Raw genomic sequence first — 115,343 nt, 5'->3', positions numbered from 1 at the left:
AGTAGTGGTCAGTGAGCTTGTCACCATGCGGCATATTCTATCGCCGTCTCCTTTTTCAAAACCAAGGCCGGTTTCCTCTACGGTTTCTCCGCAAATATCCAATGCGAAGACAGAAGCGGGCAAGCAGATGCCTTGTTCTAATATTTTATTGAGCTGAGAGAGCGGAACACGCTTTCCTCTGACAACACCATTCATATCAAACAGGATCAGGTCTAACGTCGTGACATCAGGATGCTGTTCAATAAATCGTTCAATGGTGAGCTTTTCTTGGCTCACCTGAATTTGTTCGATGTTATCAGTACTATTCGAAAGTTGACTCGTTCCCACTGTGGTTCCTCCACTCATTTCCAACATATCCTTAATTGGCATGCAATTCGTTGTTTTTTTGTCCTGTTGGTTGCTTTTAAACCATAGACTTAATGTTTAGTAAAAGACAACATATATGTGTTTAAAATGTTAATATACACCTCAAAAGTAACGTAATAATTAACATATTTGTTTGACAATCGTACAGTTTACTGTCAATTCTAAATAGAGCTTATCGATAAATTCGTTGAGAAATAACGAAAAGAAGGATTTATGGAAACGATTAGGGAATGGATAGAAAAGAACCGTATTACTGAAGTTGAGTGTCTGATCCCAGACATTACAGGCAACGCTCGTGGCAAAATCATGCCTGCGAAAAAATTTCTTCGAGAAGGGGGAATGCGTCTTCCCGAAGTGGTTTTTTTCCAGACCGTAACCGGTGATTGGCCAGATGATGAAAGTATGATTGATCTGACCGAGAAGGATATGACTCTGGAGCCAGACCAAAATACCATACGTTTTGTACCCTGGACGAAAGAGCCAACCGCACAGGTGATTCATGATTGCTATACCGCAGATGGCGATCCCGTTGATATTTCCCCTCGCGCTGTCCTGCGCAGAGTATTAAGTCTCTATGAGAAACAAGGTTGGCAGCCAATAGTGGCGCCAGAGTTAGAGTTTTTCCTAGTAAAGAAAAACCTTGATTGGGACTACCCATTAGAGCCGCCAATTGGCCGTAATGGCCGACCAGAAACGGCGCGTCAGTCGTTTAGTATTGATGCAGTAAACGAGTTTGATCCTATCTTCGAAGATATGTACGACTACTGTGAAGCGCAAGAGCTAGACGTGGATACCTTAGTTCACGAATCTGGTGCAGCTCAAATGGAGCTGAACTTTGACCATGGCGAGCCTTTAGATCGCGTCGATCAGGTGTTCTTATTTAAGCGTACGATGCGTGAAGCGGCGTTGCGCCATGATGTTTATGCCACCTTTATGGCAAAACCCATGGAAGATGAGCCGGGCAGTTCAATGCATATCCATCAAAGCTTGGTGGATAAAAACGGTAAGAACCTATTTTCAAATGCGGATGGCAGTAACAGTGAGCTCTTCCTGAATTATATCGCCGGAATGCAGAAATATACCCCCGCCGCTATCGCCTTCTTTGCTCCTAATGTGAACTCCTACCGTCGTTTAGTCTTTGGTGATTCCGCACCGACTAACGTGGCGTGGGGAGAAGACAATCGCACGGTTGGATTACGTGTGCCAAATTCTGATAAAGAAGCTCGTCGACTTGAAAACCGCTATGCGGGAGCCGATGCCAACCCATATTTAGCGATGGCGCTGACGCTAGCTTGTGGCTACTTGGGCATGAAAGAAAAACTGACACCAACAGAGAAAAGTACCGGTGACATGACCACTGAGCCGTATTCACTTCCGCACAATCTGGAAGATGCTCTGGGATTGTTAGAAAACTGTGACGAATTGAGAGAGATATTGGGCGATCGATTCGTGTCGGCTTACGTGGCAATCAAGCGTAAGGAATACCGAACCTACTTCCAAGTCATCAGCTCTTGGGAAAGAGAGTTCTTACTATTGAACGTTTAACACAGGTAACGCTATAGAGAAAAGCACACCCGTTAATACCACGAGAAATGGAATTAAGTTATGTCACAACAAACTGGGTCTAAATGGATTGAACAAGATAGTGCGCATTGCTTGCACCCATTTACCAACTTTAAAGCACTCAATGACAAAGGCTCACGAGTAATTACTCGAGCTGAAGGTATCTATATCTACGACGAAGACGGTAACAAAATCCTAGATGGGATGGCGGGATTGTGGTGCGTAAATATGGGGTACAACTGCCAACCGCTTATCGACGCGGCAACAAAGCAGCTTCAGGAGTTGCCTTACTACAATTTGTTTTTCCAAACCACGCATCCACCGGCGGTAGAGTTGTCAACGCTGCTTGCTGAAGTGGCTCCTGAAGGAATGAATCATGTGTTCTTTACGGGGTCTGGCTCGGAGTGTAACGACACGGTTGTGCGTATGGTTCGTCATTACTGGGCAAGCTTGGGCAAACCTAACAAGCAAACCATTATCAGCCGTAACAACGCTTATCACGGCAGCACAATGGCGGGCGCGAGCCTTGGTGGCATGGCGTTTATGCATGCTCAGGGAGGGTTGCCACTTCCAAATATCGTTCATATTGATCAGCCGTATCACTTTGGTGAAGGGCAAGGTGTTGATGCCAATGAATTTGGTTTAGAGCGTGCTCAGCAACTGGAAGCCAAGATCTTGGAAGTCGGCGAAGACAATGTTGCTGCCTTTATTGCCGAGCCTATCCAAGGTGCGGGTGGGGTGATTATTCCCCCAGACAGTTACTGGCCTGAGATTCAGCGCATCTGTGATAAGTATGAAATCTTGCTTATTGTCGATGAAGTCATCTGTGGCTTTGGCCGAACGGGAGAGTGGTTTGCGAGCCAAACGTTCGACATCAAGCCGGATTTAATGTGCATGGCCAAAGGTATTACCTCAGGTTACCTGCCACTGGGTGGCGTCATGGTTAGGGAGCATGTTGCTAAGGTTCTCACTGATGCCGATACCGAGTTTGCTCATGGTTTTACCTATTCAGGTCATCCTGCAGCATGCGCCGTTGCCATTGCCAACATCAAAGAGATGCAAAAACACAATATTGTGAGTCGAGTTCGTGAAGACATTGCTCCATATTTTGCTTCTCGTTGGGGTGAGTTACTGGATCACCCAATGGTCGCCGAAGCCAGAACGAAAGGCTTAGTGGGAGCCATTGAGCTAGTAAAAGATAAGGCAACAAATGAGCGCTATCACAAGGATCTCGATGTTGGAACACGATGTCGTGAACACTGCTTCTCTGCGGGAGTGGTACTTCGCGCCGTTGGCGACACCATGATTTGTTCGCCACCACTGATCATCACTCGTGATGAAATCGATGAATTTATTGAAAAAGCAAAGATTGCGTTAGATAACACACTCGCCGACGTTTCGCAGTAGCCGACGAGAGTTATACCCAAAGGTATTAAACAAGAGCAAACAGGAACGGAGATCCAAATGGAGAAAATTAAAGCATACTTTAGTGTCGCGTTAGGGATGACGATAGGACTTAGCTCTATAACATCCTATGCTGCTGAGGAAAAGGTGCTCAACATCTACAACTGGTCTGATTATATCGCGGAAGATACGATCAAAAAGTTTGAAGAAGAGACAGGCATTAAGGTGGTTTACGATGTTTTTGACTCGAATGAAGTGTTAGAAGCGAAAATTTTGTCAGGAAACACTGGGTTTGACTTGGTGGTACCAAGTAATGACTTTCTAGGACGCCAAGCGAAAGCCGGCGCGTTCCAAAAGCTAGATAAATCTCAGCTGACAAATTACAAAAACTTAGACCCTAAATTGATGGGGATCTTGGCCGAAACCGTTGACCCAGATAACGCCTATTCTGTTCCTTACCTTTGGGGTACAACCGGTATTGGCTATAACGTTGAGAAAGTCACAGAAGTTTTGGGTGCTGACGCTCCCGTAGATAGCTGGGATCTAGTATTCAAGCCAGAGAACATGGAGAAGCTGTCTAAATGTGGCGTGGGTTTCTTAAATGCCCCAACGGAAATTATGGCGGCTGCCTTGAATTACATAGGCAAAGATCCAAACAGTGCCGATCCTAACGACTACAAAAAAGATGCGTTAGCGCTACTGAAAGAGGTTCGTCCTTATGTCACTTACTTCCATTCATCGCAGTACATTAACGATCTTGCCAATGGCGATATCTGTGTCGCTATCGGCTGGTCTGGTGACGTATTGCAAGCGGCTGACCGAGCAGCAGAAGCGGATAATGGCGTAGAAGTCGCGTATTCAATTCCAAAAGAGGGCGCTCTTGCTTGGTTTGACCTGATGGCCATTCCAAAAGAAGCGAAGCACCCGCAAAACGCACACTTGTTCATTAACTATCTACTTCGCCCTGAAGTCATTGCAGAAGTGAGTAACTACGTTTGGTATGCGAATCCTAACCCGCCATCGCGTGAGTTTATTGACGCTGATATCTTGAATGATCCAGGCATTTATCCAACGGAAGAAGCGCAAGCAAAATTGTATAGCTCCAAGATGTTACCGCATAAAACATCTCGTGCTATGACCCGTGCTTGGACGGACTTCCTTAAGAACTAAATCAATACCTATGTTGGCGACTCTCTTTGAGTCGCCATTTTTGCTTGGAGATTACCATGACATTGATGTCACTCGATACCAAACTCAACCATGAACATGTTGCACCTGTACCGCCAAAGCCACTTTTAGAGATTCGAGGTTTAACCAAGGAATTCGACGGCTATCCTGCGGTAGATAATATTGATTTAACCATCAATCAAGGGGAGCTGTTTGCGTTACTTGGCGCATCGGGTTGCGGAAAGTCGACTTTATTGAGAATGCTCGCCGGATTTGAGCAACCAAGTGCCGGGCAAATTATTCTAGATGGACAGGATTTGGCAGAAATTCCACCCTATAAACGTCCTGTAAATATGATGTTTCAATCTTATGCTTTGTTCCCGCATATGACGGTTGAAAAGAATATCGCATACGGCCTAGAGCAAGACGGAATGCCTAGTCAGGAAAGAGCGAATACGGTCAAGCATATGCTTGAACTGGTTCGAATGACTGATTTCGCCAAGCGTAAGCCACACCAGCTATCGGGTGGTCAAAAACAGCGCGTAGCGCTAGCTCGAAGCCTAGCTAAGAAGCCGAAACTCTTACTGTTAGACGAACCTATGGGCGCGCTTGATAAGAACCTTCGTGAAAAAATGCAGCTTGAAGTGGTCGATATCTTGGAAAGTGTTGGTGTGACCTGTGTGATGGTGACTCACGACCAAGAAGAAGCGATGACAATGGCCAGTCGAATCGCAATCATGAATAAAGGGCAGTTTGTTCAAATCGGTTCGCCGGAAGCTATCTACGAGCACCCTAACTCCAAATTCTCCGCTAAATTTATCGGTTCGGTTAATATCTTCGAGGGTGTTTTAGAAACCAACCTTAGCGATAAATCGACCGTAAGAACGACTGACCTACCAAACGCTATCACTATTAATCACGGCATCTCAGGTGCACCCGGTATTCCTGTGATGATTGCCGTTCGACCAGAAAAAATGACTCTTTGTGAGCACACTCGTCACGCAACGAATTCGTGCAGTGGGGTGGTGGAAGATATTGCGTATATGGGCAATCAGTCCATTTATCATGTGCGATTGGACTCGGGTAAACTGGTCACAGCGACATTGCAAAATACCAGCCGTGTGAGAAAAGGCATGCCCACATGGGAGCAGCGAGTCAACCTTTGCTGGGATATGGACAGCTGCGTGGTGTTAAAATTATGAAGAAACGAGCCAAACTCAATCTTTGGCGTGTTATACCAACGCCCAAATGCTTACTCCTTGCGATCCCTTATGGTTGGCTACTCCTGTTTTTCTTGTTGCCATTCTTAATTGTCTTCAAGATCAGTTTTGCTGAAGCCCAAATCTCTATTCCTCCTTATTCAGAGCTAATAAGTTACGCCGAACAACAACTACAATTGCTGCTGAATGTAGGAAGCTACCAATACCTTATTGAAGATGATCTTTATGTGTCTTCGTATTTGCAGTCAATTCGAATCGCACTGGTCTCGACTGTACTGTGCCTGATTATCGGGTTTCCCATTGCATGGGCGATTGTGCACTCAAAACCATCAACGCGTAATGTGCTTTTGATGCTGATAATTCTGCCCTCATGGACCAGTTTCTTAATACGTGTTTACGCTTGGATAGGCATTCTCAAAAATAATGGATTGCTGAATAATGTGCTGCTGGCTGCAGGTGCGATCGATGAGCCACTAAAAATACTCCACACCGATACCGCTGTGTATATCGGTATCATTTATACCTATCTGCCGTTTATGGTGTTACCGCTTTACACCGCTTTAATGCGCGTTGATTATTCTTTGTTAGAAGCGGCCAGCGATCTGGGTGCTAAACCTATCACCACACTTTTTACTATTCTCGTGCCGCTAACGAGAGCGGGAATTATCGCGGGCTCAATGCTGGTGTTTATTCCCGCAGTGGGTGAATTTGTTATCCCTGAATTACTCGGTGGACCTGATACGGTATTAATCGGCAAGGTGTTGTGGCAAGAGTTCTTTAATAATAGGGACTGGCCCGTTGCATCGGCAGTAGCAATTGTGATGTTACTCATTCTGATGTTGCCTATTTTATGGTTCCATCGCTATCAAAAACGTGAACTGGAGGCGCAAGGATGAACGACATTCCGGTCTACAAAAGTAAGCTAAAATGGGCAATTCTTGCGGCAGGTTTCACCTTCCTATATTTGCCAATTTTTATTCTGATTATTTTCTCATTTAATGAAAACCGTCTGGTAACGGTTTGGTCGGGCTTCTCATTCAAATGGTATTTTGAATTATTAGAAGACGATCTGCTGATGGGCGGGGTAAAGCTGAGCTTGATCATTGGCTTCTTATCGGCCAGTGCCGCTGTCGTGCTTGGCACCATTGCTGCCTTTGTGGTGAGTCGTTTTGGTAAATTCAGAGGTGAGACAGGCTTTGCGTTTATGATCACGGCTCCGCTGGTGATGCCAGAGGTAATTACCGGTCTTTCTTTATTGCTGCTGTTTATCGCCATGGGGCAAGTGTTTGACCTATTCAGTCAACGAGGAATGTTGACCATCTGGATTGCGCACGTCACTTTCTGTACCGCTTATGTGACGGTTGTCGTCAGTTCCCGATTGCAAGAGGTGGACCGTTCAGTTGAAGAAGCCGCAATGGATTTGGGCGCGCCACCATGGAAAGTCTTCTTCCAAATTACCCTCCCGTCGATTGCTCCCGCGATCCTTGCCGGTTGGCTTCTGGCCTTTACTTTGTCTCTCGATGACTTGGTTATTGCCAGTTTTGTCTCTGGTCCGAGCGCAACAACATTGCCAATGGTGGTATTCTCTAGTGTACGTTTAGGAGTCAGCCCAAAAATCAATGCGTTGGCAACGTTAACTATTTTAGCGGTCTCCTGTGCCACCTTTATCGCTTGGTGGGTGATGGCAAAAGCCGAGAAGCGCAGGCTGCTTGAGATGAAGATGAGTCAGCAATAGAAACTGCCTTCAGGCTGCTCGGTACTTGGTTCTTTCTGGGAGAAAAACATGGATGTAGGGAAACAACTAAAAACAATTCGTACTATGCGAGGAATGTCCCAACGGGAGCTCGCAAAGCGAAGTGGTGTCACCAACTCCATGATTTCCCAGATAGAGCAGAACCTAGTGAACCCCTCGGTTGGATCATTGAAGAAGATCCTCGATGCTATACCTATTTCGATGGGGGAGTTTTTTACGTTAGACGTAGAACCGAAAGACGATATTTTCTTTACCGCCGAACAGATGGCTGATCTTGGCGATGGCAAAATAAAAATGCTGCTGGTTGGAGCAAAGCGCGAAGGACGGCAATTAGCCGTGCTCAGAGAGATCTATCCTCCAGGTTCAGATACCGGTACAGACTTTATTGAGCATGATGGTGAAGAGGGTGGGGTTATCATTCGTGGTGAAATTGAAATCACCGTGGGTAGTCACACTCGTGTGTTGAAAGCGGGCGACTCTTACTACTTTGAAACACGTAAGCCGCACCGATTTCGCAATAGAGGCAAGGTCGAGTGTGAATTAATCAGTGCTGCGACGCCGCCTACCTTCTAGATAATACCAATCGTACTAAATAACCAGCTAGGCTGATCACTACCTCACTGTGATTGGTATTACTCACTCTTTTTACGCTGAGGTGGTCTCATCGGCAATTGCTTACCTCTTTGTGTAGTTTGATAGTGATCAACTTTGACCGAGAATGTTTAAATACACCCCACCAATAGAACTAAACTTATATTGGGTATCTAGACAAGGTTGGAGGTGATTATGAGCTTGCTACCAAGAGACGCCTGGTCTGATTTCGGGAGACTGTTTGATAATGCGGTACCTACTTTTCACCCTCGGTGGAATCATTGGCAGTTTTCTCCAAATGTTGATGTGATGGAAAAAGAGACTGCGTTTGAAATCATCGCTGATTTACCGGGTGTCGACAAAGACAACATTTCGGTGTCGTGTGAAAAGGGGATGTTAACCATTTCTGCGGTCACCATAGAGTCACGTAAAGACACTCAACAAGAAAAGTACATTCACAAGGAGCGCTACCAAGGTAAAATGGTACGCAGTTTTACCTTAAGCAACAATGTGAACACGAGTGATATTTATGCTGAATTCACCGATGGTGTTTTGGTTGTAGTGGTTCCTAAAATTGAGCCGTCTGCGCCAACGCCAAGAGAAATAGAGATCAGCTAATACGTGTAAATGAAAAGGCCTAGCTCATGCTAGGCCTTTATTGTTAGTCCAACTCTATCCAAGTTGATTTAACCTCAGTGTACTTGTGCAAGGCATGCAGTGACTTATCTCGACCATTACCACTTTGCTTATAGCCGCCAAATGGCATTGTCATATCACCGCCATCCCAGTTGTTCACAAAGACGGTTCCTGCTCGTAAAGCGCGTGAGCACTTAATAGCGGTAGACATATCCGAAGTCCATATACCCGCAGCCAATCCGTACTCACTGTCATTGGCGAGCGCTATGGCCTCATCTATTGAATCAAAGCTAGTGACACACAAAACAGGGCCGAAAATTTCCTCTTTATAAATGCGCATCTCGGGAGTGACGTTGGTAAATAAAGCGGGTTGAATAAAGAAGCCGTCTGTGTGGTTCATTGCGGTAGTGCCACCAAATGCCAATGTAGCCCCTTCAGACTGTCCGATATTGATGTAGTTTAAGACTCGCTCATACTGAGCAGCATCAACAATGGCTCCTACACGAGTGTCGCTTTCAAGGGGATCCGCAGGTTGCCAATTGGCCATCTGTTTTTTAACCAGTTCGATGAACTCATCTTTGATGGAAGAGTGAACCAGTAACCGAGACCCCGCTGTACAGACTTCACCTTGGTTATAACAAATGGCTGAAGCCGCTGTAGCGGCCGCTTTCTCTATATCCTTAACGTCATGATGGATGATATGAGGGCTTTTCCCGCCACACTCCATGAATGCACGCTTAAGGTTTGATTCACCCGCGAAACTGAGAAGCTTTTTACCTACAGCGGTTGAGCCGGTAAAGGTAATGCAGTCAACATCATTGTGCAGAGCAAGTGCTTGCCCTGCCTCATGACCAAAGCCTGGAAGAACTTGAAATACGCCATCTGGAATGCCCGCCTGCTTAGCCAAGTCTGCCAGCAAAATGGCGGTAAGAGGGGATTTTTCCGAAGGTTTTACTATCACTGAATTGCCAGTGGCAAGGGCTGGCCCAATCTTCCATGACGCCATGACGGTCGGGAAGTTCCAAGGCACAATAGCGGCAACCACGCCCAAGGCTTCTCGAGTCACCAGCGCCAATGCGCCCTCGGTGACAGGTGCGACTTCGTCGTAGACTTTATCGATAGCTTCTGCGTTCCATTGAATGCAGCGAGCGGTTGCAGGGGCATCATAGCCCATAGCGTCTGAAATGGGTTTACCCATGTCTAAGGACTCTAATAAGGCAAATTCTTCCTTGTGTTCGTCAATGAGCTTAGCGTAGTTAAGGAGAACCTCTTTACGGTCGGCAGGAGCTAAACCACTCCAAACTCGGCTTTCAAATGCATTGCGAGCAGCGTCGACTGCAAGGTTAACATCCGCCTCATCACAACGGGCAACGTGAGCGAGTAGACGCCCGGTAGCTGGGTTAATGACTTCAAACGTATCCCCAGAAACGGAGTTAACAAATTCTCCGTTAATAAATGCTTGAGTACGAAAACTAAGGGCTTCGGCCTTAGCATGCCAAGTAATAGTATCCATAAATTTACCTTCTTCCTTAAAAACTGGCAGGTGAATTTGCGCTGACGATAACGCAATCGTAGTTTGTGGTATTTCTAAATCGGTGCGCTCGCATGCTGTCAAAGTAGTAGCTATCACCTTTGCGCAGCACAGCTACCTCATTATCAACGGTAAGCTCTAGTTCGCCTTCCACGATGACACCGCACTCTTGTCCTTCATGATTCAACATCTCTTCACCGGTATCTGCGTCGGGTGCTAGCGTCTCTCTTAGCATGCCAATATGCCTACCTTCGTGGTAATGCCCGACTTGGCGATAGCTGATCTTGCCTCTTCCAATTTCGGGTTGTTCTTCTTTACGCGTAAAGAACTGCTCTGGCATTGGCTCATCGATGGCAAAAAAGTCCGCCATGGATGAGGGGATCTTACTGAGTAACTTACTCAGTGACGCAACAGAAGGGCTAACCGCATTGCTTTCTATTTGTGAGATAAAGCCATTGGTGACACCGGCTCTCTTGGCCAGCTCACGTTGCGATAGACCGGCTTGTTCTCTCAAGGTTTTAAATCGTGGTCCTATTTCCGTATCCATTGGGCACAATCTCCAACTCTGCTTGTTGTGATTAGTAAACTAAACACAATCCTAGCTCACTAAACACAAAAAACCAGCAAGTGTTTATAATTCAATCATTGAACAGCTAAATAAAACGTTCTATAGTCAATTTTGTTCATTATTTAATAACATTGCATTTACATATTGAGGTTTGAGTGTTTTGCTGTGTTTAGTAAAAGAAACGATGTTAATTCAACATGCTTAGTTGGAGTGCACAATGCAAGGGATAAACAAGCAAGATACGAATGATTCAGCAAATATGGATGCGTTCTGGATGCCGTTTACTGCTAATTCGCAGTTTAAGGCTTCGCCACGGATGCTAGTGTCTGCTGAAGGGATGTATTACACATCTGAAGATAAACGCAAGATCCTCGATGGTACGGCTGGATTGTGGTGTTGTAATGCCGGTCATGGTCGACGAGAAATTAGCGAGGCGGTGGCTAATCAAATCCACACCCTTGATTTTGCGCCGACATTCCAAATGGGACACCCACTACCGTTCGAGTTCGCTGAGTCTTTAGCGGAAATTGCCCCTTCAGGTCTATCTAAGGTGTTTTTTACTAACTCTGGTTCAGAGTCGGTCGATACGGCATTAAAAATCGCGCTGGCGTATCAAAGGTGCATTGGGCAAGGTACTCGTACTCGTCTTATTGGTCGAGAGCGTGGCTACCACGGTGTCGGGTTTGGCGGCATATCGGTAGGTGGCATTGTTAATAACAGAAAGGCATTTGGAAGCTTATTAACTGGCGTTGACCATCTCCCACATACGCTAAGCATTGAAAACAGCGGATTCAGTAAAGGCTTACCCGATTACGATCCTGGGTGGGCTGAAAGCCTTAACAATATAGTCACTTTGCATGATGCCAGTAACATTGCTGCGGTTATCGTTGAACCTATTGCAGGCTCTACCGGCGTTATTCTGCCACCCAAAGGTTACCTAAAGCGTCTGCGAGAAATCTGCACACAACACGGCATTCTGCTGATCTTTGATGAGGTAATTACCGGATTTGGTCGTATCGGTAGCCCTTTTGCCGCGCAAGAGTTTGATGTTAAGCCCGATATTATTACCTCAGCGAAGGGGCTGACCAACGGCGCGATACCAATGGGGGCGGTCTTTGTGAGTGATGAAATTCACCAAGCGATGGTTGCGCCAGACAGTCAAGCTATAGAGCTCTTTCATGGCTATACCTATTCTGGGCACCCAGTGGCAGCGGCGGCGGGACTGGCAACTCTTAATATTTATCGCAATGAAAACCTCTATACCCGAGCGGCCGATCTTGCCGATTACTGGGAACAAGCCGTGCATAGCTTAAAAGGTCTACCTCACGTAAAAGATCTGCGTAACTACGGTTTGATTGCCGGCATTGAGCTTGAAGGGATAGCCGGTAAACCCGGTTCACGAGCGTTCCAAGTCTTCACTAAGTGCTTTGAAAAAGGCGCACTCATTCGAGTGACGGGCGACATAATCGCGCTGTCACCTCCGCTTATTATCGAGAAACAGCATATCGACGATCTGTTTACTCTGATAGCAGACGTTTTACAAAATATTGATTACAAGGAATAAGCCTATGTCAGTTTTGGTATCCAATTTTATTAACGGACAAACGGTAGCAAGTAACAGCGGGCTAACCGCTGACTTGTTTGACCCTGCCAATGGTGAACTTCGAGGACAGGTACAGTTATCTAGCGCCGAAGAGGCATTAGCGGCTGTCGATGTAGCAAAACAGGCACAACAAGCATGGCAAGATACGCCACCGCTACAGCGTGCACGTGTGATGTTTCGTTTTAAAGCTTTGCTTGAGGAAAATGCCGATGAGTTGGCCACCTTGATTTCCACAGAGCACGGTAAAGTGCACAGTGATGCTTTGGGCGAATTAACCCGAGGTTTAGAAGTGGTGGAGTTTGCCTGTGGGATCCCGCACCTTCTGAAAGGAGAACATTCGCTGAATGTTGGTCGTGAGATTGACAGTTACTCCGTGATGCAGCCTGTAGGGGTGTGCGTTGGTATTACGCCGTTCAACTTCCCTGTGATGGTGCCACTTTGGATGATTCCGGTGTCACTGGCTTGTGGTAACAGCTTTATTCTCAAACCTTCAGAAAAAGACCCAAGTGTGTCCTTGATGCTAGCGGATATGTTGAAGCAAGCAGGCCTCCCCGATGGCGTATTTAATGTCATTCAGGGCGACAAAGAAGTGGTTGATGCCCTTTTGGAGGCACCCGATGTTGCCGCAGTCAGCTTCGTTGGCTCGACGCCGATTGCCGAGGCGATATACAGCAAAGGCAGTGCTAATGGAAAACGCGTACAAGCACTGGGCGGCGCAAAAAATCACTTAGTGGTGATGCCAGATGCCGATCTCGAAGGAGCCACAAACGCCCTTATGGGAGCCGCTTATGGCGCTGCTGGTGAACGCTGTATGGCGATTTCGGTTGCGGTAGCAGTAGGTGATGAAACAGCAGACCGTTTGGTTGCCTCGCTGAAAGAGAAAGTCCAAACCCTGCGCGTTGGCCCAGGTCTTGGCGTTTCCCCAGAAAATGAAATGGGGCCACTTGTCAGTGAACCGCACATGAACAAGGTGAAAGAGTATATTCAAACCGGTGTGGACCAAGGAGCCACTTTGGTTGTAGATGGCCGTGATATTAATGCCTCTGCGCCTGGGTATTTTGTTGGGGGCACTCTTTTTGACAACGTTACCTCTGATATGACGATTTACAACGAAGAAATATTCGGCCCTGTGTTGTGCGTTGTTCGCGCTAAAGATTACCAAGAGGCGCTTCAGCTAATTAATCAGCATGAGTTTGGTAATGGTACCGCTATCTATACCCGTGATGGTGATACGGCCCGTGATTTCTCGGAGAAAGTTGAAATTGGTATGGTAGGGGTAAACGTACCTATCCCAGTGCCAATGGCATTCCACAGCTTTGGGGGTTGGAAGCGTTCAATATTTGGCCCTTTAAATGTCCACGGCAATGATGGGGTTCGCTTCTACACCCGAATGAAGACAGTTACTGCCCGCTGGCCGAAAGGACAACGAGAAAGTGAATTTGTAATGCCAACAATGAAGTAGGTGAACAATGAAGATAGGGATATTAACGTGCGGTCATGTTGACTCACCATTGTCGGATGACCATGGGCAGTATGCGGACATGATTGAGGCTTCGCTTTACGAGGTCAACAATGAGTTCACATTTCAGAACTATGACGCAACCAAGGGAGAGCTGCCTCATCACGATGAATGCCATGGGTTTATTATTACTGGTAGCGTGAACAATGCGTACGATGATCATCCCTGGATTCTACAACTCGTTGATTGGGTCATTCGCTGTGAAGTGCTCAGGCGTCCCCTTGTTGGCATATGTTTCGGCCATCAATTGATTGCTCGTGCCTTAGGTGGCACGGTGCAAAAGTCAGATAAAGGCTGGGGCCTGGGAAGCTATGAGGTGAAAGTCACCGCTCAGAAAAAATGGATGAACTTATCCGTTGATAGCGTCCGACTGCTTGTGAGTCACCAAGATCAGGTGACAACGGTACCTCGCGGCGTCAAAGTGATTGCAAGTAATGAATTCTGCCCTAACTTTATGTTGGTGAAAGACAACCATGTGTTAACCGTACAGGGGCATCCTGAGTTTGGCGTTAGCTTTACTGAAAAATTAGTGGTGAAACGCAAACACTTGATTACGCCGCAGTATTACCAACAAGCCTTTATAGAACTGGGTCAGCCACAGGATTCGGCATTGATATTACATTGGATAGACAATTTCTTTGTAATGGCTAAGCATGATAAAGCCATTGAGCATCGAACGAATCCAATGGAGATTTTGTAGAATAGATCTTCGAATAAATACTTTCTAAGCACAAAACTAAACGCCAAATTATCTAATTTGGCGTTTTTTTCTAACTATCGAGTCTCACATCTGTCGCTTAATCGTGTTCAAGGTTATATCTATCCAAGTACACCTGAATCTTCTTCGATATTGAAAAAATCGTATCTCTGAGCCATATATGCGCAGGGTCATTATCAAGTCGCTTTGGCCAGATCAGATAGGTACTCATAGCGGTGTGCTCAAACGGTGGGGTGAATACCTGTAGTTGCAGTCTGTCTTTGAATTGCAGTGCCAGTGATAAGGGCACAACACTCAGGCAGTCGGTTTGGCTACAGAGCATCAAGTTACTGAACAGGGTGCGTCCGTGATAGGCCACGTTTCGTTTGGATAAGTCGATACTGGTGTAGTGGGTGAGGCTATACAGGCTGTTTCTTTTTCTCTCTAGTAGGGCGTGCTTTTCTTGCATGAAGAGCTCCGCTGTCAGCGTCCCTTGTATGCGAGGATGGTCTTGGCTGCATACCACCACAAAGCTGTTCTCCAGTAGTTTTGTACTTCGAATGCTGGCTTGCTTTGGCGGCAAGATATCTATCAACAGGTCAACCTTCTGACTCATCAAGTCATCGTACATCTTGCTTTCATCTGAAGGCTGATCAAACACTTCCAAAGTGATATCTGCTGGCGTGGTTTTGGCAAATCGATTCATTAACACCCATTGCAGATGCTCTGGCGCGGTTATAACAAATTGGCGCTTAGCGGTCGCAGGATCAAATGAGCCCAGAGATTGGAAGACCTGGTTGAGCTGGCTGATGGGCTCTTGTACTTGCTTATAAAGATTCTTTGCATAGCTGGTGGGCTCAATGCCTCTTCCTTTACGCAAATACAGCTCTTGCCCCAACTGCTTTGATAGACGAGCCATTGCCGTACTCACCGTCGACTGGTTGGTATTGAGTTGTTCAGCCGCCTTACTCAAGCTACCTTGCTCTATGACAGCCGCAAATACAGCCAGCAAATTAAAGTTTGGGATATCGTTTTGCATAATAAATCTCTCTATATCACCACTAATAATATCGTAATTACGATATATTGATATCGAAACTCATCATTTATTCGATTGTAACTAAGCCCTAATATCATTTTAAACGAGTCCTCTGAGAGTTCTCAGAGAGTTCCTCGAAAATTCGATTTTAAAAAATAGAGTTAGGTATTACTCCCTATGACAAACACATTTCGAAAAATGTCCCTACCTGCTGCGATAGCAACTGTGCTTTTTGCATCTAATGCCCTAGCAAGCACACCCGTTGTAGAAGCGACCTCAAAAACAGGTCAAGAACTTCAAACTAACAACGCAGATCAGTATCAGAATGTTGATATGGATGCGCGCTACAACGACGGCGTGCTATTTGAGCACAAATCAAACCTATTCTGGGGTAAGGGCGAGCGCATCAAGGTGTTGTCTACCACTGGCGATACTCTAGCTTATACAAAAGAATCAGATTATGTTCATCCAATCTTGACCAAGCATGGCCGTAAGATGGATCAAGCAGTCATTCAAGTAGATCACAATGTGTATCTCGCCTACGGATTTGGCCTTGATACTCCTGTGATGATTGAGGGTGACGACGGCATCATCATTGTCGATCCAGGCGAGTCTGTGCAAATGGCGCAAGCGGCCAAAGAGCAGTTCCGTAAGATCACCGATAAGCCAGTGAAAGCGATTGTTTACTCGCACAACCACATCGACCATATCTCAGGCGTTCGTGCTTGGACCAATGATGAAGAAGTAGCATCTGGTGAAGTACAGATCATTGCTCAAGAGGGGCTAACTGCAGCGGTTGCAAACTGGTCTTCAAACCTAGGCACACTGTTTGGTCACCGCACTTCATACACGGGCGCTAAGCACGTTGAAGAAGGCGAGCACGGTACAGTGAATGATGGTCTTGGTCCTCGTTTTATGCAGGGTGATATCTCGTTCATCGAGCCAAACGTGGTATTCAAAGACAAGATTGAAACCACGATTGCCGGCGTGAAACTAGAAATCGTCAACGTTCCTTCTGAAACCAAAGATGAAGTTGTCGTTTACCTGCCAGAGCAAAAGATCCTGCACGCAGCAGAGGTGTTACAGGGCGAAAACTTCCCGAACCTGCATACCATTCGTGGCACGAAATTCCGCGACCCATCAATGTGGTTCAAGGGTATCGACATCATGCGTCAGTTTGATACTGAAGTGATGATCAACTCTCACGGCCGTCCTGTTGAAGGAAAAGAAGCGGTAGCGAACGTATTAACAGCGTACCGTGATGCGATTCAATACACGCACGACCAAACTATTCGCTATATGAACAAGGGTATGACTCCTGATGAGTTGGTTGAGGTAGTTAAACTGCCTAAGCACCTTGCTGAGCACCCTTGGTTAGGTGAGCACTACGGCACGGTGGCACACGCTGTGCGTCAGATCTATGTCGGCTATAACGGCTTCTTCGAGGGTGACCCGTGGCAGCTAGAGCCAATGGCGTATGAGCAGCGCGCTAAAGCCTTCATTGAGATCATGGGCGGTCGCGACAACATCATTAACACCGCAAATGCAGCCATTGAAGCGGAAAACTACACCTTTGCCGCTGAGATCCTGTCTTACCCAATCACAGTGAACAAAGATGATATGGAAGCTCGTAAGCTTAAAGCGAAAGCGTATAAAGCGTGGGCTGCAGATCAAGTGAACATTAACTGGCGTAACTGGGCACTTAACGCTGCTGCTGAGCTGGAAGGTACCCGTGACTTCTCTAACATGATTAGCTTTGCTTCTGTTGATGTGCTTACCGCTCTTCCTAGCAAGCAGATCTTCGACATGATGACGTCGACACTGATTGCTGAGAATACCCTAGATGTGAACATGACGCTGGTATACAACTTCTCTGATACCGATGAGTCTTTCACTATCGAGATTCGTCAAGGTATTGCACAGCTGCATGAAGTAGCGCTAGAGAATGCGGACGTAGAGATCAATACCACTCGAGCCACCCTAAATGACGTCCTAATGGCCGGTGCCAATGCCCAGCAAGTGATGGGACAAAAGATGCAAAGCGGTGAGTTTACGTTTGCTAATGGTGATATCCAAGGCTTTGGTCAGTTCATGAGCTACTTTGATAAGCCAATGGCACCACAAGACATCATGTTGATTGTTCGCTAACTCCTACTTCGATAACAACAGATGTAACTCCTATGCAACGATAAGGGGACCTCAGGGTCCCTTTTGCTTGAGGAAGGTAACATGCTAAAACTCGGTACAGTGGTCGCTTTGTGTATTTGTTCTGCTACTACATTTGCGTGTGGGCTTCATCAAAGTGCGGGCTTCAATATGACAATTGAACAAGGCTCTCTTGATGTGTTTGCGAGTGTGATTGAGGTGCGCCAATCTGGTGAGCTCAATAACGCCAATAAGCCTGATCACTTTCGCTTGTTCAGCTTTAAATCATCCATTGAGAAGCCCTATGCCAATAAGGTGGATTTCACGCTATTTGAGGCGATCAAGGGTCACTACAGCGACGTAAAGTTGGAACCTAGTGTTCAAGTGACAGGGAAGGACATCTTGCCAACGCAAGCAGAGGTCATGCTGGTGACAGAACTGGACGTACTGGATGCTCTTGCTACGGGCACTCTCTCTTGGGATGAGGCTAAGCACATGGGCTTAGTACATATTAACGGCCCTGAGCATAAGCAACGTGCGCTAGATGTTTGGTTTACAACGATGTTTCAAGGGTAAAGCTAGGAACATTGTGCATGAAAGGCTTAATAGAGCGCTCGATGCCGGATCTCTTTAAAGTTGACTCGAACGCTCAGAGTATCAATGTTAAGCAAACTCTTTTTGTAAGTAAGCCACAATGTCTTTTGATTCATACATCCAGGTCTCTGTGCCTTGCTGTGTGATCTTAAGACATGGCACCTTAACTCTGCCTCCACCAGATAACAGCTCCTCACGTGCGGCTTCGTCACCCTTTGCGTCTTTAAGCGCAACATTGACGGATTGACGCTTCATTTCGCGACGCACCTTCACGCAAAACGGGCAAGCATCAAATTGATAAAGGGTTAAATCATTGGCTTTTGCATCGGCTGCTTGCTGTGCTTCTTCAGACCTTTTGACTCCGCGTGGCGTGAAGATAAAGTTGAGCAACAAGATAATCTTTCCTAGAACAATCCTGATAAATTTCATGGTGACCTTTTTCTAATTCATTGGTTTTGAGAATAAGTCTCAATGCTCTATTAAATCCCTTCTAGAGTCAATTTGCTTGCACTCTTGCTGCCAACTGAAGCACAGCATTGACAAACAGTCGGAGATTTTTTGTGCAGTGATATGGAGTGGTGAACCCTATAAAATGAGGCAATATCCTGCTTAACGGCATAACAAGGCTTGTGAACACTAGGTTACACCTCAGTTATTTAAGGTTTATTTGTTGATGAATTTGCGTGAAATTTGAATTTTTTGATGACCTGTTTGCGTAAGGATCAATTGTTATTTTTCATTTCTTAGCGGGTAAATCTTCTAAATGTGTATTAGCCCTCAACTCTGTCACTTTTTGGTCTTTCGTGCGGAACTTGGTCTTAATGCTATGATTTTAAAGAAGTATTTTCTGGGCGTTGTTGTGGAATTCTGAAGTTGCTCACACTAATCAAATAACATAAACCCTTTGCTAGTTTGGGCAAATGAACAATGGAATCATAAGGATAAGAATAACAGGCAACTAATTTGTACCCGGAGAATAATAATGAATACGATCAAGCTGTCCGTAAGAGAGAAGGTTGCCTACGGCTTAGGTGATACCGGCTGTAATTTCGTTTGGCAAACAGTGATGCTTTTCCTCGCCTATTTTTATACCGATGTTTATGGGCTTTCTCCTGCACACATGGGCACAATGTTCCTTTTAGTTCGCTTCATTGATGCTGTAACTGATCCGCTTATGGGCTCAATTGTTGATCGAACTAAATCAAAGCATGGTCGCTATCGTCCGTATTTGTTGTGGATGGCCGTGCCATTTGGCATTGCGTGCATGTTCGCCTTCTACACACCCAACTTCGGCGAAACGGGCAAGATTGTCTATGCATACGCGTCGTACATCTTTCTAACTCTTATGTATACGGCGATCAACGTTCCTTATTGTGCTATGGCCAATGCCTTGTCTAATGATTCAGAAGAGCGCACATCACTACAGTCTTATCGTTTCGCTCTAAGCACTGCTGGTGGTCTTGTGGTTGCAATGGTTGCGCTACCTTTGGTAGGAGTGATTGGTGATGGTGATTTACAAAAAGGTTATCTTGGTGCAATGGCAATCATGGGGGCAATCGCGATTGCACTATTTTTCGTCAGCTTTGCGAATACTAAAGAGCGTCACGTGCCTGAAGTGGAAGAAAAGCAATCTGTTTGGGAAGATTTGAAGCTACTTCTAGCGAATGACCAATGGCGGGTACTGTTTATCGTAAATATCGTGTTGCTTACGGGGGCGGTGCTAAAAGGCGCGACGACTATGTATTACGTAAACACGGTGATGGGGCGTGGCGACCTAGCAACCATGTTTATGGTTGCAGGAATGCTAGCTGCTATTGCTGGCGCGATGTTATCGTCACCACTGTTTGGCAAATACAACAAACCTACGGTTTACCGCATATTAATTGTCATCTCAGGTTTTATTTCAATGCTGATGTACGCCGTTGATCCAACGAACGTGACAATGATATTCGCTATCACCATTGTGCTAGCGTTAGTTCAAACAGCGACTACACCAATTCTTTGGAGCATGATGTCCGATGTGGTCGACTACGAGAAAACACGCAGCAATCGCTCTCTAAGCGGTATGGTGTTCTCTACCAATCTCTTCGCTATCAAACTTGGTATTGCATTAGGTGGAGCAGCAGTTGGCTGGATACTGGCATGGTCAGGTTATATAGGTGGCGCTGAAGTGCAAACTGCAGAAGCAGTCAACTCCATAAACCTACTGTTTACTGTGGTTCCTGGAGTGATGTTTGCTTCTCTAGCTGTGTTTATGATGTTTTATAAGCTTGACCAACAAAAGCTGAAACAGATCAAAGCACTTCTAGAGCTAGACGCTAAGAAACCGGCTCAAGAAGTTGAGGTTTCAGAGGCTGGATTGAAGGTTCAACTTAGCCAGTAACTGATATCACTGAGAATTGAAATAGCCTCCTACTTGGAGGCTATTTTTTTACCTAAACAGAGTTCACAAATACATTTTTTCTCAATCTTGTTTTTAAAAAACATAATGGAAACTCTCTTATTAATAGAAGAAAATAACTTCATTAGCTTGTTATTAGGACTCTAACATGAAAGACGTAAAGGTATCCAATTGGGGGGAATATAAATTGTTTTCTCTAGTTAATAATAAAGGAACACAAATTGATATTTCAGACCTTGGTGGTTTGATCGTTAATTTTTATACCAATGATATCAGTGGCAATAGAAAAAACATTGTCCTTGGCTACGATACCCCAGAGCAATATTTGAACGGTAAGTGCTACTTGGGCTGTCTTGTTGGGCCATGGGCCAACAGAATTGCCAACGGCCACTTCTCTATTGGTGAAGACGACTATCAACTTGAGTGCAATGAAGGCACTAATCATTTACATGGTGCTTCCGCGAGCCTTGGCGCGAAGCGTTGGAATGTTGAAATAGTAAACAGTGCGTCTTTACGGTTGAGCACTATGGTTGAGAGTGGTGACGCAGGCTACCCTTGTGATATTGAGTTTAAGGTTGAGTACCACTTGTCTGAAGACAATGCTCTTAGCATTAACTATCAAGCGTTCCCGCGTGCACTAACACCTATCAATATGACGCAACACACCTACTTTAATCTAGGCAGTAGTGCGGATGTACTTGACCATTTCATCCAGATTGAGGCCAACGATTACCTTCATGTCGATGCGCTAGCTATCCCGCTGTTTAAGGCTTCAGTCGAGGATACTCCGTTTGATCTGCGTACGGGAATGGCTATTAGAGAGGGGCTATCTCAGTCCAATGAGCAGCTAGAAAATGCGGGCGGCTATGATCATTGCTGGTGTTTTGACTCAACAGAAATCAAACCCGTTGCAAGAGTATTTGAGAATAATTCTGGAATAGAACTACAGGTCGCTACAGATCAAATAGGCATGCAGTTTTATAGCGGAAATTTCTTAAATAATGAAATTGGTCGAGACTCTAATATATACAATAAACATGCAGGCTTGTGTTTAGAAACTCAGTGTTATCCAAATCAAATTAATATGGATAATAAACAAGAATGTATATATGGGCCAGATAGACACTATCAGCACAATGTTATTTATAAAGTATTCACTACAAAAAATTAAATCGAGACAATTATGATTAATATTCCTCAAGTAAAAATGGGTATTGTTGCGGTCAGTCGTGACTGTTTCCCTATTTCTCTTTCAAAGCAGCGTAGAGAGAATGTGGTACAACACTGCGAGCAAAAAGATATTGATATTGTGCAGTTAGAAACCATCATCGAGAATGAAAATGATATGTTGCTGGCGCTTGAAGAGGCCAAAGACAAGGGGATTAACTCGCTAGTGATTTATCTTGGCAACTTTGGTCCCGAAGGTCCGCTGACTCAAATGGCGCAACGCTTTGACGGGCCTGTAATGTTTGTTTCTGCTGCAGAAGAGTCAACTGCGTGTCTGAGCAATGACCGTGGTGATGCATACTGCGGAATGCTTAACGCTTCATACAGTGCCAACTTGCGCAACATTCGTCCTCATATTCCTGAATATCCAGTGGGCACCCCGGAAGAAGTCGCAACAATGATAGGTGATTTTGTTCCTGTCTCTCGCACTATTCTTGGTCTTAAAGGGCTAAAAATCTTTAGTTTTGGGCCGCGTCCTCATGACTTTGTTGCGTGTAACGCGCCTATAAAAGCCCTGTTCGATCTTGGTGTAGAAGTGATGGAAAACAGTGAGTTAGACCTGCTTGATCTATACCAAGCCGCAGAAGGTCATTCCGATATTCCAGGCATTGTTGCAGAGATGGAGAAAGAGCTAGGCGACAACAATCCGTACCCTGATTTGCTTCCTAAACTTGCTCAATATGAGGTTGCACTACTGACCTTCCATAAAGAAAACCTAGGTGCCTCTAATTTTGGTATTTTTGCTAACAAGTGTTGGCCATCCTTTGAAAAATTCTTTGGCTTTGTGCCTTGTTACGTCAATGCTCGCCTTGCAGAGCGTGGCATACCCGTCGCCTGCGAAGTGGATATCTATGGTGCTTTGTCGGAGTACATGATCACTTGTGCGACCAACCACCCAGCCACATTGTTAGATATCAATAATACCGTACCAAGGGATATGGTTGAGAAAGCGGGTGATAAGATGGGAGAGTACACAGACAAAGACTTATTCATGGGCTTTCACTGTGGTAATACCGCACCAAGCTGCATGAAGAATTCCCAACTACGCTTCCAGAAAATCATGCATAGTTTGATGGAGCCTGGACAAGACCCAGATATTACTCGCGGTACGCTAGAGGGGCAAATCAAAGCAGGAGAGGTGACACTGTTCCGTCTTCAATCAACGGCAGATACTAAGCTTCGCTCCTACGTCGCTCAAGGTGACATTCTGGACATTGACCCAGAGTCATTTGGCTCCATTGCGGTATTCGCTATCCCAGAAATGCAGCGCTTCTACCGCCACGTTCTTATTCAAAAACGCTACCCGCACCATGCAGGGATCGCTTTTGGTCATGTAGGTAAGACACTCTATCAGGTACTTGATTTGATTGGTGTATCAGATATTGATTACAACCAGCCAAGCTATGAGCGATACCCGAATGAGATACCGAGTGTGTTCTTGAACTAACTAACCTCAGTCAAAAGCCTGCACATGTGCAGGCTTTCATCTATTCAGGCAACTCAAAGTAGTTGTGAGGCGATACGATTTTCATTGATGTCATAGGCACAATGAAAGAGATGAGGTATCGTTAGCCTTTTCTCGTAACGCCTTGGCCCTATGACAACACCTAACGCTTTATTCACCGCTGTTCATGCCGTTGGCTTTGAGCTTCCAACAAACTCCGTTTCTGTAAACGTGGACTCGTCGCAACTTGAGCAACTGTGTGAAAAGCTCTCGCCATTGTTTGAGCGCTCCAAGTTGAAACATTCGCAACATTCTGATCTTCAGTTGCTATTGGGCTTGTTTACTCTGCACCATGAAAAGCTACTGCATCAGTTGAACGCCCAGCAAGAGAGCTTGCTGGCCATGCAACGCGTTATCGATGGGTCTTTAGAGAATAAACATGCAGCTGCGTTTAAATCTCCACTGATCATTGAGTTTTGGCTCACCATGCACCTGTGGCTGTTTGTTCAAGGGCAGCTAGAAATGGATTACTCTCTGGCGAATGATTACGCCACCGAAGGGAGTCTATTACTGGTTTCGTTTACCCCTGTTTCGGCTGACGAGTTACGTTGTGAATGGAATGAGTCTTTCTATAAAGGAAGCAACATTTTGAAAGAATTTGCTGGGGGCAATAAGGGAATTCGAGGCTGGCTAGCTAAAGTATTCAAATAAAAGCGGTTTATAGCCTGTATAGGCTTCAGTTAGTGACCCTTTCATAATTGAAATGTTCGTTTTTCATTCAGCGCAAACGTTTGCACTTTACTTATTGTCAGAATTCTTTATTATCCCCGCCAAAATCAGATTGTCTCTTTTATCTCCCTGAGGAAGCCATGCTGTCGGACATTGAAATCTCTCGTTCTACCCCATTACGCCCTATTGCTGATGTAGCTACTGCTGTAGGTCTGCATGCTGATGAGATTCAAACTCATGGTCAACACAAAGCCAAGGTTTCTCTTAAGGCGCTTAAGCGTCTAGAAAGCAAGAAAACCGGTAAGTTAGTTGTAGTAACTGCGATTACGCCAACCCCTCTTGGTGAAGGTAAAACCGTGACCGCCATTGGCTTGGCACAAGGCCTATTCAAGGTAGGTCAATCTGTAATGGCCTGTATCAGACAGCCTTCTATGGGGCCAGTATTTGGCGTCAAAGGGGGTGCTGCCGGTGGTGGTTACTCGCAAGTTGCGCCAATGGAAGAGCTAAACCTGCACCTTACAGGTGACATCCACGCTGTGACTGCCGCTCACAACCTTGCTTCTGCGGCAATAGATGCGCGCATCTATCATGAGCAGCGTAATGGTTACGACGATTTTGAAGCACGCTCGGGCTTAACGGCACTGCGTATCGACCCGCAAAGCATCGTGTGGAAGCGCGTGATTGACCACAACGACCGTGCGCTTCGCAAGATCAACGTAGGCTTGAACGATGAAGGCAAAACCATCAACGGTTATGAACGTGAAGATGGCTTTGATATCTCGGCAGCATCTGAGCTTATGGCTGTACTTGCCTTAGCCAGTGACCTGCAAGACCTGCGTCGTCGCATTGGTAATATCGTTATCGGTTACAACCTTGATGGTAAAGCCGTGACCACCGAAGACTTAGGTGTCGCGGGCGCGATGACAGTCAGCATGCGTGAGGCCATCGAGCCAACCATGATGCAAACCCTAGAGGGGATCCCAACGCTTATTCATGCCGGGCCTTTTGCCAATATTGCACACGGCAACTCTTCTATCATTGCTGACAACATCGCAACTAAGCTTGCTGATTACACGGTCACTGAAGGTGGCTTTGGCTCAGACATGGGCTTTGAGAAGGCATGTAACATCAAGGCTCAGGCTTCTGGTAAAGCGCCAGATTGCGCAGTAGTAGTGGCAACGCTTCGCGGTTTGAAGGCCAACTCTGGTCTCTATAATCTAAAGCCAGGTCAACCGATCCCAGACAGCATGTTCGACAAAGACAGCGCAGCCCTTGAAGCGGGCTTTGCGAACCTAAAATGGCACATCGAGAACGTCGTAAAGTACGGCGTGCCGGCGGTAGTTGCTATCAACCGCTTCCCGCAAGACAGCGAAGAAGAACTAGCAAAGCTAAAACAAATGGTTGAGGCTCTGCCTTACTCTGTTGAAGTTGCTGTATGTGAAGCATTCGCACAAGGCGGCGCAGGAGCCGCTGAGCTTGCTGCTAAGGTGGTTGCTCAGTGCCAAACACCTGCTCAATTTAAACCTCTTTACCAGATGTCTCAGACGCTAGAAGAGAAGATCATGGCAGTAACGGAAGTCGGCTATGGCGCAGCATCAGTGACCCTAAGCGACAAAGCGAAAGCTCAACTGGCGCAGTTTAAATCTCTAGGCTTCGATAACCTCGCTATCTGTATGGCAAAGACGCCAATGTCGATCTCAACCGACGGCAACATTAAAGGCGCTCCGACCCAGTTCGACGTACCCATCCGCGAACTAAAGCTATGCGCAGGCGCAGGCTTCATCTACGCCCTATGCGGCAACGTAATGACCATGCCAGGCCTACCAGACAAACCAGCCTTCATGAATCTTGATATTGATGAAGATGGGAATATTACTGGGCTGAGCTAAGCTCCTTGTAACGTCACCCCCGAATGCTTTTATCGGGGGTCTCTTCGCCCACCAGATTCCCGCTAACAACATGCGGGAATGACGATTGTGGAGACTCAATACTTTTTGAACCCGTCATCCTCGAGTGCTTTTATCGAGGATCTATTCACCCTCCAGATCCCTGCTAACAACATGCGGAAACGACGGTTGTAGAGGACATTTACGTGCCTTCGATAGCGTCGTCCCAGAGTTTTTTATCGGGGGCCTGTTTTAGAAACAGATGCTCGACCAGAGTGCTGGCCCAGAAAATCGTTCGAGCATGACGAATTCCCTAAAGTTCGACTGGTATACAAGAAGCAAACTTGCAGCTTGAAGCTGATCGCTGATCGCTGATCGCTGATCGCTGATCGCTGACAGCTTCTCCCCAATTTATCCTCACGACAAAATCCTTTTGTTAGACTCCAACCCCATTTTATCCGTTAATGCGCCCCACACGGCGGTGAAACGAAACCGAATGAACCCGTGTTAGTTTTGGCTTCAGGTTCTTCTGAGTCATTTGTCCTTCCTCTTGTCTTTGTGAGATTTGACGTGGAAAAACTTTCTAAACTTGACCGTGTTCGCGCGGATTACAACGTTCATTACTGGAGCCAAGGCTTCTACGGTATCGACAATCAAGGTGAGGTGTATGTATCACCGCGCAGCGACAACGCACACCAAGTACCGTTGAGTAATATTGTTTCTCAATTAGAGCAAAAACAACTTAACTTGCCTGTTCTAGTAAGGTTTCCTCAAATCTTACATCAGCGTGTGCATGGTATTTGTCAGGCGTTCAACCAAGCCATAGCCGAGTACCAATACCCAAATAATTACTTGTTGGTCTACCCAATCAAGGTAAACCAGCAAAAAGAAGTGGTCGACGAGATCCTAGAGAGCCAAGCACAGCTTGAAACCAAGCAGTTGGGGCTAGAAGCGGGCAGTAAGCCTGAGTTACTCGCGGTATTGGCCTTGGCGCAAAAAGCGAGTTCTGTGATTGTATGTAACGGCTACAAAGACCGTGAGTACATCCGCTTAGCACTGATTGGCGAGAAGCTAGGACATAAGGTTTTCATCGTACTTGAGAAGCTATCTGAGCTAGACCTAGTGCTTAAAGAAGCCAAAGACTTAGGTGTAACGCCTCGTCTTGGTCTTCGCATTCGCCTTGCATCCCAAGGTGCAGGTAAGTGGCAATCAAGCGGTGGCGAGAAATCTAAATTTGGCTTGGCGGCGTCTCAAGTGCTTTCGGTTATCGAGCGCTTGAAGAAAGAAGGCCAGCTAGATGCATTGCAACTGGTTCACTTCCACCTTGGTTCACAGATGGCAAATATCCGTGATATTCGCAACGGTGTGAATGAGTCAGCTCGTTTTTACTGTGAATTACGAGCTATGGGCGCAGGTATCCAGTACTTCGATATCGGAGGCGGCTTGGCAGTGGACTATGATGGTACACGCAGCCAGTCTTCTAGCTCGATGAACTATGGCTTGATTGAGTACGCGCGCAACATTGTGAGTACGGTAGGCGATGTATGTCAGCAGTATGAGCAACCAGTTCCGACAATTATCTCAGAATCTGGTCGCTCACTAACGGCTCATCATGCGGTATTGATTACCAACGTGATTGGCACTGAAGCGTACTACCCTGAAGCGGTTGATGCTCCACAGCAACTTGCTCCAACGCTACTGCAAAACATGTGGCGTAACTGGGAAAGCCTACAGGATGGCAGTGACGCGCGTGCTTTAATCGAGATCTACAACGATACTCAGAGTGACTTGGCTGAGGTCCATTCTCAGTTTGCAACAGGGGTTTTAAACCTAGAGCAACGAGCTTGGGCTGAGCAGCTTTCACTTCGAATCTATTTCGAATTGAGCCGTCAGATGAGCAACAAAAACCGCTTCCATCGTCCAATTTTGGATGAGTTGAGCGAGCGTTTAGCGGATAAGTTCTTTGTTAACTTCTCGCTATTCCAATCTCTACCGGATGCGTGGGGGATTGATCAGGTGTTCCCTGTTCTGCCTCTATCAGGGCTTGAGAACGTGGAAGATCGCCGCGCGGTGATGTTGGACATTACTTGTGACTCGGACGGTGCAATTGAGCAGTACGTTGAAGGACAGGGCATTGAGAAAACCTTACCAGTACCGGCTTGGGACAAGGACAAACCTTACTTGATGGGCTTTTTCTTAGTGGGAGCGTATCAAGAGATCTTGGGTGACATGCACAACCTGTTTGGCGATACGCACAGCGCGGTTGTAACGGTTAATGAGCACGGAGAATCGATCATTGAGCGCATCGATGAAGGGGATAGCGTTGAAGACATGATGCGCTATGTTCATATCGATGTGGACAAGATCCGCGACAACTATCGTGACTTAGTCGCCCAACGCGTACACGCTGATGAGCAACAGCAGGTATTAGAAGAATTAGAAGGTGGCCTAATGGGTTACACCTACTTAGAGGATTTCTAAATGGATGATTTGTTTACTAAAACTGATTATTCGCTTTACTCAAACTCTATGAGTTTTATGCGTAGACCTTACCTGCGAGATCCCGTGTCTGCAGACGCTGATCTCGTGGTACTTGGAGTGCCGCTCGATCTAGCTACCTCAGGCAGACCCGGAGCACGTATGGGGCCTGATGCGATACGCAGAGCTTCGGTCAACCTTGCATGGGAAGGAAAAAAGTTCCCGTGGGATTTTAACGTATTTGATCGCGCAAAGGTGATTGATGCAGGTGATTTGGTATTCGACAGCGGTGATGCAGAAGGCTTTACCGCTCGCTTAGAAGCCGCTACCGATGAAATCCTAAAAAGTGGCAAAACCATGCTGGCATTAGGTGGCGATCACTTTATTACCTTGCCAATACTGCGTGCATACACCAAGCACTATGGTGAGATGGCATTGATTCACTTTGATGCTCATACGGATACTTATGCCCATGGCAGTGCGTATGATCACGGCACCATGTTTTATCATGCGCCGAACGAAGGCCTGATCTCTTCTGAGCACTCAGTGCAGATCGGCATTCGTACAGAGTATGAGCAGCAAGATCACGGCTTTACTGTCATCAATGCGATGCAGGCCAATGATCAAAGTGCTGATGAGATTGTGGCTCAAATCCGCAAGGTAATTGGCGATAAGCCAGTGTACGTTACCTTCGATATTGACTGCTTAGATCCAGCATTCGCACCAGGCACAGGAACGCCCGTGTGTGGCGGACTAAACTCAGACAAGGTGCTAAAGATTCTACGCGGCTTGGCTGGGGTAAATATTGTGGGTATGGATGTGGTGGAGGTTTCTCCTGCATACGACCATGCAGACCTGACGGCTCTGGCAGGAGCAACAGTGGCGCTGGAGTTGATGTACGCTTGGGCGTCTAATCGTTAAGTTGTATTGATTGCATTGTTTATGGGAAAGGGAAAACCTTAGGGCTTTCCCTTTTTTTTGATTATGGATCTATCGTTGGGTATTGGTTTCGCCTTGCCCGGCGACTTCCTTTTTCGCTATAGGTCGAAAAAGGAAGCAAAAATTTGTCCAAGCAAGAGCTTAGATCTTCGATAGGAGCGCTCGAAGATGACGAAGGTAGTGGAGTCATGACAAGGCTAAACCAACGTCATGCCCGAAGTGTTTTCTGGGCCAGCACTCTGGTCGGGCATCTGCTTCAATCCCAGAACCCAGAACCCAGAACCACTGCAACACGCAGTGAAGCGATTACTCACACGGCGGAGCAAGGTGAATCATCGCCAAACCACCCAGCGACGTTTCACGATATTTCTTGTTCATATCCTTACCCGTCTGATACATGGTATCGATAACATCATCTAATGAGATCAAACACTTACTAGAGCGCTTAAGGGCCATGCGAGAAGCATTGATCGCCTTCATCGCGCCCATAGCGTTACGCTCAATACATGGTACCTGAACCAGTCCGCCGATTGGGTCGCAGGTCATGCCTAGCGAGTGCTCCATTGCAATTTCTGCTGCAATACAGATCTGCTCGTTACTGCCACCGCGTAACGCTGTTAAACCGGCAGCGGCCATTGATGAAGAAACACCTACTTCACCCTGACAGCCTACTTCAGCACCTGAGATAGAGGCATTAGTCTTGTACAAAATACCGATAGCACCAGAAACCGCCATAAAGTCTTTAAGCTGCTTAGTATCCAGCTCTTTGATAAAGCGGTTGTAGTACATAAGCACTGCAGGAATAACGCCAGCCGCGCCATTGGTTGGCGAGGTAACTACCTGACCACCTGCCGCGTTCTCTTCACTCACAGCAAAGGCAAACAGGTTGATCCAATCTAAGATCTCCATTGGGTCGTTTTCAACCAAGGCATTTGCTTCTAGTTTCTTTAGCAAGTTAGGTGCGCGACGCGTTACGTTGAGTCCGCCATCTAGGATGCCTTCAGTTTCAAAACCGCGTTCCATACACAGACGCATTACCTTCCAAATCTGATCCGCTTTGGCATTGATAGCGTCGGTATCTTGGAAGGCCAGTTCGTTACGAAGTACCATACCACCAAGGCTTAGGCCATTTTTCTCAGCTTGTGCAAGCATCTCGTCGGCACTTGCGAAAGGAAATTCTACCGAAACATCTGTGGTCTTTTTACCGTGTTGCAGCTCATCTTCTGTGGCAATGAAACCACCACCAATAGAGTAGTAAGTTTCAAAACCAACACGTGTGCCCGCAGCGTCAAAAGCTGAGATAGTCATACCATTTTCATGCAGAGGCAGGTTATCGGTATGGAACAGAATGTCTTTGTCGTAATCAAAGTCAATTAGGTGGTGACCTGCAATATTCATTTTGCCGTCACTAATAGCATTGCGCATTTCAGCGTTAGCACTAGAGATCTTTATGGTGTCAGGACGATTGCCAAGCAGGCCCAGAATCGAAGCACGATCCGTGTGGTGACCTTTACCCGTTAGAGATAGCGAGCCATACAAATCCACCTGAATGCGCGTTACCTTCGCCACATCCTGCTGAATAAGTTGAGTAAAGTGATACCCAGCAAGCATAGGACCATTGGTATGAGAGCTAGAAGGACCGACACCTATTTTGTAGATATCAAAAATTGAGTACATATTCTTTACCTATTACGACAATACGGCTAAAAGCCAGTTAGGGGTATGAAGCACTGCCAAATTCTGAAGTATTACTCTTCAATCATAGCTGTACATCAACTGAGCTACCATAAACGCATCACTACCCAGAATGGGGATTCAGCAATTGAAGTTATTATGATGTGAGCGGAATATACAGTAAGAAGCTAGGTGAGGTGAATAGATTGTCAGTAAAAGAAGTCAGAAACGATGGGTTTGCAACATTTGATAGATTGTAAACCCTTGCTATGAATAATAAAGTGACAGCATTTCATGTATTTATTCTAGGTATCCAACAATGCTTTACTGCCCTAAGTGCGGAGTTAAGAGCTTAGCCACGATTAAAAATCAGTTTCACTGTGGTGAGTGCGACTTTACTTTTTTCCAAAACATGGCAGCTGCTGTGATGGCTGCGGTTATCAAACAAAACGCTGATTCAGAAACCATGATACTAGTCGCGACTCGTTCACGTGAGCCGGGTAAAGGGCTATGGGACTTGCCGGGCGGATATGTGGATCCTCATGAAAGTGCGGAAACGGCGCTTAATCGTGAGTTGAAAGAAGAGATTGGCGTAGAGCCTAAGTCATTTCAGTACCTTACTTCCTTTCCCAATGTTTACCCCTACAAAGAGGTGGTCTACACAACCTGCGATATGGTGTTCATCGTGACTCTTGATGATGAGGCGCACATTGTTGCTGATGATGATGTTGAAAGCCTGAGTTGGATGCCTTTAGACGAGATAGATTTAAATGGGTTTGCGTTTGAGTCGACCAAGCAGGCTGTGTCTGCGCTTAGGGCGCACCTTGCTCAATAGTTAGTGCTGATGGTTTTGAGTGGTGTCTAATCTAAGCTGGTGCTCTCTAAGATTCTGGATAAGCTCATTCGAGCTTTCCAGAATGACGTGTTTTGAGCATTTTCAGCCTAAGGTTGCCTCTTCCATGGCGTCATCCTAGAAGTTGCAGAGCAGCTATCTAGATGTATGGACTCCCTCTCCTTGAGGAGCTACGGTCTTAATCCGACTAAAGATTAGCCAAAGGAGCCCATACATGACTAAGCCTAATCTATTAGCTATTGATTTAGCAAAGAATGTATTCCAAGTTTGCAAACTCTGCCCTAACGGAAAAGTCATTTACAACCGCGAAGTCAGTCGAGCAAAACTCAAAGAAATTCTGATAAATGAAAAACAAGCCCTCGTGGCTATGGAAGCCTGTGGCAGTGCACACTACTGGGCTCGATTCGCAATTAGCGCAGGCCACATTGTAAAAGTCATCAACGCCAGAGCCGTAAAAGCATTTCAAACCAAGCAAAAGACAGATAGGAATGATGCTTTAGCCATTGGTGTTGCAGCACAGCAAGAGCACATCCATGGTACTCATATTCACTCAACTGAGGAGCAGGCACTTCAATCGTTAGAGCGTATGCGACACTTGGCTAAGGTTCAACTAGTCGCACAAAGTAACCAGATGCGAGGAGTATTAGCTGAGTTCGGAGTTATTCTACCGCAAGGCCTATCTAAGTTAAGAAAGGAAATCCCTTTCATCCTAGAAGATGCTGATAACTCTTTACCTGATAGTTTTAGAACGGCGCTACACAGGTCATGGTCACATTTATTGTGCCAAATTGAACACTTGCAAGAACTAGATAGGCAGCTCGAATCTTTGGTTAAGTCGCATCATATTTGCAAAAAGCTGATGAAGCTAGAAGGGGTCGGTCCGTTAGGGGCGCTAGGGTTAGCGTTACGATTAGGGCGAGGTGAAAACTTTTCTAATGGCCGAGAAGCATCCGCTAATATAGGGCTAACACCTAAACAGAACAGTTCCGGCGGGAAAGAGCGTATTGGACATATATCTAAGTACAGTGCGGATAAGCGACTTCGTTCAATTTTATTTCAAGGAGCGCTTTCCGTTATCACTCATGTATTAAACCGTCCAGCGACAACAAACAAAGAGCAGTGGTTACAAGCGCTAGTCGAACGGCGAGGAAAAAAGATCGCTGCAATTGCTTTAGCGAACAAAACCGTTCGAACCGCTTATGCTTTATTAAAGAATGATTCGGACTATCAGCCAATTAAATTGTCATGATAGACCGAGCATAGTCAACGAAGAGCGATGTAAGACAGGTAAGACCGACCAGTATGAGCTAGATAAGATTCGAGGCAGTAGACTTGCCGATATCGAGAAATAGCCTACTGGTGCGACTACATTTTAGGGCGAGGTAGCTCCTCAATAAAGCCCGTATATAAGTGCGCATCTATACTTGTTTTCCAAATTCTTTGTTGATTTACCGAGGGGGTCCATATAAGGATCTTAGGTGCTACCGAACTCAACAATGCGCACCCCAACACTCCAACTCAAAACCCTCCCATTGCGTCCTTATGGCGCAAGCATTGCACCAAATAAACCACTTACCGTTTCATCTCTGTAAACCTACCTTCACCAAAAAACACCCTCAAGCCCTTATTTACTTAGCCTCAATCGATACTTTCAATTTTTGGCACGTTCGTTGCAATAACTTAATCAGTTGTTCCAATTGTTTCATTTCTTTATAGGGAAATACCATATGAACGTATTTAAGGCTGTAATCAAAACCGTGTTAACCGCTTCTTTACTGCTGAGTGCACAAGTGGCTAGTGCTAACCAATTAGACGCTATTAAAGAGAGTGGTGTGTTGAAGGTGGCAGTGCCGCAAGACTTTCCTCCATTTGGGTCGGTGAATATTAATCTTCAGCCGCAGGGTTACGATATCGATATGGCGCAGTACTTGGCCGATCAGATGGACGTGAAACTTGAGTTGGTACCCGTGACCAGTGCTAACCGTATTCCTTATCTGCAAACGCGTAAAGTTGACCTAGTGATCTCAAGCCTGGGTAAAAACCCAGAGCGTGAGAGAGCGATCGATTTCACTGATGCCTACGCACCTTTCTTCCTTGGTGTGTTTGGTAGCGATGCTGAAACCGTATCTTCCCCAGAAGAGCTGGCGGGTAAAACGGTAGGCGTAACACGCGGTTCTGTTGAAGACATCGAGCTGAGCAAGCTAGCGCCAAAGGGCACAACGCTAAAACGCTACGAAGACAACAACGCGACACTATCAGCTTACCTATCTGGCCAAGTAAGCCTAATTGCAACGGGTAACCTAGTGGTGACAGAAATTGCTAATCGCAACCCAACCAAAGCGCCTCAAGTTAAGTTCATGCTGAAGGATTCTCCATGCTACATCGGCATTAAGAAAGGTGACATTGAGCTATTGGATGAGATCAATGTGCTTATCAAACAAGCGAAATCACAGGGTGAGCTAGAGAATATCTCTCAGAAGTGGCTTAAGGCGCCATTCCCAGCTTCACTTGGCGCTTAATTAGGAACCCATTGATGAGCTATCAACTTGATATTGCAGGTCTTGCTCCGTATGTGCCCCAGCTCCTTACCGGAGCTTGGGCCACCATTAAGCTAACGACCATTTCTACGTTAGGTGGCCTGCTACTGGGAACAGTATGCGCGGCAGGGCGGATAAACAAATATCGCTGGCTGCGTTTGCTTAGCGCCAGCTACATAGAAGTGATTCGAAATACGCCATTTATTGTGCAGCTGTTCTTTATCTTCTTTGGCTTGCCAGCCATTGGCATAAAGCTCACGGCATGGGAGGCGGGTTGTATTGCCATGGTGATCAACCTAGGCGCCTACAGCGCTGAGATTCTACGAGCCGGAATTGAGGCTGCACCTAAGGGGCAATGGGAGGCAGGCAGAGTATTGGGTCTTACCAATCGCCAAATCTTTATGCACGTTATCTTGCCACCGGCTTATCAGCGTGTGTATCCGGCGATTACCAGTCAATGCATCATAGTGATGCTCGGCTCAGCGGTTGTCTCGCAGATTTCGGTGGAAGAGCTGACATTTGCAGCTAACTTTGCTCAGTCACGCAGCTTCTTGAGTTTTGAGGCGTACCTAGTGACTGCCTTGATTTACTTGATGTTATCCATGCTTATGCGTCAAGTGTTTGCCATGGTGAAGCAGGCAAGCTTCAAAAACCCATCGTTATAGGAGAGCCCAACAATGATGCAATTTTCTGATTGGGATATTTTACGCAACCTACTGATGGCAGCACGCTGGACCATTTTATTGTCCCTTATCGCATTTGTGGGTGGTGGCATATTAGGCGCCTTGCTGACCTTCTTGCGTAGCACGCGTAATGTGGTTTTTACTCGAATCATTCAGGTGTATGTGGAGATATTCCAAGGAACGCCACTACTGATGCAGCTGTTCCTGACCTTTTTCGGTTTGTCTCTGCTAGGGATAGAAGTCAGTGCTTGGTCTGCTGCTATTTTGTCTTTGACGCTATTTAGTAGTGCATTCTTTCACGATATCTGGCGCGGATGTATCGACGCCTTACCAAAGGGGCAATGGGAAGCGTGCCGCACGCTCGGTTTGACTTACTTGCAGAGCATGCGCTACATCATCGCACCTCAGGCGATGCGCATGGCCATAGCCCCAACCGTTGGATTCTCAGTTCAAATCGTTAAGGGCACAGCACTGGCATCGATCATTGGTTTTGTAGAATTAACCAAGGCTGGAACCATGCTTAACAACGCGACCTTTCAACCCTTCAAGGTGTTTGCTTTTGTAGCACTGCTTTACTTCGTTATCTGTTTTCCTTTGTCTTTATTAGCTCGCTACTTGGAGAGTAAAAATCATGTCACTCGTTAGTGTTGAAAAAGTCCATAAATACTATGGCGAAAACCACGTATTAAAAGGTGTAGACCTAAAGATCAATGCGGGTGAAGTTATCTCTATCATTGGTCGCAGTGGCTCAGGAAAAAGCACCTTATTACGTTGCATGAATGGTCTTGAGACCTACGAAGAAGGCGTAATTATCGTCGATAGCCAGTCGGTAGAAGACGACGACTACAAACTGAGACTGCTTAGCCGCAGCGTTGGCATGGTATTTCAAAGCTTTAACCTTTTTCCGCACAAGACGGTTGGTGAAAACGTCATGCTTGCACCAAAGCTTGTGTTAAAGAAAAGCCCGCAAGAGTGCCGTGAGATAGCCAAAGAGCTACTAGAAAAGGTAGGGCTTGCCGACAAATTTGATGCTTACCCTGGCAACCTGTCTGGTGGTCAGCAGCAGCGTGTGGCGATTGCTCGCTCGCTAGCCATGAACCCAAAAGTCTTGCTTTGTGACGAGATCACATCGGCGCTGGATCCTGAGCTTGTCGGAGAAGTGCTCAAGGTTTTAGAGCAGCTAAAAGCGGAAGGAATGACCCTTATTTTGGTGACCCATGAAATGAACTTTGCTCGCGATGTGGGTGACAAAGTAGTGTTTATGAACGAAGGTAAAGTTTGGGAAACAGGAGAAAGCAGCCAAGTGTTTGCCAATCCTCAAACTCCTGAACTACAAGGCTTTTTGTCTGCAGTTCGCTAAATCACTTTCTTTGTAGGAGCGTTTCATGAGTCCCATTAGTAATCCGTTAAGTGAACGAATAACTAGGCACTACTCAGAGCTGACTAAGAATAATCGTCGCTTAGCCGATTATCTACAGCTCAACCCTGAAAAAATCTTGATGCTGTCGACCAATGAGATTGCTGAAGCGTGCGAGGTGTCCAAGGCCAGTGTCAGCCGGTTTATTCGCAAGTTGGGTTATGAAGACCATGTAGCGCTACGCAATGAATTACTGAGTGAGCGTGATAAAGGCACCCCAGTGATTACTGCGCCAGTGGAAGAGAAAGAACTGCAACAAGAGCTTCTCTCCCTTGAACAGCTGTGGGCGCAGCTTGGTGAAATGGACTTAACCGACCTTACCGAAAAGCTGTCGTCGGCAAAGCGCATAAAGATCATTGGTTATCGCAATAGTTACCCATTGGCGCTGCACTTTAGACAACAGTTGATGCAGTGCCGTGGCAATGTTGAATTGTTGCCAACGCCAGGGCAAACCATCGGAGAGGATATTGCTTCTATCACTGATGAGGATTTTGTCATTGTTATCGGTATTCGCAGACGCGTGAACCACTTTTCCAAGATCTTAGATTTGCTGGCAGAGCATGACACCTTGCTTATCACCGACCAGTCGGGTCAGAAGTACATTCCTAGCGTTTCTCACTACTTGATTTGCCATATGAACAATCAAAATCCGTTAGATAGCTATGCCGCGCCAATGAGCCTGATCTCCTACCTAGTGAACAAGGTATATCGCCACTTAGGGGCGGAAGCGGTCAAGGTCAGCGGTAAGGTCAGCGCTCATTACTCGCAGCTCGATGAACTTGAATAAATTAGAGAAGTAATCCCAATAATGAACATAGTAAGCAAGCTAAAAAAAGAATGGTTTCTAGTGGGCATGGTACTCGCCATTGCGCTGGCGACCATAACCCCAGATCTTGGTAAAACGGGTGGAGCGATTCATCTTGATAAACTGACGGGCATTGGTGTTGCCATCGTATTCTTTCTACATGGTCTGGGTCTTGCGCCAAGTGCTATCAAAGCGGGCTTGAGTAACTGGCGTCTGCACCTGTTTATCCAATCCGCGACCTTTATCTTTTACCCTTTGCTATGGGTGATCTTTGGTGACCTATTTCTAGCCTATATGCCTGCGGCCCTAGCGTTTGGCTTCTGCTATCTATTCGTATTACCAAGCACGGTTTCCTCGTCTGTTGCCATGACCAGCGTGGGCAAAGGAAATGTACCTGGCGCTATCTTCAACGCGTCTTTGTCCAGCATTATCGGCGTCTTGATCACGCCATTTCTCATTCAGTTGTTTATGGGCTTTGAAGGTGCACAGCTGAACCTAATGGACTCAGTGATATCCATTGCCAAGCTGTTGCTTCTGCCAATGCTAGTGGGTCAACTGGCTCGTCCTTTGCTGCTCGCTTTTGCTGAAAAGCACAAAGCTGTGGTCAACAAAGTGGATAAATACGTCATCTTGCTGATTGTCTATAACGCGTTTTGTGACTCGGTAGCAAATGGCATCTGGCACACCTTCTCTATTGCTATGCTGGCAACCACTATTGCTGTTTGTGTTGCAGTGCTAATGGTGATGATCCATTTCTTCCAGTGGGGCGCGCGCAAGAGTGCCTTCGGCCATGAAGATGAAGTGGCCGCCGTATTTTGCGGTACCAAGAAAACCCTAGCCGCAGGTGTACCTATGGCGGCGGTTATCTTTGGCTCTGATCCGTCTCTAGGCATGATTTTATTGCCTATCATGCTTTATCACCCAATTCAGATCTTCTACTGCGCAGTAATGGCGAATCGCTATGCCAAGAGTGCAGAACAAGATCTTGCCATCGCGGCTAAGTAATGGAGGCATGATGAGTACTCACCAGCGCGATATCAGCCTTTATTGCCAGCAAGGCCCTTTTCAAATAGCACCATCACATCAAGGTGCGCTCGATGGCTACAGCTTTGTATTTAAAGATCTATTTGATGTGGATGGCTTTACCACAGGTGCGGGTAATCCCACCTGGCTTGCAACACATACAAAGGCACAAAGCACGTCACCCATTATCGAAGCTTTGCTTGAGCAGGGAGCCAGTTGTGTTGGCCGTGTGCAAACCGATGAGCTCGCCTATAGCCTCAATGGCACCAATGTTCACTACGGCACGCCAGTAAATCCGCTCGCACCTGAGTGCATCCCGGGCGGATCTTCAAGTGGTAGTGCAGTGGCCGTCGCCCTTGGACATGCTGACTTTGCCGTCGGTACTGATACGGGCGGCTCGGTACGCGTGCCAGCTAGCTATTGCGGTTTGTACGGACTTAGACCAACCCTTGGGGCGCTCTCTCTTAAGTACTGCTTTGAATTATCTAAGAGTTTTGATACCGCAGGACTGTTTACTCGCGACCTTACGCTGATGAAGACTGTCTTCGAGGCATTAAATCAAGAGCAGCAGCAAGCAAACCAGATCGATACTCTATGCCTTGACCAAGACCTCGCTAAGTTTCTAAGTAAAGATCGCCTGCAAATGCTGACTAAATGGTGTGAAAGTGCAGGCATCAGCATTAAACCGGTGCGCTTCTTGGCAGATATTGGTTTAGATCTTGCCTCTCTTAGTTTGATGTTTAGAACGATTCAGGGCTTTGAGATTATTCAAACCCATGAGCAGTGGCTTAGCCAACATGGCGATAGCCTCGACCCAAGGATCTTAGAGCGAGTGCAATGGGCTCGTACGATCACCGAAGATGATTACCTGTCAGCGAAGAGTGAACAGGCGAACTTTACCCAGTCTTTAGTTAACTGCATCCGAATGTCCAAGGCGGCTTGGTTAATCCCCACCACGCCGATGGGGCCGCCTAAGTTGGATATCGCCGACGCAGCTCTTGCACAATATCGCACAGAGCTGATGGGATTGACTTCTATTGCTGGGCTTGCAGGTCTTCCTCAGCTGCACCTTCCTATGTCAGGGCTGCCCGAGGGCTCAACTGGCGTTTCTTTGGTGGGACTGCCAAACAGCGAGTCGACGCTTATCGCAACGGCACAACGAATGCTTGAAGGAGAAGTATCATGAGTTTTCAAACCGCCTTCACAGCACCACATTCGAAAGCTGCCGAGGTAGGGCAGTCGATATTGGATGCTGGCGGCACTGCCAGTGAGGCAATGGTCGCGGCTGCCGCTATGGTCGCAGTGCAATACCCCCATATGAACAGCATTGGCGGCGACGGATTTTGGCTTATTTGTAAAAAGGGCGAAGCGCCGATCGCTATCGATGCTTGCGGCGCAGCTAGCCTGTCGGTTGACCCAGAGGCATACCGAATAGAACCCTTACTACCAGAAAGTGGTGGGGCATCAGCGATTACTATGGCAGGCACTGTGTCTGGCTGGGATAAGGCATTGCAAATCAATGGCGGAGAGTGTGCATTAGAGCACCTACTTACGCCTGCCATCGAAGCTGCCAACAATGGTATTAGCGTCACTCAGAGCTTAGTGAATGCCAGTGAGAAGACCTTGCAGCGCTTGGGTGGTGCTGAGGAGTTTGCCAAGCTGTACCTCAACAATGGTGAGCCTTTAAAGGTCGCCGATACAGTGAAAAACCCAGCGCTGGCAAGCACTCTAAAGACGCTAGCAAAAAACGGGCTTGATGATTTTTATCGAGGCGACATTGCACGCAGTATCGCCTCTGATCTGCAAAAGTCAGGAAGCCCCTTATCTATAGAAGACTTTCATCAGCATCAGGCTAAGGTATTACCACCACTTAGTGTGGAGATTTCAAAGGGCAAGCTGTTTAATTTTGGCGCGCCAACCCAAGGGGTTGCCTCACTGCTTATTCTGGCCATCTACGACAAGCTTGTGGGTCAGGCACAGCAGGAGATTGAGCATATGCATCTGCTGGTTGAGGCAACCAAGCAGGCGTTCATCATTCGTGACCGCGTTGTTACTGATGAAGCCTATCTCCAGCAGCCTCTGCAATCTTGGCTTACCGACGAGGTGATTGAGGAATGTGTATTGAACATCTCGGCAACGCAAGCACAGCCTTGGCCTCACGTTGCCAAGCCCGGCGATACCATATGGATGGGGGCGACGGATCAATACGGCACTATGGTGAGTTTTATTCAAAGTATTTACTGGGAATTTGGCTCAGGTGTGGTGCTGCCAGAGACGGGAATCCTGTGGAATATACGCAGCCAAAGCTTTTCTCTTGATCCTTCACACCACAATGCTTTACAGCCTGGAAAGAAGCCATTTCACACTCTTAACCCAGCTTATGTCGAGCTTAATGATGGCAGGCGCATGGTGTATGGAACTATGGGCGGTGAAGGCCAACCACAAACTCAAGCCTGCCTATTCAGTCGCTATCTTTATCAGGGTAAAACCCTCGCTCAATCGGTGGCAGAGCCACGATGGTTACTGGGCAGAACTTGGGGAGACTCCGCTAATAATCTCAGGCTGGAGCAAGCACTTTATCAAGAGTACGCAGCGGACTTGACCCTTATGGGACACGATGTCACCGCTGTCGCTGATCACAATGAATTAATGGGCCACGCAGGCGCCGTTGTATTGAATCCACAAGGGGACGCGTCTGCAACCAGCGATCCTCGTAGTGATGGAACCTATTTTCTTGGAGAAACACATGACCAATAACACTGTTTTTGAAACCCTAAACCCACCGCAACGCATGTTGATGGGACCAGGTCCAATCAACGCTTACCCTAGGGTTCATCAGGCGCTCTCTTCTTCTTTGATTGGCCAATACGATCCGGTCATGACGGGTTATATGAACCAAGTTCAGCAGTTGTATCGCGGTGTTTTTCAAACTCAAAATCAGCAGACTATGCTGGTGGATGGCACTGCACGCTCGGGCATTGAGGCGGTATTGGTATCGGTATTGCAGCCGGGCGATAAAGTGCTGATCCCTGTGATTGGTCGCTTTGGCCACTTGCTGTGTGAGATTGCTCAGCGTGTTGGGGCAAAGGTGAAAACCATTGATATCGAGTGGGGCGAGGTGTGCCCGCCAGAGCTTATCGAAAAAGCCATCAAGGAGTTTCAGCCAAAGTTACTGGCGACAGTGCAGGGCGACACGTCCACCACGATGAATCAGCCTCTAAAAGAGATGGGCGAGATATGTCAGCGCCACGATGTGCTGTTCTACTGTGACGCTACCGCTTCTGTTGCAGGCAACCATCTTAAAGCCGATGAATGGCACCTTGATGCCGTATCTGTTGGCTTACAGAAATGTTTGGGAGGGCCGTCTGGCAGCGCGCCAATCACCCTGAGCGACCGCTGTGCTGAGGTCATCAATCGACGCAAACACATTGAGGCTGGCATCCGTGCTGATCACCATGTTGCGGGTGATGAAGCCATGATCCAGTCCAATTACTTTGATCTTGCTATGGTCATGGATTATTGGGGACCAGAGCGTCTTAACCACCATACCGAAGCGACCAGTATGCTGTATGCCGCACGCGAATGTGCTCGCTTGTTTTTAGAAGAAGGCGCAGACCAAGTGGTTGCTCGCCATAAACAAGCAGGCGATGCCATGGCATCGGGTTTACGCGCTATGAGACTGGAGCTGTTTGGTAACCCGCAATTTAAGATGAATAATGTGGTGGGCGTATACATCCCGCAAGGCGTTGATGGTGAAAAGGTGCGCCTTGAATTATTGCACCGCTTTGGTATTGAGATTGGCACTTCATTTGGACCGTTACATGGCAAGATCTGGCGCATCGGCACTATGGGCTTCAACGCTCGCCAAGAGTGCGTATTGACTACTCTTGCTGCGCTGGAATCTATCTTGGTCAAACACAAAGCTAAGATTATCCCAGGCCAAGCGGTAGTTGCAGCCATGGACTATTACAGCCATTAATGCTGACAAGGAATGTGAATAATGACGCAAGGTAGCGGCGAAGAAATATTAAAAAGAGCCGATGAAATGGCCCAATTTAGTGCCATGGAGAAGGGGCTAACTCGGGCTTATCTCACTAAAGAGCATAAGCAAGCACATCAGCAATTATCCCACTGGATGGCCCTAGCAGGGCTAGAGGTTTGGCAAGACAGTGTTGGAAACCAATGGGGAAGAAAGACTTCTGCCAATCCCACCCAACCGACCCTTATCATAGGCTCTCACAGTGATACTGTGGTGAATGCAGGAAAATACGACGGCAACCTTGGTATCTTGCTTGGGTTAGAAGCGCTAAAGCAACTTGAAGGCATCGAGCTGCCGTTTCATGTGGACTTAGTGGCCTTTGCCGATGAAGAGGGCGTGCGTTTCAATACCACTCTTATAGGCTCAAGTGCGACAGCGGGCTGCTTTCAACCTGCATGGCTGGACATCAAGGACCGTGACAATATCGCTATGGGCGAGGCCATGCTGAGCTTTGGTTTACCCCCTGAATTGGCTGGTAAAGACGCGCGATTGCCACAGGAGGTGAAGGCATATCTTGAGGTGCATATTGAGCAAGGCCCAGTACTGGAAGACCTTAACCTGCCGGTTGGGGTGGTGACGGGTATTGCTGGCGCTAAGCGTTATCAACTTTCAGTTAAGGGCATGGCAGGCCATGCTGGTACCGTGCCACATGCTTTGCGTATGGACGCGTTATGTGGTGTTGCTGAGATGATAACGACCATAGAAACCTATGGCTTAGAGCACAATGTGGTTGCAACCGTAGGCAAGTGCAATGTGAAGCCTGGTGCGGTAAATGTAATTCCTGGTGATGTGGTTTTTTCGTTGGATGTTCGTAGTCCAGTACAAGGCGACCTGGAAGTGGCGTGTAATGAACTGCACTCTCAATTGGAAGCGATCGCGCAGCGCCGCGAACTGCAACTGACCTCCGAGCTTACTTATCAAGCCGAAGCCGTACCTTGTAATGCCGAACTGCAGCAGCAGTGGGGCAAGGTTGTCGAAAAACAAACAGGTACCAAGGCGTGCTTTTTACCAAGCGGAGCAGGTCATGATGCCATGGTGATGGCCAACATCACTGATATCGGAATGCTATTTGTGCGCTGCGAGAAAGGCATTAGCCACAACCCACGAGAGCAGGTGAATGCGCAAGATGTCACCGTTGCGCTCAACTGCTTGGTGGATATGGTGCAGCTATTGGCGAACCCAGACTCTGTAGAGGCTTGATATGAAAACTCATCAGCGCCTTGCAGGATTTGGCATTGCTGGCAATAGTGCGGGTCATCTTGACCAAACCGGAGAGATCGCCGCACTTGATGTCAGCGATCAATCGGATAAACCACGCGCCTTGTTTCCATTCTATGTTCCTGACGCAAGCGACGACTATCTGACAGTAGATCCTTATTCATCGCACACCTTACAACTGCCTGTTGACGAGGATGCGATAGTGCAGATGGAACCTGAGCTAGCGATTCGCTTTTCTGTGCAAAAGCCGCTCAACGGGCACGTTATACAGCTAATCCCCAGTGCAATGACAGTTGCTAACGATGCAACCCATCGAAACTGCAAAGCCAGTAAACTTGCCCAGAAAAAGAACTGGGGACAAGCCTCAAAGGGGGTCGCCAATGCGGAAGTCACACTTGATCAGTTTGATAGTGGCTTAGAGTATTTCCGGCTGTGTGGTTTCCACTGCCGCGATGACATCTGGCAACTGACAGGCAAAGATACGGCCTTGACCGACTACACCGTCTTTTATGATGAGCTGACACAGTGGATCAACAGGCAAGTAGCAACACAAAGCGATGAAGGTGCTTTGCATGATATCCAAGGCTTGCTTAAAGCTTCTGATGACTCGAGCGATGTTTACATTATGGTGGGCGCAGTTCGTTATACCGAGTACGGCGAAACCCATAGATTACAGGCGGGCGATAAAACAGCTGTTATTTTGTATGACTCAAGGAAACATAGCGCATGCGAAATACAAAATGAACTAGAGCTATCTGGGGAATGTGCGGGTGAGGGGGTTGTTGGTTTGGTTCAAGGGGTTATAGGTTGTGATCAACAGCTTTAAGTTTTTAGCTGTCAGCGATCAGATTTAACGAAAAGTGCGAAAGAACCTGTCATTCCAGAGCGCTTTTCTGGGCCAGCACACTGGTTGGGAATCTGTTTGTACGAAATACAACGATTAGGTCCCCGCAAAACACCTCGGGGACGACGGTTATGCGTCTACTAAATCCCACCTACTGCCACATCACCAACCCAGCCGCCACGGCAACCAGTAGTAGCGCAAATATATCTTTTCTCGGAATACTTTCCTTCAAATAGAAGAAAGAAACCAACATGGTGAAAAAGATCTCTACCTGCCCCAATGTCTTCACATAAGGCACAGCTTGCAGTGACATGGCGCTAAACCAGCCGAAAGAGCCGACAAAGCTGGCGATACTGGTCATGACTACGAGCTTTGGCTTAGCGAGCATTTGCTTGAGAGTGCCTCTATCCCTTATTAGCAGATAGCCCACCAACATGATGGTTTGCAGCAAGATAACGATAAACAACACCCATGCCGCGCGATGAGGAAATGGTAAAGATAAGCTGAGACTGGCCTCTCGTATCCAAAGGGAGGTGAGGGCAAAGGCGCTGCTACAAGCCAAACCTAGGGCAGCAGTATTGATAGATATGCTTCGAAAGCCTTGCGGACAACTGAGGATCAATACGGCAACGCCTCCCACCAATACCCCTATCCAGCCAAGGAATGTCAAGCTTGTACCAAAGAAGAGTACCCCCAGAAAGGCGGATACAGGCGCCTCAGACTTCGCCAAGCCGGCACCAATAGCGAAATTCTTTTGCTTAAATAGCACCACCATAAGTGCAGTGGCGACTATCTGCATAATCGAAGCGCCAATCAAGAAAAACCAAGAGTGACCAGTAAAGGTGGGTAAATCGGTGGGTTGCCATTGATAAAGCGCGACAAGATAAATGAGTGCCAATGGGCTCGCCCACAGGAAGCGTGCCAGCGTCACCCCAGTGACATTGAGAGTTTTGCTCAACTGACTCTGAAAGGCATTGCGCCATGCCTGACTAAAAGCCGCCAAAAAAGTGAAGAGAATCCAGCTCACAATCATCCTTGGGTGAATAAAATTAACAACTTACTATCCTACAGGGACAATGAGTTATGACAACTTTAAATCCTAGGCCTGAATCGGGATTTTAGTGTGCACAAAACAGAGTATTGAGCCTGCTAAGATACTGGATAAATACTTCGTATTTTCCAGTATGACGTGGGTGTAGAGCTAACAATTGACTATCGCTTAGTGTTAATTTTGGAAGTTGGAAGTTGGAAGTTGGAAGTTGGAAGTTGGAAGTTGGAAGTTGGAAGTTGGAAGTTGGAAGCCGAAAGTCGAAAGCCGAAAAACAGCTGTCATCCTGAACTTGATTCAGGATCTTAGGTACAACCCAATTTCGCTATGTTGAAAAATCACACACGCCCCACGCACGAGACACTATCCGTCGCCTATCTGGTTATTATTAACGCAAATAATCAATATAAGGCTTAAACCATGTCTCACAACCAAGTGTCCCAAACACAACACACTTCATTATTCACTACCCAGTCAGTTGATAACTACGCTTTCTTGCAAAGCGAGCTCAATGAGTTGTATATCCAAGCAATACAGGCAGAAAAGTATGCCACATCAGACACACAATCCAGTTTGGCTAAGATGCGCTTGTTTGTTGAGCTTGCGTGCCATGAACTAGGGCGTTTTTATGGGCTAAAGCCGCCAGTTTCTGGGGATTTAATTAATAAGATCAAGCAGCTTGAGGCCTCAAGTAAGATTGATGCTTGGGTGATTGAAAGCATGAACACATTGCGTTATCTGGGTAATCAGTCAGTACATATCAGTGAAAGCCACGGACACTTTGTCGCGCAAATCACCTTGTCCCATTCACGAATGCGCGAGCTGATGCAAGAAATGCATGACATTGCCAAGTATGTGGCGGGTAAGCTATTAAACATTAGCCAAAATCAGATGCCTGAATGGCAAGAGAACCACTCTCTAGAACTGGCCGATTCCGTTGCTCTTGCGTTAAGTGGTAGCAACCAATCAAGTTATGGCATCGCAAAGTATTTCTTAGATAAGCTTTCTTCCAAAGAGTTTGGTAACAAGCAACAGCGTGCAAATTGGCAGCTTGACCTGGAGTATTGGTCAGACAAAGCAGTTCTTCAGGGATGCACCGATACATGGTTGTTACTGGCTAATGCTTATGCAGAAAAGCATCTAGTGGACAAAACCTCACAAGAGATCAAAGAACTCTACAAAAAAACGCTTCTATTCGATAAAGATGGCGAGGCTCTGCTTGGATTTGGACTTTATCTTACCCGTATTGGAGAGTCGAAGTTAGGGCTCGATTATCTAGCGGAATCCGCCATGAAGGGTAATCATGAAGCTCTTTCATTCATGCTGTCAGTAACCTACAAGCTTGATAACAATGCGTATTTAGAGTTTGTTCAGCAGGGTCTAAAGGTTCAGCACAAGGCTTCGCTAACGCTAGAGTTGTTTGAGAAAATAAAGCGCTATGAGGCAAACCCACAAGATGAAGTCGCGCTGCGATCATTACGTTCAGGCTTAATAGAAGCGGAAGCAAAGAAAGCACCAGCTGTGAACTTTTTCAAAGGCTACGCGGCGTTTATCTCAGACAACAAAGCGGTGTGCAAAGACTTGTCTTCGCAAGAGCGCGCCGATCTGATGGTAGCGTCTTACGAAGATTTACCAATCGCATTGGAAGTGGAAGCTCTATTGGTTGATGTGATCGCTCAAGCTGAGGGGCATCAAGCGTTCTTAACCAAGATCTTTGACCGAGCAGTAGCCCAAACGGATGATTCGCAAAAAGTTGCACACATCAAATCAGTGGTTGCATTGCGATCTATCGACTTGTTTAAAGAAATGCGCTCTGTGAAAACACCAATGCCACTTCGCCAGATGCTACAAGAGGCAGCTAATGAGGGCGATGCAGAGGCACGAACTTACATGAATTCTACCGAAGGAAGGGCCCTACTTAAAAAAGGTGGATTTGGTGTTGAGGGCAATGTGGGCCGTAAGGCTGGCGTTAAAAAGGCTAAAGATAGAAAGAAGAACAAGGCGGCGAAGAAGGCACGTCGTAAGTAGTTTGGGTCGCGCTTTATAAGCGACGTCATCCTGGAAGTTGCATCGCAACTATCCGGTGTGCCGGCTCAGCAGGATCTTAGGGAGTACCTATCTGATTGTGTGCACGCTAAGATCCTGACTTTCGTCAGGATGACGCGGTAGTTCAGTTCACGATTTATAAACAACGACATCCTGGAAGTTGCAGCGCAACTATCCGGTGTGCCGGCTCAGCAGGATCTTAGGGAGTACTTATCTGATTGTGTGCACGCTAAGATCCTGACTTTCGTCAGGATGACGTGGTAGTTGGGTTCTCGCTTTATAACGACGTCATTCTGGAAGTTGCAGAGCAACTATCCAGAATCTTAGTGAGTACTTATCTGATTATGTGCACTCCAAGGTCCTGACTTTCGTCAGGATGACGCTGTGGTTAGGTTCGTGCTTTATAAACTACGTAATTCTGGAAGTTGCAACGCAACTATCCGGTGTGCCGGCCCAGCAGGATCTGTTGAGGGTGCCTATCTGAGTATATGCACCCTAACGTTATTACTACTTAAAACAAGTAGCTATACAAAACACCCGCACCCATAGCCATACCTAGGATTACCGTCAAGAATGCTGCAATCATTTGGTTCTTGAAGATAGACTTAAGCAAGATAACTTCAGTCAAGCTTGCGCCTGCAGAGCCGATGATCAAAGCCATTACTGAGCCCAGTGCCATGCCTTTTTTAACCAGTGCTGCACTAAGAGGAATTACCGCTTCAGCTCGGATGTATAGTGGGATACCGATAACCGCAGCTACTGGAATCGCGTACCATACGTTCTCACCTGCATATTTAGCGATTAGATCCGTTGGAATAAAACCGTAGATAAATGAGCCGATAAAGATACCTAACATCAAGTATGGCAATACTTGTTTAAAGTCTTTCCAAGTTGAGTGCCAGATGCGTACCCAGCGGCTTGGCTCTACTTTTTCTACTGCTAGCGTACCGTCACAGTTAGTTTTCACTTCAACTTGTGCTTCAGAAGAATCACAACAGCTGGTTACTGGTTTTGGCTCGCCGCAGCTTGTAGCTGGCTTCGAATCACCACAGCTTGACGCTTTTGGAGTGTCATCACAGCTAGTACCGCAAGAGCTTGCTACCGCATCATTTTGATATGCTTCTTCGCGAACGTATCTCTCAAAGCCAAGCTTTTCAAGTACATAACCTGCTACTACAGATACTGTCATTGCAATTGCAAAATAGAATAGCGCTACTTGCCAGCCAAATGTCACTACGAACAATCCAATGATTACCGGATTAAGTAGAGGACTTGCAAACAAGAACACCATCATAGGGCCAAATCCAGCTCTAGCGCGCAACAGACCTTTCAAAAACGGGATGGTTGAACATGAGCAGAAAGGGGTGATTGAGCCTAATAGCGCGGCAACAAAATACCCTTTGCCGTTCTTCGAGCTCAGGATCGATTGGATCTTTTCAGGAGTAATAAACTCTTGCAGCACACCAACCAAGTAGCTGATGGCAAGGAATAGCACAGTTAATTCTGCAGCTAAGAATAAAAACATGTGACCGGCTTCTTGCGCCATAGTCATGATTTCGTTGTTCATAATGGTAAACTCTGTATTTCGAATATGTTGGAATTATAGAAATATAATGGAATGAGTCAATCATTTATTTCGATAAAATTAGAAATATAACAGCGAAATTTGCTAACTCATTGAAAATACGAAGATTGAATTTTAATCACATTCGTCGATGCAGCACTCGTTTTGTAGGAAATCGATAACATCGTTGAGATTTTCGTAGAGCGCCAAGCAGTAAAGGGTACGCCCTTCACGGCGCTGAGTGATGAGGTTGGCAGAAGAAAGGCTGGAAATATGATGTGACAATGTAGAACCAGGAATGTCTAATTCTTGCTGAATGTCACCGACAGGGATCCCTTTATGACCCGCACGCACTACCTGTTTGTAGATGGAAAGGCGAGTAGGATGACCAAGTTCTTTAAGGGCTTTTGCGACGTGTTCTAATTGCATGGGGATCTCCAGTTGATATTTCCATGTTAGTGGAAATTTTGCTGGCAGTAAAGAGCGATGCAGGGTATTAGGTACTTGGTGCTTTGGTGCTAGTTCCTAGGATTAGGGAGTAGCCCTAAAAGGTCCCCGAGTTGTTTTATCGGGGACCTTTTAGTTTAAGCAGTGCGAATAGATTCCCGACCAGTGTGCTGGCCCAAAAAAGCGTTCGGGAATAACAGAGCTTTAAAAAACTGACAGCTGAAAGCTTCCAGCTGTCAGCTAGACTCGTCCCTAAGGCCTTTCACCCGTCGCCAACCTACGCTCAATATCCGCTACAACCTCTGGGAAATCAGCAATCGTATCAATTAAGTAGTGCGGATTGCTTTTCTCCAATTTAGCTCGTGCTTTATCGCGGCCTGCTTGCAGTGTTGCTTCATCTGCATCTAGGTATTCTTGAAGTGTTAAACCTGCTTCGTTACCTGATAGCAATAAACCAACGGTCCACATGCCGGCGTTGTGGCCTTCATCAATACCGGGTGCAGCGTCATCAACCTTAATACAAGCTCGAACATCGCTAACGCCTAAATCAATGACATTTTTTAGTGCCATGAATGGAGCCGGGCGACCGCCCTGGGTAAGATCATCGGTAGCGACAACGCAATCGGGTTGATAGCCGTAGTCAGACGCTGCTGTAACCAGTATATCCATGACTTGGCGTGGGTAACCTGAGCATGAGCCAATCTTGATGTTTTTATCTTTAAGCCCTTGAACAACCTCAAGTGCATGAGGGATAGGCGCTGCATGATCCGCTACCTTTGCCTTTTGCAGGGGCATGAAGGTTTGATAGATCTTGTCGATATCTTGCGTGTCCATTGGCTGTCCAAATCGCTCAACCCAGCGTGCGTTTACTGAAGGGATTCGACCGACCGCTTGAATATGGTCCCATTTCCCTAGTCCCATTGGCTCGCGAGCCTCTTCTAATGTTAGATCGAAGTCGTATTCTGTCTTGAATGCTTCAACAAAGATGCTAGTTGGTGCAAATGAACCAAAATCTACAATAGTGCCGGCCCAATCGAAGATGACGGCTTGGATTGGTGAAACAGGTGAGTTAGACATAGTTAAAATCCTTACATACTTTTGCAATCGCACGTTCAAATATTTGAAGTGCACTAGTGAGTTCTTCACGAGAGATGATCAGAGGCGGGCTCAGCTGGATCACGTTACCTTGTGACACTTTGAAGCTCAGACCATCGTTTAAACATTGGTATAAAGCCGCTTCGGCTTCGTCGAAGGCGCGCTCTTTGGTGACATGATTGGTGACCAGTTCGACGCCCCATAAAAGCCCGATGCCTCGCACATCTCCAATCACTGGATATTGCGCCTTCATGCGCTCAAGCTCGGCTTTAACAAACACGCTATCTGCACGTACTTTGTCTAGCAGCTGGTCTTGTTCAATGGTGTTGATGGTGGCAAGAGCAGCCGCGCAGCCAATAGGGCTCTTTTCATGGGTATAGTGACCCAGTGATACTTGAGCCGCTGTGTTGTATTTGTCTTTTGTTACCATGGCTGCAATTGGCACCACACCGCCGCCTAAGCCTTTACCAATACATAGAATATCCGGTTCAATATCATAGGCTTGGTAGGTAAACCATTCGCCGCTGCGTCCCATGCCATTTGGGATGTCATCAATGATGAGCATGACATTGTGTTTGTCACAAATCTCTCGCACACGCTTCCAATAGGCCTTGCTTGGAACCTGTACATCGGTGTTGCGAACGGCCTCAGCAATGAGGGCGCCAATGCCCCCTTCTTTCTCGATGACGTACTCTAAATAGTCGGCATAATGCACATCGCTACCGTCTTGAGACGGCAAGGCACCTCGATAAGATACTGCTGGAGGAATGCGCTCCACCCCTGACATTAGCGGTCCCATGCCCTCACGAAAACAGGCCTCGCCACCTACGGATATGGCATCTAGAGAGGCGCCGTGAAACGAGTCCCAAAGTGAAACCACTTTGAAATTTTTGGTAATGTGGCGAGCAAGCTTGAGCGCCATGCCCACCACAGAAGTACCACCGGGTGCGAACAGCACGCGGTTTAGTTCTCCACCACAAATCTCAGTGAGCTTTTCAGCACAAGAAACAGCGGCTTCGTTGGTAAAACGGCGTGGAGAAAAAGGCAGTTTCGCCAATTGCTCACTAATGGCATTCAGTACCGCAGGGTGACCATGGCCAAGCTGGTGGACATTATTACCGTGAAAATCCATGTACCTTTTACCGTGAGTATCTTCTAGGTAGATACCATCAGCGCCTTCCAGTGAATCGAGACAAGGCGTCGACATCGCTTGATGCAGAAACACCTCAGAATCTCGTTTTAGGAGCGCTTGAGTGGGTGCATGTTGTAAAGATTCATTCCAAAGCGTACGTGCAGGGGTAGTATTGACGTCCCCTTCACTTCGAAAATGCGTAGAAGCAGTTGCCGCAGTCATTACACCACCTCCCAGTACATGCTTTGCTTCACAGCAATAATTAAGCGTTTGATGTCTTCTGGATAGACTTCACCTATATTGCCAATGCGAAAGCAATCGGCGTTAGAGACCTTACCTGGGTAGATAACAAAGCCTTTTTCTTTCAATCGGTTATAGAACTCTTTGAACTGATAGTCACTATGTGTTGGTGAGTAGAAAGAGGTAATGATTGGCGAATGTAGCTCTTCATTTAACAAGGGTGCGAAACCCAGCGAGCGCATACCTTGTACCAACGTTGTTTGGTTTTCTGTGTAGCGTGCTTCTCGCGCCTCGATGCCACCTTCGGATTCAAGCTCAAGTAATGCCTGATAAAAGGCGCGCACGGTATGGGTCGGCGAAGTAAAGCGCCACTTGCCGTGGTTGTCCTGCATACACTTCCACTGCGCATAAAGGTCTAAGCTGAGAGAACGGGCTAAACCGTGACACTTTTCTAGTTCACTTTGTTTCGCGATGACGAAACCAAATCCAGGTACACCTTGGATGCATTTATTGGCAGAGCTGATCATAAAATCGACGCCCATCTCACCAATATCCATCTGGATTCCGCCAAAGCTGGACATAGCATCAAGGATGACCACCTTGTTGTAACGCTTAGCCAGAGAGATTAACTCTTTGATTGGGTTCAGCATTCCAGTTGTGGTTTCACAATGGACCACTGCAAGGTGAGTAATATCACTATCACGCTGAAGCAACGCTTCAACAGCATCAAGGGAAGGTCGGCTCGTCTCGCCAGGAGCTAATGTCTCACAGGCAATATTAAGGTAGCCGGCGATCTCTGCCATGCGCGCTCCATAAGCGCCATTGTCGACCACTAAAAGCTTGCCGTTACTAGGAATCGCCGAGCCAATAGTGGCTTCAACAGAGGCTGTACCGCTACCTTGCATGAATACACTGGTGTAACCGGATTGGTTGGTAGCCAGTGTTACCAACTTGCTACGAATGACCTCAACGATCTCTTTGTTGTATTCGTCATCCCAAGTACACCAATCCTTAAGCATGGCCTCACGAACGGTTTCTGAAGTTGATAGGGGACCAGGTGTCAGTAATAGATATTCATTTCTCATTATCTTTTCTCATTTGGACTACACCAATTAATATTTGTACCTTAACAAGGCACAGTTCGATGAGTAAATAGGCAGAAAACAGATTTCATAAAACCTTCATCTAACGGTGTAATCTGTCAATAATTACTCTATTTCGTCTTATAAATGCCATTTTTTGTTCATTGAGTCGTAATAAAACCGCTCTAACCTAAGTCTCGTTATCTGGTACAGACCATCAATATTTAAGGAATAAAAAGATGAAAAACCGTTTTATTAAGGGCTCTCTAGCGGCGCTAGTAGCGACACTGGCAACCAATGCATTTGCAGCAACGGAAGTGACGGTTTACACCGCTTTTGAGGCAGACATTCTTGCTAAGTATAAAAATGCGTTCGAACAAGCTAATCCAGATATCCAAATTAAATGGGTACGCGATTCAACGGGTATCATGACGGCGAAGTTGTTGGCAGAAAAAAACAACCCACAAGCAGAAGTAGTGTGGGGATTGGCTGGCTCTTCAATGGCGCTATTGAAAGAAGAAGGCATTCTTAAGCCATACACACCAAATGGCCTAGACAAGCTACGTGTAGAGTTGAACGACCCACAAGGTGAACAGGCGTGGTACGGCAACGATGCATTCTTTAACGCTGTTTGTTTCAATGAAACAGTCGCTAAGCAACTTGACCTTCCAAAACCAACATCGTGGGAAGACCTAACTAACCCTGTATACAAAGGCCAAATCGCAATGCCGAACCCTGCATCATCAGGCACGGGTTACATGCAGGTATCTGCGTGGCTACAAAACATGGGTGAAGATAAAGGTTGGGCATACATGAAAGACCTTCACCAGAACATCGCACACTACACACATTCTGGTTCTAAGCCATGTGTAGAGGCGGGTATGGGTGAGGTTGCTATCGGTATTTCTATGGCAAGCCGCGGCGCGAAACTAAAAACTCAAGGTGCACCGCTAGATGTGATTACTCCTGCTGGTATTGGCTGGGAATCTGAAGCCGTTGGTCTAGTAGCGCGGTCTGATGCTGCAAAGCGTGTAGTTGATTGGTCTATCTCAAAAGAAGCAAACGAGCTTTACATTGAAATGTACCCAGTTGTAGGTCACAAAGACGTAGAAGCAACCATCGCCAACTTCCCGAACGTACAAAAGAAAATGGCGAAAATGGACTTCGCCCGCATGGGTAACGAGCGCTCAGACGTTCTAAAAACATGGTCTGATAAGTTTGACGGTAAGTCTGAAGCGAAGTAATTCGAGCAGTAAGAGCGAAGTATAATCAAACGTCATCCTGACGAAATTCAGGATCTTGGGGAGCACACTATTAGTTAGGCTGCTTCTAAGATCCTTATATGGACCCCCTCGGTAAATCAACAAAGAATTTGGAAAACAAGTATAGATGCGCACTTATATACGGGCTTTATTGAGGAGCTACCTCGCCCTAAAATGTAGTCGCACCAGTAGGCTATTTCTCGATATCGGCAAGTCTACTGCCTCGAATCTTATCTAGCTCATACTGGTCGGTCTTACCTGTCTTACATCGCTCTTCGTTGACTATGCTCGGTCTATCATGACAATTTAATTGGCTGATAGTCCGAATCATTCTTTAATAAAGCATAAGCGGTTCGAACGGTTTTGTTCGCTAAAGCAATTGCAGCGATCTTTTTTCCTCGCCGTTCGACTAGCGCTTGTAACCACTGCTCTTTGTTTGTTGTCGCTGGACGGTTTAATACATGAGTGATAACGGAAAGCGCTCCTTGAAATAAAATTGAACGAAGTCGCTTATCCGCACTGTACTTAGATATATGTCCAATACGCTCTTTCCCGCCGGAACTGTTCTGTTTAGGTGTTAGCCCTATATTAGCGGATGCTTCTCGGCCATTAGAAAAGTTTTCACCTCGCCCTAATCGTAACGCTAACCCTAGCGCCCCTAACGGACCGACCCCTTCTAGCTTCATCAGCTTTTTGCAAATATGATGCGACTTAACCAAAGATTCGAGCTGCCTATCTAGTTCTTGCAAGTGTTCAATTTGGCACAATAAATGTGACCATGACCTGTGTAGCGCCGTTCTAAAACTATCAGGTAAAAAGTTATCAGCATCTTCTAGGATGAAAGGGATTTCCTTTCTTAACTTAGATAGGCCTTGCGGTAGAATAACTCCGAACTCAGCTAATACTCCTCGCATCTGGTTACTTTGTGCGACTAGTTGAACCTTAGCCAAGTGTCGCATACGCTCTAACGATTGAAGTGCCTGCTCCTCAGTTGAGTGAATATGAGTACCATGGATGTGCTCTTGCTGTGCTGCAACACCAATGGCTAAAGCATCATTCCTATCTGTCTTTTGCTTGGTTTGAAATGCTTTTACGGCTCTGGCGTTGATGACTTTTACAATGTGGCCTGCGCTAATTGCGAATCGAGCCCAGTAGTGTGCACTGCCACAGGCTTCCATAGCCACGAGGGCTTGTTTTTCATTTATCAGAATTTCTTTGAGTTTTGCTCGACTGACTTCGCGGTTGTAAATGACTTTTCCGTTAGGGCAGAGTTTGCAAACTTGGAATACATTCTTTGCTAAATCAATAGCTAATAGATTAGGCTTAGTCATGTATGGGCTCCTTTGGCTAATCTTTAGTCGGATTAAGACCGTAGCTCCTCAAGGAGAGGGAGTCCATACATCTGGATAGTTGCTCTGCAACTTCCAGGATGACGGTATTGATGACACTATAAGAAAGGGCATTCAAGAAGCACGAATATACCCCAGTTCGTCATCCTGATGAAAACTGGAAGCCAGCCCAGCAGGATCTTAGGGTGCACATAGCAGAAATCAACACTCTCCAAGATCCTGGATAATTGCTCTGCAATTTCCAGGATGACGATAACCTTGTATCTAATCTAGCTGGCCACTACAACCTTCCGATCAATCGGTGTTGCATTAATCGGCAGGTGCACAACCGCAGCTACCAGTGCCAACGCAACCGTAGACCACCAAATAGGTTCGTACGAACCGTAATGATCGTAGATGCTGCCGCCAACCCAAGCGCCCAAGAAGCTGCCGATTTGGTGACTAAAGAATACTAATCCATACAGCGTCGACATGTATTGCGGTCCAAAAATTTGGCGTACTAAGCCTGAAGTCAGTGGCACCGTACCTAGCCAAACGAAGCCAATCGCACCACCAAATATTGTCGCACTGAACTCGGTGATTGGCAGAGTTACAAACGCGGCGATGATGGCTGCGCGAAGCAAGTAAAGCACGAAGCTAATGTGTCGTTTATCGAACTTATCCGCCATCATGCCCCAAAAATATGAGCCAAAGATGTTGAAGATACCTACATAGGCGAGCGCCATAGCCGCGCTTGATGCAGGTAGGTTTTTATCCGCCAAGTAGCTTGGCAAGTGGGTGGCGATAAACATTACGTGAAAGCCACATACGAAGAAGCCAAGATGGATCAGCCAATACCCTCTGTGAGCAAATGCCTCTTTTATCGCCTCTTTAAGGGTGATGTCATCATGGTGTTTTGGCTCTTGAGCGTTGGTGACCTTGGCTTTCTTGTTGCTCTTCATAAAGGCAACAAACGCAATGATCAAGGTACACAGCATAGCAAAGCCCTGCATCGCACCCTGCCAACCGAAGTTCGCCAGCATAGTCTGTGCGCCTGGGATCATGGCAAACATACCAAAAGAGCCCGCAGCCGTGGTTAAGCCAAATGCTTTAGCTGCATGTTGAGCTGGAACCACTTTTGCTACTACGCCAAGAATGATCACGTAGCTAGTGGCACTCAAACCAAGCCCCACTAAGGCGCCCAATGACAAATACACTACAGCAGTAGAAGTGGTAATTGAGGTCAAAAACAGCCCCAAGCCATAAGCCAGCGCACCCATAATGATGATGCGCTTAGCACCCCATTTATCTGCGGCCATGCCAACGAAGGGTTGGAACATGCCAAACAGCAGGTTTTGCAGTGCGATAGCAAGGCTGAAAAACTCACGACCCGTATCAAAGTAATCTGAGATTGGCATCATAAAGATACCAAACGACTGCCTGATACCTAGGCTGATGATTAATATACCAATCCCTATCCACACAACAGGTGGGAAACGAAAAATGCTCATGTGTGGCTCCTAGTGATGGTGCTTGTGTTGGTGGTGTTCGGCGGCGTGCATGTGACCCTCTATAGAATCATGCTGGTGGCAACCGGCCGCCATGGCTTGCTCTGCAAGTACATCTAGCATGGGTTGGCAGTTATGCACCGCCAGCAAACTGACGCTGAGCGCGAGTGTCCAGCGTACTAATTGTGCGGTCAAAGATTGTGAGAACATATGCAAAGGTTGTTCGAAAATAAAGGCGCGAATACTAAGGATAGAGCACCCATGAAGCAAATGATAAAAAGGGGATTAGTGTATGCGGTTTATGCATATATTAGAGAAATTAGCTGTCAGCTGTCAGCTGTCAGCCGCAAGCTGCAAGTTGCAAGTCGCAAGTCTTTTCTGGGCCAGCACTCTGGTTGGGCATCTGCTTGTATGTATTGATATTGACAGGTCCCCGATAGAAGCGCTCGGGGACGACGGTTTGTTTAGCATCTGTTTTTAAAAGTCTACCCAGAGCCTAGGACCCATTTCCCTAGAACCCTGCATCCCTTCCAAAATTGTCATAATTTGTCTACTTAAGTGTAATCTGCTTGTCATGCAATAAAACTATGGTTGGTATATACCATTTGGAGGGTGTTATGGATACCAATCAAACCTATTTACAGATTAACAACGTAGTGAAGCAATTCGGTCAGTTCACTGCACTTAAAGATATTTCATTGAGCATTAACAAGGGCGAGTTTGTGTGCTTTCTTGGCCCTTCAGGCTGTGGAAAGACAACCTTACTGCGCGCTATTGCAGGCTTAGATTTGCCAACTTACGGGCAGATTGAGCAAGCAGAGAAAGATATCACCTTTTTACCACCAGAGAAGCGTGACTTTGGCATTGTGTTTCAGTCTTACGCGCTTTTCCCTAACCTGACGGTTTCAGAAAACATCGCTATTGGCTTGCGCAATCAAGGCTCAAGTAAATCTGAAGCAGAAGAAGCGGTGAATCAATGGCTAGAAACCATTGGCCTACCAACCTCAGGCAAAAAATACCCTAGTCAGCTATCTGGTGGTCAGCAGCAACGTATTGCCCTGGCTCGCGCCCTTGCGCTGTCTCCGGGTTTATTGTTGCTAGATGAACCACTATCGGCGCTAGATGCGAAAGTACGTACTCACCTTCGTGAAGAAATCTGTCTTCTGCAACGCAAGTTGGGCATCACTACCGTCATGGTGACTCACGATCAGGAAGAAGCGCTATCAATGGCTGACCGCATCGTGGTGATGAACCATGGCGTGATTGAGCAGGTAGGAACGCCGCAAGAGATCTATGAAAAGCCAGCCACACGCTTTGTTGCTGAGTTCGTGGGCAGCATGAACTTCCTTGAAGCGAAGAAAGTGAGTGACACCCAAGTGCTAGTGCATGATCACTTGATTGACGTTGAGTGTGCTAAGTACATGCAAAACAAGGTGGTTTCTGAAGCTTTGGGCGACAAGTTCGAATTGGCCTTAAGACCAGAAAGCCTGTTCTTTACTGAATCCAATGAAAACTCACTCACAGTACTGATTGAAATGCTTGAATTCCAAGGTGCTTATATGCGAGTTGACTGCCGCATCTATGGCCACCCTGAATTACCACTGATTGGCGTTGATGTGCCGGTCAGAGAAGCAAGAAAGCTCAACTTGAAGCTTCATGAAATACGCTACCTCGAGTTTGTCACTAAGCATATGCATGCCTACCCACTCGCGAAACAAACCGTGCAAGAGGCGGCCTAGTCATGAGTACAAGCGCAATGGATCATAACCCTGTACCCACAAAGGTACCTAGTGCCAATATCTGGACGTTTTGGACCAAAAAACTGAGCCGCGACAATCTCATGCTGCTCGGTATTTTGGGTGTGCTATCGCTATTCATGTTGGTATTCATCTTGATGCCACTGTGGGCGATGCTGACAAAGAGTGTGCAGAACTCCAGCGGTGAGTTTGTCGGACTCGAGAACTTCATTACTTACTTTTCATCACCGAGTTTGTGGTATTCACTGACCAACACATTAACCGTGGGTTTTCTGGTTATGGTGATTGTGGGGGTGCTGGCATTTGGTTACGCCTTTGCGCTTACGCGCTCATGCATGCCTTTTAAGACTGTATTTCAAGTGCTGGGTATGGCGCCAATATTGGCTCCTTCGCTACTGCCCGCCATCAGTTTGATCTTTTTGTTTGGCAATCAAGGCGTGCTTAAGGAATGGCTTGGCGGTCAGTCGGTGTATGGCTTGATTGGTATTACCATGGGTCTGGTGTTTTGGACCTTTCCTCATGCGCTGATGATTCTGACGACCTCACTTCGCACCTCTGACGCAAGGCTTTATGAGGCTGCTAGATCGCTGAAGACCTCACCACTAAAGACCTTTTTTATGGTGACTCTGCCAGCAGCAAAGTACGGCCTTATCAGCACACTAATTGTCGTGTTTACCCTAGTGGTGTGTGACTTTGGTGTTCCTAAGGTCATTGGTGGTAGCTACAACGTTTTGGCGACAGACATCTTTAAGCAGGTAGTGGGACAGCAGAACTTTGCCATGGGCGCGGTGACCAGTATCTTACTGCTATTGCCAGCATTGCTAGCGTTCGCTGTGGATCGCTGGGTGCAGAAGAAGCAAAAGAGCCTGTTTGATACGCGCTCGGTTGCCTACGAACCCAAGCCCAACAAGCTTCGTGATAACGCTTGTCTTGTGTATTGCATCGTAATTTGTATCGCAGTGCTGGGTGTTTTAGGTATGGCGGTGTACGGCTCTTTAGTCACCTTCTGGCCTTGGAACAAAGCGCTGACCCTAAACAACTACAACTTTAGTGAGCTCAGCACTTACGGCTGGAGCCCTTACTTCAACTCATTGACTCTAGCTGGTTGGACTGCGCTAATCGGTACTGTGGTTATCTTCATTGGTGCCTACTGCATTGAGAAGGGACGTGCATTCGGACCACTGCGACAAGCAATGCAGATGCTGAGTGTGGTACCTATGGCTGTACCGGGTATGGTGCTAGGCTTGGGTTATATCTTCTATTTCAACGATGCCAATAACCCGCTTAATGTCATGTACGGCACTATGGCGTTCTTGGTCGTGAACACAGTCGTGCATTACTACACCGTTGGACACATGACGGCAGTGACTTCACTGAAGCAGATCCCTGCTGAAATCGAGTCTACGGCGGCATCGGTGAAATTGCCTCAATACAAGTTGTTCTTTAAGGTGACGTTACCTGTCTGTTTACCCGCTATTCTAGATATTGCTACATACTTATTTATCAATGCTTTAACCACGACCTCGGCAGTAGTATTCTTGTATTCTACCAATACGATTCCTGCGTCTGTGTCAGTGTTGAATATGGATGATACTGGGCAAACAGGCGCGGCGGCGGCAATGGCGGTAATGATCATGATTTCGGCGGCAACCGCTAAACTGGTACACGTTGTATTAGACAAAGTGCTAGGAAAGAAAACTCAAGCGTGGCGTAAGCGATAAGCTTGTAACAAACGAAAAGGAAACTCCGTGCAGTACGTAAAAATTAAAGACGTTATCGTTGAGCAGATTGAGTCAGGGTTATTAAGCCCAAGACAAAAGCTGCCGTCTGAGCGCAAACTGGCTGAATCGTTTGATACCACGCGAGTGACTTTACGAGAAGCGCTGTCATTGCTTGAAGCTGAAGGGAAGATCTATCGAGAAGATCGCCGTGGGTGGTTTATCTCACCTGCGCCATTGCGCTACGACCCAACGCGAACTCTCAACTTTAATAATATGGCGCTGCAGCAAAACCGCATACCAAGAACGGAACTGGCATTGTCAAAGAATGTCATGGCAACCAAGCAGGCGTCTGAGCTACTTGATTTGCCTCCGTTTTCAGATGTTGTTCAGGTTGAGCGTGTTCGCTATCTTGAAGATAGACCTGTGGTGTATGTGATTAACTACATTCGCCCTGAAATGGTGCCAAATTTGCTTCAGCACGACCTGTCTCAATCACTCACCGAGCTATACAAAGAGCATTACGGCATTGAGTATTTAGAGACCCGTTACCGCGTGAGCACCACCTCATTGCTAGGGCAAACCGCAACGGCACTTCGCGCCACATCTGGAAGCCCTGCCATGATGGTAGAACGCTTGAACTACGACCAACACGGCAACCTCGTCGACTGTGATATCGAATACTGGCGTCATGATGCGATTTGTATTGAGTCGTTTGCGAAGTTGGAGCGGTGAGTTGACGAGGGAGTTCTGACTCCCTCTCGTCATCCTGATGAAAATCAGGACCTTAGAGCGCACTTAGTTAAGTATTACATTTCCTAAGATCCTGATTTTCATCAGGATGACGAACGTAATTTAACCCAATACTAAATAACCCAGGCAAACGCTCTGGGTTATATTCTCACGCCTAAAATTCGGCGTTTTGTACAAAATTAACTCAAAAGCAGGTGTGTCATGAGTGAAAAAACGCATCCTTGTCATTGGATAGCAGAAGCCAAACACAAGGAAAATTGGGACGAGCCTAGCCCGCTGCAGCAGGATATCGAAGCCGATGTGTGTATTGTCGGAGGCGGCTATACGGGCCTGTGGACTGCCATCATGCTCAAACAAAAGTCACCAAAGACTAAGGTGGTTGTTATAGAAAAACGCTTTTGTGGCTCAGGTGCATCCGGTGTTAATGGCGGATGCATGCTGACTTGGGCAACGAAATACCCGTCCATGGTAAAACTGTTTGGTGAGCAACAAGCAAGGTTTCTAGTACAAGAGTCTGAGCAAGTTATTTATGAGATAGAAGCCTTTTGCAAAGAGCACGACATAGACGCCGGTCTGCGTCGTCACGGCACCTATTACACCGCCACCAATTCCGCTCAATGCGGCTCAATGAGCCCAACCGTAGAAAAGCTTGAAGCTCTTGGCATCAACAGTTGGCGTAAAGCCAGTGAGCAAGAGCTCAAAGAGAATACTGGCTCGAACAAGCATATTGAAGGTTACTTTTCGGATGCCGCAGGCAGTGTGCAGCCTGCGTTGTTAGCGCGTGGATTACGAAGAGTCGCGCTGCAGCTTGGTGTCGAGATCTATGAAAACACTGAGATGACCAAGCTGGACTATGGTCAGCCTGCGAAGGTGGTAACAAAGCAAGGCGTCGTCACAGCAAACAAGGTGGTACTGGCCCTTAATGCTTGGATGGTCGAGCAGTTCAAGGCGTTTAAGAACAGCATAGTCGTGGTGTCTTCAGACATGGTGATCACCAAGCCTAATCCAGAAAAACTTAAGCAAGCAAAGCTCGCCAATGGCGCAACTGTGGTCGATTCACGCATTTTTGTTCACTACTATCGCGACACGGTGGAAGGACGCTTGATGTTAGGAAAGGGAGGCAATCAATTTTCCTTTAACAACCAAGTTGAGCCGATGTTTAATCAACAATCTAAGTACTTGAGCCTACTAAAGCATTCATTCGATACGCTTTTCCCGAACATAGGTCGGGAGCAAATCGCTGCCAACTGGACAGGGGGCTCGGATCGCTCCACTACGGGGTTTCCATTCTTTGGCAATATTAAGCAGCAAAGCAACGTGCTTTATGGCTTAGGCTATTCTGGCAACGGTGTAGCTCAAACTCGCATTGGTGGAAAGATCCTGTCTTCAATGGTGCTGGCAGAAAACAACGATTACGCCAAGTGCGCGTTAACAGGTGGCCCGAGAGGGTACTTCCCCCCAGAGCCGGCTCGCTGGTTAGGTGCAATGATGGTTCGAGACGCGGTTCGTCGAAAAGAGAGCGCCGAAGACAAGGAGCAAAAGCCCTTCGTAATAGACAAGCTACTGGCTAAATTAGCCGGTCCAGCAGGTAAGGCTGATAAGGTATAGGTTGATATTTAAACGGTTAGTTAGCACTTGTTTTCATATATGTAAAAATTAGTTTGTAAAAAAGGGGACTGTATATCAGTCCCTTTTTTTATACAGTACACCGCCAATGCTAGTGCATATTTTTTGTTTACGGATGATTACGGGCGGTATATTTGATGGCAAATGAAGACAAAACTAAGCGAGTTATTAAAGATGCTAAAAAACAGAATGAGCAAGGTCGAATCAAGAAGACTCGCCAGTTCTCCATTCCAAGAACTTATGTACCCCGCTCAGTCGCCCTCATTCTACCCTCGTATCATTTTGGAGGTAAGGCTTCAGAGGACGGAGTTGATTCTGAAATTTCGCACACAGAATATGTAAATACACCGCAAGATCAAACGTATAGCCCAATTGAAACAAAGGACAATCAGATAGTTCATCCAGAACCCGCACCTTATATCGCTGGTGGTGATTATGAGCCACCACACCATACTGAAAACACCGGTAGCCATCACTTCACGCAGCCTCATCATTATGGAAAGCCTGTCACTAGCACGCCTACGAATACCTTGGGTCAGACGAACTTAACACCTATTCCAACCATTAATTCTCATACAGTTGAGCACAAAGATTATTCATATTTGACACCTCCGGTGGTTGGGTTACCTCAATCTGGAACAGTCGTAGAAGACACCACACTGGCAGTATCAGGAACAGTTGATATTCATAGTGCGCAAAAAGGCGCTCCACTAACATTTACTCCTGACGATGTGCATGGCCAATACGGTGAATTCACCTTGAACAAGGATACGGGCGAATGGAGCTATGCCCTTGATAACAGTCATCACCAGAACCTTGCTCAAGGTGAGGCTCACACTGAAATTTTGCACGTAACCGCGACTAGCGCTGCAGGCGTATCTGTACATCAAGATATTACAGTCACAGTGCAAGGTACCAATGATATTCCGGTTATCACCAGCCAAGCACAACATGAATCAACTAAAGAAGACGGTGTTCTATTTGTAAATGGACAAGTTTCTGCTTCCGATGTGGATCATGGGGCAGTGTTGACCTATACCCCTGATAATCTTCTGGGACAGTATGGTTTGTTTTCATTAAACCCTTCGACAGGGAAGTGGGCATACACCCTTAACAACCAAGGCGACCAAGCCCTAGCGGAAGGCGAGCACCACACTGAAACCATGCTAGTGACTGTTACAGACGAGCACGGCGCTACGACTACTCAAACAGTCACGGTTGACGTAGAAGGTACGAACGATAGGCCTGTGATTACCAGTCAACCCCAAGCAGGCACCGTGAAAGAAGATGATGTGTTGGCGGTTAAAGGTCAAGTAACGGCAACAGATGTAGATCATGGGTCTTCGTTAACCTACACGCCGGATAATCTTCAGGGGCAGTATGGCTCATTTTCATTAAGTTCTAGTTCAGGTCGATGGATCTACAAGCTAAACAATAATGCTCACCAAGCTCTAGCTCTGGGTGAATCTCATACAGAAAACATGCTGGTTACCGTAACCGATGAGCATGGTGCAAAGACTACACAGCAAGTGACGGTTACCGTTGAGGGTACTAATGATAAGCCCGTAATCACCAGCCTAGCTCAAACCGGAGCCGTCAAAGAAGATGACGTGCTATTTGTTCGTGGTCAGGTAACCGCGACCGACATCGACCATGGGGCTGTGCTTACATATACCCCTGATAGCTTACAAGGTCATTATGGCAGCTTTACCCTTAATTCCGGTGCAGGCACCTGGACCTATAAGTTGGACAACAATGGCCATCAAGATTTAGCTTTAGGTGAGCATCACACTGACGTGATGTTGGTTACTGTAACCGATGAGCATGGTGCTAAGGTGACTCAAGAGGTAAGGGTTGAAGTTACTGGCACCAATGATAAACCTGTAATTACAAGTGGCGTACAAAGCGAAACGGTAAAAGAGGACGCGACTTTATTTGTTCGAGGTCAGGTAGTAGCAACCGATGTAGATAATCATGCGGTTCTTACTTACACCCCTGATAATCTTCAAGGGCAATATGGCTCCTTTACTCTAAACAAAAGCTCTGGATCTTGGGCATATAAATTAGACAATGCTGCTCATCAAGCCTTAGCAGAGGGTGAACATCATACTGAAACCTTGTTAGTTACTGTAACCGATGAACATGGCGCTAAGACCACACAGCAGGTGACGGTTGAGGTTGAAGGCACCAATGACCGACCTGTTATTGCCAGTCAGGCGCAAACCGGTGCGGTAAAAGAAGACGCTACCTTATTTGTTCGCGGTCAGGTGACCGCAACGGATGTCGACAAGGGCGCCGTGCTTACTTATGCACCAGATAGTCTGCAGGGTCAGTATGGCTCATTTACCTTAAATAAAAACTCCGGTACATGGACCTATACACTAGATAACAGCGCTCATCAGGAACTGGCTGAGGGAGAGCATCATACCGAAACGCTTTTGGTCACGGTAACCGATGAGCATGGCGCTAAGGCCACCCAAACGGTCACGGTTGATGTTGAGGGGACTAATGACAAACCTGTGGTTACCAGTGGCGTGCAACATGAAAATGTCAAAGAAGACGCTACCTTATTTGTTCGCGGTCAGGTTACTGCAACCGATGCTGATAACCATGCAGTGCTAACTTACACCCCTGATAACTTAACTGGGCAATATGGTGCCTTCACCCTAAATAAAAGCTCGGGTGCTTGGACCTATAAACTAGATAACTCTGCTCATCAAGCACTCGCAGAGGGTGAGCATCACACTGAGACCTTACTGGTTACAGTAACCGATGAGCATGGCGCTAAAACGACTCAAACAGTCACAGTTGATGTCGAGGGTACCAATGATAAACCCGTAATCACTAGCAAAGCGCAAGCTGAGACGGTAAAAGAAGATGATGTATTAACCGCTACAGGACAGATAACGGCTAGCGATGTAGATCATGGTGCTGTATTAACTTATTCGGCTCCACAAACTGAAATGACAGGCGCGTATGGCAGTTTCACGTTAAATCCAAGCTCGGGCGTATGGCACTATAAACTCGATAATACTGCTCATCAGGCCCTAGCATTTGGAGAAACCCACACTGAAACACTGCATGTGACGGTTACCGATGACAAAGGTGCAACCACCACACAAAGTGTTGTGGTAACAGTAGAAGGCACTAACGATAAGCCAGTCATTACAAGTTCAGCACAATCAGGCTCAGTCAATGAAGACGGCACTATGTTCACTAAAGGTCAGGTCTCTGCCTCGGATGTGGATAATGGGGCCATTCTTACCTATACCCCAGATAACCTTCAAGGTCACTACGGGAGCTTTAGCCTAAATCCGAGCTCAGGTACTTGGACTTACACACTGGATAATCAGCACCATCAAGACCTTGCCGAAGGTGAGAAGCACACAGAAACCTTGTTGGTTACCGTCACCGATGAGCATGGTGCTAAGACCACTCAGCAAGTGACGGTTGATGTGACAGGCACGAACGACAGGCCTGTGATCACCAGTAATCCTCAATCAGCGGGAGTGAAAGAAGACGACGTATTACTCGCTCGCGGTCAGGTGACTGCGACTGATGTCGACAAAGGCTCTGTGCTCACTTACACGCCAGATAGTCTGCAGGGGCAATATGGCTCATTTACTCTTAATAAAAGTTCGGGTACGTGGACTTACACTCTTGATAACCAGCATCATCAAGATCTTGCGGAGGGTGAACACCACACAGAAACCATGTTGGTTACAGTGACCGATGAGCATGGCGCTAGGGTAACACAGCAGGTATCCATTGATATTGAGGGCACCAATGATAGGCCCAAGATCACCAGTCATGCGCAGACCGGCTCTGTAACCGAAGATAAAGTCTTAGATGCTAGCGGTCAGGTAATCGCGACTGATGTAGACCATGGTGCGAAACTTTCCTATACCCCTGACAGCCTACAAGGAAACTATGGCGTCTTCACTCTGGATAAAACCACTGGCGCTTGGCATTACTCTCTAGACAAAGCAGCCTCACAGGTCTTGGGTGATGGAGAACACTACCAAGAGCATATGTTGGTTACTGTGACAGACGAGCATGGAGCAAAGGTGACTCAACAGGTATCGGTCGATGTTCAAGGCACCAATGACGCTCCGGTTATTACCAGTCATCCACAGGCCGAAACAGTTAAAGAAGACGATGTGTTATTAGTGCGTGGTCAGGTAACCGCGACGGATTCAGACCAGCATGCAACTCTACAGTATTCAGCCACCAATAATTTGCATGGTCAATACGGTACCTTCACCTTAAATCCAAGCTCAGGCGGTTGGACTTACACGCTAGATAATGCCAACCAAAGAGTTCAAGTACTGGCTCATGGTGAGACTCATACCGAAACATTGCATGTGTTGGTGACTGACAACAATGGGGCTACGACTACTCAAGATATAGAGGTAACGGTAAAAGGTACCAATGATAGACCTGTTATTTCATTGCACGGCAGTGATGCCGATTCAGGCTGTGTGATTGAGGAAGGCTCTACTGCTGCGGGTCAACCAATCACTGGCTCTGCAACGACTACTGGGCACCTGACAGGAACGGATGTCGATAGTGGTGATACTCAATCTTGGAGTATTATCAATCCAATTGGCGGTCATGCCGCTGGTGGTGGCGTTTATGGTCATCTAACGGTCAATGCTAACGGCCAGTGGACCTATGCCCTAGATAACAGTCGAACTGAAACCCAGGCTTTAACTCAAGGGCAGCAAGTATCTGAAACCTTTACGGTAAGAGTGACCGATAGCCAAGGGTTAACCGCGGAACATCAGGTGACAGTCAATGTAACTGGCAGTAACGACCAAGCACATATAACGGGTCAAGATTCAGCAACCTTAACCGAAGACACTGGTTTCAATACGAAAGATCAACTGCATACGAGTGGCGATCTAGCGGTAACCGATGTTGATAGTAATGAGGACCATTTCAAAGCCGAGACAATTAACGGACAGTACGGTTCGTTAACTGTGGATACTCATGGTCATTGGCATTATGAAGCAAATAATAATCAGCGCGCTATTCAAGAGCTAAAAGCGAGCGATTCACTCACCGATACCATCACAGTACAGAGTGCAGACGGTACGACCCATGATGTGGCTATTACTATTAATGGTACTAATGACCTGCCAGTGATTGCTAATACTGGCGACAAAGGAAACGTTGTCGAGGCTGGCTCTCACCCTGATGGGCATCGTCACACGAGCGCAGAAACTGGCACACCAAGTGTATCCGGTACCTCGAGTGCTCAAGAGACAGATAAAGGCGACCCTGCTCACTGGGCGGTGACTAATGGGCAAGGTACATATGGTTCGTTGGTAATCAATGCTCGCACGGGACGTTGGGAGTACACCCTAGATAACACTCAAAATGGCCCAGCTGATAGGCTTCACCAAGGTGAGGTTGTTACTGAGCACTTTGAGGTAACCGATACCGACTCATCAGGCACACCTGTTAAACATACGGTAGAGATAACGGTAACGGGTTCAAATGATGTACCCGTTATCAGCGGCACCCATACAGGAGCTGTAACCGAGGCTGGTGGCACAGCTAATGCTGTAGCAGGTACTCCATCTATAGCAGGAGATCTAAGCGCAACAGACTATGACAACAATGACGGCACACTAACTTGGTCAGTTGATGGTGCAACCTCAGGCACTGAAACCCGAGTCGGGAAGTTTGGTACCTTTACCATAGACCAAAATGGCCACTGGCATTATCAACTGAATAACTCAGACCCTGACGCCCAGAAACTGCAGCAAGGCCAAAATCCAACCGAGACATTTACAGTTTTGGTGACCGATTCATCTGGCAAGCCAGTAGAGCAGGAAGTGACAGTGACTGTGCATGGGACTAACGACGATCCTGTCTTGGCGGCGTATGTGCCCCAAACTTTTGCTGAAGACTCTAGTAGCCACATAAACAACCACAGACAATTTGTGCAACTCCCAGCACTGACTGACGTTGATGACACTCACCATACCTTTAGCTTGGAAAGGGGGCACCCTGGTTGGGTTAGCATTGATCAAAATGGGCAAGTTAGAGTAAAAACGGATGCAGGGGCGTTGCAGCATTTGTCAGTCGGGGAACATCTCGACCAAGACGTTGTTGTAATAGTAGAAGATGATCATGGTGGCACGACTAAGCAAACTCTGCATTTAACTATCCAAGGTACAAATGACACGCCACGTTTATCTGTACTAAAAATCGAAGATCGACCTGGACACTTTAGTCATCAGCAAAGTATGCAGAGCACTGGTAACAATGCTCACCAACCACAGCTCTCTGTCAACGAAGACACCCAACTATCAGGAAAGGTCTTCTTCAATGATGTGGATGACCAAAAGGACTCTAACCATCCGCAAGGTGATACCTATACCTTTACCACTCAGGTAAAAGTAACCGATGAGCTCGGACACACTACAACCGTATCCGCTAAAGATGCAGGTTTAACGTTAGGTGATGATGGTCATTTCACCTTTGATGCAAGCGCCCAAATCTATCAGCACTTGCAGATTGGGCAGAACGCTAAAGTCGATGTCTTGGTGACTGTCACAGACAATCACGGTGCGCATGATCAACAGCATATGCACTTTACTGTGCGTGGACAAAATGACAATCCAAGCGTTAATCAGGTCGCGCCACTACAAGTGGATGAAGACAATCACTTGAGGTTTACTCTAGGTCGAGATAATCCTAGTTGGGGTCATCCACTACTACAGATTTCTGATATTGAGCAAGACAAACTTGACGTATTCAACCCCACGATTGACCCTAAATATGGTCGTTTAGTCGACCACGGGATGGGCCGCTTTGAGTTTATTCCGGCAAGTAATGAAAATGCGGACACTTTCCCAGGTGAGGTTCCAGTTGTCTTTAAAATCGATGACAACCATGGTGGCGTGGTAACAGAGCGTGGCTATATCCACGTTAATCCAGTAAATGATGCCCCTAATGCACGCAATGTTGGATTGAGCAGCATTGATGAGGACTCTTCAGCGATTCACATCTCGGAAGGCGATCTTCTTGCCCATACGAGTGATATAGATAACCAAGAGACAGACTTACATGTGACCTCTTTGCAACTGAAAACAGCAGGCGCAGGTCAATTGGTTAAAGACCCTAATGGAGGTTGGCTGTTTACACCGTCAGCGAACTGGAATAGTCATAAATTTGGGACTGATGTTAAGTTTAGTTTCACGGTTTCTGATGGTGATACTAGCAGCAATATTCAACATGGCGGGGGTGGTACACCATCAGCCGTGGCTACATTGCATGTTAATCCGCTTCCTGATCCTGCGCTAATTGTTCCGGATAATGCACACCCTCAAGACCTAAGTGTTACAGACGGTAGCGACTTGGTGGCAGAAGGGTATTTGACGGTATCGGATCCAGATAAAGATGAAAGTCATTTCACAGCGACGAGTTCAATTCCAGGAACTCATGGTTTCGCCTCTATTGATAGGAATGGTCACTGGCATTACACCCTAAATGACAAGGATCCAGCGGTACTGGCTCTGGGAGCCGGAGAGCACATGCTGGACAAGGTAGTCTTTAGGTCAATCGATGGCACATCGCATACTATTAACATCGATATTACTGGCAAGAATGAGGCGCCTGAAGTTACGCAGGTGGATACTATTGTTGCAGTAGAAGATGGTAAACCGGTCATCGGAAAACTGCATGTTGATGACAAAGATACTACGGATATGCTTCACTTTAGTCTCGATAAACCTGTCCCAGGGTTGATTATTGACCCTGATACTGGGGTCTATACCTTTGAGCCAACAGCCACATTTTATAACCACTTAAGAGAAGGGCAAGTTGAGGTTATTAGTGCTGTGGTTAGTGTTACTGATTCTAGTGGTATCACTATCAAAGATACTATCGAGATAAGAGTAACGGGTACCAATGATGCGCCTGAAGCGACCGGTGTGCCGATGCCTAACTTGTATTTGGATGATACTCACGGTACTCAAGTTGCAGACCCGAAAGCACACTTTGACGACCAGATGTTTTTGGATAGAGCAACGGATCCTGATACTGGCGATCATCTTTCAATTGGAAGGTTAACCGCTACGGGTGCGGGACAGCAGCTCTCTGATATTCATCTGCATGACGCAAGTGTTGGGACATTAAGGCAAGACGGGAAGGGCGGCTATGATTTTATTCCAGCATCCCATTTTACAGGCCCTGTTGTGATCGATTACACCGTTACCGATGGGATTGCTTCAACTAAGATGCAAACTTCATTTAGCGTTGTACGCCATGTTCCTTTGATTCCAGGTCGTGGAACAGGGAGTGATGGATCTCAAATTGCCCCACCTAAGGCCCCTATTGACCAAGACAAATTTTCGCAAGATATATATCACACGACTATTGCTGAAGGCGGCGACAAGGTAACCGGCACCGTCCATCAAGTGCATGTATCGGGAACCCATAGCTCGCATGACGAAGTGTATGGTGCCAACCACTTGATGCCCAATGCTCATGCCGACGGCTCTAGCGCATTTGGTTTCGTCAAACTGCAACCAAATGGGGGTTGGGAATATCATTTAAACCAACACAACAGCCCTACGGATCCCGTCAATCAACTTGCTGTTGGGGAAACGCTGACAGAAACCTTTACAGTTCGTGGCCCGAATGCGGCTCCCACAACGTTAGTCGTTACCATTACCGGTACTAATGACGCTCCTCAGATCACCGGTGTTGATCAACATATAGAGAATGCGCAACATCAGATTCAACAAGGAATTGATATTGCTGAAGTGGATACTACTCATGTAGTGGGACAACTTACTGTGGCAGATATTGATCACGAAGACATACTCTCACTTGCTTATCACTCCGGTGCGCCAACCGATGGACAGGGGGGCGCAATTGCAAAGGAGTTCCTTGATGGTCAAGGAAACTTAGCGGGCTTTAGCGTTAATGCTCAAGGTGAATATACCTTCACGCCTGACAGTGCTCATTTTGGTTCAATACCGCCAGGCCAAACTCGTGTATTTAAGGTGCCAGTAGAGGTGACCGACGGACATGGTGGTAGCGATACACAGATTGTGACGCTAACCGTGATGGGACATAACCGCCCTCCGGTAGTGGCAAACAGTGATATCCATTTATCTAGCCAGACTGAGGATTTTGGTACGCACACAGTATCTGCGCAACAGCTACTCACTTTGGCTGGGGCAAGCGATCCTGATGGTGATACCTTACATGTTACGCATTTGAAAATCACGGACACCAATGGCGCTCCAGTGACAGTGAGAGATGATGGGCAAGGGAACTTTATCTTTAGTTCAAAGCAAGATCAGCACGGTGATCTTCACTTCAGTTTTGAAGTCACTGATGGCATGCATCATTCACAAGTACAAAAAGTAACGGCGACTCTGCCTGTTACCGCGGTGAACGATAAACCTGTCGCTTCTGACTTTAAGTTGGGTAGCGTAGCGGAATCAACCACAGCAGCGCCAACAGCAACTCATGTATTCACTGAGTCACAGTTCTTGGCGCATGTTAAAGATCCTGACATTGCGACAGATAGCGACAAATTGCATTTAACGGGAACACCGACTCTTGTAACCGGTGATCAAGCCAAAGGAAGGTTTGAGGCAAGTGGCAATGGCTATCGCTTTGTCCCAACAGATCCAAACTTCCACGGTACTGTGCATGTGACCTACGAGGTCACAGATTCGGCGGGTGCGACGACCAGCGCGTTGGCGGCTATTGAAGTTACTGCAACCAATGACCCTGCGGTAATTACAAATCCAACACCAGATTATGCTCAAGAAGACATCAAGGGTAGTGCCAGCGGGAAACTTAGTATTACTGATGTAGATACGCCAACTGGCGGTGCAGAAGAACACTTCCAAGCGAATAGCCATATCCGTGGGCAGTTCGGGTATTTGCAATTGGATAGAGATGGAAATTGGAACTATGTCCTGACTCGTGGTGATAAACCAGGAGTACAACAACTGAGTGCAATAGGAAAACTGACCGAGCACTTCCACATTACATCCCAAGATGGCACTAAGTACGACTTATCCGTAGAAGTTCGCGGTACCAATGATGATCCTGTGCTAAATGCCATTACCGCTATAAACGGAAAAGAGGGAGGTAATACTCTATCAGGACAAATACATGCTACAGATGTGGACACGCAAGGCTCACGCACCATTGATAACCCTGCGGATGTGTTGATTTATGAGACTCAATACACTCATGCTGGGTTTTCGCTAAATTCGGCCACCGGCGCTTATAGCTTGGATCTTAAAGACCCGATCTTCGAACACCTTGCGCAAGGTGAAAAAGAAACACTGACGGTGCCTGTAACCGTGACTGATAATAATGGCGGTAGCAGTCATACTCGCAACCTTGTGATTACCGTAACCGGTACTAATGATGTGCCTGTGCTTGATGCCATTACACAAATTACGAAAAATGAAGATGACGCTGTCGTCACGGGCCAGCTTAGCGCCCATGATGTTGATAGTGACAACTTGCAAGGGCAACACACGACTTACCATTTGCAAGGCAGTCAGGTTGCAGGTTTTACCTTGAACCCTGATGGAAGTTATAGCTTTGACCCTCACGCATACAATGCTCTAAAAGTGGGTGAACACAAGGATATTACTATTCCTATTATTGCTCGTGATAATCATGGTGATAGTGCACCACAAAACTTGGTGATTCACCTAACCGGAACCAATGACGCCCCAACCATTACTGGTACAAGTACAGCAACGGTAACTGATGGCCCGTCTATATCCGCTACGACCACAACGGCCGAACAACTGCATATTACAGACCCAGATAGTGGTGAAGCTCACTTTATTCAAGAGCTTAATGTCGTGCCGGATAGCACTAGTGCTAACCCGGGTTTCCAGCAATCTGCCTACGGACACTTATCAATAACAGCTGATGGTAACTGGCAGTACCATGTGGATACACCGGACGCCATAAAAGCGATTCCTCATGGCGAAACAGTCACAGAAACCTTTACTGTGCATTCTGCAGATGGGACGCAGCACACTGTTGCCGTGACTCTTCAAGGTAGCAATGAGGAGGCGACAATTGGTGGTACGGTTGCTGGGGCAGTAACAGAAGATAGCATTGCAACTGCAACGGGAAAGCTAACGGTGACTGATGTTGATAGGGGTGAAGAGCATTTTCAAGCTACAACTGTAGCAGGAACCTATGGAACCCTTGATGTCGACCGTAATGGTGAATGGACCTATACATTAAATAATGCAAACCAAAATGTGCAACGACTTGGAGCAGGTGTGCAGGTTACTGACACTATCAAGGTTCAATCAGCAGATGGTACAAGCCAAGATATTACTGTATCCATTACAGGTACTAACGACGCGCCGACTGTGTCCCATGTACTCACTAAGACACTCAATGAAGATAGTTCGTTGAATTTTCGGCCAGTCATGTTTGGTTTCACAGATACAGACCAAGGCGATACCTTGCATTCAATCTCGTTGACTAGTATCCCTGATCCCGCGACAGAGGGACAATTACTACTTAATGGTAACCCTGTTACGTCGGGGCAAACTATTGCGAAAAACCAAATTAGTCATTTGGTGTTCAATCCAGTGACAAACTTTAATGGTGATGTTCACTTTGGTTATAAAGTCAGTGATGGTCATGCTGACTCTGCAGAGCAAACCGCGACACTTCATGTAACGCCTGTCAACGATCCAGCGCAAATTAGCGTGGCTGTATCTGCGCTTGTGCGAGAGGACTCACCAATGGGCAAAACTGCTGGAGATCTTAGCATTAGTGACCCTGACGGCTCTTCCGAGGAAGTCTTCAAAGCGGCAACAGGCTTACATGGCCAATATGGTGAGCTAGATATCGATGAACATGGTCATTGGGGATACACCATGACTAAACAATCTGATGCTGCTATTCAGGGGTTAAAAGAAGGAGAGACACTAATAGATAAGGTCACCGTCTATAGTCAGGATGGCACTGCTTATGAGGTAGAGGTTCAGATCTCAGGCGAGAATGACTCCCCTACAGTGACACCAGTACCGGGGATGACTGAACAAGCAGGACAAACCCATGTATTCAGTAGTGCTGATTTTGGATTTAAAGACATTGATGGTGATGCGTTGCATCATATTACCGTTACCTCACTTCCAGACCCTGCCGTCGGCGTTCTAGAGCTGGATGATGGGCATGGCGGCGTATCGGCTGTTGCTGCGAATGCACCAATATTGTCTAGTGATTTAGATCATTTGCGATTTGTACCAGCTCAGGGAGTTCAAAGTGGACAGTTGCTAGCGTTCGGCTATACCGCCAATGATGGGCATGTAGATTCAGCTCCAGCTACTCTTAGCATGATGTTGGAAAACCCAGCTCCGGCACCACAGCCATCCTCTCTTTCGTCGGCGGATGAAGCGGACACGAATATTATTGAGAATGTAGTTGTCACCTTAGATGATCTTGCTACAGAGCAACCAGAACATACAGGGGCTCAAGCCTATTTAGCTCATGTGGGTATTGTGCAACACAATCACGACGGCCCTCACTCTCTTGATACTCCAGCAGATCTGGACCTTATTTTTGCATCATCAGAGGTAATACGAGATGAGCATGGGGTTAGTAGTTCAACAATCATGGGAGATGACATTCATGATTTAGAGCATCAGACCCATGATGACTTTAATCACCACCACGACCTTTTGGTCGAACATCATTATTAGTCCTGCAATAGAACACTGGACTAATAATTGGTCTTAATTAGCGGTCTATTATTTAATCATTCGTCCTAAAGTACATTGCTCTTAATGTGCTTTAGGACGCTTTGCGTAATTATTAGACACAAAACGGTAAACAAGGCTATTTAATGTGTGAAATATGCGTTAAAGAGACTAGACTAAAATTGTTATCTCTTTAATGTAACTACTGATTAACTATACGTTTTTTGAATGAAACACCGCTTACAGGGAGTGTAAGAACTTAAATGGATTCCTTTTTCGATACCAGCGCCAGAAAAAGACAAACAATTAAAGAAGTATTAGCACCATCATTGCTTATTAATATTTTGTCTTTAGCTATTCCATTGGTTGTCTTGCAGATATACGACAGAATTCTACCTAACCAAGCTTATGGTACCGCCACACTACTTTTAGCTGGGGCGAGCGTTGCGATACTGCTAGATGCCTTCTTACGTTTTGTTCGTACTTGGTTGCTAGGTGCAGCAGCGACCAATACTGAACGCAGTTCTTATGAAATATTGGTTCACAAGCTAGATACCATCTCTTTTAAGCAGGTAAGAGCCCTGCACCCTGGTACCTTGCAAGAAGGCTTTAAAGGCATCAGTCAAATTAAAGACTTTTACTCGGGCGGGTTTGTCAGTGGTTTGATAGATGTGCCATTCGTCTTGATATTCTTAGGTCTGGTTTACTATGTTGGTGGAAATCTGGTGATTATCCCTATCATCGTGTGGGCCATCACTGCTGTATTAGTGTGGGTGTTTTCTAGTCGCTCTAATACGCACGCACAAAATGCTGCGAATAGTGAATTGGATAGAAGCGACTTAGTAGTATCGATTTTCTCAAAGATCGAAACGATAAAAGCGCAAGCAAACGAAGCTAAAATCTTCCATTTTTTCCGCAAGCTAAATCAAAAGCGTTGGCTGGCTAGCTCTGAAGCTGAGCGTCAAACGAGCATTGCGCAAGAGGCGATTCAAGTAGCGGCACTGGGCACTTCGGTGGCGATTGTTTTGGTAGGCAGCTTAGATGTACTAGCAGGCACGCTGACCACAGGTGGATTAGCCGCCTGCTCTATATTATCGGGGCGTGCAGTTGCGCCTATGAGTGCGCTTATGGGTCTTCGCCTAAAATACAGCACCTTTAAAGCGTCGAACGAAGCCGTCTCAAAACTACTCAATGCGATTGATCATGAAGACTCTCAATCCAATCGCACGTACCTTGAGCCACTCCAGAAACTCGCGTTAGATGAAGCGAAGATCTCGTTGCTTAATACCCCTTATCAGTATTCATTTGATGTGACTCCAGGCGATGTGGTGGTACTCGAGTCTGAAACCCTTGCCAATAGCTTCCTGTTGGCAGCCGTTGCTGGGGTCGAGAGTGTCGATTCCGGCTCGATCAGTTGGAATGATGCTGTACTTAGTGAACAGGCGCACAATCATTTATCGCAGATTAGCGCAGTGGTGCGACAGCCACAGGTGGTTTCCGGTTCGTTGCTAGACAACTTGAGTGGCTTTGACTCTAACAATAACGAAGCGGCGCAAACCATAGCGAAGGCTATAGGGTTGCAAAGAATTATCGCCGAACTTCCAAATGGTGTGGAGACTAAGGTCGGCATGCAGATTGGTAATAACCTCAGCGATGGCAGTATTAAGCTTGTGGCTATTACCGCGCAATTGGCTAAGCCTACCTCACTGGTGTTGTTAGATTGCCCTGAGCAAGACTTAGATCTGGAATCAATTTCTCAGTTAATTAAAGTGATTGAGTATTACTCTAAAAATGGCAGAAGCTTCATCATTAATAGTCGAAACCCTGACATATTGGAGCTTGCTACTAAGCGTGTTTCTCCAAGTAAAGTGGAGAATAACCAATGATTTATACTTTGTCTCAGAGCGTATTTGGTCTTTTACAAGCGATCGATGCGGACACCAATCACCAGCACTTTTGCAAGCAATGGCAACAACAGAACAATGTCGAGTCGTTGGATGATTTGCTGACTTTACTAGAGCGTCTTGCTATCCCGTTTCAAGTACTCGGGAGCAACAAAGCGATTGGTAAACAAGAGCACATTGCTGTGCTTCAAATTCAAAAAGAACAGGCAACCGTAGGGCGTTACTCTTTAGGTGGCTATCAAGAATTTGAAGGCCAAGAGTTTGTTGAAGCAGCAACCCCTAAGGCCGCAATAGATTCCTTGTTTATTGTAATTACGGGCTATCCTGAAGAAAAACACTCACCAGATTGGTTGGGCAACCAACTCAACCAGTATCGTCCGCTTATTCCAAAGTTGTTAACGATTAGCTTCATCGCCAATTTATTTGCCTTGATGATTCCGTTTGTCACTATGTCAGTCTATGACCATGTCATCGCGGGCGATGCCGGGCATGAGGTGATGGGAATAGGCATTGGCGCCTTATTACTGTTTAGCATGATTCTGTCTTTGAAGGTGCTTCGTAGTCAGCTTCTTTCGACTATCTCAAACCGCATTAGTAGGGAGATATCAGAGGCAATCATTAACAAAGTTCTTGCCACACCGCTTGCTCAAAATCGGTTAACAAATGGTTCTAGCTTGATGGCAAGGCTGACCAATGCAGAAAGCTTAAAAGGCGTAGCGCAAGGGCCTTTGGGGGGCGCGTTATTTGATGCCCCGTTTGTTCTGTTGTTTATTGTGGCCATTGGATTTTTGGGTGGTTGGATTGTTGTTGTTCCTATAGTTGCTTTGCTCGTGTATTTCCTGCTTGCGGTACGAAGCCAAAAACGTATTGCGCAAAAATCGAATAGGCAAACCATTGCTGGTACCTCAAGAAACAGTCTCCTTATGGAGATCAACACTAAGCTGACGTTCTTGAGAAGCACAGGGTACTTAGGACACTGGTTGAAGCGCTTCAAAAAGGCCAACTACCTGGCATCTAAAAATAGCTTTGATCACGTGGCTCACCAAGCTAAGTACACCTCCATTTATTATGCGGTGGGTTTGCTTAGTACCTTAGCGGTGATTGCGCTGGGGATTGACTTGATTTTCAACGAAGTAATGACGGCCGGTGGCCTTATTGCCAGCATGATGCTTATCTCTCGAGTAACAGGCCCTGCTCAAATGCTCGCCAACAGCTCTGGACGCTTTAAACAAGTGGCGGGTGCAAAACAGCAAGTGAACTTTGCACTGTCGCAAACGGTTGAAGGGGACTTTATTTATCAGCATCAACCGCTTTCCGACAAGCCGCCAACAATCGAGTTGGATCAAGTCACTCTGCGTTACCCGAGCCAGCAAAAGCCTGCATTATCAGGAATAAGCTTTTCTATAGAGCCGGGGCAATTAGTTGTAATTACAGGGCCAATGGCATCGGGAAAAACCTCCTTATTAGAGGTAATCTCTGCACTGGTACCCACGCAAAATGGCTCAGTGAAAGTGAATGGCAGCAATCTTTCTCAGTATGATCCCTTGTTGTACCGTCAATGGTTAGGGTATATGCCGGCGAGAAGAGTGCTTCCTGTTCTATCCATAAAAGAGTTCATTGCGGACAGTCGAGCTTGTAATGATGAAGACATAGTGGCAAGTATTGTGGCGGCTGGTGGCGAGGAATGGCTGTCATCCCTGCCGGAAGGCATCAACACTCAGTTGATGACGCTAGTGAACAATGATGTGGTAGGTGTGGTTACTAATATTCTTATTGATGCAAAATTTAGGCTGCATGACTTTCCAATGTATCTGTTGGATAACCCTGCTGTTGAAATGAAAGAATGGATTCTATCAAAACGAGGCGCGGCAACTGTGGTAATGACGACGCATGATAAAGAGATGATCAGTTTAGCTGATCAAGTGGTTATCCTTGACGGGGGCAACCTTGTTTATGCTGGGCCTGTTCCCGAGGCGCAAGAAGAAGGCGCGCAACCGCCAGCGGCAATGGAGGTGTCTTCATGAGTGATAATCATGTAGAGGTGATTGAATCAGGGGCGATCAAGCGCCTTCTGGGTTACAGCACATTGTTAATTGCTATATGTGTGGCAGCGTTTGCAGCCTGGTCAGTACTCACCAAAGTAGATGAAATTGCCAAAGCTAAAGGTGCAGTGATTCCAGAGGGTGAGCGTCAGGTCATACAAAGTGAATTGGGCGGCAAACTAAAAACAGTCTTTGTTAAAAGAGGGGACTTAGTTGAAGTCGGAGACTCCATTGTAGAATTTGATGATACCTTCCAAGCATCTGCTTTAGATGAATTGAAGGCGCAAGAGGCATCACTAAAGTTAACTATTGAACGTTTAACCGCCCTTATAGAAGAGCGAGAGCCCAACTATTCAGAGTACGAAGAATCATACCCTGCGGTAGTCGCTGAGCAGCGAGCACAACTTGCTGCGGCAAAAAAAGTGTATTTTCAAAAACGCATTGTATTAGAAAAAGAGAGTGAGCAGATAGCAGGGCAGTTAAAGAGTATTGACCGCGAACTGCCAGCTGCAATCCGTCAATTAAGGGCCTCTCAGAACGAACTGGCTATTTTGGAGAAGGGTTTAAAATCAGGAAGTATTTCTAAAATACGCGTGTTGGAGATGAGACAAACCATTGCCTCTATAGAAGCTGAAGTAGAGCAAGACAAAGGCAAGAAAGCCGTTCTTGTAAACCAAGCAGAAGCGACGGTCTTGAAGATTGATCAACTACTTGCTGAAGCAAAACTCGAGGCAAGTAAAGAGCGTTCTAAAGCGGTAGATGAATTATCAGCTTTGCGCGCGCGATTGCGCTCTGGACAAGCAAAGGTCAGCAATACACTAGTGACCTCGCCGGTAAAAGGGTTGATTCAAAGCCTACCTACCACTAAGAGAGGCGGTGTTATTCAACCTGGTGGCACTATTGTTGAGATTGTACCTGTCGAGGGCAAGGCGCGCTTTAAAGCCAAGCTTTCTCCAAGAGATATCGGCTTTGTTTCTGTAGGCCAACCAGCACGAGTGAAGGTAGATGCCTTTGATTACTCTCGATTTGGCGCACTTAAGGGTACTGTTATCAATATCTCTCCAACCACCAGTCAAACAGAGCGTGGTGAGATTTACTATGACGTGACCGTAGATGTGGAGAAGGCTTATTTCCGTGATAACCCTGAGCAATTTACGATATTGCCCGGTATGACTGGAGAAGTGGACATCACTACGGGTGAGAAGACGGTCTTCCAGTATCTGTGGAAACCTATTTATACCAATGTGAGCAGGGCGTTTGGGGAAAGGTAGATTTCATTTGGTTGGAGAAAATAAAAACAGCGCTATATAGCGCTGTTTTCTTATTGAAAAGGTCCCCGATAAAACATTTCCGGTACGACGAGCGTATGAGTGCAGGGTAGTGAGAATGTGCGCTCTAAGATCCTGCTGGGCTGGCTTCCAGTTTTCATCAGGATGACGAACTGGGGTATTTTCGCGTCTCTTAAATGCTCTTTCTCATAGTGTAATCAATACCGTCATCCTGGAAGTTGCGGAGCAACTATCCAGGATCTTAGAAGCAGCCTGACTAACCGAGTGCTCCCCAAGATCCTGCTGGGCTGGCTTCCAGTTTTCATCAGGATGACGTGGTGTTTATATTCTCTTTTCATATGCCTACGTACACGTCATTCCCGAGTGCTTTAAGGTTATTCGATAGCTACTGGGCTATAACATTGGTCTAAGCTCGCCTTGTCGAACACCACAATCCAATCGTCATCAACACTCCAGTCGAAGTTAGTAATATCACAATCTTGGGAGCCGATACTGTCTGTTACGGTAATAAGAACATCTGCATCTTCTGCAACTTCAATGACAGGGGATAATGTGCCCTGAGTTAACCCGGTTTGAACCTGTATACCGTCGATACTGAGGCTGTATGTACTTGCATTAGAAGAGGTGTCTCTTAGGTTCATTACATACAATGCGGCTTTGTCATCCGCTACTTCATCGTCAGGCTCATCGAAGATAATCAAACGCGGTGGATCATCAACGGCATTAGTGACATCGCCAACTGCGAATACGAGTTTGTCATCGTTAGAAGAGCTTACATTAAGATCTTGTTCATCCAGTACTGTGTCAGTATTGTCGTCTTTAAGAGCCACTTCGACTTTATAAGAAGGGAGTTCAGCACCTTCATATTGAATCAGTAGGCTTCTATATGTGACCACGCCGTACACGGAACCATCGAATAAGGTCACCTCTTGAGAAAATGGCTCTACACTGTATTCCGCTTCTGAGCTAACCCCAGTACTCACATAGTTAAACGATTGAAAATCAACATCAAAGTCATTCAGTGAGGGTGAATTATCACTATCACTGCCTCCACAAGCAGCAAGAAATACAGATGACGCTATCACTGCGAATTTAAATACTGTCTTCATTTTTGCTCCTTGATTAAATCATGCTACGTCTTAAGTTAATTATACACCCGACCAATTAATGGTGGTGATCAGGTAAATCCATCACATCGGGTAGGTCATGTTCGATATGCTCTTCATCCAATACATGCTGTTCATCGGCTTTGTGCTCTTCACCATTGTTATCAATAAAGGCATCAACCGGATGCTGATGAGCAAGTTCATCACCCTGATTTAATAGTAAATCTAAATCAGGGGCAGGCTCTGGTGTTGGCATCGCAGAGTCACCCGTTTGTGGCGCATCATGAAGGCCCACAATATCCGTATACGGATTGCTTCCCGAAGAGCTATGATCGTCCGCAAGCGCACTTAATCCAGCCATTAGGTCATGATGGGTATTGTCATCATCAGCGTACAGGGTGACTTCAATAACTTCTGGCTCTGGAGCGGGTTCGTCATGCTGCACTGTTGGTGTAACGGGAGTTACAGACATACCAACAAGATGGGTTGAGGTTTGATTGTGCCCACTGTGGCCATGTATATAAGTCACATCGAGGTTAACTTTCACATCTACATTTGATGAATGAGTATCATGATACATGATCTGAAAGACATCATGATGCTGCTCACTGCTAGTTTGCCCAGCCCAATGAGTACCACCTTGGACTTTTTGTCCTGCCGTGGGTGCACTGCTATACTGATAATCCACATGCCCTGTTTGCGGGTCAATGACTAAGGTTCCGTATTGACCTTGTAGATGGGTAACAATGTGTCCATGAGGATCTAGAATCCCCCAGCCAGAACCCACCTGAGGGTGTAGTTGCTGAAGTAGCGGTGGCGCTATGAGAACACCAGTAACATGAGAACCCACACCACCCCCTCCTGTTATATGAGGAGTTTGTATTGTCGGTAAAGGCGGTGTACTGGAACCGTCAACCACAAATAATGGGCTGTGCATAGCAGCATGATTACCCGCTTTATCTGTTGCTGAAACAGCGACTTGATGTACTCCACCAGTCAACGAACTAGCCACCGATGCGGGTACAGCGATAGACCACTTTCCAGAAGATACTTGCCCTTGATAGGTGTGATGGTCAATTTCTACCTCAATGGTTTGTCCATCTTCCACACCTAAAACACTCCCTGAAATATCAAAACTATGAGTATGTTCTGAACCCGTTAGCATGTTGTCTTGGCTGATAGGGTTCACGGATATTGTCGCAACGGTATCAATAACCACTGCCAAGGGATGGGAGTGTACTTGTGTAGATGACAATGGATCTGTCGCTACAGCTTGTAGTGTGTGCGTTGCATCTGTGAGCCCCGGTAGGTTAAGGTGATAATCTCCATTTCCATCAGATACTGTTGTACCTATAACCTTTCCATTCTCAACAATATCAACGCTCGAATTAGGGATTAATGTATGCCCTTCTACACTTGGAGTATTGTCATTGGTGATGAGGTCGCCTTTAGAACCGCTATCACTGCCAGTTGCTAAAGCTAAGGACACGGTATTAGGTTGACGTGGCGTGACTTCAATAGAGAGAGAGTTTTGAGAAGAGTCGCCTATTGGGTTACCACCCTCATCGCCTACTCGATAAACCATGTTTGGCACTTTACCTGAAAAACCTGCTTCCGGTGTGAAGGTATAATGACCATTCGCTTCGATCGCGAGTGTGCCTATGCCCATCATGGTATGGGGCTGCCCGGGCTTGACTGCGACATAACCTGAAACCGGGTCTTTTATTTGGATATCTTGCAACACCAGATGAGCGTTGGAATCGGTGTCTGTTGCGGCACCACTTAATCCTTCATGAGTCCCTAATCCAGTAATTAGGTTCCCTTCTATTGGTCCACTATTTTGGATGCCAGAATCAGTGAGGCTGTGCAAACTAGGAGCATCAGTAGTCCCATTAATAGTCACTGTAATGGAATGCTTGGTACCGTCTTTTGAGGTGATTTCAATGCTATCTGTGAGTGTTTGCCCATTGTCTAAGTCTTGAATAGGAACACTATTGTTGTCTGCCGTATAGAGCCAAGACCCATTAGGTTTAACAATAAAGTGTCCATAGGTTCCATCCTGCGATACAAGTGACTGACCTTTGAGATCTAATGCGGCTTCACCTTGCCCATCAACATCAGAGATAACCAGGTGTCCTTGACAAACAAGGGCGTCTGGAACGGTTGGCTGCCCAGAAATATGTATGTTGTGTTGAAGATTTGTATCTTCACCAATGCTGCCGGAGTCACCGGTAAATGTTGCGACATCATTAACAGCTGCAAGCGTTGTGTTTGCTCCCGTATGAGCAATACCACCGTGTCTATCCGCAACATCGTAAGTAAAGTGAACCGTTCCGTTGTAATTAGGGTCGGGGGTAAAGGTGAAACTGCCATCTGAATTTGATACCAAATTGCCGTGGTCGGCCGTCAAGTTTTGAACGTGTAACCAACCTCTATCGTTAGTATCAACATCTGTCGCATTAGCGATTAACTCAGCTTGTGTAATATGTATTGAAGTATCTTCCGTACCTGAAGGTAAAGTGACCTCACCACTAACGGTTGGTACATCATTATTGCCATGCACAACAACGGAGACACTTTTCGAGACATGGCTTCCATCAGTAGATACTGCCTCAACCGTAAAGTGCTCCCAATACTCGTCGCCGTCTCCTAGTTTTGTCGCTTTGCTCTGGTCAACGTCATAATGCCATTGTCCGTCTGCACTTAGGTGGAACGTGCCATACTGACCGCTAATGCCACCTGTTGGTGTTTGTGTCCAGCTCACCGTATCGTGGAGATCAACATCGTGTGCGACTACATTGCCGGAAACTGAAGCGCCTGTTTGGGCATTTTCGACGACATGACCCAGTTCTGAATTGGAATCGATGACGACCCCATCCTCTGTGCCGTTAACCTTAACCGTAATAGGAAATTCAGTACCATCGGTTGCTATTAGCTTTATAGATTCAGTGAATGATTCACCATGCTTTAATTCTTGAACGTGAACATTATTATTGTCGCCAATATAACTCCACGAATGCTCACCTTGATGAGGTCCACTTGCGATAGTGTGGAACTGGAATCTGCCATAAGGAGTCGTAACATCTAGGTCACTGCCTATATTCCATGTGTATTGTTTGCCTGCAAATTCGACCGTGACTTGAGTGTTAGGGCTGTCTACATCCGTAATTTGTAGCGCTTGCCAATCAACAGCGTCCATAATATGGGGATTCGTATAAACAACAGTGGCTACATCTTCAGTCGCTACACCATGGTCAACGCCAGAAATAATGGTTTTGTCATCGACTGCCGCAAGTGTCGTACTCGCTCCGGTATGGGTTACTCCGCCGTGTGCATCTTTGACGTCATAGCTGAAGTGCACATCGCCGTTATAGTCTTTTTCTGGAGTAAAGATAAATGTGCCATCGGCATTGTTTAGAATGGAACCATGGTCGGCATGCAGGTTTTCAATGGTTAGTTTACCGGCATCGTTTTTATCGACATCGACGGTATTCGCTAATAGTTGCGTTGTGGTTAAGTTTTGGCGTGTATCTTCACTACCATTTGCAAGCACAACTTCAGATGAACAGTAAGGTCTGTCGTTACTGCCATGAATAGTGATGACGATGTCGTGAGTTGTACCATCTTTTGAATGGACTGTAATCGTATCGGTTAAGCTTTGTCCTTCACCAAGCTGGTCAATTACAGTGCCATGCGTTGTGGGTCTAGCACCTATACCTGATAGATGTCCAGCATCGGCATGGTAATGCCAGGTGCCATCGGTGAGTAAGATTAGATCGCCATAGGTGCCGTGATAGTCATAACCATTGCTGCCTTGGCGTTCAAATCCTGACTCGCCTACATCGGGGTCTGTGATGGTTAGCTTGCCATCCGCATAAAGTGTTGTATTGCCAAGTGTGGCGATGCCTGAGTGAGCATAGTCAGGTGACATGTCGACACCCGCGCTGTTTTCGGTTATTGAACCAGTATCAACGCCAGCAATTTGGGCTTTATCGGCAACCGCCGAGAGCGTCGTTGATGCGCCAGTGTGTGTTACACCACCGTGGGCATCCTTAACATCATAGCTAAAATGCACATCGCCGTTGTAGTCTTTCTCTGGGGTAAACGTAAACGTGCCATCGGCATTTAATGCAATAGCGCCATGATCAGCCTGTAGGTTTTCAATGGATAATTTGCCAATATCGTTGTCGTCAACATCGCTAGTATTAGCCAGTAGCTGTGCTGGGGTAAGGACAATTTTATTATCTTCTAAGCCATTCGCTAAACGTACTTCAGATGATGCGACGGGAGCATCATTGGTGCCGTGAACGGTCACTGTAATATCTTTTTTAGCACTGCCATCGATAGATTCAACGGTAAAGGTTTGCTGGAAGCTTTCCCCTGCGCCTAAACGTTGGACTTTATCATTGTCAATATCGTATGACCAATGACCCTGTGCGTTGATATTGAACCGACCACCTTCGGCGGTGGTGATGGTTTGTGCAATAAAACCGGCTTGGTCATGATCCGGGTCAATGACCTGTAACGTGCCACCACTGCTGAGCTGATTGGTGGTATTGCCAAAGGAAGTGTGATCTTCGTAAACATGATTATTGAGGCTGGAGTAGGGCGTCACTGCAATTTTTGCTTGGTTATCTTCACCGGTCACTTTCACCATAATGGTGAGCTTCTGACCATCAGTGGTTTCGACTTCGTAGGGGAGTTCCATCGACTCGCCAGCATGTAGGCTACCAATGAGATCATCCGCATGACGATTGGTACCAGCATCTAATCTGAATTGATAAGTGCCATTAGGCCAAACATCAAGGTGACCAGGCTCAAACCCTTGACCTAAATACTTCCCGCTAAATACAAACTGAGTGTTATCGCCACTATCAGGGTCAATCAGCTGAAGCTGGCCTCTATAGGATTTAAATTCACTATCCAGCGCTTGTGTTTCTGTAAGCTGAATGACATTAGAAACCAGTGTGGCTTTATCATCTGTCCCGGCAATCGTAAGCGTGGCGGTTTGTTGCGTACTTCCACCATGGCCATCTTCTACTTGATAAGTGATAGCGATTTGTTGCGACTGACCATTGGCCAAATGGTTAAATGCGGGATCAGTGGCATCAACAATTAATGTATGACCATCAGTATCTAAGGTGATACCTGCGGGGATTTTCCCTGCCTGAAGTTGACCATCGATGGCATATTCAAGGTGACTGACGCTTAAAGCGTCGCCGTCTTTGTCTGTGGCACCTACTAGCAGATTGAGGGTGTGATGATTATCGGCCCCCTCACTGACACTGTCGGTTAAAGGCGTCACATCAGGGTTGTCGTTAACCGCAGCTAAGTTGGTGGTTGCGCCGGTGTGTGTTACACCACCGTGTGCATCTTTGACGTCATAGCTAAAGTGCACCGCGCCGTTGTAGTCTTTTTCTGGGGTAAACGTAAACGTACCATCGGCATTGTTTAGAATAGAGCCATGGTCAGCATGCAGGTTTTCAATGGTTAGTTTACCGGCGTCATTGGCATCCACATCGACGGTATTCGCTAATAGTTGCGCGGTGGTTAAGGTTTGGCGTGTATCTTCACTGCCATTTGCAAGCACCACTTCAGATGAACAGTAAGGTCTGTCGTTACTGCCGTGAATGGTGATGACAATATCGTGTGTTGTACCATCTTTTGAATGGACTGTAATCGTATCGGTTAAGCTTTGCCCTTCACCAAGTTGGTCAATTGCAGTGCCACGCGTTGTGGGTCTAGCACCTATACCTGATAGATGCCCAGCATCGGCATGGTAATGCCAGGTGCCATCGGTGAGTAAGATTAGATCGCCATAGGTGCCGTGATAGTCGTAACCATTGCTGCCTTGGCGTTCAAATCCTGACTCGCCTACATCGGGGTCTGTGATGGTCAGCTTGCCATCAGCATAGAGTGTTGTATTGCCAAGTGTGGCGATGCCTGAGTGAGCATAGTCGGGTGACATGTCGACACCCGCGCTGTTTTCGGTTATTGAACCAGTATCAACGCCAGCGATTTGGGCTTTATCGCCAACAGCCGAGAGCGTCGTTGATGCGCCAGTGTGTGTTGTACCACCATGCGCGTCTTTCACATCGTAGGTGAAGTGGACGCTGCCGTTGTAATTGTGGCTTGGAGTGAAGGTGAAGGTTCCATCGTGATTGTCTTGAATCGAGCCATGGTCAGCATGCAAATTAGCGATAGTGAGCTTACCTGCATCGTTGGCGTCTACGTCAACAGTATTAGCGATTAGCTCGGTTGCTGTGATGGTTTGAGCAAGATCTTCTTTACCGCTGTTCAGTTGCACTTCACCAGAACAATACGGACGGTCGTTATCGCCATGAATGGTGATAACGATATCGTGTGTGGTGCCATCTGCAGATTTAACGGTGACAGTATCGGTTAGTGATTCCCCTTTACCCAGATGATCAATAGCTCTGCCGGTTGCATCTTGGCCGATGGAAGCAAAGTAGCTCCAGTCCCCGTTAGTTTGAAGTATGACACGACCATGTGAACCATAATAAACGCCTGTTTGGGCATAGCTTTCACCTGCATCAGCATCCACTATCGATAGGTGGCCATCGGTATGAATTTCATCGTTCCACAATTTCCCGATGTTTCCATGCATATGATCAGGTGAACGGTCATCAACATAGCCACCAGTCATACTACCGTCTGGTGCGGTGAAAGTGTGTCCTTCATGGACATCGCCGGTCGATGTCCCCATGATCACCGCAGCATCATTGGTGCCATTCACCGTAATCGTCACTTGATGTGGTGTGCCATCGGCAGAATGAACGGTAATAGTATCGGTAGCGGTTGCCCCTTTACCTAACGCTTGAACGGTAGGGTTAGTGTTATCCAGATCGTACGTCCAAGCACCTGAATCAGTCAGATGCAGAGTACCCAGATTGCCTGCAATATCGGTATTGGAGAAATGCGCTTCGCCGGTATCGACGTCCGTTACTGTCAGTGTTCCTGAAGTTTGAAGTTGAGACTCTTCGGTTACCGCACCAGAGTTTGTGCCACCAATTACCGCAGTATCATTAGTACCATTCACCGTAATCGTAACTTTATGAGTCGTACCATCGGCCGATTGAACTGTAATGATGTCAGTGGCGGTTGCTCCTTTACCTAACGCTTGAACTTTCGAGTTGGTGTTATCCAGATTGTACGTCCAAGCACCATTGTCTTTAAGGTGCAGGGTGCCCAGAGTGCCTGCGATATCGGTGTTGGAGAAGTGCGCTTCGCCGGTATCGACGTCCGTTACCGTCAGTGTTCCTGAAGTTTGAAGTTGAGATTCTTCGGTTACCGCACCTGAGTCGCTACCTGCAATCACGGCTTTGTCATTGGTGCCGTTAACCGTAATTTTAACTTGGTGTGGTGTGCCATCGGCAGAATGAACGGTAAGAGTATCGGTAGCGGTTGCTCCGTTACCTAACGCTTGAACTTTCGGATTGGTGTTATCTAAATCGTATGTCCATGCACCATTGTCTTTAAGGTGCAGGGTGCCCAAAGTGCCAACAACATCGGTATTGGAGAAATGCGCTTCGCCCGTATCGACATCGGTTACCGTGAGTGTGCCTGAGGTCTGAAGTTGAGATTCTTCGGTTACCGCACCTGAGTCTGTACCTGCAATCACGGCTTTATCATTGGTGCCGTTCACAGTAATGGTGACTTTATGAGTCGTACCATCGGCCGATTGAACTGTAATGGTGTCGGTGGCAGTGGCTGCTTGCCCTAAAGCTTGTACTTTTGGATTGGTGTTATCTAGATCGTACGTCCACGCACCATTATCTTGAAGGTGCAGTGTGCCTAGAGTACCGACCAAATCACCACCCTGGAAATGCTGTTGGCTTGCATCGGGATCGGTAACATCTAGCTTACCTGATACTTGCGGTTGCTTATCTTCAACAACACTCCCTAGATCGTTACCTGAGATGACCGCAGTATCGTCTTGCCCGTTGATGGTCACAACTATTTGTTGCTCAGTGCCATCAACAGAGTGAACAGTGATGGTCTCTTGCAACATTTGCCCAGAGCTTAGTGCCTGAACGGTATTGCCCGCGTTGTTTACTTGGTATTGCCAATGCCCTGACTCATCAATCGAGAATTCACCATATTTGGTTGCTTGGTTATGCACGGCAACTAAAGAATCTTGGTCGTGATCTTGGTCGCTAACCGCCAATGTGCCTTGGGTGGTAATTAAGCCATTAGAGTTAACATTAAGATCCTCTGTCACAGCCCCAGCTAGGTCGCCACTAAATTGGGCTGCTTCGTTGTTGCCTGTGATTGGAACTGCAACGGTTTGCTGCAGGCCATTCGACAAATGAATAACGAATGAGTCCGTACCTAATTCATGGCCTTGCAGAAGAATAAAGGCAGGCGACTTTGGATTTAGGTTGTAGGCGTAATGTCCATCTGGTCCAACGGTCAGAGTCCCATACTTACCCGTTAGTGTTTCTTCTCGATAAGTAACTGTGCTTTCTGTAGGTTGTTGCGGTGAGGCAGTTTGATAGCCTTGAAGTTCGGAAGCATGAGTATTCGCTACCTCGTAGCCTACATTCATAAAGGGATGTGAGATAACTGGATGGTGAGAGTAGTTCGAAGAATGCGCTTGAGAATGAATCGAATTGCTATCTTTTTCATCAGCAGTTGTGATTATGTTCTGCTGAACTAGTGAAGTTGCAGAAGCACTGTGTTCTGTTTCAGTAGCGTGATGAACGGTAGGGGCACTGATTTTGGAATGAGATTCTAAAGGCGCAATTGCAGATGAGGTATCAGTTTCAGTAGCATCAGCTTTTCTAAAACTTGGAAGAACAAGCGATAGGGTTAAACCCAACGGAATATAGATTTGTTTTTTCTTGGTTTCTCGTTCTTTTTTTACGGCTCTTTTTGAGGCATCTGCTTTTGCTGACAAGTCCTTTTGTACAGCTTTTGTGTCGGTATTTTTGATTACTGATTTACTGTCTTTATTCTGCTTGCTTTTATCGCTCATTAACATCACCAATACAACTTCCATTTATTATCTTAACTTAATGGATGTTTGTGTTAATTTCCACTAACAAGCAGTAATTAAAGTCAATTAAAACAGGGTGATAGGTGACTGATGTTGGCTGGTGATTCATACATCTTCTTTTACATTGCTGTAACTTAATGATTCTTTGCAAGATTCCTCATTTTTATCGAGTAAATCGCAATTAGTTGTAAGAGCCTCACTTAAATGAGTATGGTAGTCTTACTTTGCTTTAATGCTGTAAGGAAACCGATGAAGTGATCCTCAGCGATTGAATTGTTAACTGCCACCTAACTTGGAAATGCCCGTGACTGCACATAAAGAATTCTTCTCAACCTTTACTCAATTAACTCCAGAGCTTTGGAACAAGCTATATCAAGATATCGTTGAGTTTCGCCAATTGTTTAACCTTCCAATCAACACCGGCATCGAAAGCGACAAGCTATGCCATTTGCACTCAAACCTAATGATTGAAGAGTTGACTGAACTCGCACGAGCAACCAACAAAGAAGACCAAGCTGATGCAATTACCGACACTGTGTACGTTGCGGTAGGTCGCGCAGTGCATGCGGGCCATGAAGCGTTAAATGATACGACGACCGCCCGTCAGGTAGATGTACTTTTGAATGTCGCTAAAACCTTAAACATCCCATTCGAGCAATGCTGGGACGCGGTGCACGCTAGCAACATGAGTAAAGCAGCGCTTGATGAGCAGCAGGCTAAAGAAACTGTGGAAGTGTATTCCGCAAAAGGGGTAAGCGCGGATTACAAATTGAAGAATGATAAGTACATCGTGTTTTGTAATCAGGATTCGGTAGCTACTGATGGCGTGATGATTAAGGAAGGGAAGATCCTTAAGAATAAGTATTATGAAGCGGTTGATTTGAGTTTTGTGGGGTAGGGAAAAATTGTGCACACTAAGATACTGGATAGCTACTTCGTAGCTTCCAGTATGACGTGAATTTGGAACTTGATGCACAGTGGGGTTCGACCCCAAGTACAAAAGCCCGAAAAGTCGTCATCCTGAACTTGATTCAGGATCTTAGGTACGACAAGGTTGAGTATTGTGCACACTAAGATACTGGATAGCTACTTCGTAGCTTCCAGTATGACGAGAGTTTGGAACTTGATGCACAGTGGGGTTGGACCCCAAGTACAAAAGCCCGAAAAGTCGTCATCCTGAACTTGATTCAGGATCTTAGGTACGAAAATGTTGAGCATTGTGCGTACTAAGATACTGGATAGCTACTTCGTAGCTTCCAGTATGACGTGTGTTTGGAGCTTGATGTGCAGTAGGGTTGGCCCTCAAGTACAAAAGCCTAAACAGTCGTCATCCTGAACTTGATTCAGGATCTTAGGTACGAAAATGTTGAGCATTGTGCGCACTAAGATACTGGATAGCTACTGCGTAGCTTCCAGTATGACGGGGTTGGGGTGCAAGACTTCGCTAGAACGTCATCTAAGCATTACTAAAGTATGCACTTCTCTGAACTAATACGAGAAATCCTCTTTAAATCTACTCCCATTTGATTTCTTAGACCTAACCTCAAAATAGTCACCTATTTGAGGCAATCCAGTGAAAGCTCCCTGTGTTTATATTCTCAGCTCCATCAATAGAAAGGTTCTGTACATTGGAGTTACAAGCAACCTAAAAGGCAGAGTGTGGCAACATAAAAGCCATTACTTCCCAAGCTTCACTTCTCGTTACCATGTGACCCGTTTGGTTTACTTTGAAGTCCATGATGAAATGGAACATGCAATAGAGAAAGAAAAGAAGTTAAAGTTTTGGAGAAGGTCTTGGAAGGACGCATTGATTACAGAGATGAATCCAGAGTGGAATGATCTTTATGAGACGTTGTGAAGGTTGGTGGCAAATAACCGTTGTTCAACTAGAGTCATCCTGAACTTGATTCAGGATCTTGGGTACGAAAAGCCTGTGTATTGTGCGTCTCCAAGATACTGGATAACTACTGCGTAGTTTCCAGTATGACGATTGAGGTGCAAGGTTTCACTAGAACGTCATCCTGAACTTGATTCAGGATCTTAGGTGCGAAAAGACTGCGCATTACACGTCTCTAAGATACTGGATAACTACTGCGTAGTTTCCAGTATGACGATTGGGGTGCGGTTTCACTAAAACGTCATCCTGAACTTGATTCAGGACCTTAGGTACGAAAAGATTGGGCATTGTGTGTCCCTAAGATACTGGATAACTACTACGTAGTTTCCAGTATGACGGTTTGAAGTGCGATGCATCGCTATAGCGTCATCCTGAACTTGATTCAGGATCTTAGGTGCGAAAAGGTTGAGCATTGTGCGTCCCTAAGATACTGGATAACTACTGCGTAGTTTCCAGCATGACGATTTGGGGTGAGAGGTTTCGCTAGAAGGTCATCCTGAACTTGATTCAGGACCTTTGGTACGAAAAGACAGTGTATTGTGTGTTGCTAAGATACTGGATAACTACTTCGTAGTTTCCAGTATGACGGTTTAGGGTGTGAGGTTTCGCTAGAAGGTCATCCTGAACTTGATTCAGGATCTTGGGTGCGAATAGATTGAGCATTGTGCGTCCCTAAGATACTGGATAACTACTGCGTAGTTTCAAGTATGACAACTTTTGGGGCGAGGCTTCAGTATAGTTACTTAAACCTAAGCCTCCACTCACAACTCAACAGTAGTAATCTTCATCCCATCAACCTTTTCACCAAGCTCAACCTCCAGCTCATCCAGCCAAGCATATCGCTTGGTATACAAACGGCGCTTGTTCTTCTTCAAAGTAGAAGGATCTTTACGCTCAGGAAATGCAGGGATGTCATAACGATACTTATCAAGTTGCACAGCACCATACTCTGCCCACAACTCATCATAATCAAAGGTGACCGCTTTATTCTTCGAGCCTTTATAGCGAAGTGCTTGATAGATGTGACCTTTATTAGACACCCCAACAAACTCTGTCACACCTAGCGACTTTCCAAACATTAAAGCCAGTTCTACCATCAGTGCTTTAGGACGCAAGCCATGGAAAGAACGAGTGAGAGTCTTGATGACTTGATTTCGATCTTCTACTTGCTCGCTTGGCCCTTTCAACGCGCCAATGTGCATGGTTTTTGTTGGGCTGGTGGATAGGTTAAATGTGATTGAGTAAATCGTTTGACCAAGGTCGTTGATTAGGCGAAGGCCCAGAGAACCCTCACGCATTTCGCCATCAAAGATGATCAGTGTAAATTGATTGCCCTTTGAGTCTGTTAGCTCGCTCAGTGGTAAACCACCCTCACCAAAAGCTTGTTTAATGGAACTATCGAATGTGGAATTGAGCAAGTTAAAGTGCTGCTCAATAAGCCTCATGCGCTCACTCACAGGAATATCAACAAACAAGTAAGGCTTGAGAGCTTTTTCTAGAAGACGTGGCTTTTGCTCAACGGCGCTGCGGAATAAGCCATTACTGGTTAGTGAAGCAATGCGGGTAAACGTGGAATGATAGACTTTACTCAATACAAAGAACCGAGCTTTTAGCCAAACACTCTTAAGTGTCTTATCCGTAGAGTAATGCAGTTGCGATAACTCTAGTTCAGGCATTGTGCTTTCTAGCTCGTCAGTAATCATAAAGTCTATCCTTACTTTAGTGCGATGGAATCAGATGTGCCTATACAAAATATTTAGAGAAAGCTCTCAGTGTTTAGGCAAAGTTATTTTGAGCAAAGTGCTTTCATCCGAATGATGTTGGTCCAGTGTAGAAACCCGTGGTCAGTCACATACTCAACGTTCACCATAGAAGCGCCCGTTGGACATTGCTGCATCACTTGAGCGTAAGCGTCGTCCACATAGTCAGTATCAAATGCAAAGCCCATCACGACAGTTTGAGAGGTCTCAACCTCGACCGTTTGTGGGTTGTTCAAATGAACACTTGGGTCATTGCTCACCTGCGACATATGAACGCTACTACTACAAGCAGCCAAGAAGAACGGTAATAGAAGAATTAACTTTTTCATCATTACGCCTTATTGCAGTAACCAGTTGCGATGATTTCACGCTTGAAGAACAACACATAACCTGTGGTCTGGTGTTTGGTCATGACGCCTTCGATTTTTCCGTCAGTACATTGCTGCTTAAGGTTGGTCACGGCTTCATCAACAATATCGTTGTTAAAGTTGATACCAATGAAGTTCCAGTCAGATGCAGAAGCGGTAACCGCTTGATCACGCTGGGCTGGTACAGAAGTGAGAGAAACAGTATTTAGACCTACACAGCCCGAAAGTGATGCAGTCGCAATGGCTAGTAAAAGGGTTTTCTTGAACATGGTATGAATTCCTACTTGATACAGTAACCGTCAACTCGAACCACCTCGCCACTGACAGTGCCGAAATTAGTGGATTCGCGAACAGATGTTAGGCCGGTAAGGTTATGAGATGGGCATTGAGCATCGACTTGCTGCATGATTTTGTCTGCATAAGCGTCATTGTAAACAGGGTTACCGGTAGTTGGTCCCATGTTCATCAATGCCAAAACAGTCGCGACAATCTCCATATTTTCTGAAGCACGCTCACTAGTCGCAACCTCAGAGCCAATGCGCGCGGTTTCTGCTGCATCAAAACCAAACTCATTCACCTTGATGCTAATAGGTGTTAACTCACCTTGCGTCTGGTCAATATCACTGAGTTGTACATGGTGCAATTGCGAGCAAGCGCTAAGAGAAGCAACGCCTATACCCAACAATGTGAGTTTCAAAACTTTCATCGAACGTTTCCTATTTGTGCGCAAAAGTGGCGCGCATAGTAAATGGATGTTGATAGCGATGGAATGCAATACGTGGCAATAAATGTAACGAACTATTTGTATGATAAATAGTGCTCATCTTGGGAAGTAATTGTTCGTTTTTGGAAAAGGGGGGAATGTCATCCTGAGGAAGGTCAGGATCTTAGGAGCGAAAAGTCTGCGCATTGTACGCCTCTAAGATACTGGATAACTACTGCGTAGTTTCCAGCATGACGGTTTGTTTGGGGTTCGACAATTCGAGTGCGAGGTTTCGCTGCAGCGTCATCCTGAACTTGATTCAGGATCTTAGGTACGAAAAGGTTTAGCATTGTGCATCTCTAAGATACTGGATAACTACTGCGTAGTTTCCAGTATGACGGTTTGGGGGTGCGACGGTTCAAGTGCGAGACTTCGCGAAAACGTCATTCTGAACTTGATTCAGGATCTTAGGTACTACCGCAATCAAACAATGACAAGAATGCCAAAAAGTATGAGATTTCTGGAAATAACCCCAAGCATGCAACGCTGAAATTCGAGTTTTCATCCATGGCTTTTAACCTTAAAGTCCCAGCCAAAATGAAAAGGACTTCCGCGTGAAAACTCAACCTGCACCAGCTCAAACTCAATTCGAAGAAAATACCAACCCAGTTTTAAAGCACATCTATTCTGTAACGCAGCAGTTCAGCGTTTACATACTGAGCTCAGTCAATGATGCGTTGCTCTACATAGGGCAAACGGAAAACCTGCAGTCAAAGGTTTGGTTACATAAAAAGAGAACAACCGATCACTTAGGGCTGACGATTTTTGAGCAAAAACTGGTATATGTGGAGCAGTTCGACAACGTTGTGGATGCGCGCAGTCGGGAGCAGGAGTTAACTATGTTGCCGGAGATTGATTTGAGAAAGATTATTACGACTAATAATCCTAATTGGGAAGATTTGTTTGAGTTCGTTTGAGGTGGTGGATTGATATGTTGGTCAAGCTGACGGCCAATATCTAGACCCCCGATAAAAGCCCTCGGGGGTGACGGTCCTTGGGTTCGATTGTTGTCTGCGAGCACATCGTCGTTTCGGAGTGTTTTTATTGAGTACCTGATGTTTTCTTTAATATTCAGATCCTCGACCGGTGTGCCGGCCCAGAAAAGCGCTCGAGGATGACTAGTTTGAGCGTTATGCTTACATCTATGATTAGTGCTAGTTAGGTGAATATTAGCCCCAACTCCGTCGTTCCCGAGCGCTCCTATCGGGAACCTAGCAGTTATCAAAAACAACCGATTAACCAAAGTACACCACAATGACCAAACACCCCTGCGTATACATCCTCTCATCACCGAACAAAAATGTTCTCTATATTGGTGTCACATCCAATTTGCCTGCTAGAGTTTGGCAACACAAAAGCAAGGTGGTTGAAGGCTTCACACACAAATACAACGTATCTAAGCTAGTTTATTACGAAACTTACAATTCAATGGAATAGGCAATCACGAGAGAAAAGCAACTGAAGACATGGAATCGATCTTGGAAAGAGCATCTTGTGGTGAAAACGAATCCTGAATGGAAAGATTTATATGAGGAACTCTTTTAAGTATCCACTAAATACCAGCATATACTCCAGGCTAAACAATAAGCCGCAAATCGATGTGCCCTTTTTAGCGTGTATTCAAGCCTTACTATTACGCACAACAAACACTATTTTTAATCTATAGCTAAACACAAGTCATGACAATATCGAGCAATTTCGCTATTTTAGATAAATCACTAGATCCCATTAAGGTCAGTTCGTATGAACTCTAATCCAGAGCGCTGGAAGCAACGATTACAAAACCTACAGAAAGCAAACATTAGGCTTAAAAAAGCGTGTTCTCAAGAAAGCTACAATGAACTGGAAGTGGCTGGATTAGTGCAAACGTTTGAGTTTTCATTTGAACTGACATGGAAAACACTCAAGGACTTATTGGTCTATGAAGGCTTTGACGTTGCCTCTCCTCGAAGTGTTATCCGAACAGCTTTAGAAGCTAAACACATCTCGTCTGAGCAGTGCGAAACTTTACTTCAAGCATTGATGAAGCGTAACTTGCTCACTCATACCTATGATGAAGAGAATGTACTTGAGGCTCAAAAATTGATCCTTGAGGACTTTTCTCCAGTGATTGCATCGGTCGTTGAATATCTAGGGAATAAATGTGCTGAAGAATAATATTGAAGCTCATAGCCTTGGGCTGAAACCCCATCAATTAGCACTAGTCCTCGAAGCGTTACATGACGTTCGTGGTATAAAAAAAGCGACTATTTTCGGCTCAAGAGCACTAGGTACATATCAGGATAATTCAGATATCGATATTGCAATCGAGGGGGAGGCGCTCTCAATTGATGCTGTCGCCCTGGTCACAGATAAGCTGGAGTATTCATCTCTGCCATTTAATGTCGATGTTGTAATCAAGCACAAGATTAAATCTAAAGAGTTGCTAGAACATATAGAGCGGTTTGGTTGCGTTATTTTAGAACCCTAGTTATCACGCTAGCCTGAATGCCTCCTAGATCAAGATTAACCTCTCTTCCCACCCTTCAACCCAGGAACACATCATTTGTTGTTAGTAGAACGAATCAAGTCGGCAATAGAAGACAAAACATACAAACGCGGCGTGGCACTTGCTAATAAAGGCAAGGTGGTCAATGTGCAGACTAAGGGCTCAACGGTAATGGGTGAAGTGCTGGGTACTCATCGATATAGCGTGGCGCTAGATGGCGGGGCTCATCTGTATGGGACTTGTACTTGCCCTGCGGCTGATTTTCAAGCCATTTGCAAGCATATGGTTGCGTTGGCAATAGTTCATGAGCAGGGTTCATCTAACAATCTTCCTAGCCTTGAGAACTGGTTAAACAAAAGATCAAAAGCCGAGTTGCTTCAATCCTTGGTTGAAGTGATAGAGCAAGATGAAGCGTTACACACCATTTGGCATCAGAAAATGGAGCTTTCTTTAAACCCACCGTCTGAGAAAGAACTTAAAAAACTCATCACTAAAGCCTTACCGAAACGGAATATTTGGGATTATCGAAAGGTTGCTATCTATTTTCAAAATGCGACAGAACAACTTCAAGCACCTTTAGATGTTGCAAAGTCTCTGGAGTCCGAGGTTAGGTTAGAGTTTTTTGGTGCACTTATGAATCGATTGGGTTTGGTCTTGTATCAAGTCGATGATTCTTATGGGTATCGCCTTGAGCTAGAACACAGCGTCAGGGAAGGGTTTAGGCAGAGTTATAGTGGAATCACTTGGGACAATCATCAAAAAGCGAAATGGTTGGTAAATGAGCTAACTAAGAGCAGTGAAATGTACGCTGAGGTGTTACAGCAAGCTGTCGAGAGTGATACCCAAGTTCGAGATTTGTTCCTTTCCTCATGTGTATCCAAACTAGAGTCAAACGTAAAACTAAATGATGAAAGCCGACGACTGCTGATTCGCATATTGATAGATGGTGCAGCGTCATGGCAAGAGGAAGTCAAGTATAAGGCTTTGATTGCTAAAGACTGCAGTGATTATTTACACCTAGCTGAAATCTGTCTCAAACATGATGAAGAGCTAGACGCTGAAGATTGGTTACTCCGTGCAAAGCATAAAATCTCTGATGATTTTGACCTGCAATGTTGGAACGAAATGGAGCTACAGGTCCTACATGCCCTAGGCGATGTAAAACACGCTTGGCAAAAAGCGATGGCGAACTTTGTGTCCAAACCTAACTGTGAAGCGTGGCAGCGGTTGCTCAATAGTAGCGAATTATTGCACGTAGACTTATTCGACAAGAAAAATGAAATTGAAAAATCAATTCTGCGTTGTCTCGATTTAGTCGCAAACAATGCTTTAGAGTCTGAAATAAAACAGGTGCTTATTTTGTTTTATCTACACTTTTCACAACCAGAAAAAGGCAAGCACTACATTGGTCAAAACCATGAAACTCCAGCTGCACAAAAGCTTGGTTTAGCATTGCTAATTGATGAGACTGACTATGCGTTAAGCTTGCTCGATAAGAGTATTACTAAGGATATCCAACGGGGTACCAAAACCAATTATCACTGGGCTGATAAAAAGCTCGATAAGATTTACCAACAGATAAAGTCCAACGCTAGGGTGCTTGAAGTTTTTAGTGAGTATAAAGCGAACCTTGAGCAACTACATAAACGCAAAACTACATTCATTAAGCTTCTTCATGCGAGAGACGATTACTACGTTCCTAATAAATAACGCAAAACTGCAAATTTCCGTCATCCTCGAGTGCCCCTATCGAGGTTCTGAGTAATTCAGGAGGTGAAGAGGTCTCCGACCAGTGTGCTGGCCCAGAAAAGCTCTCGGAGACGACGGTGGTGTTGCAGGTTTTTTTATGTCTAATAGGATTTTACGGATTGCCGAAGTAACGCGAAACAGCAATTTCCAGTCATCCTCGAGTGCCCCTATAGAGGATCTGAGTAGTTCAGCAGTTGAAGAGGTCTCCGACCAGTGTGCTGGCCCAGAAAAGACCTCTGAGACGACGAAGGTATATGGAGTGATCTCCCCATCAACCAAAACGCTCTTTCATCTTCTCAATAAACAAAGCAACCATTTCTTCAGGTAATGCATTAATCCCTGCAGCAGCTAGCCTGCCACCGCCCGTTGGAAACTGGGAACATACATAATCAGCGCCTTCCCTATTTGTTAAAGGGCTTCTAACACTGACCATATAAGACTCACCACATGGGTTTGCAGTTAAAACAGCAATGGCCTTATTTGGAAACTCATTAGCAAGCCAATTCCCATATGTGCCACTTATGCGCCTTGCCCATGCTTGGCTCGGAAGTTTATATATCTCTATATGCTCGGTAGAGGAGGTTGCTCGAATTGATCTCACGTTATTCCAGTCGTGATCAAACCCTGATTTTAACTGGTGAAAAACACCATCGGTTTTATCTTTGAGGCGTAACGGGTTTGGGTGTTTTAATAGCGACTCAAACAAGTATTTAGGGTGGAAGTGAAGATCTTCAATCGAACCGCCATAACCGTTGTAATTGATCAGTGTCCCTAGCTGCTTGAGAAAATCAATGTCCTCATGGGCTACGCCGTGTTCCAAAGCTAGAGCAGTTGCTTCTTTTGATAGGTTATCACCAAAGGCTCCAACACAAGCCCATAGATAGTGAGTGTTATTGAGGAGTAGGTTGATGAGCAGGCTAGTACAAACATCTGAAGAGGTATCTAAAAGAGATTTTAGATGGGCTGAGATTGGCACTGGCCCTGTTCTATGATGGTCACAGTAGAAAATATCTACGTTTCTGTTTAGTAAAGCCTGCAAGAAAGTCTGGTTTTTCTCCATTGAGATGTCTAGCACAGTCACTGACGAAACGTCTTCTTTGTCGGCAACTTGTTGCAGCAACTGAATATCTCGCTTTACGCCGGTGATGAGTGTCGAGTCTTTGAAGGTATTGAGCCTAAGCTGCAACAGAGCGCAAATCCCATCTGCATCACCGTTAAACACGTCATAATGCTTGGAGCGTTTAGACATAGCCGTTATCTCGTAAGTATTGAACGACTTGCTCCGCGCTTTCTTCAATAGATTGTTGATCAGTTTTTAGATGTATTTCGGCTGATTGCGGTGCTTCATAGTCTGACGTGAGGCCGGTGAAGTGTTTTATTTCGCCTTTACGTGCTTTATTGTATAAACCCTTAGGATCTCGTAGCTCACAAGTTTCTATCGGCGTATCTACGAACACCTCGATGAACTCATTCTCAGGTAAAAGTGCTCGTACTTGTTCACGATCTGCAATAAAAGGGGATATAAAGGCGGTGAGTACTAGGCTGCCAGAATCGACAAACAATTTGGCGACTTCACCAATACGTCGGATATTTTCAATTCGATCTTCGTCTGAAAAACCCAAATCACTATTGAGGCCATGGCGCACATTGTCACCATCCAATAAATAGCTGTGTATAGAGAGTTGATTGAGTTTTAGTTCAACGGCGTTAGCTATTGTCGACTTCCCCGAACCACTAAGGCCAGTGAACCACAATACAGCAGGCTTATGTCCTTTAAGCTTCTGGCGCTGTTCTCGGGTAACCGATGCCTGATGCCATACGATGTTTTGGTTTCCCATGACTTTTGTATTTCCTTATGTGTTGTTTTGAATGCCTAAAGATTCGTGCGTCCTAAGATTCAGTCGGACTGTCATTCCAGGCAAGTCCATATGACGATCTAACGTGACATTAACACTCTATTTTTACCCGTCATCACCGACTTAATCTAGGATCTTTGGTGTAACTAAACGTAAATCTGTGCGCTTTAAGACGCATCATCCAGATTCCCGCTAAAAGCCTGCGGGAATGACGTATAATTTGTGTCGAGTACGTCAGTTCCAGTTATTGTAGCGAGAAGGGTGACGCTTTCCCCCGCTCGTCATCCCCGAGTGCTTTTCTGGGCCAGCATTCTTATCGGGGGATCTCTTCACCCACGTCATTCCCGCTAAAAGCCTGCGGGAATGACGTATAATTTGTGTCGAGTACGTCAGTTCAAGCTGTTGTAGCGAGAAGGGTAAGCTTTCCCCCTGCTCGTCATCCCCGAGTGCTTTTCTGGGCCAGCATTCTTATCGGGGATCTCTTCACCCACCAGATTCCCGCTAAAAACATGCGGGAATGACGGTATTGTACTTTCGTCCCAGAACCTAAAACTTACAGCTTGTAGCTTGTAGCTTGTAGCTATATTCAGAGCCCAAAAAAGTGCTCTATCGCAAATATCGCAGTAAAACTATAAATCACACTAATCGGCGCCCCAATCTTCACAAAGTCCGATAGCTTGTACTGCCCAGCATTAAACACCATCAAATTCGTTTGATAGCCATACGGGCTAATAAAACTAGCACTGGCCCCAAATGCCACCGCCATTACAAACGCAGTCGGGTTTGCATCTAGGCTCAGCGCCAAAGAATAAGCGATAGGGAAGGTGACGGCCGCCGCTGCGTTATTGGTGACTAATTCAGTAAGCAACAAGGTTGAAAGAAACACAAACACCAAAGCCAAGTGCGGACTGACTGTGACATTATTCTGCGTTAATAAGTATTCTAAATGCTCAAACAAACCACTGTTTTGTATCGCAAATGACATCACAATCGCCGAGGTGATGATAAGCCATATATGATAAGGGAAGCGTTGGGTAACATCGTTAACCGTGAGTACGCCAAAGCACAGCAATACACCAAACAATAAAAGCATAGCCTTAAACAGCGACACTAAACCTAGCGATGCGGTAAGCAGAGCCACCACAAATCCAAACAAGGTGGCTTTTTCGCCTAGTCCTTGTATTTTGTTTTCTACCGCAATATCACTAAGTAAAATAAAGTGTTTTTGAAAGCTTGGTGCTAGTGAGGGTGGCTCTCCTGCTGTGAGCACCAAGTAGTCGCCAGCTTTGAGCTTTACTTCACCGAGTTTGCCAGATAAGCGCACGCCATTTCGTTTTATAGCTACCACTCCGGCATTAAAGGTTTGTCTAAAATTGCATTCTTTTAATGAGCGATTAACCAATCGACTTTGAGGTAGCAGTATGGCTTCAACAAAACTGTGTGAGGCCAAGCCTTCTTTATCAGCGAATATCTCCAACCCATTGTAATGTTTGAGCTGCGAAACCTTAGAGACATCACCATTAAAAAACAGGCGATCATTGCTTTGCAGCACCTCGGTGGGAGACACAGGGCTGATGATGTTCCCATCGCGCTCCATTTCAATCAGAAATAGCGACTCCATATGGCGCAAGCCGTTCTGATTGATGTCTTTACCAATCAAGGCAGAGCCTGCGGTAACACTCGCTTCGATGAAATAACTATCGCTAACGGGCGCATTAGTTTCGTTACTAGGTAAGAATCTCACTAACAAGGTCAACATCAAGCCACAAGCCACCACCACACATAAGCCAACGGCGGTAAAGTCAAAGAATGCCAGCGGTGGTAAGTCAGTATCAATAAGAAGGCTGTTAACAATCAAATTGGTCGAAGTGCCAATCAGCGTTAATGTGCCTCCAAGTATTGCCGCGTACGACAAGGGTAGAAGCAACTTAGTAGCACTGTGATGTGGGTTATTGCGTATTGGTGATAGCAGGCTCGATACAACCGCAGTGTTATTCAAGAAAGCCGAGAACACCACAGTAAAGCCAAACAGACGAGCGAAGGTTGTCCCGTAGCTCGGACGGATGACGTATTGCGCCATAATCCTGAGTACGCGGGTTTTTTCAAGGGCAATAGAGCATAGCATTAGCAATATCAGGGTCAGCAGGCCCTGGTTAGAGCCTGCGTTAATGACCTGTTCGCTAGAAACTAAATCCAAAGAGAAGAGTGTCAGTAAGGCTAAACCAAACACTCGTGCTGGATGTTTCTGGAAACGAATCAGCGCAATAATGGTGGTAACAAATACCACCAGTACAATGCTACTTTGCAAGCTAATGCCCATTGTTTAGCCTTTGCCAAGTAGGTCTTTAGCGTCCCAATGCGGGAAGTGCTTACGAACCAGTTGGTTTAGCTCAAGTTCGAACTCTGAATACTCATGGTCTGTTTGAACTTGATTTTCCAATGCGCCTTCAATCATGCCCGCGCCAACCGTCGCGTTGCTTAATCGGTCGATGATGATGAACGCACCTGTGATGCGGTTGCTGTCATAGGCGTCAAACACGACCTTTTCATTAAGGGTAAGGTTACACAGGCCGATCTCGTTAAGGTTTAGCTGGCTAGCATCAAGCTTTTGCATGCTATTCACATCAACACGATGCGCAATCTTAGATACCTGGCCAGTAACGGTTTTTGTCCCCACCTTGATCAGATATTCACGATTAAGCTGCAACGCATCTTCATTCATCCAAACCACGTTCGCTGAAACGGCATTGGAGTAATGAGGCTGCTGATCTGGGCGAACCAAAACATCACCACGGCTGATATCGACTTCATCTTCTAAGGTGAGCGTAACCGCTTGCCCTGCGTAAGAGGAGGTGAGGTCACCATCAAAGGTAACTATGGATTTCACCTTACTTTCTTTACCAGAAGGCAACACCTGAATGCGATCGCCAACGCGGATTTCACCAGAAACAACAGTGCCACAAAAGCCACGGAAATCGAGGTTAGGGCGGTTAACATATTGAACCGGGAATCTAAATTCGCCTTCCTCTTTGCCTTTATTGGTTTTAGCCGAGTTAAGCAAACGCATTAACGTGGAACCCGGATACCAAGTCATGTTCTTGCTTGGGAACACCACGTTATCGCCATGCAAAGCAGAGACGGGTACAAACTGAATGCTGTCAAAATTCAGCTCTTTAGCAAACTCACGGTACTCTTTCTTAATAGACTGATAACGCTGCTGACTATAATCAACAGTATCCATCTTGTTTACCGCAATAATGGCGTGCTTAATCCCCAACAAAGAACAGATAAACGAATGACGACGAGTTTGCGTTTGAACCCCATGACGAGCATCAATCAAGATAATGGCGAGATCGGAAGTAGAAGCGCCGGTAGCCATATTGCGAGTGTATTGCTCATGCCCTGGGGTATCGGCAATAATGAATTTGCGCTGGTCAGTCGTAAAATAGCGATAAGCAACATCAATAGTAATGCCTTGCTCACGCTCAGACTGCAACCCATCAACCAACAACGCCAAATCAAACTCTTGATCTGTGGTGTTGTATTTCTTTGAGTCTTTCTGAATAGCAGAAAGCTGGTCCTCAAAAATCATCTGATTGTCATACAGCAATCGACCAATCAAAGTCGACTTGCCATCATCCACGCTACCACAAGTGATAAAGCGCAATAGATCTTTGTTTTCGTGTTGCTTGAGATACGCTTCCACATCAACTGAAAGCAAATTTGAAATCGTGTTCATTGTAAATCCTTTTAGTGGGTACTAGCTGCGAGCTTCAAGCTTCAAGCTACGAGCAAAAAACTAGAAGCTAGAGGCTTGTAGCTAGCTACTTGCTTTTAACTTGTTCATCAGTCCAGTGATCATCGCGGACAATTCGTCGGTTTCTTGAAGCCAAGCTTCAGCTTTGTTCTTTGATAAATAGTTGATCTTTAGGCCTATGATTATTTGTGTTTTAGCCTCAGCTAGAGACGCGCGACTAATATCCAAAAACCTTATTTTTTCTTTGTGACTAGAGCGAGTCATACCCTCAGCAATATTGCTAGGAACAGATAACCCAGAACGTGTTAACTGGTCTCGAAACCCAAAGTCATTCAAATGTTTAGTTTCCGCATAAATATCAGCGGACAGACCAACAGCCCTTTCCCAAACAGCCAATTTTTCATAATTCATTTTCACCCCCTACAACACCCAAGTTTGGCTAAATTGAGGGGGCGTAAGGTCTGAAAAAATGATTAAAGTTTTCTAGCTTCTAGCTTCTAGCTTCTAGCTTCTAGCTTCTAGCTCTATACTCGCAGCTTGTAGCTTGTAGCTTGTAGCTTGTAGCTTGTAGCTTGTAGCTTGTAGCTCGCAGCTAAAAATACCCTTCCATCTTTTTCTTCTCCATCGACCCAGAAGAGTCATTATCAATAACCCGTCCCTGTCTCTCCGAAGTAGCAGTAAGTAGCATTTCCTGAATGATCTCCGGAAGCGTTTCGGCCTGAGATTCAATGGCACCGGTCAGCGGATAACAACCAAGCGTACGGAATCGAACCTTCTTCATTTCAGGAGTTTCACCTGGCTCAAGTGGCATGCGTTCGTCGTCGACCATGATCAGCGTGCCATCGCGCTCAACCACAGGGCGCTCCTTGGCAAAGTACAAAGGAACCATGTCGATGTTCTCTAGGTAGATGTATTGCCAGATGTCCAGTTCGGTCCAGTTGGATAGGGGGAATACGCGGATGCTTTCGCCTTTGTCGACGCGTGCGTTATAGACTTGCCACAACTCAGGGCGTTGATTCTTAGGATCCCAACGGTGATTTTGGTCGCGGAAGGAGTAGACGCGTTCTTTTGCTCGAGATTTTTCTTCGTCACGACGCGCACCACCAAAAGCTGCGTCAAAGCCATGCTGATCTAACGCTTGTTTTAGTGCCTCGGTTTTCATGATGTCGGTGTGTTTTGCGCTGCCGTGAGTGAATGGGCTAATGTCCATGTCTAAGCCACGCTGGTTTTTGTGCACTAGCAAATCAAGGTCGTACTTTTCCGCTAACTCGTCGCGAAACTCAATCATTTGCTTAAACTTCCAGTTGGTATCAACGTGCAGCAAAGGGAAGGGCACTTTGCCCGGATAAAAGGCCTTACGTGCTAGATGAAGAAGAACGGAAGAGTCTTTACCAATAGAGTAAAGCATCACTGGGTTTTCAAATTCAGCAGTCACTTCGCGAAAGATCTGAATTGATTCCGCTTCAAGTGCTTTTAAGTGGGTAAGTCGAGCCGTATCCATAATCGAATGTCTATCCCTGTTGTTTCGTTGTGCTAGAAACCTAACAACAATCGAAACATTTGACTCATAATCAAATAGTCTAAGATAGGCAAGTAAGGACTAAGGGATTTGATTTGAGGTGGGGATTGTTAATATAATTTATTTAAAATCAATAGCTTAGTGGGAGGTTCTTAACGTGTAAGTTGTTGGGTTAATAGCTGTAAGCCACAAAGCATAAAAAGAACATGTTTATAGCCAAAAGGAATATAAGGGTTGATTTAGACAGTCTTTTTAAACTTTGATTATGAGACGGTCAACGGTGTAACCCATTAGATTCCCGATAAGAGCACTCGGGAATGACGCGTGCGTGGATGCCGGTTTTTCCTCCGTCGTCCCCGAGGTGTTTTATCGGGGACCTAGTGGGTTATGCAGAAATAGATTCCTGACCAGTGTGCTGGCCCAGAAGACCCTTCCGGAATGACGGCATTAGGAAAGGTCTACCTCTGTCCACCGCGTCATCCCCAAGTCCTCTAATCGGGGATCTATTCTCCATCAGATTCCCGCTAACGACATGCGGGAATGACATGTACCTTGGATGTTGCTTTGTACACCCGTCGTCCCCAAAGTGTTTTATCGGGGACCTGTTAGGTTGTGTAGAAATAGATTCCCAACAAGTGTGCTGGCCCGGAAAAACCCTCAGTAATGACACTTACTTAGATGCTAGTTCTACCATCCGTCATCCTCGAGGTCTTTTATCGAGGATCTTAAAACGCACCAAGCATACTCATTCACTTCTGCACAAAACAAGCAAAACACCACACCCAAACAACGGAAAAACCGCCCGTTGCTCAAAAATCACCCTCTGTTATATCGTCATCAGCAAGATAACAAGAAAATTACCACATCCCGCCACCTATTTGCTTGAAATCTGTTGTAACATATATTGACATTTTACACCTTCAGTTGAACTTTCAACTGATATAAAGTAAAAACTCTAACCACAAAGTGTTACACGCGGTAAACGGGTCATCATCTTGTAATATGGATTTGCCAAAATGCGCTAAGTAACCATAAAGACTAACGTAATAGAAGTTGGTATAGACTAATATTACCCCGTTGCGGCTTTCTTCGGGCTTATGTTATTGATTTGGTCAATCAATTAACTAGAATGTAACACCTTGTTTTTAAAGCAAAGTTATATAAATCCTTTGATTGCATTTGGCGTTTGGTACGTTGTACCATAAGAGTTCTAAATGACAGGTAAAGTTTGACCCAGATCAACCCAGAGAAGCAGTGAATAACGTCTAATGCTTCCCGAAAAATGTGATCCAACAACAATTTATTAGTTCGAATGAAACCTCGAACGCAAAACATCGAATCGTGGAATTTCGAATAATCCTCTGGGCGGTAGCGTATCCAAAATGCGCGAATCGTGTAAAATACCGCTATCTCAAAGTGACTTGATACCCTCTTATGAAATCTAGTTTTAAAATCGTTCTCCCGTTAGCAGTAGTATTTGCCGTTTCTGGTTGTACTATGCCAGGCTCCAGTGTTGACTTAGGTGACAAGCAAATAATCAACACAACACCAGACGAATCTGAGATGTCTGAGCAAGAGCTTGCAGAAACGCCGATTAATGTGGTTAATGTTTATCCTTTGTCTCCCTCTTTTGTTAATCGCTTCGCGTCTCACTACAGCGTAGAAAACCCATCTCGCAGTAACCCAGCTCTAGACGCGCAAATTGCAAATTATGAGTACGTTATTGGCCAGGGCGATATTCTTAACATAACTATTTGGGACCACCCGGAGCTGACAATCCCAGCGGGCTCTTATCGTAGTGCTCAAGAAGCCGGTCACTGGGTTCATGCAGACGGCACAATTTTCTACCCTTATATTGGTTTCGTAAAAGTGGCGGGCAAAACGGTGACAGAGGTTCGTACAGATATCTCAACACGGTTAGCGCAATATATAGAAAGCCCGCAAGTTGATGTAAACATCGCTGGCTTCCGTTCGCAAAAGGCGTATGTGACGGGTGAAATTCGCCAGCCAGGCTACCAACCGCTTACCAACGTTCCGCTAACCTTTTTAGACGCAATTAACCAAGCTGGTGGCCTAACAACCGATGCTGATTGGCGCAATGTAACGCTGACTCGTAACGGTACAGCTGAAACTCTTTCTCTGCATGATTTAATGCAAAATGGCGATTTAACAGAAAACCGCTTACTACAACAAGGCGATATCATCCATGTGCCTCGTAATGATGCGCAAAAGGTATTCGTACTAGGAGAAGTGCAAAAGCCTTCACTTCTTAAAATTGATCGTTCAGGCATGACGCTTACTGAAGCACTTAGCGGGGTAGGTGGCATTAACGAGTTGGCAGCGAATGCTACCGGTGTATTTGTCTTCCGTAGCGCGCAGCGTGACAAAGAACATGAAGAGTATCTTGCGCAGGTGCGTGATGAAGCGTTAACTAAAGAACAGAAGCAACAATTAGAAGCGGAACGTCAAGAACTCGCTAAACAAGGCAAACAACCTCGCCCAGAGAAAATTGTCGCTAATGTTTATCAACTTGATATCAGCGATGCTGCTGCTTTAGTAACAGGTACAGAGTTTGAACTTGAGCCTTATGATGTAGTCTATGTGACTGCTGCTCCTATTGAGCAATACAACCGTGTAGTTCGTCAGTTGTTACCGACAATCAGTGCCCTTAACGACTTCAGTGAGTTTGCTAACCGAATCAATAACTGGTAATTAATTGAGCATAGTGGGAACTAAGTAATGTTTAATAAAATACTAGTAGTTTGCATTGGCAATATATGCCGCAGCCCTATTGGAGAAGAGCTTTTGAAGCAAGCTCTTCCCAATAAACAGGTGACATCAGCAGGCCTTGGCGCGTTGGTCGACAAACCGGCAGATTCTAACTCGATAGCAGTATCTGAACAGAATGGCCATGATCTATCGAATCACATAGCACGCCAGATCAATACAAAAATGATTGCGGATAACGACCTTATTCTAGTAATGGAGAAAGGTCACATAGATGCAATCACCAAACTGGCTCCCGCTGCACGTGGAAAGACTATGCTTTACGGACACTGGCTTAAAAAAGAAATCCCAGATCCATACAAGCAAAGCATCGAAGCCTTTGAGCATGTCTATGAATTAATAGACAAATCCGCCAAAGAGTGGATTAAAAGGTTATAGGAATGACGGGCTCTGGGGAGCTGGGTTCTAGGCCCTAGGAACACCCCAGAACCTAGCAACCCGGAACCCAGGACCCCATTCACCCAGGGCCCCAATTTATCCAGGACCTTTCGCCTATGAATTACGAAAACCTAGAAGTATGGAAACTTTCGTTTAGATTAGCGGTTGAGGTCCATGAGACTTTCAAGGCTTGCAAAGATTTTGGATTAAAAGACCAAATCTATAGATGCTCAGTTTCAGTTCCTTCGAATATAGCAGAGGGAGAAGAGCGAGAAACGACCAAGGAATCAGTACGCTTTCTTTACATCGCCAAAGGCTCTTGTGGAGAACTAGTAACTCAATTAATGTTAGCAAAAGAGTTTAATTATCTAAGCCCACAAGAAGCTGATAACTTAATCTCCAAAGCCAAGCAAGTAAGCCGAATGCTAGCCGGCCTAATAAAATATCGAGCCGGAAATGTCCAAGAAGAACCAAATGATTATTAGACCCAGAACCTAGAACCTAGAACCAAGAACCTTTTACTCCCAGAACCCGAATATTATTCCCATGACCCAAAACAACCGTTCTAACCGCACACAGCAACCACCACAGCCAGATGTAATAGACCTAGGTAAACTGCTTGGTCTTTTGTTAGATGGTAAATGGATCATTATTTTCACCACTTTTGTCTTTGCCGTGATTGGTGTTACTTACGCGTTATTAGCCACGCCAATCTACAAAGCCGATGCTCTCATCCAGGTAGAACAAAAAAACAGTGGTATGCCTGTATTGAGTGAAGGCTTGAGCGAGATGTTCGCGCAAGAGTCTAATGCTGCGACCGAAATCGAGATCATCAAATCTCGAATGGTGCTGGGCAAAACGGTCGACAAGTTTAATCTAACCACAGTGGCAACCCCAGACTACTTGCCTGTGATTGGTAAAGGTCTAGCCACTCGTTTAGGCACGGAAGCGCACATTAAAGTAGAGCGCTTTGATATCCCAGACTATGCCGAAACTGATGGATACACTCTAACTCTGGATAACCCAGAAACAGGCGCATATACGCTAATCGACCAAAATGAGAAGCTGATAGTAAAAGGCACAGTCGGTGAGCTTGCTTCAACCCAGAACCAAGAACCTAGCAACCCAGCAACCTATTCTTTGTTCATTTCCCAATTGATTGGTGAACAAGGCCAACAGTTCCACCTGTCTAAACGTTCAAAGCTGTCTGCAATTCAATGGTTATCGGGTAATCTTTCGGTTTCAGAACGCGGCAAGCAGTCGGGCATTCTGTCTTTCGCTTTTGAAGGCCCTGACTCTCAGCAAAATATCGATTTTCTTAACGATATTGCCACCAACTACTTCCTACAAAACGTTGATCGCAACGCCGCTGAAGCAGAAAACAGCCTGGACTTCTTGCAAGAGAAGCTGCCTGAAGTGAAGTCTCAACTGACTATTAACGAAGATGCGTTGAACCAATATCGTCAAGATAATGAATCAGTTGATTTGGGTTTAGAAGCGCAATCTACACTTAAAGTGATGGTAGAGCTAGAGGCGCAACTGAATGAATTGACTTTCAAAGAGAGCGAATTAGCCCAGCGCTTTACTAAAAAGCATCCCGCTTATGTAGCGGTACTAGAGAAGCGTAAAACATTAGAAGCACAAAAGCGTAAGCTCGAAGGGCAGATCCGTAAGCTACCTAAGACGCAACGTGCAGTATTGCGCTTAACGCGTGATGTGCAAGTAAACCAAGAAATTTACGTTCAGCTTCTTAACAAGTCTCAAGAGCTTGCCATTGTAAAAGCAAGCACAGTGGGTAACGTACGTATTCTGGATAAAGCTGATTCAAACGGTTTAGCCGTTAAACCTAAGAAACCACTGATTGCTGTTTTGGCTACTCTGTTAGGCGGTATGTTGAGTGTGGCTTTTGTACTGTTGCGTGCTGCGTTCCATCGCGGTGTTGAAAGCCCGGATCAGATTGAAGAAATTGGTTTGTCGGTTTACGCGACCATTCCTAAGTCTGAACAACAAGAAAAGCTAAATAAACTGATACAGAAGATGAAGAAAGCTGGGAAGACGAAACCTCCTGAAGAGATTTTGCTTACAGAGGTAAACCCAGCAGACTTAGCTGTCGAGGCTTTGCGTTCTCTTCGTACTAGCCTGCACTTTGCAATGATGGAGGCGAAGAACAACGTCATCATGATTACTGGTCCTTCACCTAGCATTGGTAAGTCATTTGTTTCAACGAACTTCGCTTCGGTAATTGCAAGTAGTGGACAAAAAGTATTAATCATTGATGCCGATATGCGTAAGGGCCACATTGGACATGGTTCAAAACTCGCGCATAGCTTTGGTCTTTCTGACGTTTTAGCGAATAGCAAAAAAGTTGAGGAAGTACTGCACACTTCTGTTGTGGGTAATCTCGATTTCATGTCAAAAGGTAAAACACCACCAAATCCATCAGAGCTATTGATGCACGCAAGGTTTACCGAATTAGTAGAGTGGGCGAGCGAAAACTACGACATCGTACTTATCGATACTCCACCGGTATTAGCGGTAACAGACGCAGCAATCGTAGGTCGCCATAGTGGCACAACATTAATGGTTTCAAGATTTGGCGTCACCTCAACGAAAGAACTTGAAGTAGCAAGCGACCGCCTAGAACAGGCAGGTGTTGAAACCAAGGGCGTTATCCTAAACGCAGTAGAAAAGACAGCATCTAGCTACTACACCTACGGTTACTACAACTACGCCTATAAGAGTGAATAACTCATTAACGCCGCAACGTCATGCTGGAGAAATCCAGCATCTTAGGTACATCTGACACCTAACTATTCCAAACCCACGTCATTCCCGCAAGCTTTTAGCGGGAATCTAGGCTTCGTAAAGCTCTACTAGAACAAGCTTCTTACGCAATAGCCTAGGGATGTTGAAAAGGGCGATTTAGAAGGACCTATTGGGGCAGATTTAGGAAAAGTAGCAAAACGAAGACTTTACAAGAGATAGTTCGTAATGGGCTGTCTCAAAATGAATGAAATGTGTCTCTACTCCTGCAAATAATCAGCTTAGAGTAAATTTCCAAATATAATTAATTAAAATGGCACCATATTATATAACACTAATATTCATCATATTTGTTTGCAGCGTCACATCAAAATTCAGAAGTCTTGATAACGCTGTAATATTATTTTTAACAATAGTAAGTGCTCTATTTTTTTCACTTAGAGACTATAGTGTAGGTAGTGATACCTTGTTATATTTGCTTAACTATAATTATTTGCCAATAAACTGGAGTGAATTTTCCAGAGACTATATTGGAATTTTCAAAGAAAGTGCTTTCTTTATACTTGAGTTTTTTATTAAGCGACAAGATTTTGAATTCTATACTGTTCTTTTTATTATTAGTATTTTTGTTTATTTCTTAACGTACAAAACAATATATCGATATTCAGACAACATCTTTCTGACAGTATTTCTTTATATTACACTTGGCTTTTTCTTATTCGGTTTTAATGCGGCAAGACAATCAATAACAGTAGCGTTATTCTTATTTTCTGTTAAATTTATAATAAATCGAGACTTTACCAAATATACCTTTGTTATATTAATCGGTTTTTTCTTCCATAAATCCATTATATTATGTTTACCCTGCTATTTTCTTTACAGGAAGGTATTAAGCTTTAAATATATTATAATTATCGGATTAGCGGTATTATTATTGTCCGCAACTCTAAACCAAGCAATCACATACTTAGCAAACAATGTTGATGTTCGATATACAAAGTTTTCTGAGACCTTAGACCAAGCTATGGGTACAAGGTTAGCGTTGATAAATATTCTGATATTTTCTGCAGTTTTTATTCAGAGTTTTTTTTCAAAATACAGTGATACTTTAAATTTGTTTATTAATCTGTCTTTTATAGGTGTACTGATTTCTTCAGTTTCTGTGTTACTCAGATTAGATCCAAATGGACTTGCAAGAGCTGCATATTACTTTACACAATTTTTCATATTCCTTGTGCCTGTAGCTATTAGCAATATTAGAAACCAACAATTAAAAATGGTATTCTATATGGGTACCATTGGTTTTTGTCTATTCTATTTCCATAGCCGGACATCTATATATTCAGGCTTATACCCATATATTTTTAGGACGTGATAAATGAAGCTGACAGTAGGTATTCCTTTTTTTAATCCGGGAAGTAAATTTAAAGATGCAATAAGTTCAATATTACAGCAATCATACCGTGATTTTGAGTTGATACTAATTGATGATGGTTCAACAGACGGCTCTTTAGAGTTTGCTAAAAATATTAAAGATGAAAGGGTGTTAGTATTCTCTGATGGTTTAAATAAAGGATTACCAAGTCGATTGAATGAAATTATAGACAGGGCAAATGGTTGTTATATAGCTCGAATGGATGCTGATGACGTCGTTAGTAAATATAGGTTTGAAAGACAAATTAAGATACTAGATGAAAGCCAAGATATCGATTTAGTATCGACTGGTATATGTTCCATTAGTGAAAAATATAAAATTAATGGAGTTAGATACTTATCGGGGAAACCAAAGTTAAATGACATCGAACTGCTAACAGGACGAGCTGGTATTTGTCACGCATCGATTATTTGTAGAAAATCTTGGTATAAAAGAAATCGATATAACGAGGAAACGGAAAGGACTGAGGATGCAGAACTTTGGTTCAATGCATTTAAAAAGAATGATTTGTCAATACATAGAATAAATGAGCCTATTTA

The 115,343-nt window shown here is 45.8% G+C and carries 82 protein-coding genes and 1 pseudogene (2 of these 83 running past the window's edge); 56 read left to right on the top strand and 27 right to left on the bottom strand.

Translation table 11 applies throughout. From position 1 onward, the window contains the following. On the bottom strand, nucleotides 1-345 hold the 5' portion of the coding sequence (locus A6E01_RS17970; protein WP_065210910.1) for a glutamine synthetase family protein. Its footprint begins 1,068 nt before the window's first position; the window shows 345 of its 1,413 coding nt (coding positions 1-345); its start codon is at nucleotides 343-345; its stop codon lies beyond the left edge, outside the window. A 234-nt stretch (nucleotides 346-579) separates the two neighbouring features. On the opposite strand from A6E01_RS17970, the gene A6E01_RS17965 reads away from it, so the two are divergent. From A6E01_RS17965 to A6E01_RS17930, 8 genes are all read left to right on the top strand, one after another. Then, nucleotides 580-1,911: a glutamine synthetase family protein gene (locus A6E01_RS17965; protein ID WP_017031597.1), complete on the top strand. Its 1,332-nt coding sequence runs from the start codon at nucleotides 580-582 to the stop codon at nucleotides 1,909-1,911. 60 nt (nucleotides 1,912-1,971) lie between these two features. Next, nucleotides 1,972-3,336 (top strand): aspartate aminotransferase family protein, encoded by a 1,365-nt coding sequence (locus A6E01_RS17960; RefSeq protein WP_017243651.1) that lies wholly within the window; start codon nucleotides 1,972-1,974, stop codon nucleotides 3,334-3,336. A 57-nt stretch (nucleotides 3,337-3,393) separates the two neighbouring features. After that, nucleotides 3,394-4,503 (top strand): extracellular solute-binding protein, encoded by a 1,110-nt coding sequence (locus A6E01_RS17955; protein WP_017243650.1) that lies wholly within the window; start codon nucleotides 3,394-3,396, stop codon nucleotides 4,501-4,503. Nucleotides 4,504-4,559: 56 nt separating this feature from the next. Continuing rightward, nucleotides 4,560-5,702 carry a putrescine ABC transporter ATP-binding subunit PotG gene (potG, locus tag A6E01_RS17950; protein WP_017028458.1) on the top strand — a complete coding sequence of 381 codons (1,143 nt, stop codon included), beginning with the start codon at nucleotides 4,560-4,562 and terminating at the stop codon, nucleotides 5,700-5,702. Further along, nucleotides 5,699-6,616 carry a putrescine ABC transporter permease PotH gene (gene potH / locus A6E01_RS17945; protein ID WP_017028459.1) on the top strand — a complete coding sequence of 306 codons (918 nt, stop codon included), beginning with the start codon at nucleotides 5,699-5,701 and terminating at the stop codon, nucleotides 6,614-6,616. Before potG ends, potH begins: the two co-directional genes overlap by 4 nt. Beyond that, a complete protein-coding gene (locus A6E01_RS17940) occupies nucleotides 6,613-7,455 on the top strand; it encodes an ABC transporter permease subunit (RefSeq protein WP_017028460.1) in 843 nt (280 codons plus the stop codon). The genes potH and A6E01_RS17940 overlap by 4 nt, the downstream gene beginning before the upstream one ends. A 48-nt stretch (nucleotides 7,456-7,503) precedes the next feature. Then, nucleotides 7,504-8,046 (top strand): cupin domain-containing protein, encoded by a 543-nt coding sequence (locus A6E01_RS17935; RefSeq protein WP_017031594.1) that lies wholly within the window; start codon nucleotides 7,504-7,506, stop codon nucleotides 8,044-8,046. A gap of 213 nt (nucleotides 8,047-8,259) precedes the next feature. Continuing rightward, nucleotides 8,260-8,682, top strand: a complete 423-nt coding sequence (locus A6E01_RS17930; protein WP_017031593.1) for an Hsp20/alpha crystallin family protein — start codon at nucleotides 8,260-8,262, stop codon at nucleotides 8,680-8,682. 43 nt (nucleotides 8,683-8,725) lie between these two features. Here A6E01_RS17930 and A6E01_RS17925 read toward each other — a convergent pair whose 3' ends face one another. Next, nucleotides 8,726-10,213 (bottom strand): aldehyde dehydrogenase, encoded by a 1,488-nt coding sequence (locus tag A6E01_RS17925; protein WP_065210909.1) that lies wholly within the window; start codon nucleotides 10,211-10,213, stop codon nucleotides 8,726-8,728. Nucleotides 10,214-10,229: 16 nt separating this feature from the next. Then, entirely contained in the window at nucleotides 10,230-10,778 is a 549-nt protein-coding gene (locus tag A6E01_RS17920) for a cupin domain-containing protein (RefSeq protein ID WP_065210908.1), read from the bottom strand. A 238-nt stretch (nucleotides 10,779-11,016) separates the two neighbouring features. Between A6E01_RS17920 and aptA the strand changes: the two genes are divergently transcribed. Genes aptA through A6E01_RS17905 form a run of 3 tightly spaced genes read left to right on the top strand, consistent with a single transcriptional unit; the run spans nucleotide 11,017 to nucleotide 14,621 of the window. After that, complete coding sequence (gene aptA / locus A6E01_RS17915; RefSeq protein ID WP_065210907.1) at nucleotides 11,017-12,363, top strand: omega-aminotransferase AptA; 1,347 nt, start codon at nucleotides 11,017-11,019, stop codon at nucleotides 12,361-12,363. 4 nt (nucleotides 12,364-12,367) lie between these two features. Continuing rightward, on the top strand, nucleotides 12,368-13,864 hold the full coding sequence (locus A6E01_RS17910; protein WP_065210906.1) for a CoA-acylating methylmalonate-semialdehyde dehydrogenase: 1,497 nt from the start codon (nucleotides 12,368-12,370) through the stop codon (nucleotides 13,862-13,864). Nucleotides 13,865-13,871: 7 nt separating this feature from the next. Next, entirely contained in the window at nucleotides 13,872-14,621 is a 750-nt protein-coding gene (locus tag A6E01_RS17905; RefSeq protein WP_017031588.1) for a type 1 glutamine amidotransferase, read from the top strand. 97 nt (nucleotides 14,622-14,718) lie between these two features. On the opposite strand, the gene A6E01_RS17900 is transcribed toward A6E01_RS17905, so the two are convergent. Further along, complete coding sequence (locus tag A6E01_RS17900) at nucleotides 14,719-15,657, bottom strand: LysR family transcriptional regulator (protein WP_017028467.1); 939 nt, start codon at nucleotides 15,655-15,657, stop codon at nucleotides 14,719-14,721. A 177-nt stretch (nucleotides 15,658-15,834) separates the two neighbouring features. Here A6E01_RS17900 and A6E01_RS17895 point away from each other — a divergent pair, with 177 nt between their 5' ends. Both A6E01_RS17895 and A6E01_RS17890 read left to right on the top strand, forming a co-directional pair. After that, the gene (locus A6E01_RS17895) at nucleotides 15,835-17,805 is read left to right on the top strand and encodes an alkyl sulfatase dimerization domain-containing protein (RefSeq protein ID WP_017028468.1); all 1,971 of its coding nucleotides are present in this window, start codon (nucleotides 15,835-15,837) and stop codon (nucleotides 17,803-17,805) included. An 81-nt stretch (nucleotides 17,806-17,886) separates the two neighbouring features. Next, nucleotides 17,887-18,378, top strand: a complete 492-nt coding sequence (locus A6E01_RS17890) for a hypothetical protein (RefSeq protein ID WP_065210905.1) — start codon at nucleotides 17,887-17,889, stop codon at nucleotides 18,376-18,378. Nucleotides 18,379-18,465: 87 nt separating this feature from the next. Here A6E01_RS17890 and A6E01_RS17885 read toward each other — a convergent pair whose 3' ends face one another. Then, nucleotides 18,466-18,825: a glutaredoxin family protein gene (locus tag A6E01_RS17885; protein ID WP_017028470.1), complete on the bottom strand. Its 360-nt coding sequence runs from the start codon at nucleotides 18,823-18,825 to the stop codon at nucleotides 18,466-18,468. 553 nt (nucleotides 18,826-19,378) lie between these two features. Between A6E01_RS17885 and A6E01_RS17880 the strand changes: the two genes are divergently transcribed. From A6E01_RS17880 to speB, 7 genes are all read left to right on the top strand, one after another. Continuing rightward, entirely contained in the window at nucleotides 19,379-20,779 is a 1,401-nt protein-coding gene (locus tag A6E01_RS17880) for a glycoside-pentoside-hexuronide (GPH):cation symporter (protein WP_017028471.1), read from the top strand. A 166-nt stretch (nucleotides 20,780-20,945) separates the two neighbouring features. Next, nucleotides 20,946-21,968: an aldose epimerase family protein gene (locus A6E01_RS17875; protein WP_017028472.1), complete on the top strand. Its 1,023-nt coding sequence runs from the start codon at nucleotides 20,946-20,948 to the stop codon at nucleotides 21,966-21,968. A 12-nt stretch (nucleotides 21,969-21,980) separates the two neighbouring features. Continuing rightward, nucleotides 21,981-23,471 (top strand): L-fucose/L-arabinose isomerase family protein, encoded by a 1,491-nt coding sequence (locus A6E01_RS17870; protein WP_065210904.1) that lies wholly within the window; start codon nucleotides 21,981-21,983, stop codon nucleotides 23,469-23,471. 150 nt (nucleotides 23,472-23,621) lie between these two features. Further along, nucleotides 23,622-24,179 (top strand): hypothetical protein, encoded by a 558-nt coding sequence (locus A6E01_RS17865; protein WP_065210903.1) that lies wholly within the window; start codon nucleotides 23,622-23,624, stop codon nucleotides 24,177-24,179. A 158-nt stretch (nucleotides 24,180-24,337) separates the two neighbouring features. Further along, on the top strand, nucleotides 24,338-26,086 hold the full coding sequence (locus A6E01_RS17860; protein WP_065210902.1) for a formate--tetrahydrofolate ligase: 1,749 nt from the start codon (nucleotides 24,338-24,340) through the stop codon (nucleotides 26,084-26,086). Nucleotides 26,087-26,653: 567 nt separating this feature from the next. Next, complete coding sequence (gene speA / locus A6E01_RS17855; RefSeq protein WP_065211038.1) at nucleotides 26,654-28,564, top strand: arginine decarboxylase; 1,911 nt, start codon at nucleotides 26,654-26,656, stop codon at nucleotides 28,562-28,564. Beyond that, a complete protein-coding gene (gene speB, locus A6E01_RS17850) occupies nucleotides 28,565-29,482 on the top strand; it encodes an agmatinase (RefSeq protein ID WP_065210901.1) in 918 nt (305 codons plus the stop codon). It abuts the gene before it with no gap. A gap of 324 nt (nucleotides 29,483-29,806) precedes the next feature. Here speB and A6E01_RS17845 read toward each other — a convergent pair whose 3' ends face one another. After that, nucleotides 29,807-31,177 (bottom strand): L-serine ammonia-lyase, encoded by a 1,371-nt coding sequence (locus A6E01_RS17845; RefSeq protein WP_065210900.1) that lies wholly within the window; start codon nucleotides 31,175-31,177, stop codon nucleotides 29,807-29,809. Nucleotides 31,178-31,493: 316 nt separating this feature from the next. Between A6E01_RS17845 and A6E01_RS17840 the strand changes: the two genes are divergently transcribed. The 13 genes from A6E01_RS17840 (at nucleotide 31,494) to A6E01_RS17780 (ending at nucleotide 44,575) form a co-directional block, all read left to right on the top strand. Beyond that, a complete protein-coding gene (locus A6E01_RS17840; RefSeq protein ID WP_065210899.1) occupies nucleotides 31,494-32,009 on the top strand; it encodes an NUDIX domain-containing protein in 516 nt (171 codons plus the stop codon). Nucleotides 32,010-32,241: 232 nt separating this feature from the next. Next, nucleotides 32,242-33,276, top strand: a complete 1,035-nt coding sequence (locus A6E01_RS17835) for an IS110 family RNA-guided transposase (RefSeq protein ID WP_065210145.1) — start codon at nucleotides 32,242-32,244, stop codon at nucleotides 33,274-33,276. Nucleotides 33,277-33,754: 478 nt separating this feature from the next. Further along, on the top strand, nucleotides 33,755-34,546 hold the full coding sequence (locus tag A6E01_RS17830; protein WP_017029524.1) for a transporter substrate-binding domain-containing protein: 792 nt from the start codon (nucleotides 33,755-33,757) through the stop codon (nucleotides 34,544-34,546). Between the two features lie 14 nt (nucleotides 34,547-34,560). Further along, nucleotides 34,561-35,229 carry an amino acid ABC transporter permease gene (locus A6E01_RS17825; RefSeq protein WP_065210898.1) on the top strand — a complete coding sequence of 223 codons (669 nt, stop codon included), beginning with the start codon at nucleotides 34,561-34,563 and terminating at the stop codon, nucleotides 35,227-35,229. 12 nt (nucleotides 35,230-35,241) lie between these two features. Further along, nucleotides 35,242-35,892: an amino acid ABC transporter permease gene (locus A6E01_RS17820; RefSeq protein WP_017029522.1), complete on the top strand. Its 651-nt coding sequence runs from the start codon at nucleotides 35,242-35,244 to the stop codon at nucleotides 35,890-35,892. Then, nucleotides 35,879-36,607 carry an amino acid ABC transporter ATP-binding protein gene (locus A6E01_RS17815; protein WP_017029521.1) on the top strand — a complete coding sequence of 243 codons (729 nt, stop codon included), beginning with the start codon at nucleotides 35,879-35,881 and terminating at the stop codon, nucleotides 36,605-36,607. Before A6E01_RS17820 ends, A6E01_RS17815 begins: the two co-directional genes overlap by 14 nt. Nucleotides 36,608-36,632: 25 nt before the next feature. Then, nucleotides 36,633-37,451, top strand: coding sequence for a MurR/RpiR family transcriptional regulator (locus tag A6E01_RS17810; protein WP_017029520.1), 819 nt, complete (start codon nucleotides 36,633-36,635; stop codon nucleotides 37,449-37,451). Between the two features lie 21 nt (nucleotides 37,452-37,472). Further along, the gene (locus A6E01_RS17805; RefSeq protein ID WP_017029519.1) at nucleotides 37,473-38,474 is read left to right on the top strand and encodes a bile acid:sodium symporter family protein; all 1,002 of its coding nucleotides are present in this window, start codon (nucleotides 37,473-37,475) and stop codon (nucleotides 38,472-38,474) included. A gap of 10 nt (nucleotides 38,475-38,484) precedes the next feature. Continuing rightward, nucleotides 38,485-39,678, top strand: coding sequence for an amidase (locus A6E01_RS17800; RefSeq protein ID WP_065210897.1), 1,194 nt, complete (start codon nucleotides 38,485-38,487; stop codon nucleotides 39,676-39,678). Further along, on the top strand, nucleotides 39,675-41,249 hold the full coding sequence (locus A6E01_RS17795) for a gamma-glutamyltransferase family protein (RefSeq protein ID WP_065210896.1): 1,575 nt from the start codon (nucleotides 39,675-39,677) through the stop codon (nucleotides 41,247-41,249). Before A6E01_RS17800 ends, A6E01_RS17795 begins: the two co-directional genes overlap by 4 nt. Beyond that, on the top strand, nucleotides 41,239-42,471 hold the full coding sequence (locus A6E01_RS17790) for a pyridoxal-phosphate-dependent aminotransferase family protein (protein WP_017029516.1): 1,233 nt from the start codon (nucleotides 41,239-41,241) through the stop codon (nucleotides 42,469-42,471). Before A6E01_RS17795 ends, A6E01_RS17790 begins: the two co-directional genes overlap by 11 nt. Nucleotides 42,472-42,492: 21 nt before the next feature. Then, entirely contained in the window at nucleotides 42,493-43,731 is a 1,239-nt protein-coding gene (locus A6E01_RS17785; RefSeq protein WP_065210895.1) for an allantoate amidohydrolase, read from the top strand. A gap of 1 nt (nucleotide 43,732) precedes the next feature. Next, nucleotides 43,733-44,575, top strand: a complete 843-nt coding sequence (locus A6E01_RS17780) for a DUF5718 family protein (RefSeq protein ID WP_065210894.1) — start codon at nucleotides 43,733-43,735, stop codon at nucleotides 44,573-44,575. A 169-nt stretch (nucleotides 44,576-44,744) separates the two neighbouring features. Here the strand turns inward: A6E01_RS17780 and A6E01_RS17775 are convergent, their stop codons facing one another. Further along, nucleotides 44,745-45,626 (bottom strand): DMT family transporter, encoded by an 882-nt coding sequence (locus A6E01_RS17775; RefSeq protein WP_065210893.1) that lies wholly within the window; start codon nucleotides 45,624-45,626, stop codon nucleotides 44,745-44,747. 435 nt (nucleotides 45,627-46,061) lie between these two features. On the opposite strand from A6E01_RS17775, the gene A6E01_RS17770 reads away from it, so the two are divergent. Continuing rightward, a complete protein-coding gene (locus A6E01_RS17770; RefSeq protein ID WP_065210892.1) occupies nucleotides 46,062-47,669 on the top strand; it encodes a DUF4145 domain-containing protein in 1,608 nt (535 codons plus the stop codon). 529 nt (nucleotides 47,670-48,198) lie between these two features. Here the strand turns inward: A6E01_RS17770 and A6E01_RS17765 are convergent. The 5 genes from A6E01_RS17765 to phnW form a co-directional block, all read right to left on the bottom strand. After that, nucleotides 48,199-49,254, bottom strand: coding sequence for a permease (locus tag A6E01_RS17765; protein ID WP_065210891.1), 1,056 nt, complete (start codon nucleotides 49,252-49,254; stop codon nucleotides 48,199-48,201). A 132-nt stretch (nucleotides 49,255-49,386) separates the two neighbouring features. Then, a complete protein-coding gene (locus A6E01_RS17760) occupies nucleotides 49,387-49,680 on the bottom strand; it encodes an ArsR/SmtB family transcription factor (protein WP_017029510.1) in 294 nt (97 codons plus the stop codon). Nucleotides 49,681-49,950: 270 nt separating this feature from the next. Further along, the gene (gene phnX / locus A6E01_RS17755; protein ID WP_065210890.1) at nucleotides 49,951-50,775 is read right to left on the bottom strand and encodes a phosphonoacetaldehyde hydrolase; all 825 of its coding nucleotides are present in this window, start codon (nucleotides 50,773-50,775) and stop codon (nucleotides 49,951-49,953) included. After that, entirely contained in the window at nucleotides 50,768-52,147 is a 1,380-nt protein-coding gene (locus A6E01_RS17750; protein WP_065210889.1) for an aspartate aminotransferase family protein, read from the bottom strand. Before A6E01_RS17750 ends, phnX begins: the two co-directional genes overlap by 8 nt. Further along, nucleotides 52,147-53,250, bottom strand: coding sequence for a 2-aminoethylphosphonate--pyruvate transaminase (phnW, locus tag A6E01_RS17745; protein ID WP_065210888.1), 1,104 nt, complete (start codon nucleotides 53,248-53,250; stop codon nucleotides 52,147-52,149). The genes A6E01_RS17750 and phnW overlap by 1 nt, the downstream gene beginning before the upstream one ends. A 236-nt stretch (nucleotides 53,251-53,486) precedes the next feature. On the opposite strand from phnW, the gene A6E01_RS17740 reads away from it, so the two are divergent. Next, on the top strand, nucleotides 53,487-54,491 hold the full coding sequence (locus A6E01_RS17740; protein WP_065210887.1) for a putative 2-aminoethylphosphonate ABC transporter substrate-binding protein: 1,005 nt from the start codon (nucleotides 53,487-53,489) through the stop codon (nucleotides 54,489-54,491). Between the two features lie 314 nt (nucleotides 54,492-54,805). Here the strand turns inward: A6E01_RS17740 and A6E01_RS17735 are convergent, their stop codons facing one another. From A6E01_RS17735 to A6E01_RS17725, 3 genes are all read right to left on the bottom strand, one after another. Beyond that, nucleotides 54,806-55,840 carry an IS110 family RNA-guided transposase gene (locus A6E01_RS17735; RefSeq protein WP_065210886.1) on the bottom strand — a complete coding sequence of 345 codons (1,035 nt, stop codon included), beginning with the start codon at nucleotides 55,838-55,840 and terminating at the stop codon, nucleotides 54,806-54,808. 287 nt (nucleotides 55,841-56,127) lie between these two features. Further along, nucleotides 56,128-57,348, bottom strand: coding sequence for an MFS transporter (locus A6E01_RS17730; RefSeq protein WP_017029504.1), 1,221 nt, complete (start codon nucleotides 57,346-57,348; stop codon nucleotides 56,128-56,130). Between the two features lie 9 nt (nucleotides 57,349-57,357). Then, on the bottom strand, nucleotides 57,358-57,555 hold the full coding sequence (locus A6E01_RS17725) for a hypothetical protein (protein ID WP_065210885.1): 198 nt from the start codon (nucleotides 57,553-57,555) through the stop codon (nucleotides 57,358-57,360). A 407-nt stretch (nucleotides 57,556-57,962) separates the two neighbouring features. Here A6E01_RS17725 and A6E01_RS17715 point away from each other — a divergent pair, with 407 nt between their 5' ends. The 8 genes from A6E01_RS17715 (at nucleotide 57,963) to A6E01_RS17680 (ending at nucleotide 81,141) form a co-directional block, all read left to right on the top strand. Beyond that, entirely contained in the window at nucleotides 57,963-59,084 is a 1,122-nt protein-coding gene (locus tag A6E01_RS17715) for a putative 2-aminoethylphosphonate ABC transporter ATP-binding protein (RefSeq protein ID WP_065210883.1), read from the top strand. Between the two features lie 2 nt (nucleotides 59,085-59,086). Next, nucleotides 59,087-60,823, top strand: coding sequence for a putative 2-aminoethylphosphonate ABC transporter permease subunit (locus A6E01_RS17710; RefSeq protein WP_017242998.1), 1,737 nt, complete (start codon nucleotides 59,087-59,089; stop codon nucleotides 60,821-60,823). Between the two features lie 27 nt (nucleotides 60,824-60,850). After that, a complete protein-coding gene (gene phnR, locus A6E01_RS17705; RefSeq protein ID WP_017029500.1) occupies nucleotides 60,851-61,555 on the top strand; it encodes a phosphonate utilization transcriptional regulator PhnR in 705 nt (234 codons plus the stop codon). Between the two features lie 219 nt (nucleotides 61,556-61,774). Then, nucleotides 61,775-63,181, top strand: a complete 1,407-nt coding sequence (locus A6E01_RS17700) for an FAD-dependent oxidoreductase (protein ID WP_065210882.1) — start codon at nucleotides 61,775-61,777, stop codon at nucleotides 63,179-63,181. 155 nt (nucleotides 63,182-63,336) lie between these two features. Beyond that, nucleotides 63,337-75,927 carry a VCBS domain-containing protein gene (locus A6E01_RS21325; protein ID WP_065210881.1) on the top strand — a complete coding sequence of 4,197 codons (12,591 nt, stop codon included), beginning with the start codon at nucleotides 63,337-63,339 and terminating at the stop codon, nucleotides 75,925-75,927. A gap of 260 nt (nucleotides 75,928-76,187) precedes the next feature. Next, the gene (locus A6E01_RS17690) at nucleotides 76,188-77,810 is read left to right on the top strand and encodes an ABC transporter transmembrane domain-containing protein (protein WP_065210880.1); all 1,623 of its coding nucleotides are present in this window, start codon (nucleotides 76,188-76,190) and stop codon (nucleotides 77,808-77,810) included. Then, complete coding sequence (locus tag A6E01_RS17685; protein WP_017029496.1) at nucleotides 77,807-79,852, top strand: ABC transporter transmembrane domain-containing protein; 2,046 nt, start codon at nucleotides 77,807-77,809, stop codon at nucleotides 79,850-79,852. Before A6E01_RS17690 ends, A6E01_RS17685 begins: the two co-directional genes overlap by 4 nt. Beyond that, nucleotides 79,849-81,141 carry an HlyD family type I secretion periplasmic adaptor subunit gene (locus A6E01_RS17680; protein WP_017029495.1) on the top strand — a complete coding sequence of 431 codons (1,293 nt, stop codon included), beginning with the start codon at nucleotides 79,849-79,851 and terminating at the stop codon, nucleotides 81,139-81,141. The genes A6E01_RS17685 and A6E01_RS17680 overlap by 4 nt, the downstream gene beginning before the upstream one ends. A gap of 392 nt (nucleotides 81,142-81,533) precedes the next feature. On the opposite strand, the gene A6E01_RS17675 is transcribed toward A6E01_RS17680, so the two are convergent. After that, entirely contained in the window at nucleotides 81,534-82,268 is a 735-nt protein-coding gene (locus A6E01_RS17675) for a hypothetical protein (protein ID WP_065210879.1), read from the bottom strand. 55 nt (nucleotides 82,269-82,323) lie between these two features. Then, nucleotides 82,324-91,263, bottom strand: a complete 8,940-nt coding sequence (locus A6E01_RS17670) for a VCBS domain-containing protein (RefSeq protein WP_167714335.1) — start codon at nucleotides 91,261-91,263, stop codon at nucleotides 82,324-82,326. Nucleotides 91,264-91,588: 325 nt separating this feature from the next. On the opposite strand from A6E01_RS17670, the gene A6E01_RS17665 reads away from it, so the two are divergent. After that, entirely contained in the window at nucleotides 91,589-92,182 is a 594-nt protein-coding gene (locus tag A6E01_RS17665; protein WP_017029525.1) for a nucleoside triphosphate pyrophosphohydrolase family protein, read from the top strand. 675 nt (nucleotides 92,183-92,857) lie between these two features. Next, nucleotides 92,858-93,142 (top strand): GIY-YIG nuclease family protein, encoded by a 285-nt coding sequence (locus tag A6E01_RS17660; protein ID WP_017028531.1) that lies wholly within the window; start codon nucleotides 92,858-92,860, stop codon nucleotides 93,140-93,142. An 800-nt stretch (nucleotides 93,143-93,942) separates the two neighbouring features. Here the strand turns inward: A6E01_RS17660 and A6E01_RS17655 are convergent. The 4 genes from A6E01_RS17655 to A6E01_RS17640 form a co-directional block, all read right to left on the bottom strand. Beyond that, complete coding sequence (locus A6E01_RS17655) at nucleotides 93,943-94,884, bottom strand: VirK/YbjX family protein (protein ID WP_065210876.1); 942 nt, start codon at nucleotides 94,882-94,884, stop codon at nucleotides 93,943-93,945. A gap of 83 nt (nucleotides 94,885-94,967) precedes the next feature. After that, nucleotides 94,968-95,273, bottom strand: coding sequence for a putative periplasmic lipoprotein (locus tag A6E01_RS17650; protein WP_237334531.1), 306 nt, complete (start codon nucleotides 95,271-95,273; stop codon nucleotides 94,968-94,970). Next, on the bottom strand, nucleotides 95,273-95,578 hold the full coding sequence (locus tag A6E01_RS17645; protein ID WP_017028528.1) for a hypothetical protein: 306 nt from the start codon (nucleotides 95,576-95,578) through the stop codon (nucleotides 95,273-95,275). The genes A6E01_RS17650 and A6E01_RS17645 overlap by 1 nt, the downstream gene beginning before the upstream one ends. Before the next feature lie 11 nt (nucleotides 95,579-95,589). Continuing rightward, nucleotides 95,590-96,015: a hypothetical protein gene (locus tag A6E01_RS17640; RefSeq protein WP_017028527.1), complete on the bottom strand. Its 426-nt coding sequence runs from the start codon at nucleotides 96,013-96,015 to the stop codon at nucleotides 95,590-95,592. Between the two features lie 611 nt (nucleotides 96,016-96,626). Between A6E01_RS17640 and A6E01_RS17635 the strand changes: the two genes are divergently transcribed. From A6E01_RS17635 to A6E01_RS17620, 5 genes and pseudogenes are all read left to right on the top strand, one after another. Next, nucleotides 96,627-96,989 (top strand): GIY-YIG nuclease family protein, encoded by a 363-nt coding sequence (locus A6E01_RS17635; protein WP_017028525.1) that lies wholly within the window; start codon nucleotides 96,627-96,629, stop codon nucleotides 96,987-96,989. Between the two features lie 337 nt (nucleotides 96,990-97,326). Next, nucleotides 97,327-97,617, top strand: a pseudogene (locus tag A6E01_RS21080) (GIY-YIG nuclease family protein). Between the two features lie 198 nt (nucleotides 97,618-97,815). Further along, nucleotides 97,816-98,229, top strand: a complete 414-nt coding sequence (locus A6E01_RS17630; RefSeq protein WP_017028524.1) for an HI0074 family nucleotidyltransferase substrate-binding subunit — start codon at nucleotides 97,816-97,818, stop codon at nucleotides 98,227-98,229. Continuing rightward, on the top strand, nucleotides 98,216-98,542 hold the full coding sequence (locus tag A6E01_RS17625) for a nucleotidyltransferase family protein (protein ID WP_017028523.1): 327 nt from the start codon (nucleotides 98,216-98,218) through the stop codon (nucleotides 98,540-98,542). Before A6E01_RS17630 ends, A6E01_RS17625 begins: the two co-directional genes overlap by 14 nt. Nucleotides 98,543-98,617: 75 nt before the next feature. Beyond that, nucleotides 98,618-100,270 (top strand): SWIM zinc finger family protein, encoded by a 1,653-nt coding sequence (locus tag A6E01_RS17620; RefSeq protein WP_065210875.1) that lies wholly within the window; start codon nucleotides 98,618-98,620, stop codon nucleotides 100,268-100,270. A 310-nt stretch (nucleotides 100,271-100,580) separates the two neighbouring features. Here the strand turns inward: A6E01_RS17620 and A6E01_RS17615 are convergent, their stop codons facing one another. From A6E01_RS17615 to cysD, 6 genes are all read right to left on the bottom strand, one after another. Next, nucleotides 100,581-101,558: an acetyltransferase gene (locus tag A6E01_RS17615; protein ID WP_065210874.1), complete on the bottom strand. Its 978-nt coding sequence runs from the start codon at nucleotides 101,556-101,558 to the stop codon at nucleotides 100,581-100,583. Next, nucleotides 101,551-102,147 carry an adenylyl-sulfate kinase gene (gene cysC, locus A6E01_RS17610; protein WP_065210873.1) on the bottom strand — a complete coding sequence of 199 codons (597 nt, stop codon included), beginning with the start codon at nucleotides 102,145-102,147 and terminating at the stop codon, nucleotides 101,551-101,553. The genes A6E01_RS17615 and cysC overlap by 8 nt, the downstream gene beginning before the upstream one ends. A gap of 604 nt (nucleotides 102,148-102,751) precedes the next feature. Further along, nucleotides 102,752-104,485: an SLC13 family permease gene (locus A6E01_RS17605; protein WP_065210872.1), complete on the bottom strand. Its 1,734-nt coding sequence runs from the start codon at nucleotides 104,483-104,485 to the stop codon at nucleotides 102,752-102,754. A gap of 3 nt (nucleotides 104,486-104,488) precedes the next feature. Next, the gene (cysN, locus tag A6E01_RS17600; RefSeq protein ID WP_065210871.1) at nucleotides 104,489-105,904 is read right to left on the bottom strand and encodes a sulfate adenylyltransferase subunit CysN; all 1,416 of its coding nucleotides are present in this window, start codon (nucleotides 105,902-105,904) and stop codon (nucleotides 104,489-104,491) included. Between the two features lie 81 nt (nucleotides 105,905-105,985). Next, a complete protein-coding gene (locus A6E01_RS17595) occupies nucleotides 105,986-106,333 on the bottom strand; it encodes a four helix bundle protein (protein WP_017028517.1) in 348 nt (115 codons plus the stop codon). A 181-nt stretch (nucleotides 106,334-106,514) separates the two neighbouring features. Then, nucleotides 106,515-107,474 carry a sulfate adenylyltransferase subunit CysD gene (cysD, locus tag A6E01_RS17590; protein WP_257744595.1) on the bottom strand — a complete coding sequence of 320 codons (960 nt, stop codon included), beginning with the start codon at nucleotides 107,472-107,474 and terminating at the stop codon, nucleotides 106,515-106,517. A gap of 1,401 nt (nucleotides 107,475-108,875) precedes the next feature. Between cysD and A6E01_RS17585 the strand changes: the two genes are divergently transcribed. The 6 genes from A6E01_RS17585 to A6E01_RS17560 form a co-directional block, all read left to right on the top strand. Then, a complete protein-coding gene (locus A6E01_RS17585) occupies nucleotides 108,876-110,153 on the top strand; it encodes a polysaccharide export protein (RefSeq protein ID WP_017028515.1) in 1,278 nt (425 codons plus the stop codon). A gap of 27 nt (nucleotides 110,154-110,180) precedes the next feature. Beyond that, nucleotides 110,181-110,606: an arsenate reductase/protein-tyrosine-phosphatase family protein gene (locus tag A6E01_RS17580; protein ID WP_017028514.1), complete on the top strand. Its 426-nt coding sequence runs from the start codon at nucleotides 110,181-110,183 to the stop codon at nucleotides 110,604-110,606. A 116-nt stretch (nucleotides 110,607-110,722) separates the two neighbouring features. Then, nucleotides 110,723-111,091, top strand: a complete 369-nt coding sequence (locus A6E01_RS17575; RefSeq protein WP_017028513.1) for a four helix bundle protein — start codon at nucleotides 110,723-110,725, stop codon at nucleotides 111,089-111,091. A gap of 61 nt (nucleotides 111,092-111,152) precedes the next feature. Next, entirely contained in the window at nucleotides 111,153-113,354 is a 2,202-nt protein-coding gene (locus A6E01_RS17570; RefSeq protein WP_065210870.1) for a polysaccharide biosynthesis tyrosine autokinase, read from the top strand. 328 nt (nucleotides 113,355-113,682) lie between these two features. Next, a complete protein-coding gene (locus A6E01_RS21710) occupies nucleotides 113,683-114,744 on the top strand; it encodes an EpsG family protein (protein ID WP_065210869.1) in 1,062 nt (353 codons plus the stop codon). 3 nt (nucleotides 114,745-114,747) lie between these two features. Then, a protein-coding gene (locus A6E01_RS17560; RefSeq protein ID WP_065210868.1) for a glycosyltransferase family 2 protein crosses the window boundary here: on the top strand, nucleotides 114,748-115,343 show its 5' portion. Its footprint extends 265 nt past the window's final position; only the first 596 of its 861 coding nucleotides appear in the window; the start codon lies at nucleotides 114,748-114,750; the stop codon falls past the right edge of the window.

Origin of the sequence: Vibrio breoganii (assembly GCF_001677275.1) — a bacterium.
Taxonomy (GTDB): Bacteria; Pseudomonadota; Gammaproteobacteria; order Enterobacterales; family Vibrionaceae; genus Vibrio; species Vibrio breoganii.
The sequence above is the reverse complement of the archived record's forward strand: the minus strand, read 5'-3'. Positions and strand labels throughout refer to the sequence as shown.

Bases quoted from the DNA above. Each gene is read 5' to 3' on its own strand.
- A6E01_RS17825 (WP_065210898.1), top strand. From the start codon at position 34,561: ATGAGCTATCAACTTGATATTGCAGGTCTTGCTCCGTATGTGCCCCAG.
- aptA (WP_065210907.1), top strand. From the start codon at position 11,017: ATGCAAGGGATAAACAAGCAAGATACGAATGATTCAGCAAATATGGAT.
- phnX (WP_065210890.1), bottom strand. From the start codon at position 50,775: ATGTCTAACTCACCTGTTTCACCAATCCAAGCCGTCATCTTCGATTGG.
- A6E01_RS17630 (WP_017028524.1), top strand. From the start codon at position 97,816: ATGAACTCTAATCCAGAGCGCTGGAAGCAACGATTACAAAACCTACAG.
- A6E01_RS17905 (WP_017031588.1), top strand. From the start codon at position 13,872: ATGAAGATAGGGATATTAACGTGCGGTCATGTTGACTCACCATTGTCG.
- A6E01_RS17800 (WP_065210897.1), top strand. From the start codon at position 38,485: ATGAGTACTCACCAGCGCGATATCAGCCTTTATTGCCAGCAAGGCCCT.
- A6E01_RS17900 (WP_017028467.1), bottom strand. From the start codon at position 15,657: ATGCAAAACGATATCCCAAACTTTAATTTGCTGGCTGTATTTGCGGCT.
- speB (WP_065210901.1), top strand. From the start codon at position 28,565: ATGGATGATTTGTTTACTAAAACTGATTATTCGCTTTACTCAAACTCT.
- A6E01_RS17845 (WP_065210900.1), bottom strand. From the start codon at position 31,177: ATGTACTCAATTTTTGATATCTACAAAATAGGTGTCGGTCCTTCTAGC.
- A6E01_RS17750 (WP_065210889.1), bottom strand. From the start codon at position 52,147: ATGACTGCGGCAACTGCTTCTACGCATTTTCGAAGTGAAGGGGACGTC.
- A6E01_RS17940 (WP_017028460.1), top strand. From the start codon at position 6,613: ATGAACGACATTCCGGTCTACAAAAGTAAGCTAAAATGGGCAATTCTT.
- A6E01_RS17965 (WP_017031597.1), top strand. From the start codon at position 580: ATGGAAACGATTAGGGAATGGATAGAAAAGAACCGTATTACTGAAGTT.
- A6E01_RS17670 (WP_167714335.1), bottom strand. From the start codon at position 91,263: ATGAGCGATAAAAGCAAGCAGAATAAAGACAGTAAATCAGTAATCAAA.
- A6E01_RS17615 (WP_065210874.1), bottom strand. From the start codon at position 101,558: ATGTCTAAACGCTCCAAGCATTATGACGTGTTTAACGGTGATGCAGAT.
- A6E01_RS17830 (WP_017029524.1), top strand. From the start codon at position 33,755: ATGAACGTATTTAAGGCTGTAATCAAAACCGTGTTAACCGCTTCTTTA.
- A6E01_RS17640 (WP_017028527.1), bottom strand. From the start codon at position 96,015: ATGAAAGTTTTGAAACTCACATTGTTGGGTATAGGCGTTGCTTCTCTT.
- A6E01_RS17650 (WP_237334531.1), bottom strand. From the start codon at position 95,273: ATGATGAAAAAGTTAATTCTTCTATTACCGTTCTTCTTGGCTGCTTGT.
- potG (WP_017028458.1), top strand. From the start codon at position 4,560: ATGACATTGATGTCACTCGATACCAAACTCAACCATGAACATGTTGCA.
- A6E01_RS17685 (WP_017029496.1), top strand. From the start codon at position 77,807: ATGATTTATACTTTGTCTCAGAGCGTATTTGGTCTTTTACAAGCGATC.
- A6E01_RS17935 (WP_017031594.1), top strand. From the start codon at position 7,504: ATGGATGTAGGGAAACAACTAAAAACAATTCGTACTATGCGAGGAATG.
- A6E01_RS17680 (WP_017029495.1), top strand. From the start codon at position 79,849: ATGAGTGATAATCATGTAGAGGTGATTGAATCAGGGGCGATCAAGCGC.
- A6E01_RS17870 (WP_065210904.1), top strand. From the start codon at position 21,981: ATGATTAATATTCCTCAAGTAAAAATGGGTATTGTTGCGGTCAGTCGT.
- A6E01_RS17785 (WP_065210895.1), top strand. From the start codon at position 42,493: ATGACGCAAGGTAGCGGCGAAGAAATATTAAAAAGAGCCGATGAAATG.
- A6E01_RS17725 (WP_065210885.1), bottom strand. From the start codon at position 57,555: ATGTTCTCACAATCTTTGACCGCACAATTAGTACGCTGGACACTCGCG.
- cysC (WP_065210873.1), bottom strand. From the start codon at position 102,147: ATGGGAAACCAAAACATCGTATGGCATCAGGCATCGGTTACCCGAGAA.
- A6E01_RS17585 (WP_017028515.1), top strand. From the start codon at position 108,876: ATGAAATCTAGTTTTAAAATCGTTCTCCCGTTAGCAGTAGTATTTGCC.
- A6E01_RS17780 (WP_065210894.1), top strand. From the start codon at position 43,733: ATGAAAACTCATCAGCGCCTTGCAGGATTTGGCATTGCTGGCAATAGT.
- A6E01_RS17865 (WP_065210903.1), top strand. From the start codon at position 23,622: ATGACAACACCTAACGCTTTATTCACCGCTGTTCATGCCGTTGGCTTT.
- A6E01_RS17715 (WP_065210883.1), top strand. From the start codon at position 57,963: ATGGATACCAATCAAACCTATTTACAGATTAACAACGTAGTGAAGCAA.
- A6E01_RS17930 (WP_017031593.1), top strand. From the start codon at position 8,260: ATGAGCTTGCTACCAAGAGACGCCTGGTCTGATTTCGGGAGACTGTTT.
- A6E01_RS17805 (WP_017029519.1), top strand. From the start codon at position 37,473: ATGAACATAGTAAGCAAGCTAAAAAAAGAATGGTTTCTAGTGGGCATG.
- A6E01_RS17760 (WP_017029510.1), bottom strand. From the start codon at position 49,680: ATGCAATTAGAACACGTCGCAAAAGCCCTTAAAGAACTTGGTCATCCT.
- A6E01_RS17890 (WP_065210905.1), top strand. From the start codon at position 17,887: ATGCTAAAACTCGGTACAGTGGTCGCTTTGTGTATTTGTTCTGCTACT.
- phnW (WP_065210888.1), bottom strand. From the start codon at position 53,250: ATGAGAAATGAATATCTATTACTGACACCTGGTCCCCTATCAACTTCA.
- A6E01_RS17840 (WP_065210899.1), top strand. From the start codon at position 31,494: ATGCTTTACTGCCCTAAGTGCGGAGTTAAGAGCTTAGCCACGATTAAA.
- A6E01_RS17645 (WP_017028528.1), bottom strand. From the start codon at position 95,578: ATGTTCAAGAAAACCCTTTTACTAGCCATTGCGACTGCATCACTTTCG.
- A6E01_RS17960 (WP_017243651.1), top strand. From the start codon at position 1,972: ATGTCACAACAAACTGGGTCTAAATGGATTGAACAAGATAGTGCGCAT.
- A6E01_RS17580 (WP_017028514.1), top strand. From the start codon at position 110,181: ATGTTTAATAAAATACTAGTAGTTTGCATTGGCAATATATGCCGCAGC.
- A6E01_RS17790 (WP_017029516.1), top strand. From the start codon at position 41,239: ATGACCAATAACACTGTTTTTGAAACCCTAAACCCACCGCAACGCATG.
- A6E01_RS17810 (WP_017029520.1), top strand. From the start codon at position 36,633: ATGAGTCCCATTAGTAATCCGTTAAGTGAACGAATAACTAGGCACTAC.
- A6E01_RS17860 (WP_065210902.1), top strand. From the start codon at position 24,338: ATGCTGTCGGACATTGAAATCTCTCGTTCTACCCCATTACGCCCTATT.
- A6E01_RS17605 (WP_065210872.1), bottom strand. From the start codon at position 104,485: ATGGGCATTAGCTTGCAAAGTAGCATTGTACTGGTGGTATTTGTTACC.
- A6E01_RS17795 (WP_065210896.1), top strand. From the start codon at position 39,675: ATGAGTTTTCAAACCGCCTTCACAGCACCACATTCGAAAGCTGCCGAG.
- A6E01_RS17595 (WP_017028517.1), bottom strand. From the start codon at position 106,333: ATGAATTATGAAAAATTGGCTGTTTGGGAAAGGGCTGTTGGTCTGTCC.
- A6E01_RS21325 (WP_065210881.1), top strand. From the start codon at position 63,337: ATGGCAAATGAAGACAAAACTAAGCGAGTTATTAAAGATGCTAAAAAA.
- A6E01_RS17740 (WP_065210887.1), top strand. From the start codon at position 53,487: ATGAAAAACCGTTTTATTAAGGGCTCTCTAGCGGCGCTAGTAGCGACA.
- A6E01_RS17910 (WP_065210906.1), top strand. From the start codon at position 12,368: ATGTCAGTTTTGGTATCCAATTTTATTAACGGACAAACGGTAGCAAGT.
- A6E01_RS17880 (WP_017028471.1), top strand. From the start codon at position 19,379: ATGAATACGATCAAGCTGTCCGTAAGAGAGAAGGTTGCCTACGGCTTA.
- A6E01_RS17675 (WP_065210879.1), bottom strand. From the start codon at position 82,268: ATGAAGACAGTATTTAAATTCGCAGTGATAGCGTCATCTGTATTTCTT.
- potH (WP_017028459.1), top strand. From the start codon at position 5,699: ATGAAGAAACGAGCCAAACTCAATCTTTGGCGTGTTATACCAACGCCC.
- A6E01_RS17690 (WP_065210880.1), top strand. From the start codon at position 76,188: ATGGATTCCTTTTTCGATACCAGCGCCAGAAAAAGACAAACAATTAAA.
- A6E01_RS17815 (WP_017029521.1), top strand. From the start codon at position 35,879: ATGTCACTCGTTAGTGTTGAAAAAGTCCATAAATACTATGGCGAAAAC.
- A6E01_RS17920 (WP_065210908.1), bottom strand. From the start codon at position 10,778: ATGGATACGGAAATAGGACCACGATTTAAAACCTTGAGAGAACAAGCC.
- A6E01_RS17770 (WP_065210892.1), top strand. From the start codon at position 46,062: ATGTCTCACAACCAAGTGTCCCAAACACAACACACTTCATTATTCACT.
- A6E01_RS17730 (WP_017029504.1), bottom strand. From the start codon at position 57,348: ATGAGCATTTTTCGTTTCCCACCTGTTGTGTGGATAGGGATTGGTATA.
- A6E01_RS17875 (WP_017028472.1), top strand. From the start codon at position 20,946: ATGAAAGACGTAAAGGTATCCAATTGGGGGGAATATAAATTGTTTTCT.
- A6E01_RS17895 (WP_017028468.1), top strand. From the start codon at position 15,835: ATGACAAACACATTTCGAAAAATGTCCCTACCTGCTGCGATAGCAACT.
- A6E01_RS17570 (WP_065210870.1), top strand. From the start codon at position 111,153: ATGACCCAAAACAACCGTTCTAACCGCACACAGCAACCACCACAGCCA.
- A6E01_RS17925 (WP_065210909.1), bottom strand. From the start codon at position 10,213: ATGGATACTATTACTTGGCATGCTAAGGCCGAAGCCCTTAGTTTTCGT.
- A6E01_RS17765 (WP_065210891.1), bottom strand. From the start codon at position 49,254: ATGAACAACGAAATCATGACTATGGCGCAAGAAGCCGGTCACATGTTT.
- A6E01_RS17775 (WP_065210893.1), bottom strand. From the start codon at position 45,626: ATGATTGTGAGCTGGATTCTCTTCACTTTTTTGGCGGCTTTTAGTCAG.
- A6E01_RS17735 (WP_065210886.1), bottom strand. From the start codon at position 55,840: ATGACTAAGCCTAATCTATTAGCTATTGATTTAGCAAAGAATGTATTC.
- cysN (WP_065210871.1), bottom strand. From the start codon at position 105,904: ATGAACACGATTTCAAATTTGCTTTCAGTTGATGTGGAAGCGTATCTC.
- A6E01_RS17655 (WP_065210876.1), bottom strand. From the start codon at position 94,884: ATGATTACTGACGAGCTAGAAAGCACAATGCCTGAACTAGAGTTATCG.
- A6E01_RS17700 (WP_065210882.1), top strand. From the start codon at position 61,775: ATGAGTGAAAAAACGCATCCTTGTCATTGGATAGCAGAAGCCAAACAC.
- A6E01_RS17885 (WP_017028470.1), bottom strand. From the start codon at position 18,825: ATGAAATTTATCAGGATTGTTCTAGGAAAGATTATCTTGTTGCTCAAC.
- A6E01_RS17710 (WP_017242998.1), top strand. From the start codon at position 59,087: ATGAGTACAAGCGCAATGGATCATAACCCTGTACCCACAAAGGTACCT.
- A6E01_RS17955 (WP_017243650.1), top strand. From the start codon at position 3,394: ATGGAGAAAATTAAAGCATACTTTAGTGTCGCGTTAGGGATGACGATA.
- A6E01_RS17835 (WP_065210145.1), top strand. From the start codon at position 32,242: ATGACTAAGCCTAATCTATTAGCTATTGATTTAGCAAAGAATGTATTC.
- A6E01_RS17820 (WP_017029522.1), top strand. From the start codon at position 35,242: ATGATGCAATTTTCTGATTGGGATATTTTACGCAACCTACTGATGGCA.
- A6E01_RS21710 (WP_065210869.1), top strand. From the start codon at position 113,683: ATGGCACCATATTATATAACACTAATATTCATCATATTTGTTTGCAGC.
- A6E01_RS17575 (WP_017028513.1), top strand. From the start codon at position 110,723: ATGAATTACGAAAACCTAGAAGTATGGAAACTTTCGTTTAGATTAGCG.